The following is a 113476-nucleotide window of genomic DNA, read 5'->3' as shown; positions in this document are numbered from 1 at the left end:
AACCACCGCCATGGATGTCGCCCGAGTGCGCGGAAATGCAGAAGGACGAGCCCTCGACCACCGTCACTGCCCCCAGTTCGGAGGCTCCGGCTTCTGTGTCTGCGTTCCAAGCGGTCATATGCCGAGGCTCCTTCGGGGTTGGGGGTTCGGGACCGGCAGCCTAACGGGCCTGCCTTTGATTCTCTTGCACGTAAGCGCTGCCGTGAACCCCTTTGCCGTCGAATTGTTCAAGGACGCGTGAATATAGGTCCACATGTTCGGCTGCCATGCGCCCGGCGCTGAAGTACTCGTCCACGGCATGCCGGCAGTCCGCCCGGTTCAACCGGGCAGCCTCATCCACGAACCCCGCAAGGTGGTGAAGTTCTCCCAGGAAGCCGGTCACTCCATGCTTGACGATTTCCGGTGCTGCACCCATGGGAGTTGCCACCACGGGCGTGCCCGTGGCCAGTGACTCGATCATGACCAGTCCGAAGGGTTCGGGCCATTGGATGGGGTTGATCAGTGCAGTTGCTCCGCCCATCAGCTCATATTTCTCGGGGTCGGAAAGCTCTCCCAGGAATTCCTCCTGCGGCCCCAGCCCAGGCTCTACGACTTCGTGGAAGAAGTCCTGCTCCTCTTTGGCATGCATCTTGGCGGCTATCTTCAGGGGGACTCCGGCTTCACGGGCAATCGCCACAGCTTCCATGAGGCCCTTGTCCGCGCACATCCGGCCTACAAAGCAAACGTAGCCGCCTCTGCCGCTTCCCACGGACACGGTGGACAGGTCCAGGCCGTGGTGGATGACGGCCGCCACGTTGAGGTCCGGAAGCATGGACCGCTGGTCATGGGAGATCGCGATGATGGAGGTGTCACGTTGCATGGCACGGTACAGTTCCGCGGATTGGTCAGTGAGCTGTCCATGGATGGTGGTGACCACCGGGATATCGGGAGGCCGGTGCGCGTAGAGAGGACCCGCCAGCGTGTGGTCGTGGATGATATCCACCCCGTCCATGCCGCGGTATGCCTTGATGACATGGCTCAGCTCGCTGAGACTGAGGCCAATTTCGTCCGGCTGGCTGGGACCGAAACCGGGCATTTGGGGCACCGGGCACGTGCTGTCGGAGGCCGCGGCCAACAGGACTTCGTGCCCCGCATCAACCAGCCCCCGGGCCAGGCAATCCACTACCCGTTCCGTTCCGCCATAGCGTTCCGGCGGGACAGTAAACCAGGGTCCAACAATGAGTCCGATGCGCATGCGGGCCTCCGCGCATAACCCCCTCTACGGTGGGCTGGCTTCACAACCCACCTCAAGGCTATTCGCGCAGTGAGGAAAATAACAGCTTGTGTTTGGAATGCCTCTGTGCCGTCCAAGGTTGACGAAACCATGAAGATTGAGATCTGGTCAGACGTCGCGTGCCCGTGGTGCTACATCGGCAAGCGCCGTTTCGAAACTGCCTTGGCACAGTTCCCGCATCGCGATTCAGTGGATGTTGAGTGGAAGAGCTACCAGCTGGATGCCTCCGTCCCCGAGCACTACGACGGTACGGAACTGGACTACCTGAGCAAGCGCAAGGGCATGGCTCCGGATCAGGTCAAGCAGATGTTCGCCCACGTGACCGACACTGCCAAGGGTGAAGGCCTGGACTACCACTTCGACAAGGTGGTGGTGGCCAACAGCTTTACCGCCCACCGCCTCATCCATCTCGCTGCGACCCACGGCAAGCAGGACGCCGCGAAGGAACAGTTGCTCAGCGACCACTTTGAGCACGGCAAGGATATCGGCAACCAGGACTACCTCACCGAACTGGGTGCCGCCCTCGAGCTGCCCGCCGGAGAGGTCGCTGAACTCTTCAGCACCGACAAGTTCACCAAAGAGGTTAATCAGGACATCAACGAGGCCCGCGCCATCGGCGTGACGGGCGTTCCGTTCTTCGTCATCGACCGCAAATACGGCATTTCCGGTGCCCAGCCGGCCGAGCTCTTCTCCCAGGCCCTGAATCAGGCGTGGCAGGAAGCCAACCCGCTGATCCCGGTGGGCGCCTCCGACGCCGAGGCCTGCGGCCCCGACGGCTGCGCAGTATAGCCAGCCGGCCGCCGTCGTACCTTAACCCAAGTAGGGGACAGATAACGTCGCTACGAACGTTCGTAGCGACGTTATCTGTCCCCCAGTTTGGCGCCACGCAGTTGGGTGCGGCGCTAGGCTTTCGCGACCTCAAGCTCGACGACGGCCCACGACAATGCGGGCAGCGTCAGGCGCAGCTCCGAGCCAGTGGCCTTGACGTTCTCCAATGGCTTCAAGCCCACCCGGTCCTGCTGCTCCTGGCTGTTGATGGTGAAGCGGTCGCCGTCCTCCGGAATTTCCAGGACTTCGGCGCGCACAACCTGCCGGACGTCGAAACCGCGCAAGGCGGTCTCGACGTCGGCCGCCTCTTCCAGGCCGCGGTTCGCGAAGAACAAGGCGACCCGGCCCGTTTCCTCGTTCCACGTGGCGCTGACATCCACCAAGTCGGTGTCCCCGAAGCGTTCATTCGAGTACTTGTCGGAATTAACCGAGAGCCGCAGGATCTGACCTTGGGCCAGCTCGGCCATCCGGGCGAACGGGTGGAAGATGGTCTGCTTCCACGCCGGGCCGTTTTCCTCCGAAAGGATCGGCGCGATCACGTTGACCAGCTGTGCCTGGTTGGCGATCTTGACCCTGTCGCCGTGCCGGAGCAACGAGTTAAGCAAGGTCCCCACCACTACGGCGTCCGTCACGTTGTAGTGGTCTTCGATAACCCGCGGGTGCTCGCGCCACGGACCCTTGACGATGTTGCGCAGCTGGTCCTCGGTATCCCGGCCGCGCTGGTACCAGACGTTCCACTCGTCGAAGGACAGGTTAATGTGCTTCTTGTGCTTTCCCTTGGCCCGGACAGCGTCCGCTGTGGCAATGACCGACTCGATGAAGAAATCGGTGTCGACGGCGGAAGCCAGGAAGCTGCCGACGTCGCCTTCTTCTTCGAAGTAGTAGGCGTGGAGGGAAACGTAGTCCACCTCGTCATAGGTGTGCGTAAGGACGGTCTGCTCCCACTCGCCGAACGTGGGCATCGCGGATTTTGAGCTGCCGCATGCCACCAGTTCAATGGACGGATCCACGTATCGCATGGCCTTGGCGGCTTCCTGTGCCAGGCGGCCGTATTCGTCGGCCGTCTTGTGCCCGATCTGCCACGGCCCGTCCATCTCGTTGCCGAGGCACCAGAGCTTGATGTCGAACGGATCCTTGTGGCCGTTCTTCGCCCTGAGGTCCGACCAGTAGGTGCCTGAAGGATGGTTGGAGTACTCCACGATGGCGCGGGCTTCTTCCACTCCCTTGGTGCCCAGGTTGATGGCTTCCATGATTTCGGTGCCGGCCTGCCTGGACCAGTCCACGAATTCATGCAGGCCAAAGGCGTTGGTCTCTACCGTGTGCCAGGCGCCGTCCAAGCGGCGGGGCCTGTTTTCGCGCGGGCCGATTCCGTCTTCCCAGTTGTAGCCGGAGACGAAGTTGCCGCCGGGGTACCGGATGACGGTGGCACCGAGTTCCTTGACCAGCTTGAGGACGTCCTGGCGAAAACCGTGCTCGTCCGCTTCGGGGTGCCCGGGCTCGTAGATTCCGGTGTAGACGCAGCGGCCCATGTGCTCCACGAAGGAGCCGAAGAGGCGGCGGGGTACTTCCCCAACCGTGAAGTCGCGGTCGAGGGTGATGCGTGCGCGGGACATGAATCTCCTTGGTTGTGTTCTGAGAACTGTTGGTAGGCGGTTGGTATCGGTCAGGTTCCGGCGAGGTATCGGTCAGGTTCCGGCCAGGCCGGTGGTGGAAATGCCCTTGATGATCTGGCGCTGGAAGAACAGGAAGACGACGATCAGCGGCAGTGCGGCCAGCAGTGCCGACGCCATGTTCTGCGCATACTGCACGCCATACGCGCTCTTGATGGTCTGCAGGCCCACGGGAAGGGTCAGCAGGCCGTCGTCGTTGGTGGAGATGAACGGCCACAGGAAGTTGTTCCAGGCGCCGATGAACACAAAGATGGCGACGGCGGCCAGGATCGGCCGGGACAACGGCAGGATGATCTGCAGGAAAATCCTGAGCCGGCTGGCCCCGTCCATCACGGCAGCTTCCTCGAGTTCATGCGGAATTTGGTCGAAGAACCGCTTGAGGACAAACACCATGGCGGGGTGGATCACCTGCGGCAGCACGATTGCCCACGGGGTATCGATCATCTTGAACGCGAGCATTTGGTAGAAGAGCGGGATCATGAGCACCGGTGGCGGCACGATGATGCTGGCGATGATGGCGATCATCAGCACCTTCTTGCCTTTGAACTCGATCCTGGACAACGCGTACGCCACCAGGGCGGAGATCACCAGGGTGATAAGCGTGATGGCCGCCGAGGTGTAGAGCGAGTTCCAGGTCCAGAGCGGGATGTTGCCGGCTTGGAACACGCTGGCGAAAGCGTCAAAGGTAAAGCCCGACGGCGGGAACCAGCTGACTTTCGACGCTGAGGCATCCGCTTCGGACTTGAAGGCGGTGACAGTTGCCCAGGCGAAGGGAACCAGCCAGAGGACGGCGAGGACGGCTGCCACTACGACAGCCGCGGTCTTGCCGACCGTCAGCTTCTTGCGTGGCTGGCGGATGACCTGTCCGGAACCGGTACGTGGGATGGAACGGGTGAGGGTTGTATTTGCCATGGCTATGCGCTCCTGCGACGGGTGACGACGAACTGCAAGGCGGAAACCAACACGATCAGTCCGAAGAAGATGTAGGAGATGGCTGCGGAGTATCCCAGCCGGTACCCGGTGAACCCGGTTTCGAAGATGTACTGGACCACCGGACGGGTGGAACCACCCGGGCCGCCGGAGGTCATCTGGTAGATCTGGTCAAAGACCTTCAGCGAAGCAAGGATCTGCAGAAGCACGATCATCACGGTGGTGGGCGTGAGCTGCGGCAGCGTGATGGAGAAGAACTGCCTCCACGCGCCGGCACCGTCCAGGGAGGCCGCTTCGTAGTGCTGGGCAGGGATGTTCTGCATGGCCGCCAGGTAGAGAAGGAAGTTGAACCCCACCGTCCACCAAAGCGTTGCGATCACGATGGACCACATGGCCACGTTGGGGTCGTTGAGCCAGCCGACCTTGGGGATGCCGAACTTGGACAGGAAATCGTTGATCAGGCCAAGCTGCGGGTTGTACATCCAGACGAAGAACAGGGAGACAACCGTGGACGCCAGAAGGAACGGGGCAAAGTAGGAAAGCCGCCAGAGCCACTGGGCCGGCAGGCCGATGTTCAACAGCGCGGCCATGACCAGCGCAACCAGCACCAACGGCACTGTGCTGATCACCGTGAAGTAGAGCGTGTTGCCCAGGGAACGCCACATCCCGGCATCGGCAAACGCCTCGGAGTAGTTGGAAAAACCAATGAGGGCGTCGTTGGCGCCGGTGAGGGACTTGCCCGTCAGGCTCATGTAGAACCCGTAAAAAATGGGCCAGACGAGGAACACCAGGAAGAACACGAGGAACGGGGCTGCGAAGGCCCATCCGCTCACGTTGTCCCTGCTCCTGCGCAGGGAGGGGCCGGTCTTGATACCGGGTGCAGTTGTTGTCCGTGCTTGGCTGGTCTGCCGGGACGCAGTAGAGGAACTCATGAATGACTCCTTTGTCGCTCGGTGTGCGGGTGTGCCGGTCAGACCGGGTTGGGCCGGGATAGAAGGTCGTTGGTGCGGCCTACGAAGCCGTCCCATCCGTCCTGCGCCTTGCTGCGTCCCAGCAGCACGTTCTGGATGAACTCGGCGAAGTAGTTCTGCCAGTCCGAGCCCGATCCACTGAACCAGGCCTCGGGATCGTAGGAAATGATCTCTGCGGCGTTCGCGTAATGGACCTGCGGGGTGAGTTCCTTGTAAGCCTGTGACTGCACCACGGGTTGGTACGCCGGGATATGGCCTGCCTCGGCCCACGACAACGAGCCTTTGAGGATGTCGCTGACAAACTTGTAGGCATCCCTGCGCTTTTCCTCGTCAACAGCGAGCTGCCGTGGAAGGACGAACGAGTGCGAATCGGCGTAGGAAGCCGGCGTCCCGTACAGAGTGGGAATGGTGAGCGCGTCAACGGGCAGCTTTGCCTTTTTCATGGTGGGCAGTTCCCAGCCACCGCTGAAGAGCATGCCCGAGTCGCCACGGACGAACTCGGCGATGCCGGTGTTGATGTCGTTGCCTTTGGCCGCGATTGTGTCGTCAAAGAGCGACGCCATGAACTCCAGTGACTCTACGGCTGCGTCCCGGTTGGCCTGCATGGGTTGGCCCGGAGTCAGGACAATCTCGGCACCGTGCTGCTTGTAGAGCGTGTAAAACAGGCGCCACATCTGTGAGCCAAGATTCAGGTAGCCGAAGGACAAACCATGGGATTTGGTGACCTTCTGCATCTCCAGGGCCACGGCCTTGAACTCCGCGGGCGAGCTCACGTCGCGCAGCTGGCCATTGCTTTCCAGCAATCCTGCCTTGCCCGCGATATCGGTGTTGTAGAACATGATGAAAGGGTGGGAATCCAGTGCCAGGGAGAACACTTTTCCGTTTTGTTGGCTCTTTTCCCAGATGCGCGGTGCAAAGTTCTCCGGGGTGATGCCGTTCTGCGCCAGCAGGCCCAGATCCCAGGGCTCAATGAGGCCACCGGGGGCATATCCGGGAACGCGGCTTGCGTGCATGATGGCCACTTCCGGGGGACGCCCGCCTGCCGATGCCATGGCGAGCTTGGTGTAGTACGGCGCACCCCAGGCCAACACTGTGGGGTGGACCTTGAAGCCCGGATTCCCGTTGTTGGCATTGGCGATCATGGCCTGCATCTTGGTGCCGTCTCCTCCGGAGAGGAGATGCCAGAAATTGATGGTCGGCGTGGATGCGGCTCCTGCTGCGCCGCCACAGCCGGTGAGGCCTGTGGCCAGGAGCCCGCCGCCAAGCAGCGCCGAGCCCGTCAAGAGCTGTCTCCGGGACATACTTCTCCCGGTCAATGATTCAAACTGCTTCACCCGTCACTCCTTTGGAAGGGTCCGCTGAAAGGAAACACACTGCTGCACTGAAGTCCGGCTCCGGCACGTCTCCTCGCGTGGGTAAAAGGTGGCCCCGGGGTGACGCAGCTCTCACATTACATCGTTGTAATAGGCTGGGCAAGAGAAATTGTTAGCGCGAACAATTTTACTTATTGAGCAGTCTTAGCGGCTGCTGGCCCGCTCTTCGATCCTGTAGGGCACAGACACAATGCGCTGCGGATGATCCCTGTCCGCCATGCGCTCAGTGAGCAGGCGGAGCGCCTCGGCGGCAATCGCCCGCTTGTCCACGGACACGGTACTCAGCGGCGGTACGGCGAACCGGCCGTCAGCAATGTCGTCGAAACCCGCCACGGCAACGTCCTCCGGGACCCGGACTCCCCGCTTCCACAAGGTATTCAGGGCACCCAGGGCCATCGAGTCGGTGAAGCAGAAGATCGCCTCGGGCAGTGGGTTGCTGTCGAGGTACTGCATCAGTGACTCCGCTGCTGAGGCCGGGGTCCATTCTTCACAGGCGATCATCAGCGACTCATCCCGCGGGATGCCCAGGGACTGCAGGGCTGCCTCATATCCTTGCGTGCGCTGAATTGCAGTGGCGGATTTCCTTCCCCGGTTGATGCCCAGAACCGCGATGCGCCGGCGGCCGGGCCGGGCGAGAGCCAGGGTCATGTCACGGGCCGCGGCAAAGCTGTCCACGAAAACGCGGTCGGCCAGCTCCTGGGAGACTTCGCCCAGCAGCACCACAGGAGGCAGCGCCACACCGACCCTCACTGCGCTTTCGTCGAGCACCACGGGGTTGAGGATCAGGCCATCGATCAGGTTGGCCCGGGCGCGCGTCATCAGCTCCTGCTCACGATGCGGGTCCGAACCCGTTTCCTCGATCTGCACGCTCCAGCCTTGGGCATGGGCAACTTCGACAACACTTTGGGCGAGCTCGGCAGAGAACGGGGTGCCCAGGTTCGGCAGGGCCAGGCCGATCACACCGGAGCGGCCGTTGCGCAGTCCCCGCGCAGAAAGATTCGGGACATAGTCCAGCTCCTGCATGGCCCGTTCAACCCTGAGCCGCGTAGGTCCGCTCACCGGGACGATTCCATTCATGACATTCGAGACCGTTTTGGGTGAGACCCCCGCGCGGCGCGCCACGTCCTTGACCGTTGCGCGCAAGACGCCCCCCTTGCTGCGATTTTCCTGTTGCCCGGCTTCCCGGCTTCCCGGCTTTTCACGATGTTACCGCCCGGTTTGGCTGCTTACGCGCCATGACCCGGTTTGCTGACAGATCGCGGTAAAGTGTCTATATGCCCAGGATCACGGCCGCCACGAACGCTGCCCAACGCGCCGAGACCCAACGTAGGATTCTCACCGCCTTTGGCGAGCTCCTCTTCACCCATGGCCTGCCCGGGCTGACCATGACCGATGTTGCCCGCCACGCGGGCGTGGGCCGGACCGCGGTCTACAACTACTACGCGGACATGGAGCAGCTCCTCATCGCGTACGCACTGGACGAGACCGAACGCTTCATCGTGGACCTCCGCGAGTCACTGGCCGCACTCCACAACCCGGTGGACCGCCTGGCACTCTACGTCCGTGCACAGGTGGAGGATCTCAGCCGCCGCCACCTTCCGCCAGGCCCTGCCATGGCCGCCGTCCTCTCCCCCGGCTCCTTCGCCAAGCTCGCAGACCACGTGGGCGAGCTCAATGCCCTGCTCCAGGACATCCTCCGGGACGGCGTGCAGCAGGGTTACCTTCCGGACATCGATGTTGCCCAGCTCGCGCGGCTCATCCACGGAACGCTGTCAGCCAGCGCCGCACGGCGCAACCGGACGCCCGACGGCGAGACTCCCCCACCGTCCGCAACCTCCGACGTCGGGCTTCTTGCCGCGCAGGAGGCGCACACCGCCCAGACCGTTCGCTTCATCCAGCTCGGAGCCGGTGCCCGCTTTGACGAGGCAGGCAGGCCTATCCTGTTGGACACCGCCGCAGCTACGGCCTGACGCCACGCATCCCCCGCGACTTTGAGGGGCGGTACCGGCGGGCGTGTCAGCCTGCGGGCCTCGTGGGAATGATGGGCCACTTGGAGTTGTCGGCGATCCGCAGTTCCTCGCGCGGGCACATGAGTTTGCCGGGGGTCTGGTCCACCAACTGCGGTTCCACCAGGCCTTCATAACCCGGCGTGATGATGACGTCCACCGACTCGTCTTCCCGGTTGTCCTGGAAGTAGTCCGTGCCGGCAAGGTTGCGCTGGATGTTGAAGGCAGCCGCCTGGCCCTTGACCCCGGACACCACCACGCCGATGCCCGAATAGGCGGTGTCACTGTTCCCGACGGAAGCTACCTTGTAGCCACGCGCGGTGAACTGGTCAGCCACTGTCGCCGCGAGCCCGCTGCGCGAGGTGGCATTGAGGACGTTGAGCTGGACGGTCTCGTTGGGCACGTAGTCGAACGTGGTGGAAGGGCAGAGGCTGGAAGGCGCTTTGCTGGCAATGGCCGTCGGGACCTTGATGACGCCGTTCATGACAGCCCAGGCACCTACTGCCCCAGCAGCGATCACGCCGAGCAACAACACCAGGACTATCCCGTGGAAGAGGCGGCGTCCGAAACTTCCGCGCCGGACCGGGGCGTCGTCGGCAAACGTTGCCCGGAGCTCCGGCCCCGTCACCACGTGATGGCCGTGCAACTGCGTCACATCCTTGGGACGCTTACGTTTTTTTGTCCGGGACTCACCTTGGTCCAGCCCGGGCTGCCTAGCCATCGATCACCAATACGCGTGCGTGGATCGCAGTCCTTTGGTGCAACGCCGTGCGGACCGCCCTGTGGAGGCCGTCCTCGAGGTACATCACGCCTTGGTACTGGACCACATGCGGGAACAGGTCTCCGAAGAATGTGGAGTCTTCAGCCAGCAACGCCTCCAGGTCCAGGGTCCGCTTGGTGGTGACCAGGTCATCCAACCGCACAGGGCGCGGAGGCAGGGCAGCCCAGTCCCTGGGCGCGGTGTATCCATGGTCAGGGTACGGGCGTCCCTCGCCCACAGCTTTGAAGATCACCCTGCAAGCCTATGGAAGATGCCGCCCTAACGGAACTTGTGACCCGCAGCACAGGCAGGTTGTAGCCAAAAGGTGACTAATCGTCGTCGAACGTCACAGCTGTGTGGGGAGTCTGCGGGACTGACAGAATAGGGGCATGACCCAACCGCTCCAAGGTAATGACCGGACCGCTGCCCGCACCGAGCCCGCGCTGGCTCTGCTGCTGGATGTCGATGGCCCCATCGCCAGCCCTGTGACGCGCGACGTCAAGCCGGACATCATCGCCGACCTGGTGGCCCTCGCCTCGGCCGGGATCCCTGTCATCTTCAACACCGGCCGTTCCGACGCCTTCATCGCCCAGCAGGTCATGGAGCCGATGATTGCCGCGGGCATGCCCGCCAACACGGTGATCCACGCCATTTGCGAGAAGGGTGCGGTCTGGTTCAGCTACACCGCCGAAGGCCCCGGCCCCATCCACGTGGACCACGAACTCGCCGTCCCCAAGGCCTACGGTGACGACATCCGCAGGCTCGTGGCCGAGGACTACGCCACGCACATGTTCTTCGACGAGACCAAGCGGGCCATGGTTTCGGTCGAGCAGCACCTGAACGTGGCCAGCGCCGATTACCTGGCCGAGCAGAAGCTTTTCGACGCCGACGCCCTGGGCATCATGGAACAGCACGGCCTGAACGCCGCTATCCTCGACCACCATGCGCCCGGCTCCGACGACACCGCCGATTACCGCCTTGACCCCACCATCATCTCCACGGACATCGAGTCCGTACGGCTCGGCAAGGACCTCGGGGCAAGCCGGGCAGTGGAGCTCCTGGCCGCCCAGGGAATCACGCCGCGCTCCTGGCGCACCGTGGGAGATTCCCGGACGGACTACGCCATGGCAGACTGGCTGCACCACAACGATCACGACGTGAAGCACGTGGATGTCCGGCCTGCGGACGGCGTGCCGGTCAAGCCGTACGCCATCCTGACCGCCGCGGACCTGGACCTTGCCGACGACGTGATCCACGACGACGCCGGCGGAGCCTTCCTCCGCAGCTGGCGCGGGGCCCTGGCCATCTAAAGCTTCACCACCTGCACAAGCACCACCGACGATCCCGGAGAAACAGCCATCACACAAGCACAGGTCGATCCGATTTACCACGGCAGCCCGTCCGTCGAAGAGGACACGATTGCGGAGGCGGTCTCCCCTGGCGTCGTCGCGCATCTCAGGCACAGGTCCGACGTCGTCCGTCACCGTGGGCGGTACGCCCTGGTCAACGCCGACCTGACCCCGCAACAGGCCATGGTTTCCGATCTCCTGGCTGTACGGGCTGCCTTGGATGCCGCAGGCATCGATTTCATCCTGGTGCGCGGCAATGACGAGCGGCCCGTGATCGCCGTCGACTGGGAATCCCGCAAGGATGTCCGGGACGCCCTGGTTGAAGCCTTCCGGAACGAACCCTTCTACGCGATGACTGTGGACGCCAGGAAAAAGACGTCCGTGCTCGTGGCCGATGGCGAACTGTCGGCCAACCGGAAGGCCCGCATCTTCCGCCTCTACCGTCCCCGCGTGGAGGTCGGCGGGGGCCTCTGGTACGGCCCGGCACTGGGTGTCCAGCTTGAACTGTGGAGGTTCGAAGGCGACCACCTGGAACTGCCGGTCGAGAATTCCCTGACGCGCCGTACCCTGCTTCGGCAGGACGCCGTCCGTGGAACCGTGCAGCGGCACGGCCTCACCTGGCCCACCATCGAGAACATGTTCGCGGACCACGCCAGCGACATTGCTTTCGACATCGACATCGTTTTTTCGTGGGTTGATGGCAGCGATCCTGAGTACATTGCACGCCGCCGCGCCCAGCAGGCCGGCGCTGTCCTTGGCGAAGGTGACGACCACGAGGCCCGGTTCCGTCAGATCAACGAACTGAAATATGCCTTGCGTTCGGTGCACATGTTCGCGCCCTGGATCCGCCGGATCTTCATTGCCACGGATTCACCCGCGCCTGAGTGGCTGGCTGACCACCCGGCCGTGACGATCGTTCGGAGCGAGGAATTCTTCGCCGATCCCTCGGTCCTGCCTACCCACAATTCGCAGGCTGTGGAATGCCAGCTGCACCACATCGAGGGCCTGTCCGAGCACTTCCTGTACTCCAATGACGACATGTTCTTCGGCCGTCCTGTGGGGCCGGACATGTTCTTCACACCCGGCGGCATCACCAAGTTCATCGAAGCGGACACCCGCATCGGCCTGGGTGAGAACGATGCCGAGCGCAGTGGCTTCGAGAACGCGGCCCGGGTCAACCGCAAGCTCCTCTGGGAACGCTTCGGCCGGATCACCACCCGGCACCTGGAGCACACCGCTGCCCCGTTGCGGCGCAGCGTGGTGGCGCAGATGGAGAAGGAATTCCCCGCCGAGTTCGCCAAGACCGCAGCCAGCCGTTTCCGCGCCGCTGACAACATCTCGGTCACGAACTCGTTCTACCACTACTACGCCCTGCTCACGGGCCGTGCGGTCACCCAAACGGCCGCGAAGGTCCGTTACGTGGATTCGACCATGTGGGCCGGACTGCACTACCTGCCCAAGCTGTTGGCCAAGCGCCACATGGACTTCTTCTGCCTGAATGACGGCAGTTTCCCGGAGGTCGGAGCAGATGAACGCGCCGAGCTGGTGACGGACTTCCTGGAGAAGTACTTCCCTGTCAAGGCACCCTGGGAGAGGTAACCGGCAGCGACGACGTCAAGGTACCGGGTGAGGTGTGCGCGCCCACCCGGGACTCGCGAGGGATGCGGATGCCCGCCGCGGCGAGTCGACGCTGGACTTCCTCCGCGTCCACAGGCTCGCCCACTGTGACGCCGCCGGAATGGGGAACCACCGAGTGGACGATGGTGTGTTCGTACACGTGGATCATGTTGTAGGACTGGGCCCCGTCGCGTCCGCGTTGGCCTCCGGCGCGTACCCCTAGATCCTGCGTGTAACACGTCGCCGAGGCGACCGAAACCGGGATGCCGGCGAAGCTCGCCGTCGTCGAGTAGTGCAGGTGGCCACCGAGGATGGTGCGGACGTCCGTATTACGGACGACGGCGGCCAGTGCGGCTTGGCCGCGGAGCTCCACCAGGACTGCGAGGTCCTGGACGCAGGGAACCGGCGGGTGATGCAGGGCCAGGATGGTGCCGTCTGGCGCCGGTGTAGCCAGTTCGGATGCCAGCCAGTCGAGCTGTGATTCCGACAGTTGGCCGTAGTGGTGGCCGGGAACGGTGGTGTCCAGGGTGATGATCCGGAGCCCGTTGATGAAGTAGCTGCGGTCAACCGGGTCCTCGGGCTTGCTGGCCTCTGACGCATCCGCGAAGGCGGAGCGGAAATTCGCACGGTCGTCGTGGTTTCCCATCGCCCAGATGGCCCTGGCTCCCAACGAATCGCATACCGGTTCGATCATGTCGCGAAGGCGCTTGTACGCTTCGAGCTCGCCCTGGTCCGCGAGGTCTCCCGTGAAGATGATGGCTTCAGGCCTGATCCGGGAGGCGACGATCTGGTCGCAGATCTCCCTGAGCCTGGTTTCACTGTCCACAGAGCCGTAGAGCGTGCCGGGACCACCCACCAGGTGAAGATCGCTCAAGTGCAACAGCACATGACCTGGTTTGGGATATTCGGCCTCGATGAACTCCATAGCTGCCTTAGCGTTTGGTGGGAGACGGCGCCTCCCGTGTCAACCCCAGTAGGTCCAATCCAACCAGACAGAAAGCCAACAACCGGCTAACTCCCGGCGGAATGTTGGAAAATTACTTGCCTCCCTTCGGCATTGCCGGCTTACGCCAACGCTTTTTCCACTGCTTTCAACAGGTCTTCGGAGTCAGGCTCTACCGCGGATGGGAACCGTCCCACGAGTTCACCTGAACGGTTGATGACGAACTTTTCGAAGTTCCACTTCACCTTGGCCGGCTGGCCGTCCGCGTCCCGGGTCAGCTCGGCGAAGAGCGGGTGCTGTTCCTTGCCCAGGACGTTCGCCTTGGTGGTCAACGGGAAAGTCACGCCGAAATTCCGCTCACAGAACTCAGCGATTTCCTCATCGGCACCTGGCTCCTGGCCGCCGAACTGGTTGCATGGCACGCCAAGGATCTCCAGCCCCTGCCCGCGGTACTTGCCGTAGAGCTCTTCCAGGCCAGCGTATTGGCGGGTGTAGCCACATTTGGAGGCGACGTTGACCACCATCACAGCCTTGCCTTCGAACCGGCCGAAGTCGCCTTCGGAGCCGTCGTTGAAGGTGATGGGAATGCTGTAGAGGCTGGTCATCGGATTCGCTTCCTGACGTCGTCGGCTGGCGGGATCGCCGCCATCGAGCTTACGGGAGCTGGCTTGTGGCCACGAAAATGCCCGGGCTTTGTGGCGTTTTAGGGCGCAGGAAGGATGAGCGTGGACAGCGGCACGATCACGCCGTCCGGCCTCTGGACCAGGTCCGGAGCGATGAGGATATAACCGGGCGGGAGCGTCACTGCCGGAAGTGTTGAGGGCAGGACCGCCACAGGTGTCGGCGCAGGTGCGGGGGCTACGGGGGCCGGGGCTGGCGCCACAGGCTGCGTCACCGCGGGAGCCGGGGCCACCACGGCCGGGGCGGGTGCGGCTGGGGCGGGTGCCACTGCGGCCGGGGCAGGAGCAACCGGAGCAGGAGGTTCGACGACGGCGGGTGGCGGCGCGACTGCTGACTGGGCCGCTGGCGTCTGGACTGTTGGAGTCTGGACCGTTGGAGTCTGCTCTGTTGGAGTGACCGGAGCTGTAGTCGGCGTCGGAGTGACGGTCGGGGTCGGGGTGACCGTCGGCGTCGGGGTGACTGTCGGCGTCGGGGTGACGCTTGGCGTGGGGGTCACGGTCGGCGTCGGGGTGACCGTCGGCGTCGGCGTGGCCGTTACGGACGGCGACTGGACCGGCGTCGTGGTTTGAGGCGGCGTCGAGGTGACCGGGCCGGGCGTGTTCACTGAGGTGACGGGCGGGATCACGACCGGCGGAGCGACTTCTTCTTCGTGGTCGCCGCCGATGACCGCGCGGTTGGTGCCGTCGGCCACGGGGACTGCCCATTGCGGCGCGGAGCTTCCCGTGCCAACGCCTGGCTGGTAGTTCACGAACGTCATGGTTTGCAGCGGATCAACCTGCTTGATGGGCAGATACGTCCAGCCGTTCGGGTTGGTGTGAAGGCCGTTCACGATGGTCTCAAAGTGGAGGTGGCAGCCCGTGGACCAGCCAGTGGTGCCGACCTCGGCGATGACTTCGCCAACGCGGACCGACTGGCCCTGTGTGACGCCGATGTCCTGAAGGTGGTTGTAGGTGGTGACGAGGCCGTTGCCGTGTTCGATCTCCACACGGTTGCCGCCGCCCCAGATGTGCCAACCCACGGCGCGGACCACACCGGCGTCGGCAGCATAGACCCGGGTTCCGCAGGGGGCCGCGTAGTCCTGGCCCCAGTGGAACTCGCCGGCCAGGCCCGTCAGCGGGCTGTAGCGGTAACCATAGGGAGAACTCGGGTTGAGAACTTCCAGGGGAGCATAGAGGCTGCCCGCTGGTGGCCGGGACATTCCGGCTGAAGCAACCGTCAGGCCAGTGGAACCGTCCTTGCTGACCGTCCGGACCATCGCCCGGTCAAAGTAGACCATGGGCGTGCCAGGCAGTTGCGCCGGTGGTGCCAACGTGGGATCGATGACCATTGTTTCGGCTTCGGGCGGGGTCAGGCTCCCCAATGCCGTGGGTCCGACGACACCTTGGGCCGTCATCGGATTCACTGATCCTGCCGGAACGGCTGTCAGTGGTTGGAAGCCGAAGGCGAAGAAGGCCAGAACGGCAAGACATCCGGCGATGAGAACGCGACGGAATTTTTCGGTGCGGATCAGGTCAATCGCCCGGTCTGATTCATGATGCTTGCCCACAAAAACACTCCCCAAAGCCAGCGGCACCAAACCCCAGCCTGGCGTGCAAGCACCATTCTTGCGGGAATCCCAGCAGAAATAAAGGCTTCCCGGGGGCTGTACAGCGAAAGGTTGGATCAGTTTTTGCTCAAGACGTCTTGAGGTTTGTTGCGGCCGTGTTGATGTCTGGTCTGGAGTCCGCGGAGCTACCTCCGCGAAGCTGAGTAAAGTGAACTGTGACCTTGCCGCTGAACAGAATGATCTATGTTGACGATTCCGGCCATCCCCAATCCGGGCTGGTTGTCTACGGCTGGATAGAGTTCGCCCCAGACCGTTGGTCTTCGGCCTTAAGCAACTGGTTGCAAACCCGGAAGCGGTTATGGCGAGAGCACAAAATCCCAGTCACGCAGGAACTGCACACGACGGAATATGTAAATGGGCGGGGACGCATTTCAACGAAGATGCCTGACCGGCACGTCCACGAAGGGGTTGAATACTGGAAGGACTTTGGCCGCGAGGTTGCACTCGAGTGTTTACAGACCTTGCAGAGCACAAAAGGACTTCGCCTTGGAGCCGTGTACCGTCGTGGGAAGCCAGAAGATATAGCCCAGACCAGACAGCAAGCGTATGCCGCGCTTGTTGATCGATTCGAAGACGAGCTCAACAAATCCGACTCACTGGCCCTTGTGTTCATGGATGGCGATGGAAGCGACACCTCTTACAGGAGCACTCACCGAACACTGGAACTGGCCCAGCGACGGGTCATCGAAGACGCCATTCATTTGGACTCGGGCAGCTCGCAACTTGTGCAAATGGCCGACCTGGTGGCTTGGAGCGCCAACGCATTTGTCGATAAGCACAGTAGAAATGAGTTCGCTTGGGACTGGTATGAAACGTACCTCAGCTCCAGAGATCCTGCCCGCCTTCCACTGGAGATTTAGCGCGTTAAACAGCTAGACCCCCGGCTCCGCGTGTGCGGGGGGGTCTGCGGTTTCCACTATACGCGGCGGGTAGATTGATGCCAAGTGAGGCGCGGCCGGTTTGCCCAGGCCCGCGTCAGCCCAGGTTTTCCTTCAGCAGCGCGCGATGCTCGACGGCGGCGGTTGAGTGGAGTGCGCGGCCGGCCTCGGTCAGTTCCAGGAAGAGCGAACGACGGTCTTCGGCGCAGGTCTGACGGGTCACCAGGCCCGCTTTTTCGAGGCGGTCCACCACTTTGGACACGGCGCTCTGGGTCATGGGTGTCCGCTCCCCCAGCGACTTCATGCGGCACGACGACTCTTCGCTCTCGGCCACGAGGTCCAGGATTTCGAACTCGTTCAGCCCGATATCGAACTTGGCTTCGAGGGCGCGGTCGATTGCTCCGGCGGTACGGAAGTAGGAGCTCTGGATGTCGCGCCACTGCTCAACCAATTCCCGGTCTTCCAGCTGGCGGTCACGCGTCGTTGCCATGTCCCCATCCTAGGCCATGAGGGGATTAAAATCCACGTCATAAGATTCCGCGTCATATTCCTTGTCATTGAATGACGTGTCATATAGATTGATCGCATGACCTCACCCACCACCCTCAAAACACCTGTCGAGCCACCCTTGGCAACAGCAGCAACAGCGGTCCGCTGGACGCGGGCCCAGTGGCTTCTGCTGATGGTTGTCTGCACCGTCCTTGCCCTCGATGGCCTGGACGTCTCCATGGTCGGCGTGGCTTTGCCCTCCATCGGACAGGAACTCCACCTCGGAACCGATTCCCTGCAGTGGATCGTCTCCGCCTACGTCCTGGGCTACGGAAGCCTCCTGCTCCTCGGTGGGCAGCTCGCGGACCTGTTGGGCCGCCGTCGTATCTTCCTCATTGCTTTGACCGTGTTCGCAGCCGCGTCGCTCCTCGGCGGCCTGGTGGACGACCCCGCGGTCCTGATTGCCACGCGCTTCGTAAAGGGCCTGGCAGCAGCCTTCACTGCCCCCACCGGGTTCTCCATCATCACCACCAACTTCGCCGAGGGACGCGAGCGGAACAAGGCACTGTCCATCTTCACCACGTTCGGTGCCAGCGGGTTCTCGCTGGGCCTGGTGGTGGGCGGGCTGATGACCAGCCTGAGCTGGCGCTGGACGTTCCTGGTTTCGGTGCCGATCGCCGTGATCGTGGTCCTGTTGGGCATGAAGTTCATTCCCAAGGACAAGCCGTCAGCGGAAAACAGCGGGCACGACATCTGGGGAGCCGTCACGCTCGCATTGGGCATGCTCGGCCTGGTGTACACCTTGGTTTCAGCACCTGAGCAGGGCTGGGGATCTGTGGCAACAATCGCCGGATTCGCAGTTTCTGCCGCAGTGCTGGCAGCCTTCGCGATCATCGAAAACAAGGTCAAGCACCCGCTTATCCGCTTCGGCATCCTCAAGGAAGGCTGGGTTGCACGGGCGAACTTGAGCGCTGTGGGACTTTTCGGCTCCTACCTGAGCTTCCAGTTCATCGTCACCATGTTCCTGCAGTCCGTGCTCGGCTGGACTCCTCTCGGAATGGCGTTGGCCTTGCTGCCGGCGGGCCTGCTGGTGGCCACCAGCGCTCCGTTCGCCGACCGGCTCATTGAGAAATTCGGAGCCACGCAGCTGATCCTCACGGGCCTCACCGCGCTTGGATTGGGGTATGTCCTCTTCCTCCGCGTCGGAACTACCCCGAACTACGCGCTGGACATCCTGCCATCGGTGGTCCTGCTCGGCATCGGCTTCGCCCTGGCCTTCCCATCCATCAACGTGCAGGCCACCGCAGGCATCAAGGATTCCGAGCAAGGCCTGGCCGCGGGGCTCATCCAGACCAGCACGCAGGTTGGTGCCGCATTGGTCCTCGCCGTCACCACAGCCTTGGTCAGTGGCCACGGCCAAGCGGCCGGCAGCGTCAGCGCCCAAGCCATGCTGGAACAGTACCGTCCGGGACTCATCCTGAGTGCCGCCGTCGCAATTGCCGCCCTGCTGGTGGCGGCGGCACCTTCCCGACGCCGCGCCACCCGCTAGTTTTTGTACAGCTAATGCCCTTATGAGCCGCTCATAAGGGCATTAGCTGTACGAAAACTCCCTCTGTACGGTGTGGCGGATGTGCGGTCTCATAGGATGCATGAGGAACTACCTCACCGAGTACCGCCACGAACTCCAGCGCACGTTCACCGGGACGTCGGGGACGCCGCCTGAGTGGGTGCCGCGCCTGGCGGAAGGGAACGACGCCGGATACCACCTTCCGGGGTCGGCCGTCTGGGCGGTGCATGGTCACGTAGCCACCATCGTGGCGGGAATCAGGGTGCTGCTGATGCAGGCCCTCCATCCCGGCGCGCTGGCCGGCGTCTACGAGCACTCCGGTTTCCAGAAGGATCCCCTGGGCCGACTGGCCAACACGGTGCGCTGGATCTTCACCGTGACGTACGGATCAACCGAAGCGGCCGAGTCTGCCACCGCCGTCGTCCGCAGGATCCACGAACGCGTCCGCGGGACCTACGTGGACGGGAACGGCGCCGTCCACGAGTACGCTGCCAACGATCCCGAGCTCCTCCGCTGGGTCCACGTGACCTACGCGGACTCGTTCCTGACGGCCAACCGGATCTGGGGCGTCTCCATCCCCGGCGGAGCTGACGCCTACGTCCGCGAATGGGCAGCAGCCGGCCGGCTCATGGGAGTGCAGGACCCACCCGTCACCGAAGCCCAAGTCCGTGAGGAGCTGGAGGGTTGGTACGCATCAGGAATCCTGCGGGCAGATGAACGGCTGGCCGAGACAGTGTCGTTTATCCAACATCCGCCGCTGAGCCCCCTCCTCAAGCCCGGCTACAGCATCCTTTTCGGGGCAGCCATCGCCAGTCTTGAGCCTAAATACAGGGACTTGCTGGGCCTTCAACGCCCGCGGTTCGGCCCTGTCCCCTTGCCGGTGATCACGGCCGCGAGGGTTGTGCTGGCCATGGTCCGGCTCGCCCTTGGATCCCATGGACCCAGCGAACAAGCCGCCCGGCAAAGACTGCAAAGGCTCGGCTACGCGGACGCGTAACTGTGGAAAAGCAGAAAGCCAACCCCTCGCCGCGGACCCACATAGTGAGGGTTGCGCCGAAGGGCTGGCTTTCAGTCTTTGAAGCTGGACGCGCTAGATCAGGTGGTCCGAGAGGTGGTTCGGGGTGCCGAAGCGGTGGGCCGTGATGGACACTGCCTGCTCGCGGAGGAACGGGAGCATCTCGATCCGGCCTGCCTGGGTCACCGCGCCGTGGTAAACGGCGACGTCGGGACGCCCACCCATGGCTGCGCTCAGCGCGGCGAAGTCTCCACCGATCAGGCGGATGCGGCCGCCGTCGAACGATGCCGCACGGGCCAGCCACGCGGCGTCGTCCTCGATCCGCACGTTGATGCCAAGACCGGCGAACGCGGTCACCACAGCGTCAGGAAGGACGACGGCGGAGCTCACCGAAAGCCTTGAACCAGCCACAGCACCGGCCGCCACAACCCGCAACAGCTCTGCGAGCCGCTCACCTTCGGAGAGGCGGACAGTCACGGGGAGGGAGCGGTAGCGGAAGACGTTGCGCTCGGCGGTCAGGGCCGAAACGTCCTTGCGGGTGCCGAACTCGGTTGCCCAAGCCTCGGCATCGCTGAAGAGCGACTGCTGCAGGGTCTGGAGTTCCTCGGCGGTGACGTCAGCCGACTTGGCCGCAGCCAGGATCTGCGAAGCTGCACCTTCAAGGACGGTGCCGCGCTTGGCCTTGGCTTCAGCGGGGACCCAGCTGCCCAGGCCGATGAGGTAGTTCGGTCCACCGGCCTTGGTTCCGGCACCGACGGCCGACTTCTTCCACCCACCGAACGGCTGTCGCTGCACGATCGCACCGGTGATGCCGCGGTTGACGTACAGGTTTCCGGCCTGGATCTTGTCCAGCCAGACACCCATTTCAGCGGAGTCCAGGGAGTGCAGGCCGGCGGTCAAGCCGTACTCGATCTCGTTCTGGATGGCGATGGCTTCCTCAAGGGTCTCGGCGGTCATGACACCCAGGACCGGTCCGAAGAACTCGGTGAGGTGGAAGTAGGAGCCGCGCTTGACGCCCGAGCGGATGCCCGGGGACCACAGGCGGCCGGTCTCGTCGAGGCGCTCAGGCTTGATGGCCCAGGTTTCGCCGTCACCCAGAGTGGTGAGGGCGTTGAGGAGTTTGCCGTTGGCGGGCTCGATGATCGGGCCCATCTGGGTCGTGGCGTTCTCCGGGTAGCCCACGGTCAGGGAGCGGGCAGCGTCGATGAGCTGGTTGTGGAAGCGGGCGGACTTGGCCACCGAACCGACCAGGATCACCAGGGACGCAGCGGAGCACTTCTGTCCTGCATGTCCAAACGCGGAGTACACAACGTCCTTCGCGGCGAGGTCAAGGTCGGCGCTCGGGGTCACGATGATCGCGTTCTTACCCGAAGTCTCCGCGAGCAGAGGCAGGTCCTGGCGGAAGGAACGGAAGAGCTCGGCCGTTTCGTAGCCACCGGTCAGGATCACGCGGTCAACGCTGGGGTGCGACACCAGCTGGGCGCCAAGGTCCCGCTCTTCGAGCTGCACGAGTGCCAGCACGTCCTTGGGGACGCCGGCTTCCCAGAGGGCATCCACCATGACGGAACCGGAGCGGCGGGCCTGCTTTGCAGGCTTGATGACGACGGCGGAACCTGAGGCGAGTGCCGCGAGGGTCGAACCGGCAGGGATCGCAACCGGGAAGTTCCATGGCGGAGTCACCACGGTGAGGTTGGCCGGGACGAAAGTGGCGCCGTCGACCGTTTCCAGGTCCTTGGCGCGCTCGGCGTAGTAGTGCGCGAAGTCGATTGCTTCACTGACTTCGGGGTCACCCTGGTCGATGGTCTTGCCGGTTTCGGAAGCCATGACCTCCAGGAGCTCGGCGCGGCGGGCCTCAAGGACTTCACCGACGCGGTGCAGGATGGCTGCGCGCTCAGCGGCGGGGCGGGCGCCCCACGCCTTGCCGGCTTCGACCGCCGTCGTGATGATCTGCTCAAGCTGGGCGGCATCGGAAACCTTGGTGGACTCCACGATCTTGTTGCCTGCCGTGGATCCGGGGATGCGCGCCAGGATGTCACGGCCCCAAGCACGGTTTGCCGGCAGGGCGGGGTCGGTGTCCGGGGTGTTGCGGAAGCCCTCGGTCGGCGCGGGCTCAGCCGGGAGGCGGCGGTCCTGCTGGCGGTTGGGGGCCGGAACCTCGTCCTTCATGTTGGCCAGGGAGTTCAGGAAGCGCTGCTGCTCGCGCTTGAACAGGGCTTCGTTTTCGCTCAGCTCGAAGACCGCGGACATGAAGTTTTCCTGGCTTGCGCCCTCTTCCAGGCGGCGGATCAGGTAGGCGATAGCGACGTCGAACTCGCCCGGGTGGACCACCGGCGTGTAGAGCAGGAGGCTGCCGACGTCCTTGCGGACAGCCGTTGCCTGGCCGGTTGCCATGCCCAGGAGCATCTCGAATTCGATGCCCTCGGTGACCCCCCGCTGCTTGGCGAGGAGCCAGGCGAAGGCAACATCGAAGAGGTTGTGGCCGGCAACGCCGATGCGGACAGCGTCAACGTGCTCCGGGGTGAGGGCGTAGTTGATGACGTTCTTGTAGCTGGTGTCGGAATCCTGCTTGGTGCCCCACGTTGCCAGCGGCCAGTCGTGCAGTGAGGCTTCAACCTGCTCCATGGGAAGGTTGGCACCCTTGACCACGCGGACCTTGATGGGCGCACCACCCTGGGCGCGGCGGGCCGCGGCCCACTCCTGCAGTTCCTGCATGGCACCGAGCGCGTCGGGGAGGTAGGCCTGGAGGACGATGCCGGCCTCGAGGTTCTTGAATTCGGGCATGTCCAGGATGCGCTTGAATACCGCGATGGTCATGCTGAGGTCCTTGTATTCCTCCATGTCCAGGTTGATGAACTTGGGCTTGGGGAAGGATGCCGCGAGGCGGTAGAGCGGGGTGAGCTTTTCCACAACGTGGTCGACGGCTTCGTCGAAGGCCCACGGCGAGTGCGGTGCCACGGTGGAGGACTCCTTGATGGAGACGTAATCCACATCATCGCGGGCCAGGAGCTTGAGGGTACCTTCCAGCCGGCGGGCTGCCTCGTGCTCGCCCAGGACAGCTTCGCCCAGGAGGTTCACGTTCAGGTGCACGCCATCCTGCTTGATCTTCGCGATGGCCGGGCCAAGCTTGGCGTCGGTGGCATCGACGATCAGGTGGCCCACCATTTCGCGGAGGACGCGGCGGGCGATCGGGATAACCACCTGCGGGAGCATCGGAGCCATGACGCCGCCTACGCGGACAGCGCTGCGCATGTACCAAGGAAGGAACTTGGGCACCTTGGGGGCGAGCTCGGCGAGCTTACGGCCGGCAACCGACAGATCCTCGGGGCGGATGACGCCGTCGACGAATCCAACCGTGAAGTCCAGGCCGTTCGGGTCCTTCAGGACGCCGGCGAGGCGCTGGGCGGACACGTCGACGGGAATCTTGCTGGCTTCGGTCAACCAGTGGCGGACCAAGGCAATGGCTTCGTGGGCCAGAGCATCGAACTGCCCGGAATCCTGGGTGCGCGGGGCTGTGGCATCCGGGAGGGTGCTGGTCATGGGGGCTCCTTCTGAGGCGGAGAAGTTTGTTTGTTTCCATCAGTATGGATCTACAATCCCATTAGGAAAAGCGATCTTTTCTGACGAATATTCATTACCCATCCCGAACCTTTGGAGGCCATCGTGCTGGACGTCCGCAGGCTGCGATTGCTGCACGAATTGAAGATCCGCGGCACCCTCGCCGAAGTAGCCGACGCGATGCAGTACAGCCCCTCGTCCGTGTCCCAGCAATTGACGCTCCTGGAGAAGGAAGCCGGGGTGGAACTGCTGCGCAAGGCCGGCCGCCGGGTGCAACTCACGCCGCAGGCAGAGATCCTGGTCGCCCACACCGCTGCCCTGCTGGAGACCCTGGAGCGGGCCGAAACCGAACTCGCCGCTTCGCTGTCCATGGTGACGGGAACAGTCAGGCTGGCCGTCTTCCAATCGGCCGCCCTGGCGCTTCTGCCCGGCTTCCTCAGCATCATGCGCCGGGAGTACCCGGAAGTGCGGGTGGAAATGACCCAGCGTGAACCGGAGACAGCCCTCTACGAAACGTGGGCGCGGGACTTCGATCTGGTGGTGGCCGAGCAGTACCCCGGACATGCTGCGCCGCACCACAGCGGGTTGGACCGCGTCACGCTGACCAGCGACGCCATCCGCCTGGCTACCCCACCGGTCGGGCTGGGTGGCGAGACGGTTTCCTCGCTCGCGGACACGGCATCGATGCCGTGGGTCATGGAGCCAAGGGGTGCGGCTTCCCGCCACTGGGCCGAGCAGGCATGCCGGTCAGCCGGCTTCGAACCGGACGTGCGCTACGAAACCGCCGACCTCCAAGCACAGATCCGGCTCATCGAATCAGGCAATGCCGTGGCTCTAATGCCGGACCTCGTCTGGACCGGACGGAGCCGGACTGTCCAACTGCTGGATCTTCCAGGACTGCCCAAGCGGACGGTGTTCACCTCCACCAGGACCGCTGGCAGGATCCACCCGGCAACAGCAGCGTGCCGCGAGGTCCTGGAGCGGGTGGCCGAAGCGCAGCAGCAGGATGCGGAGCAGCAAGCGGACGCCGAGGTAGCTTCCTAGGAACGCAAAAGGCCCCAGTCCGAAGACTGGGGCCAAACGCGGAGAATGGGGGATTTGAACCCCCGAGGGCGTTAACCCAACACGCGTTCCAGGCGTGCGCCATAGGCCGCTAGGCGAATTCTCCTTGCTTCCGATTCGAAAGCAGATACTACTGTACCCGAGAATTTCGGCATCGTGTAATCGAGGGAAATCGGCACTGCCTGACATGCGCGGAGAAGGTCCGCTTAACGGAAAAATGGACGCCCCCAACGCGCCCATTCTTGCGGCACAACCGTTGAGCTACCGGGTCCGGCCCCTCGCCCCCAGGCCCCGCAGCTCACAACCTTGAGATTGCCCCAATCGGTGTACATAAACATGGTCCGCCGCCGCTCCTTCTTTTGCAATGGTTGAGACCGCTTTGTAGCCTAATTTGCTGACAAGATGTCTCCATGACGCTGCTTCACGCACTGGTGGTTTACGTACCGGAGACGCATATCGAAGAGGTTTTGCTGGCGATCGGAGACGCAGGCGCGGGTCGGATCGGCGACTACTCCCACTGTTTTTACACGTCCCCAGGCACCGGCCGGTTCACTCCCCAACCGGGGGCCCGGCCGTTCGTTGGAAAGGTGGGGATCGAGGAGCAGGTGCCGGAAATCCGGGTTGAGTGCGTGGTTGAGGAAGCAGCGCTCGACGGCGTAGTGCTGGCCCTGCGGGCGGCGCACCCTTACGAGGAGCCGGCTTTCATGACGTGGCCGGTTAATGGGTGGCGGTGAGACTCACGGCCCTCAGGCGAATACGGGCATTCGGCCGGCAGCCAACTCTCCATTGACAACGGCCATCTCGTCAGCGGATAAAAGGCAGACGTCATCTTCGTCGGCGAGATGTTTCGACTCCCGGGCCCAGTTAACGATGTCCGACCAGCACCATAGTGAGATGCCTGCCTGGATGGACGGAAGCGGAAACGGGAATTCCACCTGGCGCTGCCCGGCAACCCAATGCGACACAGCCTGTCGGGACGCGCCCAGCCGCTCAGCAATCTCGGTGCGGGTTACAAAGTCCGGATCTATTGAGACGACCTCGCACCCGAAATCCTTCAATCGTCCCAAGAGGCGGCGGGCGGCCTCGATACCTCCGGGGGCATCCTGCAAAATCGTTACGTACGGAACCCCTGAAAATCGCGACACAAAGGCGTCGAGCTGCTCCACCAAGGAGTCCTCAACCCCCTCCGAGAGCGCCTTGAGGCGGAGGCGCACCTCGAACGTCTGGTCCATAGTCATAGCGCCACGATATACGAGGCTGTTGACAACTGACAACACCTAGCGTCGACTCCTTAAGAGATCATGCTGCCCCGGGCACCGCCGAGCATCCCGCAGAAGAATTTTGGCGCGCAGCGATGGGTTCCTCGGTGTACCGTCAACCCTCAGCTGAGCTCCGGTCGGCCCACAGGGGCAGTACAAATAAAACTTGTGACCTTGGCGCCTCAACCGCCACCCCGACTCAGCCAACAGCCGAACAACGGCGAGTACATCTTTGTGTATCTCCCCGGAGACACTGCGCGGGTCCAACCAATCACCGTTACTCATGGCACTTCACATTTACAGCCCTCTCCGACGAATGTGGCAAGTACCCAATGTGTCTACCAGCGGGCCCCGACATAAAAGCGGTCCCAACCACCCGCCGTCGGGCCCTATCCACAGCCGCCCAAGCGCGATTCGAACCCCAACCCAAGTTCGGGTAAGCTTGTCGACGGCCCCTCATGTGGCGTCATCCTGTTGAACTCCCCCAGGACCGGAAGGTAGCAAGGGTAGATGGGCTCTGGCGGGTGCATGAGGGGTCTCTTATTTAAATGTCAGTCCCTATAGGTAGGTTTCACTTGTGACTGTTACAACTGCCCTGTATCGAAGGTACCGCCCGGACTCTTTCGCGGACGTTATCGGGCAGGAACACGTCACGGAGCCGCTGATGACGGCGCTCCGGAAGAACCGCGTGAACCACGCCTACCTCTTCTCCGGCCCGCGCGGCTGCGGCAAGACCACCTCTGCCCGCATCCTGGCACGCTGCCTGAACTGCGCCGAGGGCCCCACTGACACCCCGTGCGGCAAGTGCCCCAGCTGCGTCGAACTGGCCCGTGGCGGTTCGGGTTCCCTGGACGTCATCGAGATCGACGCCGCCAGCCACGGTGGCGTGGACGATGCCCGGGACCTCCGCGAGCGCGCTACGTTCGCCCCGGTCCGGGACCGCTACAAGATCTTCATCATCGACGAGGCCCACATGGTCACGTCGGCCGGCTTCAACGCGCTCCTCAAGATCGTCGAAGAGCCGCCGGAACACATCAAGTTCATCTTCGCCACCACGGAGCCGGACAAGGTCATCGGCACCATCCGATCCCGCACGCACCACTACCCTTTCCGGTTGGTGCCGCCGGAGCCGCTCATGCAGTACCTTGAGTTGCTCTGCAGGCAGGAGAACGTTCCGGTCGCTCCGGGCGTACTCTCCCTGGTGATCCGGGCCGGTGGCGGCTCTGTCCGTGACACCCTTTCGGTGCTCGATCAGCTCATGGCTGGCGCGGGCCCCAACGGTTTGGACTACGAACTCGCGGTGGCGCTGCTCGGTTACACCCACGCGTCGCTGCTCGATGACATCGTCGACGCCGTTGCCGCCGCCGATGCCGCCACGGTCTTCCGGGCTGTCGACCGGGTCATCCAAACCGGCCACGATCCCCGACGCTTCGTCGAAGACCTCCTGGAACGGTTCCGCGACCTCATCATCGTCCAGGCCATGCCCGAGAGTGCCCAGGCAATCCTCCGCGGAATGCCCGAGGACCAGATCGCACGGATGCGCAACCAAGCCACCAACCTGGGTGCTGCTGAACTCTCCCGCGCCGCCGATGTCACCAACACCGCCCTCACCGAAATGACAGGTGCCACGTCACCGCGGCTGCATCTTGAGCTGCTGTGCGCCCGCATTCTGCTGCCGAGCTCCGAGCAAACGGAGCGCGGAATTGCAGCGCGGATTGACCGTGTGGAACGTCGCCTTAATTACGCGGGCGGCGACGCCGGGACTCCGGTCATTGCTGCAACGGCACCTGCCGCTGAGGTTCCAAAGCAGGCGATTCCTGCTGCTGCGCCGGCACAGGCTGCGCCTGCCGCAGCTCCTGCCCAAGCAGCACCGGTCCCGGAGGTCGCAGGCTCCGGTGCGGAAACAAGCCCGGCTTCTGCTGCTCCCGCCCCATCGGCCCCGCCTGCCCAGGCGCCGTCTACCGATGCCGCCGCACGCGAAGGGCTGACAGCCCCGCGCGTTTCGACAAACGACTGGCCGGTCGAGGATCGCCCTACCACCGACCGCACAGCCCAAGCAGCCGCTCCCCAGGCAGGGCCCACCCAGCAGGCGCCGGCCCAAGAGGACCCCGGTCAGCCGCGGGCCACCCAACCGATACAGCACGCGGCTCCGCCGGCAGCCCCACCCGTGGCACAGGCAGCAGCTGCGGCCCCGACACCCGCTCCCGCAGGGGGCGGCGACGTCGAGACTCTTCGCCGGGCGTGGCCGGATGTGCTGCAAACACTGACCAAGATCAAGCGCAGTACGTGGGCACTCGTTGAACCCAACGCACAGGTCGCCCAGTTCGACGGACAGGTGCTTACCCTGGCGTTCACTACCGGCGGCCTTGCTGGTGCTTTTGGACGGGCAGACCACTCCGAGAACCTACGCCAGGCAATCCACAAGACCATCGGCATTGACTGCCAGATCGTCGCAGTGGCTGGCGGCAACAGCTCAGCGAGCTCTGAGCCAAACCCAAAAGCGCTTACTAGCCGGGAGACGCCGGCTGCCTCGTCCCCAACGGGCGCTTCTGCTGTAACGTCGGCAGCTGAGTCGTCGGCTGCGACACAGGTATCAGCGCCGGCACAGGTGTCGTCGGTTGACTCCGCATGGGGTTTGGCACCTGCGGCAGCAGTGGCTCCTGCGCCGGCGAACCCTGGCCAGCCCGCCCCGCAACAGGCATCATCCCAGGAGCCGGCTCCCAAGCAGACTCCGGCACCAGCAGCAGCCCCCGCGACGCCCGCACCCCCGGCACCCGCGGCCGCCGCTCCGCCCGCGGCAGCGGCACCCGCGGCAGCTGCCCCGCCCGCGGCCGCCGGCGACTACTCCTACCCCGATGACGACTGGGGACCGCCGCTGGACGAGGACGCCCCGCCGTTGGATGAAGAGCCACCGGCTGATTGGGAGCCTCCTTCCGGCTACGGCCGGGGAGCCACGGCCCAGGGGTACCCCCAGACCTCCCCCGCGCAGGCAGCCTCCCCAGCTGGAGCAACCTCCCCCGCGGGAGCACCCACCGGAGCAGGTTCCTCGGCACAGGCACCCCCTGCGCCCAAGCCGTCCGATGACCCGTGGTCCCGCGCAGTAGAGCAGGCCCCGGGCACGTGGGTGGTCGGAACCGAATCCAACGTTGGCAAGGCAACGTCCACCTCGGAGGATTCCCCCGCACCTTCAGTGGTTGCTCCCGATTACGAGCCCGCCGCGGCCCAGGTCCCGGAGACGGCAACCGCACCCTACGGCCACCCAACCAACGCCGAGCAAAACCCAAGCTCCAGCTGGGACGTCGCACCGGCGTCGAGCTGGTCAGGTACCCAAGCCGCCGCCGTAAGCAACGCCCCGGCACCCGAAACCGGCCAGCCCAGCCCCATCCCCACCTGGCCTTCCCTGGCGGCTCAACCCGAGGAAGCGCGTGGTTCCGTTGCCACTCTCGAGGAGGACGCGCCGTCGGGCACTTCCAACGGACGCCAGAGCCTGTACCAGCGGCTGACCAACAGCCCCGAAGCCCAGGCAGGGCGCGTCCAAGCGCCCGTCCGGACGCAAGCAGCCCCGGTTGCTGCACCCGAGGACATCCCAAGCCCGGAGGACGAAACCATCGAGGAATCGAGGGTCTTTGGGCGGGCTGCCGTGGAGCGTATTCTGGGCGGAAAGCTGATCGAAGAGCGCGCCTTGGACGGCTCTCCCCTGCAAACCCGCTGACTCCAGCATTGATTTCAAACAAACGAGGACATTGTGTACGAAGGTGCAGTTCAGGAGCTGATTGATGAGCTCGGCCGGCTCCCCGGCGTGGGCCCGAAATCAGCGCAGCGCCTGGCGTTCCACATTCTGGAGGCCGACCCCGAGGACATGAAACGCCTGGTCACGGCCATCACCACCGTCAAGGAACGGGTGAAGTTCTGCTCCGTCTGCTTCAACGTCACCGAGCAGGAAACGTGCAACATCTGCCGTGATCCGCGTCGTGATCCGTCGGTGATTTGCGTGGTGGAAGAGTCCAAGGACGTGCTGGCTGTGGAGCGGACCAGGTCCTTCCGCGGCAGGTACCACGTCCTCGGTGGGGCCATCAACCCCATTGCCGGCATCGGTCCCGAGCAGCTGCGCATCCGCGAACTCCTGACCCGGCTCAACGACGGCGCCATCCAGGAAATCATCATCGCCACAGACCCCAACCTCGAAGGCGAAGCAACGGCCACGTACCTGGCCCGGATGCTCAAGTCGATAGGTGTCGCCGTGACGCGGCTGGCTTCCGGACTGCCCGTCGGCGGAGATCTGGAGTACGCCGACGAGGTCACCTTGGGCCGCGCCTTCGAAGGCCGGCGCAACGCCCTGTTGTAATCTCGCAACCACAACATTAACCGTGATTGGGGTCCCGTGCGAGAACTTGTCTATTACGTTGCCGTCAGCCTGGACGGCTACATTGCCGGTCCGGGAGGCGAGTTCGATGCTTTTCCCGTGGAGGGCGATCATATGGCCGCCCAGAATGAACGCTTTGCCGATGCCATCCCCACGGTCATTGCCGATGCCATGGGCATCGAGCGCACCGGAACCATGTTCGACACCGTAGTGATGGGTTGGAACACGTACGCCGTCGGACTGCCGGTAGGCATGACAAGTCCGTACCAACACCTCCGCCAGGTGGTGTTCTCACGGACAAAATCCGAGGCTGACATCCCGGGCGAACATCCCAACCTGAGGTTGACCTCCGAGGACCCCGTAGAGGTGGTGCGACGGTTGAAGTCGGAGACTGGCCGGTCGATCTGGCTCTGTGGTGGCGGAGAACTGGCCACACAGCTGGCCGATGAAATCGACAGGCTTGTGCTCAAACGCAGCCCGCTGCTCTTTGGCGACGGGATTCCGCTCTTTGCACCCGGCACCTACCAGCCACGTGCTTTCGACGAGGCAGGCACCACGGCATTCGACTCGGGCGTCGTGATCTCCGAATACGTGCGGCGGAAGATCTAGCCGGAAACCGAATCAGTCGTCACCCGTCGGGAGGCCAGCCAGCGGCCTGCAGCAAGCACCACCGCGGCGAACAGGCCCTGCAGGAACAACCCCGTGAGAGCCACCGGCACCGCGGGTGCCAGGCCGTCGCTGGAGACCCCGCCGAGACACGGGACTTCCCTCGCAGGCCCGTCAGCCGCGAACTGGAGCCCGGACAAAACCCAGGCTACGTCGTTGTCCGGCGGAACAAACTCCGCCCCGACGCTGGCTAGCAACAAGGCCGGGTGCGACGCCGCCAACCATGCCACCCTGTCCGTGTGCGCCACTTCCACCTGGTGCAAGCTGCCAACACACTCGTAGGCAGTGATTCTCCCGGCGTCGTCGCGCTCCACATTCACGGGGACTGAAGCGCTGGCAAGGTCCGTGGTTCCGGGCAGCAGGAGAACGGTGAGGGCTACATTTCCTGCGCAGAAAAAGGCCGCCAGCACGGAGGCCAGGGCGACACCCGGGACGGCAGCAGCGAAGCAAGCACGCGAACCGGCCCCCATGAGCCCGAACACAGCCACTTCAAGGACCACCACGACGACGGCGGCACCGGCCAGCGCGAGAGGCCCGCCGCTGCTGATGCCCAGCATGAGCAAAAACGGCAACGCCACCACAGCCAGAGCCAGCCCCCGCAGAGCCCCTGCCAGAAGCATCACGCGGACACTTTCATGGACGTGCCGGAATCCCCAGACGACACCGAGCACGGCTGCCGGGAAACCAAGGAATGCCGCCATGATCACGAAGGTGGCCGCGGGCATCGCGTTCCCGATCCAACCATTGCGCAGCGCCCAGGCGAGCAGTCCTGCAGCTGTTCCCCCGGCGACGGCCACCCCTGAACAGCACGAGAGCCAGAACAGCCACGATGAAAAGGACTTCCGGGCATCCCGCCAAGCGATTCCGGCGGCGTTCTTAAAGACAGCGTTCTTGAATGCTGCGTTCTTGTAGCCGGCGTCGCGTGGTGGATTGGAACCATGGCCGGACTGCCCGGTACGGGGCTGGTCATCAACCAGCCCACCCCCGATGACCTCGTACTCGGGCTCATTCCAGCCGTCATCACGGCCTGGATGGTCAGGGATGCCGGCCATTGCCACACGCAATCCTCATGATGTGGATGGTACGCCGGGCGGACCGGCACCGACATCAATTGCGGGGAGAAGGTGGCACCATGGAGTCATGGTTTCCCTTCCCGGTTTCCCCCATTCCAAGCGGCCGCACCGCATCCATCCCGCGCCCGGACAGGAATCCGTGTGGGACTATCCGCGGCCGCCGCGGGTGGAGGCCCGTTCGGAGAGGATCGTGGTGCGGCTGGGTGGCCATGTCATTGCTGACACCGTGGATTCAGTGCGGGTACTGGAGACAAGTCATCCGCCCGTCTATTACCTGCCGTTCGATGCCTTTGCGCCCGGGGTGCTGGTCCCCGTGGACGGGGCTACCTTCTGCGAATACAAGGGCATGGCCGGGTATTTCGATGTCGCAGCAGGCGGGATGGTGGCTTCCCGGGCCGGGTGGACGTACCCGGAACCCAGCCGCGGTTTCGAAGCACTACGGACCCGGGTGGCCCTCTATCCCGGCCGGATGGACTCCTGCGAAGTGGACGGCGAGCAGGTAACGCCTCAGGACGGCAACTTCTACGGCGGCTGGATTACGCGGAACATCGTGGGTCCTTTCAAGGGCGCTCCGGACACTGCCGGGTGGTGAGCTCCCCCGGCCGCTGTTTGTGTGGCCGCCATGTGGTCACAATTCCTGCCAGCACTGCGCCCGGCGATAAACTGGGCAAATAAGCTACGCAGGCGTGCTCCAATTTGGAATTCAGCATGCCGCGTTCGAACCCTATTGATGCAGTGAGGGTGCGCGCATGACTATGCCCACTACCGAAGTGAAGATCGACGAGCTCGCAGGCGGGGCAGCCATTACCAAGCAGCTGATCGTCCAAAAGTTCGGCGGCTCCTCGGTTGCCGATGCTGATGGCATCAAGCGGGTCGCACAGCGCGTCGTGGATGCGCAAAAGGCCGGCAACGAGGTCGTGGTGGTTGTCTCAGCAATGGGCGACACAACTGATGAACTTCTGGACCTGGCCGGACAGGTCACGGACTCCGCGCCCGCCCGTGAGATGGACATGTTGCTGTCCGCCGGCGAGCGCATTTCCATGGCATTGCTCGCCATGGCGATCAACAAGTTCGGCGCCTCGGCGCAGTCCTTCACGGGCTCCCAGGCCGGCATGATTACCGACGGTATCCACGGCAAGGCGCGGATTATCGACGTCGACCCCCACCGTATCCGCACGGCCCTGGACAAGGGACACATCGCCATCGTCGCGGGTTTCCAGGGCATGAGCCGCAGCACCAACGAAATCACCACCCTCGGCCGCGGCGGTTCGGACACCACCGCCGTCGCCTTGGCTGCAGCCTTGGAAGCGGACGTCTGCGAAATCTACACGGACGTTGACGGCATCTACACCGCCGACCCCCGCGTGGTGTCCTCGGCCCAAAAGATCGACCGGATCTCCAGCGAGGAAATGCTGGAACTGGCCGCTTCCGGCGCCAAGATCCTCCACCTCCGGTGCGTGGAGTACGCCCGCCGCTTCGGTGTGCCGTTGCACGTCCGTTCTTCATTCAGCCACAAGGAAGGCACCTGGGTCATCCCGGGCGCTGACGAAAAGTTCACGATTCAAGAGGGAGTTGCCTTGGAGCAGCCAATAATCTCCGGCGTTGCACACGACCGGTCCGAAGCCAAGGTCACCGTTGTGGGCGTCCCGGACATCCCCGGCAAGGCTGCCGCGATCTTCCAGGTGATCGCCGATGCCCACTCGAACATCGACATGATCGTCCAGAACGTGTCCACGCACGGCACCGGCCGCACGGACATTTCGTTCACCCTTCCCATCGTGGAAGGCGCCGACGCCCTGGCCGCCCTCCGTGCCGCTGAGGCACAGATCGGCTTCGAGAGCATCGAGTACAACGAGCACGTCGGCAAGCTTTCCCTCATCGGCGCGGGCATGCGTTCGCACCCGGGCGTTTCGGCCACCTTCTTCAAGGCCCTCTCCGACGCCGGCATCAACATCGACATGATCTCCACCTCGGAGATCCGTATCTCCGTCGTCACAAGCGCCGATGCCCTCGATGACGCCGTGCGCGCCATCCACAATGCGTTCGAGCTCGACGGCGACGCCGAGGCAACCGTCTACGGCGGCACCGGCCGCTAAGGCAGTTTGGTGACGGCCACCGCCGTCGAGGTTTACCTTCCCGGAAGTCCCCGGTCCCGTCTTGGGACGGGGGCTTCCGCGGTTGAGTCCACTGCGCTCCTTCGAGGGTCCTTCCGCCCTCGGTGAACGAATTACAGTCTTAGGACGTTGATCTGCGTTAATACAGGGGTGAAATGGCGCGGTTGACGGCTTTTTGGGGCGTCACCGACGTGGTTTTCGCCACAAGCTGTAGAACTGGGGTATGGTATGGAATTTTCATGGCATGCTGTACGTTGCATACCCGGTAACCCCCTAACACGAAGAGGCATTAAAAAGTGGCAGCCGATTACGACGAACTCCGTACCGATGTAAAAGAGAACCAGGAGCAGTCTCTCCAGGCTCTTCAATCTGCCAGTGCCCCCACGGCCAAGAGCGTCGTGCTGGAACTGGACGAAACCGACGGCCTTGACGCCAACGGCCCCGGCGGCGAAATCGTCGCCGAAGAGCTGGTCATCCAGGTCATCCCGCAGGCAAACGACGAGTTCACCTGCAACTCTTGTTTCCTGGTCCGCCACCGCTCGCAGATTGCGCGCGAAAAAGATGGCGTTGCCTACTGCACTGACTGCGAAGGCTAAGACGACCCACTACCCCGGCGGACTGAACGTCGTCAGGGAGTGCCGCCGTCGGGATTAAATTGCGGAAGGACCGGAGCATTCGCTCCGGTCCTTCCGCAGTTAACTAATACTTAGGGCGCTACGCCCGGGCCTCCCACCGCTTTCCGGCGCCGGTGATCTGTAATACGCAGCTGGAGTATCCGCGCTCCGCCCGCGAGCGCAACAAGCACACCGCCACCCACGGCCGCGATGAAAAGCGTGGTGCCCAGGGCGAGCGTTCCCTCAAGACCGAGGAACCGGACCGTGACCATGTCCTGGTTCTGTACGAAGAAGACGATCAGCATCACCAGGACCACCAGGCCCACGGCGACTGCTACCCATAGGGCAGCCGTGCGGGTTGGCCGGGTGCTTGGTGCCGACGCTTGTGACGCCGGACGGCCTTGGCGGTCCGCGCCAGCAGGTACTCCCGTGGCGTCATCGTGGATACTCATGTGGCGGCCCCCTTCAGTTCCGGCGATAATCCGCATTCATATAATAAGCATGCTGATCATTGCCGGAACAGGGGCTGCATCCTAAACAGAGTAATCAGTTGATGTCGCGCCGGGATCGTTGTTCCGCACCGCGTAGTGGTGACCTTCGGAATCGGTCTCGATGTCGAAGTTCTTCAAGTCGGCCTCGGAAGCGGTCTCGAAATTGTCGTGCTTGTGAACTACCGGAGCGTCCGTGTCGCCGTGGGTTGCGGGCCCAAAGACGAACTGTAGCCGCTCGGTCACATGCTGGAAGCCCTCCAACTTGCGTCCCATGCTCATCCACCCCCTTTCTTGCGGAGAGAAAACGGCAGGGCGGGCAGGCGCCGTCCGTGACCCAATTTTACGCCCGGAGGCCGTAAAAGGCTCCGGACGGGTCGGCGGCGACGGCGCGGGCCGGGCTTAGCGCAGGGACTTGTCCTCGGGATTGCGGGGAACCACGTAGGTGCTGCCGTCGGGGCGGCGGATGGTTTCCCACTGCTGGGTTTCAGCCTGGCGCTGGGCGAGCAGCTTCCGGTTCGCCTCGGTCATCTCGTGATCGAGGGAGCTGCTGTGCGCCGGTCCAAAAACGACGCGGAACTTCCCCGTTGCGCGCATGAATTTCCGGGTGAAGGATTCCTTTGCCACGCTGATCGACTCCTCGGTGTTCGACGGTTCAATACCTTCATAGTACGCTAATAATTAGTGCACTAACTAATCCACCCACCCCAAGGTGTAACCTCGTCAGTGCAGCGAGCAGGAGGAAGCAAATGACAACCGTCAGCGAAACCACCCAGGAAACCGACGACCTCCTGTTGGAACGCCAACTGTGCTTCGCCCTGACCGTTGCCTCGCGCAGCGTGGTCGGAGTCTACAAACCGGTCCTTGAGAAACTCGGACTGACCCACCCCCAGTATTTGGTGATGCTGGCCCTGTGGGAACGGAGCCCCCGGACCCTGAAGGACATCAGCGACAGCCTCCTCCACGACCCCGCCACCCTCTCTCCGTTGCTGAAGCGGCTGGAAGAAGCACAGCTCATCACCCGGGAGCGCGTAGCGGGGAACGAGCGCGCACTGGCCATCACACTCACGGACAAGGGAGCGGCACTGCGCGCCAAGGCCACCGAAGTACCCGGTGAAATCCGTAACCGCCTGCAGCTCACGCGCGAGGAAGTCGCCGAACTCCACCAGGCAATGACCGGCCTCATTGCTGCCACTCAGCGCACTTCCACCAAGGCCACGTAAAATGGGAGCAACCTAGGAGATTCCATGCGCCTGCGATTTGTCCGACCACTGCTGGCAGTATTTGCTGTCGCCGGCCTCGCCGCATGCTCCAGCACCCCCGCCCCGGGTTCCTCGGGCAGCACCAGCCCATCGCCGTCGTCGGCCACGTCCAGCAGCCCGAGCAGCAGCCCGGCCGCCACGGCCGGTCGAGGCGATGCCCAACTGTCCATCACCCTCCGGGAAACCCCGGACGCGTCGCCCCAAAACTTCACCCTGGTCTGCACCGGCGGCGTGCCTGCGGCGGAAAGCAAGCACCCGTCCCCCGCAGAGGCCTGTGCCGCGATCAAGAACAATCCCGCCATGCTGAGCCCCGCTCCCCCGCGTGCCGACCGGGCCTGCACCATGCAGTTCGGCGGCCCGGCAACTGCCACGGTGACCGGCTCAGTGGACGGCAAGGAAGTCACCGCGGCCTTCAACCGCACCGACGGCTGCCAGATCGGCATGTGGGACGCCGCCAAGAGCGTCCTCGGATCCGATGGCGGGCACTAGGCTGCGGCACCTCCCCCAAGAGCAATGGCTCGGGCTGGAGGCCGCCCATCAAGCCCGCGTTGCGCAATACGCGGACCCCTACCTTGCCCGGCGTTCGGCGGGAAAAAAGCACCCGGTCGAGGACTTCCTCTTCACGTACTACACGCAGAAACCGGGACAGTTGCTGCGCTGGCACCCCGGGGACGGCGTGGTCCTCAGTGGCCCGCGGGCGCTGGAACGTGCCGGTTGGAAGTTTTACAAGACGCTCGACGACGGCGAACTCGCCTCGGTGGGACTGCCTGCGGGTGCGCCTGCGGTCACTTTCGACCGCGCCGGCTTCCTGGCCGACCGCGCCGAAGCAGTCCGCTTCGCGGGGATCATCCTGGCCGGCACGGCAAAGCGCCCTGCGCAGTTCGGCTGCTTCGGGCTGCATGAGTGGGCCATGGTGTACCGGCAGGAGAAGTTCGAGCTGCGCCACGAATACCTGAAGCTGCGGCTCGGCGGCGAGGGCACAGACGCCGTAGTGGAAGAGAACCGCATCCGCTGTTCCCACTTTGACGCTTTCCGCTTCTACACTCCGGACGCCATTGCCTTGAACGAGCTCACGCCCACCCGTGAAGACCAGCGGACCATGGAACAGCCCGGATGCCTGCACGCCAACATGGACCTCTACAAGTGGGCCTACAAGCTGACTCCTGCGCTGCCGGGCGGGCTGGTGATGGATTGCTTCGAATTGTCGTGGCGGATCCGTGCCATGGACATGCAGGCCTCGCCCTACGACCTTGAAGAATGGGGTTACCCGCCCATCAGGATCGAGACACCGCAGGGCAAAGCCGAGTACGTTGAATACCAGCGGGCTTTCGCAGCCGAATCCCAGGAGTTGCGGGCCCGCGTGCTCCAGGCAGTAGGCCCGCTCTTGGACGAGGTGAGCGGCCTGGCCGCCTGAGCACCCGACGCCACCAGCGAAAGGTCACCATGGTCTCCCCGAACCCCACCGAGTACGACGTCGACCTCACTGTCACGCTGACGGAGTCCCCTGGCGCTGAAAGCAGGGTCTTCCACCTCCGGTCCGCCGCCGGTGTTTTGTCGCCGGACCCGGAGTCAGTGGACTCGAACCTGCCGGACGCGCCTGCGGCGCTTGCCGCCGTCGAGCAGTTCGGGGAGGAGATTTTCTTCCCGGAACCACGGTTGGACCGGATCTGCACACAGCAGTATGGCGGGCCCCAGGTGGCCGAAGTGACAGGTTGGTTCCGTGGTCGCAAGGTGCACAGCCACTTCAGCAGGACCGACGGCTGCGAGATTGCGCGCTGGAAGGCCGTATCGGCGCTGCTGGGCAACACCGGAGGCTCGACGGGCGCCGTTTAAACGCAACGCGGGGTCACTTATGGCCCATAAGGGTTGCCCGAACGGGCCATAAGTGACCCCGCGTTGTTAGTGCGGGAAGGACTTAGCCGGCGTTGTTGCTCTGTGTCGGCTCGTCAGCGCGGATCTTGCCCTTCGGCTTCTTCTCCTTCTTGTCCTTCTTGGGGTCCTCCTCGTCCGGGACCACTACCGCCCCGCCTGGGTTGACCAGGACCGTGACGAAGCTCGGCTCGCTGGTGCCCGCGAAGGTCAGGCGGCCGATGTAGGAACCGGGTTCAAGGTTCTTCCAGTTCAGCGAGATCTGGCCCGTCTTGCCGTTGGGCAGGCGGATCGGATTCGGCGTCACAGTGGCGTTGCCCTGGTTTGCCCCCAGAACGGCAGCATCAACGGTGGCCTTGGTGGGCTGGTTGTTGGGGCTGGCGTAAAGGTTGGCAAAGACGTAGTAATCGCCGGGTGCAGGGTTGGGAACGGACAGCGTTTCGCTGGCAGAGGCCGTCGCGGCCGGAAGCTGCTGGCCTGAGGGCGTCAGGACCAACATGTCGAAGTCGGCAGCCTCATCGGAGGAGATCACCGAGAATTTGGCAAGGGCGCTGCCCTCGCCCACGGTTACCTTCTTCACGTAGTTGGAAGCGTTCGTCTCACCGGCGAACGGGCCCGGGACCAGTTCGATGGCTGAAGAGTCAGCCTTGGACAGCCCGTCAATGGTCACACCCACCGGCAGGTTGGTGCCGGAGGTGATGTTGATGGTGCCCGATCCATTGGGACCGGTTCCAGTGAACGCCAGCGCCTTGTCCGCGATCACGGACTGGGGACGGACGGCGATCGGCGAGGTGACGGTCTTGTTGGCACCCTGCCAGCTCAACGAGCCCATGGCGAACTTGCCGAGTTCGGCGTTCTTGTTCTCGAACTGGACCTTGAAGGTCTTCTTCTCACCGGGAGCACCAAAGGTCAGCACGGACGGCGTCACCTTGACGTTGACGCCGGGAACATCAACTGAGGCCCTGTAAGTGCCGGCGGTCAGTGCCGTCAGCGTACGGGTTACCTCGATCTTTCCGGCCAGGTTGCCCAGTGCGAAGGAAGGAACGTTCATGTCGCGCGCAGCTGTGGTGCCGAGCCCTTCCATGCCCAGGTCCATTCCGGTGCCCTGGATGAACTTCAGGTAATCCTCGGTGGTGGCGTCGTAGACCAGGCCCGGGTTCAGGACCTTTGCAGGATCAACCTGTCCGGCGCCGGTAGCGAAGACATCCTTGTTGACGGCTCCGTTGGCCAGCTTCACCGGGCCGGCGGTGGTCATCATTGCGGATTTGACGGTGGCCGGGGACCACTGTGGGTTCTTGGACAGGATGAGTGCGCCGAAGCCGGCCACGTGCGGTGAAGCCATGGAGGTTCCGGAGAGGAAGCCGAAGTTGTCTCCACCGGTTCCGATCGGGGAAACACCTGCGAGGATGGCGACGCCGGGTGCGGAGACATCCGGCTTCAACAGGTCGGAGTCGGTGGCAAGCAGCGGCCCGCGCGAGGAGAACCCGGCGATCTGCGGCTGCGCTTCCAGCGGCAAACCGGTGGTGTCGCGGTTGACCAGGGAAACGGTGATGGCCGGGTTGGCCGTGACCTTGTCCTTGATGGTCTGGGTCGCGGGCGGGTTCACGTGGACGGTGGGAACGGCGTGCTTATCCGTGTCCAGCGACGACTCCGTCAGGTTTACCAGGATCATGCCGACGCCACCGCCACGCAGGACTTCGGCGCTCTTGGCAGTGCGGTCAACGACTCCGCGGTCACACACCACAACCTTGCCGGCCACCTTGGCCGGGTCCAGGGAGCCTGGGGCGCAGAGGGCTGCGTTGCCGGTGCCGCTGGCGGCATTGGTGGACAGCACGACGCCGGCCCCGCTCACCTCGCGGTTCATGATGGACGCTCCGCGGAATTTGCTGCCATCTGAGAATTCCACCGTGCCTTGGAGTTCCTGCGAGAACGACGTCGCGGCAACAGTGGTCAGCCAGGGAGCGCCGTGGTTGACGGTGCTGGCGGTCGGGCCGGAGTTGCCGGCCGAGGTGGCCACGAAGATACCTGCGGAAGCCGCGGACAGGAACGCCAGGGACACGGGGTCGGTGGTGGAGGTGGTGGAACCGGAGATGGAGTAGTTCAGCACGTCCACGCCGTCCAGGATGGCCTGCTCGATTGCATCCACGGAGGCCGAGCCGTAGCAGCCACCCGTTGAAGGATCGGTGTCTTCCCAGCAGACCTTGTAGATGGAGAGCTTCGCGGCCGGTGCGATGCCGCTGGTGGTTCCGAAGCTTCGGCCGTCCACGACGGCGTCGACGTTGCCGTTACCGGCCGCCGTGCTGGCGGTGTGCGTGCCGTGGCTGTCCACGTCAACGGGGGAAATGACTTCTTCCGGGGCCCGGTTTGCCGGCGGGACAGTCTCGAGGAAGGCATCGGCAAAGTAGTGCGTGCTCAGGACTTTGGAGTTGCAGGCACTGCCGTCGTAGTCGGCGCCGGTTCCGGTACCCGGCTGGCATTCGCCGACGAAAGTGTCGCCGTCGGCCTTAAGCATGGCGATCTTGCCATCAGCGGTGCGGTACGGGACGCCGACCTGGGGGTTGCCCACCAACGGGCCGACGGGTTCGCCTGCGAAGAACGGGTTGGAGGGCGTGTAACCGGTGTCGATGACGCCCACAACGGTGCCCTTGCCTGCGTTCTCCTGCCCACCATACTGAGTGGCCCACGTGCCGTTGGGGCCGCTGAGCTTCAGGAAGTCGGTGGTGGAGTAATCAGGTGCGTACTGGGTGTCCGGTGCAACCATCAGGACTTTGGGGTCCTTGGCCAGCTTGATGGCCTGGTCTGCGGTGAGGTTGGCACTGAAACCGTTGACGGCGGTGGTGAACTCGCGTTTGATGGTGACGTTTTCCTGCTGCGCGACTTCCTGCTGCTTCTTTTGCAGGTGCTGCTGGTATTGCTTCACCTCGGCGCTGTCGGCGTCGAGCTTTTTGCCTTCTTCCGGCTTGGTAGGTGCCAGACCCGCCGTGCCGCCGTCGTAGGTTGCCGCAGGCTTCTCAGCGAGGACCACCATGTAGCGGCCGTCCTTGTAGGAGCCGGGGTCAAGGTTCTTCTTGGCCAAGCCTGCAACGTTTCCAGGCGCTTCCGGGGCTGGGGCGGCCTGGGCCGGCGTCGCCATGGACGAGAGCAGCAACGGCAAGCCGACGGCGAGCGCCGCGGCCTTCCGGAGTCCCCCGCTTCTGACGAAGCTCTTTCCTTGGGATTTCACGAGTGGTTGCACCTTTCACTGAGGAGGCCCGGGCTCCATCGCCAAGACCTGTCAACTTTCAGATGGTTGAACCTTTGACAGTTTTTGTCAAAACCGCGCAACCAGCCGAGTCATAGAGTATCTAGTGAGAGCCAAATATGACATACAGCACATTTTGGATAATTTGTCTTGTCACACCCGTGGCGCGGCGTTAGCTGAAAAATGTCAAAACAGCAGCCGCAGACCAGGGCCTGCGGCTGCCGTAACCCGCTAGGGTTGTGTGTGCCAGAGCCAGCGGACGAACTCAACCACAAGGCGGCTGAGATTGACCAGCAGGTTCAGGCGGCCCCAAGGCTCGTTGCGTTTCCGCCGTCGAGTCATTGCAGCACCCCTCCCATAAGGCAGGGTGCGGCAGCGCGATGAATGCTTGCACCCCTCGCGCCAAGGGACATACACTCAACTTGTGAGGGTTGAGGGTGTATGCCCCTCGTACCGCACCAACTGAGCGCACCGCGCTGAACAAGGATCCGATTGCAGTCGGATCTTTTGTTCTTTAACGATGCAGCAGGCTTCTGCCCGCTACCCCGAGTCTATGGGAGCGTGCAACAATTTCCGGGCAGCCCGAAGGGGAGACCGCCGGCGGTCGCAGGCGGCCTCCCCCGCACGCTGGAATCAGCCCTTGGGCGTCACCTGCAGGCGGTCAAAGGAAACCTGCTTGCCGTCCTTATCGAGCACCACAACATCGTCCCGGCCATTCTTCACGTCCGAGGGAAGAACGAATTCCACCGTGTTGTCCGTCGTCGGGAAGATCCAGCCGAGCCGGTACCCCGTCTTGTTCAGATATACGTAGTACCAATCCCCGTATTCGAGACCCTTCAGCACCACTTTCTGACCGGTACGGTATTTGTCCTCTGTTCCCAGGTCGGCAGGTGGCTCGCCCAACTCCTGGACATTAAGGACCGGGCTGCTTTCGGGCCGGGTGGGCTGGACCTTCAACTCCAAGGGATCACCCGCTGCCGCGACCGCGGCCTCCAAGGAACCATTGCGGGCTGAGGCTTCGAAAGATACCGGGTCCACACGGCCGGCAGCGACGTCGGCGGCCGTCAGCACATGCTCGCTCGTCGCGGTCACACTGTCGCCGGCGGCAAGGGAAGCAACCGAAATCCCGGCGATGGGAGCCTCCACCCCGCTCAGATCCACGTTGCCCGCATTTCCCACGGTGTAGGTGTACGTCACGGGGTCGCCGACACTGGCGAAGCGGTCGCCGTCCGCGTCCTTCCACTCGGCGGAGACTGCTGCAGAGAGCGCGGCATCCCGGACCTTGAGGTCCACCTCGCCCCCGTTGAGCTGGTACGTCTTGGTGCCCTGGCCGGCTGAACTGACTTCCCACGTGGTCACCGGAACGAAGAAGCCCTGCGCGGCCTCCTGTGCTGTGACGGTGTGGCGGGGTGTCGTGCACTGGTAGCTTTGCCCAGCTGCCAAGGAGAGGTAGCGGCAGTTCCCGGGCCCTTCAGGCAGGAACGGGCTAAAGTTACCCGCTGTCGGAACCACTTTCTCCGTGAGTGGACTCGTGTTCTTGACGGTGAAGGAATACGGGACAAGGTCGCCTGCCGCGTAGGGCTGGGTTGTGAGGTCACGCCCGGCGTCGGCCCGGGCGCCGCTGATGTCAGCCGCCACCAGCCCGTCGCGCAAGGCGACCGCAGCGCCTGTGAACGAAACCGTTGTGGTGAGCGACGGCGTCGTGCTTGAAGTAATGCTGAAACTTGCCTCGGGGACGAAGTAGCCACGCTCGACATCTGCCGCCGTTATTACGTGCCTGGCGGTGGTGCAGTTATAGCTGGCACCGGCGGCCAGGTTGTTGTACCGGCAGTTAGGGGCCGACGGCGGCAGGAAGCCGGAGTCGAACGTCCCCGAAAGCGGCACCGAGTTGGCCGTTACGTTGGAAGTGCTCTTGACGTTCAGTGAATAGCTGAGCTGCTCGCCCACCTGGTACGGATTGGCAACAACATCACGGGCAGGGGCCGTCCCCGTTATGGTCAGGCCCACTTGCGGCGCCACCGGGACCGTGGCGGTGAAGGTGTACTGCGAAACCCGGCCGTCCGTCGTCGTGAATGCGGCGTTCAGATTCTGCGGGCCGCTGGCATTCGCAGGTGCCGTCAGGGCCACATTCACGGTGACCGAGGCGCCTGGGGCCAGGGAAGGAACAGGCACTGTGGTGGCTGACCAACCTGTTGGCGTGTAGATGGTCGCGTTGGCACCGCTGAGCGTGGCGGCTTCCTGGTTGGTCACGGTGACGGCAACCTGCTGTGTAGCCCCTGGCGCAGTGGTGACCGCGGGGACGGACAGCGGCGCGCAGGCGTAGTTCAGCCAGGCGTCGTCGAACTTCGCGAAGGGCATGTTGTCCGTGTAGTTGCCCTCATACAGAACTCCGAACTTGCCGTCCTCCAGGCGGGTAACAGTGGAGTAGGCAGAGAAGCCGGAGCGGATGGTCCGCACACCGGGCCACGTTGCACCGTCATCGCATGACACGCGCGCCGAGACGTTCTCCCGGCCGGTCTTGGAATTGGCGTTAGTGAAAATGAGCTTCTTCGCATCCGCCGAACCCTGTGCCGCATTCGGGAACATCCGCGCAATGGAGCCATTGTTGGCGGGATCCGGAAGCTCCGTGTCCTGCGTGACCGGGCCATAGGTGGCTCCGCCGTCGGTGGAAACGGCCACCTTGCGGTAACCCTGGTTGGCGTTGTCGCGGGAGTTCAGGAGCACCCGCCCGTCGGAGAGTTCCACGGTCTTGTTCTCGTCCATCCGGTCACCGACATTGGCACCCTTTTTCCACGTCGCGCCATGATCGTCCGAGTAGACGCTGTACGCCTGGATCTTATTGGTGCCATCGGCCTGGCGGACGTCACCGGCGTACTGCTGGATCAGGCGTCCTTTGTAGGGGCCGTACTTGAGCTGGATACCTTCGCCGGAGGAAGCGAAGTTGGAACGGACATCCCCCGCAACCGGGCTGCTCTTGCTGGTGCCGGGCTTGGTGACGTTGGTAATGAGCCGGGGCTGACTCCAGGTGAGTCCGCCATCGGAGGACTCGATGACCGCCGAAGAGATCACCGTCCGGTCGGCGTCGTCGTTGCCGAACTGGCTGCCGCCGAAGCCCTGGTCCTTGGAGTAGACAAAGAAGGCGAACACCTTGTTCGCCTCGGCGTCGTAGATATAGGACGGATCGCTGTAGCCGTACTTCGGCCCGCTGGCGTCTCCCACGTGGCCTGCGGCAATGACCTGGACCGGCCCCCACGTTTGGCCCCCGTCCGTGCTGCGGCGCTGCACGATCGAGTTGGGGTTGGGCGCGTCGGCGGCCGAGCCGGGACGTCCGTCCCAGGCGGCAAGGACCACGTTGTTGCCCAGGTAAGTCAGTGCGGGGATCCGGTAGAAGAAGTTGGCGGCAGTGCGGTCGGCCGCAATATTGGCCTCGGCGAAAGAGCCGGGTCCCGCGGTGGGGTTGGCGGGCGGGATAGGTGCGGCGGTTGCGGGCAGCCCAAGACCGGCCACCAGGCCAATGCCAAGGGCTCCAGCGACTGCCAGTCGGGCGAGTGGTGCGGGGGATGTGGATCTCAAATCCAGGGTCCTTTCTCGGATGCAAGCAGGACGTTCGTGTTACGTGCTACGTCGAACGTCCTACAACCATAGGGTGCTCGCCGTCACATTGCTAGGGATGAAGCGTGGGAAAGCTCAGGCGCTGGCAAAGCTGTAGCCTCGGGACAGAGCCAAAACCGCCTCGAACCCATGGAGCCGCAGTGAAAATCCTCGTCCCGGACACCATCGACCTCGACCTCGCCAGCCTCGACGCTTCAGGAGAGGACATCGTGGTGTACCCGGTGGACCAGCCCATCCCCAGCGAGCACCGCGATGCAGAGGTTCTGGTGGTCTGGAGGAACACCTCGGCGAACCTGGCTGACGCCGCCAAGGAGATGCCCTCCCTGCGGTTGGTCCAAACTCTCGCGGCAGGACCGGACTCCGTCCTGGCCGCCGGGTTCACCCAGTCCGTGGCCATCACCTCGGGTCGCTCTCTTCACGACGGACCCGTGGCGGAACATGCCCTCGCCTTGGTTTTGGCAGCCGTCCGGCGCCTGGACGTCCTCCTGGAATCCCAGAAGGCCGCCACCTGGAACCAGCCGTACAACACCGCCCAGTCCGACCCCGCAACCGAACAGCTCTACACGCTCGACGGCGCCAACGTCACCATCTGGGGCTTCGGCTCCATCGCGGGGCGGCTGGCTCCCCTGTTGGCCGCGCTGGGCGCGGAAGTCACCGGCGTCGCAAGTTCCGAAGGCGAGCGTTATGGCTTCCCGGTGGTGGCCTCGGATGGGTTCCCGGATGTCCTGCGCTCTACCGATGTCCTGATTTCGATACTGCCCGCAACGCCGGAAACCACTGACGCCCTCAATGAAGAGGTTCTGCGTCAGCTCCCGGCGAGGGCGGTGTTCGTGAATGTGGGCCGCGGCGCCACTGTGGACGAGGACGCGCTGCTCGCGGCTTTGCGGGAGGGACGGTTGCGCGCTGCGGCGTTGGACGTGACAAAGGTGGAGCCACTCCCGTCCGATTCGGAATTGTGGTCGGCGCCCAACTTGATCATCACGCCCCATGTCGCGGGCAACCGTCCCAAGGGTGCCGGTCCGTTGGTCACGGCCAACGTCAATGCACTGAAGGAAGGAAGGCCACTGACGAACCAAGTGGCCGGCTGAGATTCCCCGGGGGCTGCAGCCACAGAAAAGCGGGCCCGTCCTCCTCAGGAGGGCGGGCCCGCTCTCGGGTAGTCGGAAGAATCAGGCGTGCTCGTATGTCAGGCAGTCGGCGGCTTCGCGGCCCGGCCCAACCCTGACATCGTGGGCTTCGCACATGAGGTTGTTGTTGTGGACGCATTCGGACCGCTGGCAGGCGCCCACGTGTGCCAGGACCTTGGGAAGTCCGCCCATGGCATTGGTGTCAATGAATGTCGCGCAGGAAGCGTGGTCCTGGGTACCGCCAATGGTGATCCCAAAAGCCGTGCAGCCGTCGTGGTTGAATCCGCAGCTGCCAACGCTGCAGGCGGATACTTCTGCAATGTGATCGGTCATCGTTCCTCCTGGTTGTCTTTGTCTTACCAGGGGGGTGAACCCCCGCATGTAACTCCAAAATACGCCGGATTCACGGTGTTCAACCGGTTGGAATAGCGCATTTGTACGTGCGCTATTCCCAGGCTGCCGCAGTGCTTATCGGGGCCCGCGCAGGGCCTCGCTGATTTTTGCCCGCGTCTCGGCATCCAAAGGGGCGGTGACCCGATGATCCCGGGCAGCCAGGTCAGCCTTGATCTTCTGGATGACCATGCGGCCCAAGCCCGCAAAAACGGCAGCGGCCACGACGCCCAGCACCATCGATTTCGGTTTCTCAGCCATGGGCCAATCCTAGTGACGCCAGCCCGGCGCGGCCAGCGCCGACAGCCGCCCCCGAGGGCCGCCGTCGAGCCTTCAAATGGCTCAATTTCCGCCGTAACGGCGGGGTGTCCTCGCAGAATCATGCTGAATAGGGTATGAGCGCCGCTCCCGGTAGAATGGTTGTGCAAGCTCGCGGAGCGCCCTCATGCCGTTCAAACAATGCTGTTCACAACCGCGGTCAACCCTGTGTTGACCACGATGTTTGAACGCGGCTGAACGGCGTGAGACGGCACCTCCGCGGCAGCCTTATTTAAGGTTCACCCAACTCACGCACAGGAGTTACCGGATGCCCCGGATCGTCGTTGACGTCATGCCCAAGCCCGAGATTCTGGACCCCCAGGGGAAGGCCATCGTGGGTGCACTGCCCCGCCTCGGCTTCAACAGCTTCAGCGCAGTCCGCCAGGGCAAGCGCTTCGAACTGACCGTCGACGGCGAGGTGACCGACGCTATCCTGGCCCAGGCCCGCGAAGCAGCCGAGACCCTCCTGTCCAACCCGGTGATCGAGGATGTCGTCAACGTCGAGGTCGTCGAGGCCTGATATGACTTCCATCCCCCTGATTGGCGAGGCCGTGGCCGTCGCCGCGGAGCCCCGGCTGGCAGGCGCCAAGATCGGCGTCGTCACCTTCCCCGGCACCCTTGACGACCGCGACGCCGCACGTGCAGTGCGTCTTGCCGGCGGCACGGCGGTGTCGCTCTGGCACGCGGACGAAAACCTCGGCGACGTTGACGCCGTCATCATCCCCGGTGGTTTCTCCTATGGCGACTACCTCCGCGCCGGCGCCATCTCCCGTTTCGCGCCGCTGATGTCCAAGATCATCGACGCCGCCAACTCCGACGCCAAGCTGCCTGTCCTGGGCATCTGCAACGGCTTCCAGATCCTGACCGAGTCGCACCTGCTCCCCGGTTCCATGATCAAGAACGACCACCTGAAGTTCATCTGCCGCGACCAGACGCTGCGCGTGGAAAACGCGAACACCGCCTGGACCGTGGACTACGCCGATGGCCAGGAAATCATCGTGCCGCTGAAGAACCAGGACGGCCAGTACATCGCTGACGAGAAGACCCTGGATGCCCTCGAGGCTGAAGGCCGCGTGGTGTTCCGCTACGTAGGCTTCAACCCGAACGGCTCCCGCCGCGACATCGCCGGTATCTCCAACGCCGCCGGCAACGTAGTGGGCCTCATGCCGCACCCCGAGCACGCAGTCGAGACCGGCTTCGGCCCGGAATCGCTTGACGGCGCTCCCCGCGACACCGACGGCCTCGGTTTCTTCACCTCCGTTTTGACCAAGATTGTGGGAGGCGACAAGTGACCACGGAAACCACCAAGAAGTTCAACATCGACACCGTTGAGCACGCTGCCAAGACCCCGGACACGGAACTCCCGTGGGCCGAGCTGGGCCTGAAGCAGAACGAATTCGACGAGATCGTCAAGGTCCTTGGCCGCCGCCCCACCGGTGCCGAGCTGGCCATGTACTCCGTCATGTGGAGCGAGCACTGTTCCTACAAGTCCTCCAAGAACCACCTCCGCCAGTTCGGCGAGAAGGTCACCGAGGAAATGAAGAAGGACATGCTGGTTGGCATCGGCGAAAACGCCGGCGTCACCAACCTCGGCGATGGCTGGGCCGTGACCTTCAAGATCGAGTCCCACAACTCGCCGTCGTTCGTTGAGCCGTACCAGGGTGCCGCTACCGGCATCGGCGGCATCGTCCGCGACATCATTTCCATGGGTGCCCGCCCGGTTGCCGTGATGGACCCGTTGCGCTTCGGCGCAATCGACCACCCGGACACCGCCCGCGTCATGCACGGTGCTGTGGCCGGCATCGGTGGCTACGGCAACTGCCTCGGCCTGCCGAACATCGGCGGCGAAATGGTCTTCGACTCCGTCTACCAGGGCAACCCGCTGGTGAACGCACTCGCCGTTGGCGTCATGCGCCACGAGGACATCCGCCTGGCCAACGCCTCCGGCAAGGGCAACAAGGTTGTCCTCTTCGGTGCGCGCACCGGTGGCGACGGCATCGGCGGTGCTTCGGTGCTGGCTTCGGAGTCCTTCGACGACACCAAGCCCTCCAAGCGCCCTGCCGTCCAGGTGGGCGACCCCTTCGCTGAGAAGGTCCTCATCGAGTGCTGCCTGGAGCTCTTCAAGGGTTCCTTGGTTGAAGGCATCCAGGACCTCGGCGCGGCAGGCATCTCCTGCGCCACGTCCGAGCTCGCCTCCAACGGCGACGGCGGCATGCAGGTTGAACTGACCTCCGTGCTCCTGCGCGACCCCACGCTGACCCCGGGCGAAATCCTCATGTCCGAGTCGCAGGAACGCATGATGGCCGTGGTCACCCCGGAGAACATCGAAGCCTTCGAAGCCGTCATGGACAAGTGGGCCGTTGAGTACTCCTGGTTGGGTGAGGTCACCGACACCGGCCGCCTCATCATCACCTGGGAAGGCGAAGTAATTGTCGACGTCGACCCCCGCACCGTAGCGCACGACGGCCCGGTCTACGACCGTCCGTTCGCCCGCCCGGAGTGGCAGGACTCGGTCCAGGCAAACTCCTTCACCGGTTCCGTCGAGGACGCAGGCCGCCCGTCGGCTCCGTCCGAGCTGGCAGCAGCCGTGACCGAACTCGTTGCATCGCCGAACATGTGCAGCAAGTCCTGGATCACCAAGCAGTACGACCGCTACGTTGGCGGCAACACTGCCATGGCGTTCCCGGACGACGCCGGCGTGGTGCGCGTTGACGAGGAAACCGGCCTGGGTGTTGCCCTGGCCACCGACGCCAACGGCCGCTACACCTATCTCGAGCCGTACCAGGGTGCACAGCTTGCCTTGGCCGAGGCCTACCGCAACGTCGCCACCTCCGGCGCTGTGCCGATGGCCGTCAGCGACTGCCTGAACTTCGGCTCCCCCGAGGACCCGGATGTCATGTGGCAGCTGGCCGAAGCCATCCGCGGCCTCTCGGACGCCTGCATGGAACTCGGCATCCCGGTCACCGGCGGCAACGTTTCCCTGTACAACCAGACCGGCACGACGCCGATCCACCCCTCCCCTGTTGTGGCAGTCCTGGGCAAGCTCGACGACGTCGCCCGCCGTACGCCGTCGGGCTGGCGCGAAGATGGCCAGGCCATCTACCTGCTCGGTACCACGGCAGCCGAGCTGGACGGCTCGGAGTGGTCCAACCTGCGCGGACACCTCGGCGGCCTGCCGCCGAAGGTCGACCTCGCAGCGGAGCGTGAACTGGGCCAGATCCTGATCAACGCTTCCCGCGACGGCATGGTTGACGCAGCGCACGACCTCTCCGAAGGTGGCCTCGCGGCTGCTTTGGTCGAGTCCTCGCTGCGTTACGGCGTCGGCGCCCGCATCGCCCTTGAGGAACTCATGGAGCGCGACGGCGTGGACCTGTTCACGGCCCTGTTCTCCGAGTCCCAGGCCCGGGCCATCGTGTCCGTGCCGCGCTCCGAGGAAGTCCGCTTCAAGGACATGTGCACTGCCCGCGGCTTCGCCCACCTCCGGATCGGCGTTGTTGACGCTGCCGGTGGAAAGCTGGAGATCAACGGCGTGGACGAGCTCTCGCTGGATGCCCTCCGCGAAGCCCACGAAGCAACCCTGCCGAAGTACTTCGGCTAGCTCCTGAAGCAACGCGGGGTCACTTATGGCCGGTAAATCCCTCCGGGATGGGCCATAAGTGACCCCGCGTTGCTTGTTTAAGCGGGCCAGCTCAGGTTGGTTTCCAACAGCCCGGTGAACTCCGGCCCCGGCGCGGGCTTGCCGAAGTAATACCCTTGTCCGCTGGCGCAGCCGATGCTCCTGAGCAACTCTGCCTCCTGGGCTGTCTCGATTCCTTCCCAGACACCCTCGAGCCCGCACGAACGAATGACCTGCTGTATCGCTGCCACGAACTCCAGTTGGGAAGGGTCATTCGCCAGGTCCTTCACGAACTGCCGGTCCACCTTCACCCGGTCCACCGGTAGTTTCCGCAGGTAGCCCATCGAGGAATACCCTGCGCCGAAGTCGTCGATCTCAAGGCCTACCCCCAGCCTGTGCAGGCTCATCAGGGTGTACCGGTCAAGCTCGTTGTTCCGGATGATGGCGCTTTCAGTAAGCTCCAGCACCAGAGATTCCGGGGACAGTCCTTCTTCCGTGAGCACATCGCGCACGTCGTCCACGAACTCGAGACTTTGAAGGTCCGCAGCGGAGACATTGATGCGCATGGAAAAGTCCGGCTGCCGCATGGCCGGGTTGTCCCGCCACTGGCGAAGCTGGCGCATGGCTGTGCGCAGGACCCACCGGCCCAGCTCCGCGATCAGCCCGGTAGCCTCAGCCACCGGAATGAACTGGTCCGGCATGATGAGGCCATGGACCGGGTGGTCCCAACGGACCAACGCTTCGCAGCCCTCAATCTTTCCCGTGCCAAGGTCCACGATCGGCTGGTAGTAAAGGACCAACTGGCCCGAACGGATGCCCTCCCGGAGATCACCCACGATCTGGCGCTGGAGTTGCCGGAAGTGCAGTGTCACGGGATCGAACAACTTCAGCTTGTTCCGGCCTTCGCTCTTGGACTCCTCCAATGCGAAGCCTGCCTCCTGGAGCAAGTCCTCCAGGGTGTGGTGCGGCTCTGCGATGCGCAGGCCCATGCTGGCGGCGCACTGGACGCTGCTGTTGCCGAGGTCGATGTTCGGTTCCAGCGCGGCCATGATGCGGTTCCCGACGGCGGTGGCCCGGGCTTGCGGGGTGGCGGGCATCAAAACAGCGAAATCGTCGCCACCCAGGCGGGTGACGACGTCGTTCTCCCGGACTGCCGACCGAATGCGCATGGCCACGGTGACCAGAATCTGGTCCGCCGCCGCGTGGCCTGCCGAGTTCTTCAAGGACGTGAAACCGTCCAGATTCAGGAGGATCAGTGCGGGCGGGGCGCCGCCTTTGGCTGCGGCCTCTGTGGCCTCCCTGAAGGCCCGTGCCAAGGCGAGCCGGTTACCCACGCCCGTCAGGGAGTCGGTGAGGGCATCGTGGCGTTGTTCTTTCCGGACGTGATGCAGTTCCTCCATGAGCGCCCGGACCTGCCGTTCCAGGCGGCGAATTCGTGGATCGTCATCGGTGGAAACCAGCCCGGGCGGCATGGTGCTGGTCACGATTCATCCAGGCTGCGCAGCGACATGTCGGCTACGGACTGGGGCTTGGCAACGGGGTTTCGGTGCTCGTCCAGGAACAAGCGGTAGGAGGCGATATCCAACCGCCCGTCGGGCTTGGCCATGGTCCCCATACGGTACACATGGCTGATCCACGATCCGCCGAAGATCGCCTCGATCCAGGCATCGCATTCTGCCAGAGGAAGGTGGACGCGTGTGCCGGTGTTGCGCCGGTGGCCGGCAATGGAAAGCGTGATGCAGCTGCCCAGGAGACCCTTGTCCGCCGTGAACCAGGCCAGCCCTTCGACGTCGGCCACGATGGTCAGGTTGGCGTTTCCATCCTCCACGGACTGGACCGGCCCCATCCGCACCGAGCGCCGGTCCGCATTCAAGGAGGTGGCCGTTCCCGCTTTGTAGGGGGCACTGGTGATGTCCCGCCTGAACACGGACAATTCCTGGTTGTGCTGGACCTGGATCCTGGTGGTCAGTTCGTTAACGGTCATGATCGTGCCTCATCCGCAATAGTGGCCGCCTCGAGGCGGTCGGCTCCTACAATCCTGTTTCGTCCTTGTGCCTTGGCACTGTAAAGCGCTGCGTCAGCTACCTCGATCATGAAGTTCAGATCGGCTCCCGAAGAGATGCTGGATGTCACCCCGTAGCTGATGGTGGGGAACCGGACACCCTCCGGCGTGCGCATGCCCGCGATCCGGCGGCTGATTTCGACGGCGATACTCTCGGCACGGTCCTGGGTGGCCCCCGGCAGGAAAAGGATGAATTCCTCTCCGCCGTACCGTCCAATGAGATCCGTGGACCTGACCGATTCGGCGCAGGCGCCGGCGAAGGCTTTCAACGCTTCGTCCCCTGCACCATGCCCGTACTCGTCATTGACCGCCTTGAAGTGGTCAAGATCAGCCAGCACCACTGCGGCGCCGGATCCTGTGGAGTGCAGCCGGTTTAGTTCCGTTGTGGCCAGCTCAAGGAAGGTGCCCCGGTTGAGCAGGCCTGTCAGGTGGTCCCGGTCAGCCCGCTCCTTCAATCCCTTGATGAGCTGGTCACTGGTCAGGGCGGTCATGCTGAACGACACCGTCACCAGCAGCACCAGGGAAACCAAGCCTGAGGGTCCCGGGCCAAAGTACGCCCGGAACGTCTCGCTGTCCGGCCCTTCCACCGCATAGACGGCCCAGCGGCCCAGGTAATAGACGGCAAGGAGTCCGGCGGCGAGGGATAAGGCCTTGTGGACCTGCGAGTGCGAAGCCTTGATCAGCCAAAGGTCCCGCGCAGCCAGGGCAATGCCCGTGGTCATCATCGCCAAGTACACGAAACCGCCGGACCAGACATTGCTGGCAGGGTTCTCGAGGACGGAAGCCACTGCCGTAAGGGCCGGGGCGGCAGCCAACTGCCAAGGCGCGGTCTTGAGGTCCCGCAAGGAACGGGCTCCTGCCCAGACACTGAAGGCTCCGGCCACCACCAGGACGTTTCCGGCAGGATTGGCCCATTGCTGGTGGGGAGTCCCGTTGAGCAGGAAGGCTGCGTTGCCGGCCATGAACTCCAGCAGAGCCAGGCTCCACCATCCGGCATACGGTGAGCGGGTGCGGCGGAAGGAGGTGCAGAACAACACCAGGAGAGTCACAGTGACCACGCCCAGGGCGACTCTTACCGAAAACGAATCGAGCACCGTGTCCAACCCCCTCAGCTGGTCATACGTCGGCTTTGGATTCAGTGTGGCGCTGCTTACTCAACCTCTGTGCGGCATTTGCTCAAGATTGGCTCAAGATGCGGCGTGCTTCCTCACGCCACCCAGTGCCCGTCGTCGTGGTATTCCGCCTCCAGGCCATGCGGGGTCTTCTCCCATTTATGCGGACTGGTGAGCATCTGCCAGGCTGCCCGCCACGCCGCCACCGAGTGGAGCACCCAGTAAAACGGGTTCAGCAAAGCGAAGATGGCGATGCGCCAGCCGTGCCTGTGCAGGGTAGTCACCCCGGAAACGATGATCATCATGGCGTTGCCGAACAGCATCGACACCACCCCTCCGGCCAGCAACCACTCCGGCAGCACCAGCCCTACGATGTCGTACCCGATGTAGGTCACCACCGTAAAACCGACCACCAGGGGATAGGCGAGGAAGGCCAGGGGTGTGCCGAGGATCAGCCCCAGGAAGCCGATGGTTCCGGCCACGCCCGTGCTCTTCATGTACCTCAAGGAGTTCCTGGTGTTCACGGCAGAGGTGATCATGTAGCCCTTGATCCAACGGGTGCGTTGCTTGATCCAGGCAGGAACCTGGGAACAGGCTTCCTCCCAGGTGGTGGAGTTGATGACGCCAACGCGGTAACCGTCCACGGCCGCCCTGAGGCCAAGGTCCGCGTCTTCGGTAACGTTCCACGGATCCCACGCGCCGACTTCCTTGAGGAGTGCCGTGACGAAGTGGTTGGAGGTGCCGCCCAAGGGCAGCGGAATCCCGGAGTTGTCCAAGCCTGGCAGCATCGAATCGAACCAGTGGGTGTACTCGATGGTGAACATGCGGGTGAGGACGTTCTGGTCTGCGTTGAAGTAGTTCAGCGCGGCCTGGACGCAGATCAGGGGTTTGCGGTTGGGGTTCAGGTGCTGCCGCTCGAACTCATCCTGTTTGAAAGCCGCAATGGACGCCCGCAGCTGCCCCGGGTCCGGCCGGTCCTCGGCGTCGTAGATCACCACGTACTCGCCCCTGGCGAAAGTCAGTCCGTAGTTGCACGCCCGGGGCTTCGTCTGTGGCTCGCCCCTGGGAACGATGAGGATGCGTACGTACTCCGGCGGCCTGGACGCCTTGGCTGCGGCGATGGTCTCGGCGTCGTCTTCTTCAAGCAGGACCAGGACGTCCAGTTTTGACCGGGGGTAGTCCAGCTGCCCGAGGTTCGTCAGGAGTTTGTCGATGATGTTCGCTTCGCGGAACACGGGAACCAGGATGGTGTAGATGGGCAGCTCGGAATCGGGAATCCGTTCAGCTGCCACGGGCGGCAGGCCCCGCCGGGCACGCTCCTTGTTCCGTGCCCGGACCACAGCTGCCTCGTGCAGTTTGTCGAATGGCCGCCGAAGGCTGGCCAGGGACTTGAACGCGATGCTGATCAGGAAAACGACGTTTGCGGCCGTCAGGAGGACAATGACCGCCGTGAGCGGGGAAATCACGAAGCCCACCATGATCGCTGCGACAAGGACCACCGGAAGGTACCGCTGCCATGGCGTCAGCGCGATACGGGCGGACTCCCCCGGCCTTTCCTCGGCCAGGCGCTCGGCGGATTCGTACAGGAGGTGCCGCCGGAAGGAACGCTGGATGGACTGGTTGATGTCCCAGTCCGTGGTGGTGCGGAATTCGACGTCGGGCGCCCCGAACTTCGCCGCCGCTTCTTCGGCAATCCGCTCCGACGGGGCGACGGCCGTGGCCACGGTGAGGACGCCGTCGTCGAAGCGCCATGGCAACCACTGCGGTTCCCCCAGTTCGCTGAAAATGAGCTGCTCCATCAACGCGTCGTCTGCCGGCTCGGCCACCAGGTCCACCAGAGGCGCGTCCCACTGCCGAGCCAGGACTTCATAAATACGACGGCGGTCCAAACCGGCTTCCAGAATCAGGTGCCGTCCCAGCAGGCCACCTTCGCTCGCGGCACGGTCCAGCGCCCGCTGCAGTTGCTCAGGGGTCACCAGGCCGGCGGCAAGCAAGGTCTGGCCGATGGACTGCCGGTTGAGTTGTCCGTTGGCTCGGGATAGGGGCGTCATGAATCGGAGGACCTTTCATAGATCCGGTGCGTGGGCGTGGAGAACGCCACGGAGTAGCGCACGCCGAAAGACGGGTTCTTGAGGATGGCCTTGTAGACGAGGTCCGTGGGCCCTGAGTCTCTTGCCCCTGTGCCGGCCTCAACGTTGACGAAGACCCACTTGGCATACTTGGCCGGATCCTCCAGCGCCGGAGCGAAGTAATCGCCCGAGGCCCTGTTGTAGATTTCCTTGAGCGGGATGCCCATGGCGGGAAGCACCGCGTTCCCCCGCGCACTCTCGTCCATCAGGATGCCTCCCGATTCGTAGTGTTCGTTCAGCCAGCGGGCGGCGGCGGTGGAATTGGTGGTGGATTCGGCGGACATCCGCCCCTCGGCCAGGACCGCGAGCCTGCCTGTGGGATCCTGGCTCCACCACACGTTCTGGAGCACCAGCGCGGCCAGCAGCGCGCCGATCAACCACGGCCTGAGCCTGGCGGGCCGTGCCAGCTCGTGCACCAGGAAAGCCACCAGGATGGCCACCAGGGGCAGTGCCGTCAGTGCGAAGCGGTTGTTCCACCACGTGGTCGGCAGTGAATGATCGTTGTTGATGGCGGTTTGTCCCAGGAACAGGCTCGCCAAGGCAAAAGCGTAGGCGCTGCCCGTCACCGCGACCAGGAGGGTGCTGTTCGCGAAGCCCCGCCTCAGGACCAGGACGACGGCGCCGCACGCCGCCAGCGCGAGGACCACCACTCCGGCGGTCTCCACCAACGACCAGTGGAAAGTAGTCAGCGTCAGACCCAGGTTTCCCTTGGTAGGCAACAGACCGCCGTCGGTGATGTTTTTCTGCTGCGCATAAGCGGAGTACTGCCCGAACATGAACTCAAGGGGGTTGCCGTAGATGGCCCAGTTGTAGGAAAGCCACCAGAGCACCGCCGCAGCAGGAATCATCACGTAGCCGCCCGCCATGGTGAAGGCCTCACGCCACTGTCCGGTGCGCCGCTTGGAGACGATCAGCACGAACAGCGTCCCCGTCATCACCAGCGCCCATCCCTCGTATCGGGACAGCACGGCCGCCGCAGAGGGGATACCCGCGAAAACCGCCAGCTCACCGGCACTCATCCGGCGACGACTGGTGGCCCAGTGTGCCAGCCCTGCCATGCCGGCCACAATGCACATGATCAGCACGGGCTCTGTCAGCGCCGTCGTGTAAACGTAGAGGACCGCCGGGTTGGCCAGGACCACCAGGGTGGTTGCCAGGCGCCCGGCCCTGCCCAGGCCGAGGCGGGCTGCGATCAAGTACAACCCGGTAGACGTGCCGGAGAGGGCCAAAATGCCCAACAGCCCGGCTGCCCACCCTGAGCTGAACAACCACATGTTCAGCACGAACGGCGCCAGGAGAAGGTGCGGCATAGGCAGCCACACCGTGCCGAGCTGCTCAAAGCCGGGCGCTTTGCTGTCGAAGATGCGCCGGGCAATGGTCAGGTGGCTCTGGGCGTCGGAGTAATCCAGGTTGGTGCCGTGACCGATGGTGTACAGGCAGGCGAGGTACCCAACGACGGCGGACACCACCGCCACGATCCGGGTACCGGGCACCTTCCGGCCGTTTACCGGAGCACCCAGCCTGTCCCAGCCCCACGTGAGCCGCGTTGCCAGGGACTGCAGCGCCGGCTTTCGGTGGGCAGCCCGGCGGCTCGTGGCAAGGTCAGTTGCCATGGCCCGGCCCGGTTGCTTTCACCTCGGCGTCCACGTAGGCGTGCGCTTCCTTGGCACGACCCCGCAGGAGAACGGTCCGCACGGCAAACGCGAGGCCCAGAACCAGCACGGCGGCACCGATCCACCAGGCGTAGGGGCGGTAGTCGTCCGTCACCGCCTTTTGTGGAACCACCACGTTGCTTTCCAGCAGGACCGGTGTCCCCGAGGGCTGGGTGACCAGCAGGTTGCGCGACAACGACGCCCAGCCACCTTCAACGCCGCTGATGTGCGAGGTCAGCGAGGCCTGCAAAGCGGCTGCCGCCGGGTTTCCATCCGGAGCCCAGGCACCGAGGAGCAACAGGTCGCGGCCGCCCTGTTCGAACGCTTCCAACACGCCGAACGGGGCTGAGGTGCCCACGCCGTATTCGACGTCGTCCGGTGCGATGGTGCGGAACTCAGCCAGCCGCAGGGGTGCGGAGAGCTTGTTGGCCACTTCACCCGTAGCACCCACCACCAGCCCGGACTCACTGGAGCCGGCAAGGGCATCCAGACCCACCACCCGGGTATCCAGAAGTGGGGCGCTCTCCTTCTGCATCGATGCGATCAGCGTGGCCGCGTTGACCGTGTTTGACTGGGCGTTCCCGTCACCGAAGGCCACGGGCACGCTCTGCCCCAGTGCCTGGGGGAAGCGGGCGAACCCGGCCTTCAGGGAACCACCCCGGACGGCGGTCAGCGTGCTGCCGGCAGTGTCCAGGGTGACCTCCATGGGCATCACACCGGCAGGTCCTGTGCAATCGCCTCCCGCAGGCAGTGCCGCGAGCCGGATCCGGAGGCCGTTGTTCGCCTGAAGCTGCCCGGCAGGGACCTCGGCTTCCAGCGAGAAGCTGTCACCGCCGTCGAGGTTCTTGGAACTGAGCAGGTAATCGTTCCAGAAGACCGAAAGCTGGGCCTGGGCGTTGGCGGGAACGGCCGTGTGCGTACCCTTGAGCTGGACCTTCACCGACTGGACCGGCCCGCCGAACTGCGACTGGCTAACGCCGACGTAGGACTCCGGGGTGCCGTAACCGGCCAGCTTCAGCGTGGTACTTCCGAGGTCTTTGAGGCTTCGCGTCAATCCCGGCGTCGCAGGCAAGGCGGATGTCAGACCGGTCACGGACGAGGTCACCGCGAGCGCCGTCTTGTCGCTGGCCAGCGCACGTGCGGCGGTGCGTAGTTCGTCGTCGTGGCCGCGGAGGATGAGCTGCGGGAGGCCTGCCACAGTGGCCAACGTGGTGCTTGTTCCACCTTGGTCGCCCACCACGCTCAGCACCCGGCTTCCTGCTGGAAGACCCATCGCGCGGGCGGCAAGTCCGTCCTCCGGGACCACGCTGATGGAGGCATCCGGGTAGCGGTGCGCCATCGCGGCAGAGGCCGTCATGACCGCCGCGGAAACGTCCGCACCCGGATCCGCCGGGACGGGAAGCACGACGGAGGGCACGGACGCCGGGAAGAACTCACCCACCGTTGTGGGAATCTTCGCGGTTCCGGAGAAGTCGACTGCAAGGTTGTTGAGGGTAGCCGTCGCATTGGAGACGACACACATGGTCTGCGTGGCGGGAATGAACTGCAGGCCCACGGTCAGTTGCTGGTTGACGACATCTGCCTTGCTGACTGCCTGGTCCAGGGCAACAGTGGCTGCAGCGTTGGCTTCCAGGATGACCCGGCCGTTGACGGTTGCGCGGACCGTCCCTTCCGGCTTCCCGGACACCACGATGCTGCCCTTGATCCGTGTGGGTTCCAGTCCCGCGGTCACCGGCACCACAACAGTTTGCTCCACCTGTCCTGCCAACGCCGAGACACTGGATGACGGCTTGATCACGGCTCCTTGCCCGGTGTCGGCTGCAGCCATCGGGGCGGTCAAGGCGGAAACTGCGAGGGTCGCGGCGCACGCCAGCAGGACGGTGGCGGCGCGGGATCGGGCAAGGGTTCTGGCAGGGCTTTGGGTCACGATGTCAGTCCTGGGTAACTAGCAGCGGATGAGTCAAGGGCCTGTTTGGGCCAACCTCATAGACACTGCCGGGCCGAACTCAAGACGCGTTGCTGCGTTTGCTCAAGATTCCGTCAAGACCCAACGCGGGGTCGCTTGAGGCCCATAAAAGCCCCTGACATGGGCCTTAAGTGACCCCGCGTTGCTGTTGAATGGGGTTTATGTGGATCGGGTGGATCGAATTCGACGTCCTGCTGGGCGACGTTCACGGCCTCAAGGAGAAGCGCTCACTGGTGCGCCCGTTGGTGGCCGAACTCAAGCGGCGGTTCGAGGTCTCTGCGGCAGAGACCGGCCTGCAGGACCAGCACCGCCGGGCCATGATCGGCGTCGCGCTGGTGGCTCCCGATCACGCCCACCTTCAGCAAATGCTCGACGCCGTTGAACGGTTCGTGGCTGCCCGGCCTGAGTTTGAGCTGCTCAGCGCGCGTCAGCGGGAGCTGCACAGCGAGGACTAGTACCCGATGACCGCCCATCGCGTGGAGTCCAGGTGGGCATCGATGGCCTGATGCGCGGCCTCTATGCTGCGGCTGCGGAGGGCATCCACGATCAACTGATGCTCCCTGAGCACATCACCGGCGCGGTCAGTCTCCTGTGTTACCGCCCGTACGCCGATCCGGAGTTGGCGCTGCCGCAACGAGGCGTAGAAGTCGGCGAGGATCGGGTTCGCCCCGGCACGGACCATGAGCGTGTGGAACTCTGTATCCAGTTCGATGAACCGGGCGGGATCGTCTTTGGCTTCCCGCTGCTGGTCGATGATGCGTTGGAAAGCGTCGAGCTGGCTTTCCGGCATGGACTCCAAGGCCAGGACTGCCCACTTCTCCACCACTGATCGCGCTTGCAGGATGGCCCGCACGTCGGGATCCGAGATGGGCGGAACGTAGGCGCCCTTGTGCGGAATGCGCTTGACGAAACCTTCAGCCTCGAGCCGCAGCAGCGCTTCGCGAACGGGCGTTCTTGAGGTTCCGGTGGACCTGGCGAGGACTGCCTCATTGAGGAAGGTTTCCTCATCCCGCGGGATCGCGGAGATGTAGCTTTTCATCCACTGGTAGGCCACCTCGGGCTGCGACTGTGCAGTGGGAGTCGTCTGGATCATGGAGAGCCTTTCTCGCGATGCCCAGTATACGAGTCGCATTCACGCACATTGGGTATAGACAGGTTGTATACAACTAGTCTACAGTCATATTTCAGTGACCCCCCTCACTGATTTGGAACCCCTCATCTCCGTTGGAGACCGGCCGAGCCATTCCCCCAGCGCCAGGTCCCCACCCGCAAAAGGATCCCCACATGACCGATTTGAAGAAGGCAGAACTGAGGCAGCAGAAACACTCAAGCCTGCCCGTAGTGGCAGCTTCGAGCCTGGCCGGGACGGCCGTCGAATGGTACGACTTCTTTCTCTATGGCACTGCCGCAGCGTTGGTTTTCAACAAGCTCTACTTCCCGACGGATGATCCCCTGGTAGGCACCATGCTCGCCTTGGGCACATTTGCAGCGGGCTTCCTGGCCCGCCCGCTCGGTGCAATCGTGCTGGGCCACTTGGGCGACAAGCACGGTCGCCGCGCAACGCTCGTGGCAAGCCTCATGCTCATGGGCATCGCCACTGCCCTCATCGCCTTCATTCCGGCCTACGCGGCGATCGGCCTGGCAGCGCCGTTGCTGCTCCTGCTGCTTCGCCTGGTCCAGGGTTTCGCACTCGGCGGTGAATGGGGCGGCGCGGTGCTCCTTGTCTCCGAGCACAGCAACGACAGCTCGCGCCGGGCATTCTGGTCCTCATGGCCCAACATGGGTCCGCCACTTGGCAACCTCATGGCCGCCGGTGTGCTCGCCGTCCTGGCCGCCACCATGCCTGAAAGCGAATTCCTGGCCTGGGGCTGGCGCATAGCCTTCGGACTGTCCGCACTCCTGGTCATCATCGGACTGGTACTTCGTCTTTATGTCCAGGAGACCCCGCTGTTCAAGGAAGCACAGCGCAAGCGCGAAGCCGAGGCAGCGACAGAACGCAAGATGCCCCTGGCCATCCTGTTCCGCCGCAACTGGCGCGAAATCCTCATCGCTACCGGCAGCCGCATGGGCGAGAACGCTGGCTTCTACATCTACTCGCTGTTCATCATCACCTACGTCACCCAGATCATGGGCCAGCCGCGGCAAACGGGTCTGACCGCCGTCATGATCGGCCAGGCCGTCGCCGTCGTCGCCATTCCCATCCTGGCCCTCTACGCCGACAAGGTCGGCCGGAAGCCGATCATGATCGGCGCCTCGATCGCCACAGTGGTGTGGGCCTTCGCGTTCTTCGCATTGCTCAACACCGGCCAGGTGTGGGGCATCATCGCCGCAGCGGTCGGTGGCTTGCTGATCTTCGCCGCCTACAGCTCAGTGATCGGCGCCTTCTTCTCCGAACTGTTCCCAACAGATGTCCGGTACAGCGGCACCTCCGTTGCCTACAACCTGGCGTCGCTGATCGCCGGCTCCCTGTCTCCCATCATCGCTTTGGCCCTCTACAGCGCCTTCGGCACCGGCTACGCCATTGGTATCTACCTGGCCGCGATGGGCGTGATCTCCATGGTCTCGGTGATGTTCGCGAAGGAAACCAAGGGCCTCCGGCTCAGCGACCTGGACGAACAGTCTGCCAGCGGACAGCCCGTCAACAGCAAGTAAGGAACACGCATGAAAATCGCACTCGTCCAGGTGGCAAGCCCGGACACCGAAAGCCGTGAGGACCGGATTGACAGGGTCGAAGCCCTTCTACGGAACATCACGGGCGCTGAGTTGATCGTGCTCCCCGAACTGTGGAGCGCAGGCTACTTCCACTTCGATGAATACGCGGACCTGGCAGAAACCCTTTCCGGCCCCACCCTTTCCATGTGCTCACGGGTGGCCAAGGACGTGGGTGTGCACCTTCATGTGGGCAGCATCATCGAGGCCGGAGAGAACGGGCAGCTCAGCAACACCTCCATCCTGCTGGGACCAGATGGCAGCGTGGTCCACACCTACCGCAAGATCCACGTCTTTGGTTACAAGTCCAAGGAAGCCGAGCTGCTCACGGCAGGAACCTCGCTGCCGGTAGTCTCCTTGCCGTTCGGGGCCACGGCCGGAATCACCTGCTACGACCTCCGCTTCCCGGGACTGTGGATGGAGCTCAGCACCCGCGGCGCGGAAATTGTAATTGTCCCGGCTGCCTGGCCCGCAGCGCGGCGCGAACATTGGCGGCTGCTCACCACAGCGAGGGCCTTGGAACACCAGATCTTCGTGGTCGCCTGCAATGCGGCGGGTACCCAGGAAGGCGTGGAGCTGGGAGGACACAGCCGCGTCGTCGACCCGGCCGGGAACGTTCTCGCGGAGGCTGACGCAGGCGGGTCCGTGCTCCTGGTGGAGATCGACCCGACCCAAGTCAGCACCGTCCGCAGGGAATTCCCCGTGATCAACGATCGCCTCGCCAGCTACCAAACCCTGACCGTTTAGGAGAACCATGGAAACAATACGGCAAGTCCCACTGACCTTCAGGGTGGTGGACACGGACACAACAATCACGCTCACGGACTTCCACGCAGTGGTGGCAGGCTACACGGGCCGAGATCCCAAGGCCGTGCAGCACCACATCGATGAACTCGCGGCCATCGGCGTTGCCCCTCCGCCGGAAGTACCCATGTTCTACCGGATGGACGCTGACCTCTTCGAGACCTCCGGCGAGCACGCCACCTCGGAGAACCTGACTTCCGGTGAGATCGAACCCCTGTACATCCGCCACGACGGCAAGTTCTACCTGGGCATCGGCTCGGACCACACGGACCGTGACATCGAGGCCGAGGACATCGGCGATTCCAAGCGTGCTTGCCCCAAGCCCGTCGCCGGTGAGGTGATCGCCGTCGAAAATCTCGAGAACCTGGACCTGGACCAATGCACTGCACGCTCCTGGGTGGACGGCGAGCTGTACCAGGAGGGTCCGCTGAGCGGCCTGCGCAAGCCGGCCGACGTCGTCGAACGCCTTCTGACGCGCACGGACATCGGCGACGCCGACTTCATGTGCCTCGGCGGCACCCTTCCCCTGCTGAACGGAAAGTTCGTCGACGGAACTTCCTGGAAGTTGGAGCTCTCGTTCCCGAATGGGACCACCATTGAACATAACTACAAAATCAAGAAAGGCTCACTCTGATGAGGACCGGAAAAGAGTATTTGAAGTCCCTGAACGACGGCCGGACGGTGATCCTCGACGGCGAGGTGGTCGGCAACGTGCTGGAACACCCGGCCTTCGCCAAGGTTGCCCACACCATGTCCGAACTGTTCGACATCGCAGCCGATCCCGCCAACGGCATGCAGTTCCACTCCGAGGAGATCAACGGACCGGCCAACCGCACGTTCGCCGCTCCCCGAACTCAGGAGGAACTGGTCCTGCGCCGCCAGGCCATCGAAACCTGGGCCAAGCACACGCACGGCTGGGTAGGCCGGAGCCCTGACCACGTCGGTACGTTCTTCGCTGCATTCGGCTCGCACCCGGACGTCTTCGCCAACGAGGAACGCGACTTCGCCGGCAACGTGGAGCGCTACTACAAGAAGGTCCTGGCCGAGAACCTGTACCTGTCCTATGCGATCATTCCCCCGCAGGTCTCCCGCGCAACCACAGCGTCAGGGTGGGAAGGCGAATACCTGCAGGTCGGCGTCGTGCGTGAAACCGAGGAGGGCATTGTTGTCCGCGGTTCGCAGATGCTGGCCACCGGCGCGGCTATTGCGGACGAAGTCTTTGTCACCTGCATCAAGCCGCTGGGGCCGGACGACGTCGATTTCGCCGTCAGCTTCGCCATTCCGGTGGCGACGGACGGCCTGAAGCTCTACTGCCGCCGCCCATTCGCACCGGCGGCCACCAGCGACTTCGACTACCCGCTCACCAGCCACTACGACGAGCCCGACGCCCTGGTGGTCTTCGATGACGTCCTCATCCCGTGGGACCGGGTGTTCATCAACCGGAACATCGACACCCTCCGCCGGCAGTTCTTCGACACCGGCGCCCACGCCCTCGGCAACTGGCAAGCCCAGATCCGGTTCTCCACCAAGCTGAAGTTCATCGCTTCGGTGGCCCGCAAGGTCACGCAGGTCAACGGTACGGACAAGATTCCGGGCGTCCAGGAGAAGCTCGGCGAGCTGGCCGCGATTGTGCAGTCGGTCGAGTCGGCGGTCCTCGCCGCCGAATACACCGCAACGACGGACGACGCCGGCATGCGGGTTCCGGGGAAAGCTGCACTTTACGGGGCCATGGGTCTGCAGTCGGAGACGTACCCCCGCGTGATCTCGATCCTCCGCGACCTGGTGGGCGGCGGCGTACTGCAGCTGCCCTCAAGCATCGCGGACATGACCAGCAGCGTGACCCGCCCGGACATGGAACGCTACGTCCAGTCCCCCGGTGTTGCCAGTGAAGAGCGGGTCAAGCTGTTCAAGCTCGCTTGGGACATCATCGGCTCCGAATTCGCCGGCCGGCACCAGCAGTACGAGATGTTCTACGCCGGAGCGCCGTTCGTGGTCCGTGGCGCCTACACCTACCGCAACTACGGCTATGACGCACTGGTGGCCGAACTGGACAAGTTCCTGGGTTCGTACAGCATCAACTCAGAATCGGAAGGAATCTAAGCCATGGCAAAGCCCGAATTCGAGTTCACCCCCGTTTCCTCGGTGGAGTTCGCGCCCTGCAACCCGCACATCGAGGGCTTGTCCGAGGCGATCCTCGCCCGGGACTCCGACAATGACTCCGTCACCCGGATCCTGAAGTTTGAGCCAGGCACGGACACCTCCCCCAATGGTGTCCTCACGCATGACTTCTGGGAAGAGGTGTTCATCTTCGAGGGATCGTTCGTGGACCAGCGCTTGGGCAAGACCTTCAAGGCCGGCGACTGGGCCACCCGGCCGCCAGGCATGGAGCACGGCCCTTGGGTTTCGGAAAACGGCGCCAAGATGTTCGAAGTCCGCTATTACACGGATTCACCAGCAGACCGGAGCAATTGACATGAGCCTCGCACCGCTTTTCACTGTTCCCGATGCCATGGGAATGCGCCGCGCCATGGGCCGCTTCCTCACCGGCGTTGCCGTCGTGACCACCAAGCACGAGGACGAGCTCTACGGCATGACCATCAGCTCGCTCACCTCCATCAGCCTGGAGCCGCCCATCCTGATGATTTCGCTGAACTTCGGCACCCGCACCGGTGACGCCTTGCTGGAAAGCGGCAAGTTCGCCGTCTCCATCCTCGGCTCCAAGCAGGAGTCCATCGCGCGCCGGTTCGCGGTGCGCGGCGGAGACCGTTTCGGCGAAGGAGACTTCGACGTCACGGAAAGCGGCTTGCCGGTGATCAAGGGCGCCCTCGCCCAGGCGGACTGCACCGTGGTGCAGACGTACGACGTCGGAGATCACCAGGTCTTCTTCGGACAGGTCACCACGTGCCGGGACCGGGACGGCGAGGTGCTCGCCTTCAAGGCCGGCCGCTTTGGCTCCTTCAGTGACTTCGGCCACGCCGAGATCCCCTGGATGTTCTAGCCGGCTCCGTGAAAGCAACGCGGGGTCACTTATGGCCCATAAATCCCCTTGGGATGGGCCATAAGTGACCCCGCGTTGCTGTATTACGCCTCGATGGTCAGCTCGCCCATACGGTCCCAGCCGCTGCCTTCGATCTGGCGGCTGATGATCTGGGGCGTCTCGGCGAGGGCCTGGGGCATGTCGGCCATGGCCTTCTTGAAGTGCGCGCTGTTGACGTGGGCCTCGGCGGCGTCATCCTGGAAGGCTTCCACCAGGACAAACTCGTTGGGTTTCTCCACACTGCGGGACCAGTCGAACCACAAATTCCCCGGCTCAGCGCGGGTGGACTCTGTGAAGTCACCAACCAGGTCCAGCCAGCGGTCGGACCAGTCGGGCTTGACGTTGAACTTGACCACAATAAAGATCACGGTTGCTGCCTTTCGTTGCACTACGGTTCCCTACCATCCTGTCAGAAAGCTAAGGATGCTTAGTCGTGCAGGATGATCTGGTACAGGTTGTGGTCCTGCCAGGCCCCGGCGATGTTCAGGTAGTTCGGTGCCATGCCGATCTTCCGGAAGCCGGCTTTCACCAGCACCCGTTGGGAGCCAACGTTGTGCAGCAGGGTCCCGGCCTCGAGCCGATGGAGCCCCAGCTCGCTCCGCGCCTTCTCCACGATCACCCTGACCGCGGCACTCGCCAAGCCGCCGCCGGCGTAGTCCTTATCAACCCAATAGCCCAGTCCCCCGCTCTGGAACGGACCACGAACAATCCCTGCCAGGTTGAACCTGCCCACGATCGCATCACCGGCCAGCAACGCCAAAGGGAACTGCTCCCCTGCCTCGTGGGCGGCCAAACGCTTGGCAATGTCGGCCGCCTGCCATTCCTCAGTGAAGTAGTCCTCGGAACGCACGGGCTCCCAGGAAGCCAGATGGTCCCGGTTGCGCACGTACGCAGACGCGAGCGCGGCGGCGTCACCAGGACGCAGAAGCCGCATGATGACATCGTCGCGTAGCAGGCAGGGTTCGAACATCAGCCCATGCTACGTCAACGCCCGACGGCGGCCCGCACCTCAGGTGCTGACCGCCGTCGGGCGTTTTTTAACTCGCTTGAGTTTATTCAGGGTTCCAGAATTACTTCATGGTGCCCTGCGACACGGAACCTTGGAGCTGGCGCTGGAAGATGATGTATACGATCAGGACCGGAACCACAGTGACTGTCACCGCCGCGAACAATGCCCCGAAGTCCACGGCGTAACCCATCTGGCCCGCGAAGGCCGCCAGGCCCTGGGACAGGACGCGCGGACCGGCCGCGTTGATGGAAACCGGGATGAGGAACTGGTTCCACAGGCCCAGGAAGTTGAAAATGGCTACCGAGGCGAGACCTGGCTTGGCCATCGGCAACATGACCTGGAAGAACGTCCGCCACTCCCCTGCACCGTCCAATGCCGCGGCCTCGGTGATTTCGTGGGGCAGCGACTTGAAGAAGGAGAACAGGAAGAAAACCGTGAACGGCAGGGCGAAGCCGACATACACCAGGATCAGGCCGGGCAAGGTGTTCAACAGGCCCATGTTCTTCAGGACGAAGAACAACGGCACCATGGCCAGGAAGATCGGAAAGGTCAGGCCGGCGAGCATCAGGTAGTAGATCGCCCTGCTGCCAGGGAAGGTGTACCGCGCCAGCACGTAGGCACACATGGCGCCGAGGACCATCACGATCACCAGTGCGGAGCCTACAACGATCACGGAGTTCAGGAAGTAGCTTCCGATCCCTGCTTCGCTCCAGGCCTTGACGTAATTGTCGAACCGCCACACGGATGGCAGCGCGAATGGCGAGGCAAAGATCTCACTGGAGGTCTTGAACGAGGACATGAACGTCCAAAGCAGCGGAAGAATCACGATCAGCGACCAAATGGTCAATGCGGCGTGCGAGACGGCGCCGACCACCTTGTCGCCGGGCGTGGTTGCCGGCGTCCTGGGCTGGAAGTGGAGGGATTTCATTTCCGGAGATGCGACCTTGGTAGTCATCAGTTGCTCACATCCTTGTCGCCGCCGGTGAGCCTGTTAACCGCGAATACCAAGCCGGAGAAGATCAGGGTGGTAATGGCCAGGACGACGCCCATGGCACTCGCCAGCCCGAACTGGCCCTTGCTGAAGGCCGTGAAGAACAATTGCTGTGCCATGACCAGCGTGGAGTTGTCCGGACCACCACCGGAGTTCAACGCCGCCATGTATACGAAGGCATCCAAGGCCAGGATGCCCATGTAGATGTAGGCGGTCTGGATGTTGTCGCGGATCAGCGGGATGGTGATGGACACAGCCGTGCGGAAGCGGCCGGCGCCATCAATCCTTGCGGCTTCGAAAAGCTCGGCAGGAATGCCCTTGATACCCGCGACGAACAGGACCATGTAGAAGCCGACAAAGCCCCACACGATCACGAACATCGTGGCAATCATGGCCGTGTCCTTGTTGCCCAGCCAGGCGAAGTCCTTGAACTGTTCCAGGCCTATCCCCCGAAGGATGCCGTTGAGCAGGCCGCCCGAGGGATCGTAGATCTGGCCCCACATGATGCCGATGGCGATGGCCGGAATCGTGTACGGGAAGAAGGAAACCACGCGGTAAAAGCTTGAGTTCCGCAACCCCTTGATCTGGCCCTTGCTGCTGCCGCCCACCGTCACCATGGTCGCGAGGACCAGGCTCAAAATTATGGTGACGATCGGCAGGACGATCACCAGGAGGATGTTGTTGGACATGGCCTTCATGAAGATGTCATCCGTGAAGATCTTGGTGTAGTTCTCAAAGCCAATGAAGTTCGGGTTGGGTGAGAAGCCTGACCAGTCGGTCAATGAGTACTGGAAGGCCTGGATGAAAGGCCAGATCACGAACAAGAGGTAGATTGCCAGCGGCAGCCCGAGGAACACCGCAAAGAAACTGACTTTGTCCCAAGTCAAGGGCTTCCGCCGCCTCTTGACCAACTGCGGTGGCGCCATCGCCGGAACGACGGCGGCCAGGCCGTCGTCGTTCCGGCTCTGCTGTGTTTTCACTACGGTCACTTCACTTCGATCTTCTTGACCGAGCTGTCGTTGCGGACCTTGTCGGTGATGTTCTGAAGGGCGGACGTCAGGGTTGCGACGTCCGACTTGCCGTCCAGGAAGGTGTTCCAGACGACCAGCTGGTCCTTGTTGGTCCCGTAGAGGTCAATGAAGTTCCAGGTGTAGACCTTGTCGCCGGCGTCGCCCAGCATCTTGGTCTGCGACACCAGGGCGGTGGAACCGAAGCCGTCGGCCGGGACGGTGTCCTTGACGATGGTCGGTGCCAACTTGGTCTTGGCAAAGTTGGTGGCTGCTTCCTTCGACAGCATGATGCGGAGCATTTCCTTGCCACCGGCAGCGTTCTTGCCCTGGGACGGGACAATGTAGGGCTCGCCGGCGGCGCTGTGGATAGCGGTGTACGGCATCTTGGGGCTGGCAGTGACCGACGGTGCCGGAGCACCCATCATGTTGAAGCCTGCCTTGGTCTGGTCCTTCATCTCGTTTTCGATCCAGGAACCCGACGGGTAGAACACTGCCTCCTGGGCGTTGCTCCACTGTGCCTGGGCGGCCGTGAACTGGGTGCCCGAGCCGCCCGGCTTGAAGAACCCGGCCTTGACGATCTTGTCCAGCGCCGTGAAAACGGACTGGATGGCCGGGTGGGACCAGCAACCCTCCTTGAGGTTTTCCAGCCCGAGGCGGACTTCGTCCCCACCTTCCTTGATGGCGGAGGCGATGGCGAGTTCCTGGTAGTAGGTGGCGGCTTCCTTGCCCCACACGAACAGGTACTTGCCCTTGGCCTTCGCCTGCTCGCCGAGCGCGTACATTTCATCCCACGTCTTCGGAACGGTCCAACCGTTTTCCTTGAGCAGGGAATCGGAGTACCAGACGGCGTAGACGGTGAGCACGTAGTTCAGGGCTGCGAGCTTGCCATCGAAGGTACCCGGAGCCAGGACGCCTGTGTACAGGGTGTCCTTGATGACCTTGCCTTCGAGGTTCTTCGCCTCGACGACGGGGGTCAGGTCCTCAAGCTGGGCCAGGATGGTGCTGAAGCCGATTGCCTTGGCACCGGAGTTGTCGATCAGGTCCGGCGGGTTTCCGCCAACGAAGCGGGGCTGGAGTTCCTGGGCGATATCCGTGGACGGGGCGATCTTCGCGGTGGAACCCGAGTGCGTCTTTTCAAAGATCTTGCCGGCAAAATCTACATAGTCGATGCCGTAGCCGCCCTTGAAGATCACTGCGTCAAGAGTGGCCTTGTCCGCCATTCCGAACGGGTTGGTGTCAGAGACGGTGCCGGTGGGGCCGGTGTTAGTGCTGCCGCCTCCGGCAGCACAGGATGCAATGGTTCCCCCCATGGGCACGAGTACGGCTGCTGCGAGTGCTCCGCGCAGGAATCCACGGCGGCCGACGGACTGGTGCTGAATGGTCATTTCAATACCCCTTTTGTGACTCGTAAGGCCGACTCCGGCGGCTGGGGGCCGTCCAGTCGGACAGTCTGGGCTGACGCTCTGGCAGCACCAACCTTCGTGTGACATACTTCACCACGAATGATCGAAAATCAATATTTCTCAGCAGTTTCGATCAACATTTGTCAAAGCGTGATCTTTTCATGGTCCCTCTGCAAGGGTCTTTCCAAACTCGGTCGCTGCCACGCGGGTCAGTGCCCTGGAGTGCCAAGTTCCGTGTCTTTCCGCCGAAGTTGCGCTCCTGGACACCCCCGGAATCGCCGGCGTGAGGTTGTCGTCACCAGGCAGAAACATCCGTGAGTCCGCGCGCAAAGCAATCATCCATCGCTTGCTTCGCTCATCGGCGGCAATGGTGGCATGTTCCGGGGCTTTAAGCATGGTTTTCGGCTCAGTGCACTCGTAGGACATTTCGCAGATGGTTCCGCGTCTTCTTATCCAGCATCACACCGCTCCTGACCAGCCATCGGCTGAAGTCTTTAGGTACGCAGTATCAATCTAGTCCCATGTCAGCGCCCTGGGGAGGGGCTGGCAGGGCGCGTCAGCTGCCCTGCGGACGTGCCAGCCGCGCCCACCCCAGCTGTTCCTGTTGCTTTCGGCTCAGGGTAGCCACCACCAGGTCATAGGAGTCCTCCACCATGTCCCGGACCATGCCATCCGGCAGGGCGCCATCGAGGCGGACGCCGTTCCAATGGGTCTTGTTCAGGTGCCAAGCTCCGGTGATCTCCGGGTGCGCGGCCCTCAGCTGCTCGGCAAGGGCAGGCTCGCACTTCAGGCTCACGGACCAGTTGCCCGGGTCCATGGCGGAGAGCGCGAACATCTTCGCTTCGTGCCTGGCACCACCGGCTACGGCCGCGCGCACTTTGAACACGGACGTCTCGGGACCAAACGGAAAGTCCTCGAAGGCGCCCGGAAAACCAAGGCAGATTTCACGGAGCTGGGAAACGTCCATGGAGGGAGCCTACTGGCTTGTCACCGCCGCAGACACTCCTACGCCACCCCCAGAAAATCCTCGAGCAACACCACTTCCAGCCCCGCGGCCAGTTGTGCCGCCCGGAAAGCAGCGAGGTCGGCGGCAAACTCAGCCCTGAAATGCATGAGCACGATGTCGCCGGGACGGAGCGAGTTGCCCACCTGGTAGTCCATTTTTCCCGCGTTTGCCTTGGCTTCCCACGTGATGATCGCTTTCATCCCCGCATCGGCGACCGCTTGGCGCATCACGTTGGAGTAAGCGCCACCGGGTGGACGGAAGAGCGTTGGCCGGCGACCGAACTGCTGGAGGGCGTAATCCTGCATGCCCGCGATGTCGTTGAGCTGCTGCTGGTACCCCCATTGCCGCACCATATTGATGTTGTGGGTTACCGTGTGGTTCTCCACCAGACTGCCCTGGGCCTTGAACGCATTGAAGAACGCAGGATTCTCCGCAATGGTGTCCTTTGTCAGGAAAAGGGAGGCCGGGTAGTCGTACTCGGCCATGAGCTTGACCGACTCCGGGGTTTTTATGTTCCCGTCATCGATAGTCAGGAACACCACGGGGTGCTTCGTGGGAATCTTGGTGATGACCGGCGCCAGGCCGCCGGCGATCGGTGGCAGTTGGAAGTCTGGAATGAAGGTCCGCCGGATCCGCTTGGTCGCTGTGGGCGTTGGAGAAGGAGTGGGCGTCCCCGAAGGGGAGGCAGCGGCCGTCGCCGCATCGCTGTCAGTGGGGTCCGCCGTCGAACTTTCCGCCCCTGCAGCCGGTGTGCAGGCAGTCAGGCCGGCCACTACGGAAGCGCCGAGGATGCCTAAGGCCGCCCGTCTGCTGGGAACGGAAAAAGGCACTGAAGAATGGTCGCCACACATGGCTTTCCCCCGGGGCTAGAGAGATGAGTCAGCAGCAATGTAGCAGACGGAAATGACTCCGCATCACAGGCCGTATTGCCAGCCTTCACGCGCCGGGCACGAATTGACCACGACGTCCAGGCCCGCGTCCCGGGCGCGCTGCGTGGCGTCGTCGTCAAACACGCCGAGCTGGAGCCACACGGCTTTGGCCCCGACCGCGATGGCCTGGTCGATAACCGCGCCTACGCGCTCGGAATTGACGAAGCAATCCACGACGTCGATCGAGTGTTTTTCGGGAGGAATGTCGGCCAGGCTTTTGTAGCCTTTTTCGCCGTGGACGTCCTCGCCCTTGAGGTTGACGGGGATGATCTCCATGCCCATCTTGTCCCGCACATACAGCGAAACATCGTAGGCAGAACGCCACTCGTTGTTACTGAGGCCAACTATGGCCCACGTACCCTTTGTCCGCATCAACCGCTCGACGACGGCGGGATCGTTGACATGCATCATGAGCCCAGCCTAATGCCGGCGACGCGCAGGAATCACGGCTGATGCCCGTGGCACTCCCTAGCGTTCCACCGGTTTCTTGGCCTGCTTCAGCTTTGCGGCCTGGGCTTTCAGCTGCCCCACGGGCAGTTGTTCGGCGACTGGGGGAAGGGCCAGGCCGGGCGCGGCCGGCTGGTTCTGCGGCAGGGGGCGGGCTTGGGCGCAGCTGTGGTGGGGCCGGGAACAGCAGCGACCGGTGCAGCAGCAGCCGCATAGGGCGGGCCCGGTACGACGGCGGCGACCGGGTTCGGTTGGACCGGTTGCGGTGCCGCCGCGGGCACCTTCGCCGTGACCGGCACCGGCGCGCCGGCCGCCACCGGGCCGGGCGGAGCGGGCTGGCCTGGTTTCACGGGCTGGCTTGCTTGAACAGGCTGGTCCGCCTGCATGTCTTGCGGGATCGCAGCGGGATCTGCAGATGGGGCAGGGACAGTGCTCACTTTGGGGGCATCCGGGGCGAGCAAGACGGGAGTCCCCGCAGCCCGCTGGGAAGCGAGGCCCTCCCAGAGTCCTTGGACGGACGGACTACGCGTAAACCCGGAGCTCGCGGCAGCGACGCCGCTAACACCAAGTCCCATCGCCGCCACTACCGCGACGCCAACAACGGCAGTGCGGTGCTTGTGCCTCCAACGGCGCTTGGAGACGTCATCGTGCGGTCCGGCGAGCATGGCCGCCAGCTCTTCGCCGGGCTCGGGTGCGGCTGCCCCGGCGAACTGGCCCATGGCCACAAGCGCCTGGCGAAGGTCACGGGCGTCGCCGAGATCGGCGTCGAGCAGAAGCTCGTCCACGATCTGTTCGCGTTCCAAATCCTTGAATGTCACGACGACACGTATTCCTTTACTGCCGAATGCTCACGAAGGGCGATAAGTGCCCGCCTTTGCAGCTGCTTCACTGCGCCGGCGGACTTCCCCATGATCCCGGCCACTTGCTCCACGGTCAGGCCTGCCACGATCCGCAGCGTCAACACTTCCCGTTGTTCTTCGCCCAGGAGTTCCAGGAGCGACATCACTTCGTAGGGCGCGAACCGGAGCATGGCTTCGGATTCAGCAGAGCTCGACTCCCTCGCGTCCCGCTCGGGCTCAAACTCATGCTGATCCGGAGCCCGGCTTTCCTTCCGGTGCTCGTCCACCATGCGGGCATGGGCGACCGAGAAGATAAAGGTTCTCAGGCCACTGACGCCCCCACTGATCCCGTCCAATCGAGGCAGGACCGCCAGGAAAACGTCCTGCGTGGTTGCTTCCGGATCAGCGACGCCCTTGGCCGTCAAATATCCCAGGACCTGGCCCGCATACGCCTGGTAGACAGCGCTGAACAGTTCCGCGTTATTGCCTTGGAGTGCGTGAAGCGCTTCGTCGGTCAATGCGTCGGTCACAGAATTGGGACTTTCGATCGGCGGCTGGTCCAGGCTGGGAGCCAGGTCATCCGCCTTTCACAACGGGCGACCTCACCAAGGGTAGCTGCTCTGCCGGGCCAGCCAAAGGAGAAACTCCCCGAGCCGCGGTAACTCCCGGACATGGAAGAGCCGAGCTGGAAGATGATGGGGGACAAATTCCAACTCGGCCCTTTCACTGACGTAATCGTCAGGGCACCCCAAAGGGTTACGCAAAAGTAGAAAACTTTTTTGCGCACCGTTTATTGCCCGTGAATCAACCACTGCGCGGTGCGGATGATGGCCTGGTCGCCTGGCGCAGTCCGCAGGCCGGCAATGCCCGAACGCGTAACAGCTGCACCCTCGAAGAGGCTGACGATTGCGGCGGCCGCGGCGGCAATTTCCTGCTCCGAAAGCCCGGGCCTGCCGCGCCGGACCAGCCCCTGCACGTGCGCGGAGTACTGGGCGTAGAACTCCCGCAGGGCGCCGGCCGCTGCGTCATCGGAGGCAGCGAGGGCCCAGATCTCCAGGTGCATCCTGACGTCCGCCATGTCTGAATGTTCCTGGAGCAGGGCGGTCAGCAGCCGGTATGACTCCGCCTCTTCGAGATAACCCGGGGCTTCCGGCGAAAGGTCCACGTCAGTGACATCGTTGAGTCGCTGGAGCGAACGCTCGAGTGCCCGCTCCAGGACAGCGCTAATGAGGTCGGCCCGGGTGGGAAAGTAGTGCTGAAGGTGACCGATGCGTACCCCGGCGGCTGCTGCGAAGTCCCGCATGGCAGCATTTGCGTTGCCTTTGGTGACCAGTACTTCTTCAGCGGCGTCCAGAAGGGCCGCCTTCCGGAGGGCGCCCTTGCTATCGGTCATGACCTCAATATTGTCACACCGTATGACTCGAGCCGGGCGAGCTGTGCAGCTGGTTCCAGCGCGGATTCCGGGAATGACACACCCGGCTGGGCGTCATCGCGAAGCACTGTGTGGAGCCCCAGGAGTCCACCCACGGCAGTGAGATGCGCTTGGCCCAGGGGATCGGAAATGGTGGCAGTCCGGGAACCGCCTGAACCACTGACATCCACGCGGATATGCGCCGTACCGCCCGAGCCGGGCGAGTAAAGCAGGGACCGACGCAGCGGCGCCCACTTCTCTCCGCTCCCCCAGCGGAACAGCCCCACCGAGCGCGCGGCGAGCAACGCCGTCGTCGACGTATTGGAACTGAACCCGATTCTGGTGGCCACCGAGCCCGCGCCCAAGGTGAGCGGCAGCGTGAACTGCTCGGGGGTGTCCAGGCGTGCAACCTTGGTGCGGTGCCCGGCGATATCCACCCAGCGGGTGTCAGTTAAAGGACGTACGACGGCGGCCTTACCGCCTTTTCGTGCTTCGAACTCCAGCCCCAGCCGGTCCATGAAGTCCACGGAGTCAACTCCGGCTTGGTCGTTGACGTCGTACCTGATGGAGATATCCACGTTGGAAGCTCCACCGAGTTCCTGGGCCAGGGCTGCGGCCACCGTGCTGGTGACGCCACCCATCCACCCTGAACTCAGGAGTACAGGGGCCGTTGGCTTCAACAAAGTGGCCAGGGTGATGGCGCGGGTCACCCTGCTGGTCCAGCGGGTGACGTCTACGTAGGGGATCCCCGCACTGACGGCGGCGCGAAGGACACGGTCTTCGGGGTCGTTGACGGCGCTGATGACCGCCCCGACTGCGGCCTCGAAGGGTTCGGGCTGGCTGAGGTCCCATCTTTCCACGGTGACCTTTTTGACCGTTGGGTTTTCCTTTGCCAAGTGTGCTCCGCGGTCAGGGTTCCTGCCCGTCAAGAGCAGTGGCCAGTGGGCCGAGGCGTGCCGCGTGAGCGCGGTGCCCACAGTTCCGTAACCACCGACGATCAGAACAGGACCTGCGGGATCGAGAGTAAGAAGATCATTCATGACCCGATTCTAGGTCATATGACCTAGAAGTTGGAATCCCCTTCAAGTGGTGGCGTATCGGAGGGCACGTGTTTAGGCTGCTGTTATCTACCCCGAGCAACATTCACCAGTACGCAGAGGAGAGATCATGACGTTGCCCCCGACCCACGAGCCCGAGCCGTTCCCGCCGGACCCCGGCCCTGTTCCCCCGCCACCGGACCCCACCACTCCGTTTCCTCCGAGCCCCATTCCGGACCCCAACCCCACTCCGGGACCCTCGCCGGTTCCCGACCCCGGCCCCGTCCCGCCAACCCCCAACCCAGACCCGAGCTACTGACCGGTCGCCCTCTTAATCAGCTCCACGATCGTGGCTTCCACGTCCGGCGTGATTTCCTTGAGCGCAAAGGACGTGGGCCACATCGCTCCGTCGTCGAGCATGGCGTTCTCCTCGAAACCGAGGGTCGCATAGCGCGACTTGAACTTGTCCGCACTCTTGAAAAAGACAATGTTCCTGCCGTCCTTGGCGTAGGCCGGCATCCCGTACCAGGTCTTCGGTGCCAGCTCCGGAGCATGTTCCTTGACAAGGGCGTGCAGGCGTTCAGCCATGACCTTGTCGGACTCCGGCATCTCCGCAATCTTGGCCACCACATCCGCCTCGCCGTCAGCTGCGCTTGCCTTCTTGCGCGGAGATTTCTTGAGTTCCTGCGCCCGCTCCTTCATCGCGGCGCGCTCATCCTCCGTGAAGCCCTCGTAGGACTTGCCCTTGCCCGCGGTTGCTGTCCCAGCCATTGCCCGTCTCCTCAGTTGGTCGTTATCCGATACCCAAACGCTACGACTGGGCCGAGGCTGCGGGCTTCTCCAAAACTGCTCGATTACCCCAACGATGGTGCTGAGGTTGGGCAGCCCCCGGGTGCGGCGCCAGCCGCCACCCCTCGCTCGAGGGGATAACCCGCCAGGAGTCTTGGGTCGCGGCCGGATGGTTACTCGAAGGTGGTGACGTTGCTGGCGTGGACCTCACCGGTGGCTTGGTCGACGTCGAAGCGGCGCAGCGTGCCGCGGCCAACAGAATCTGCGGCCATCTGCGCCAGCCTCAATGCATTGGCTGCACAGATGGACTCGGCACCGGTGGCGTAGCAGTGCTCGATAACGGCGTCGGGGACGAATCGTCCTCCCATCGCCGGATCATTCAGGCGACCGGCCCACCAACGCTGGCGAGCCCGTTCGACCGCGTTATCCCGGGAGGTTTCGACATCAACGACATCGACTTGCACGTACCGGGACATGAAGAGTTCGTCGATGTACTGGGCCGGCAGCTTCTCCCATGACAAGGTGCCATCGATGACAACGTTCTCGCCGGCGGCCAGGGCCATCTGCCGAACCAGGTTGGTCGTTCTGGTCGAGATGGCGTGGACGTGGGAGGCCAGCTCCCGCACCCCAACCGGGCCGCCGTCGGGCAGTGTGTAGTTATGCCGGTAGTTCAGCAAGCCGTGACGTTCGGCGTCGTCCAGGATCATGTCCTTGGCATCGTCGGGGTCGATGAGGCGATACCCGCGCAGGTCGAGTGTTTTCAGCGCTTCAGTCTTGCCCGCACCCGGCGGGCCGGCAGCGACAACAACAGCGCGTCCGGCCGTCATGACGTCCTGCTGCCGCGCCATGAAGGCCTTCGCCAGTCGAACCACCGCGACGTCGTCAAAGTAGGCCAGCAGAACATCCGGAGCCCGCTCCAAATCATTGCCCGGAGCGTACAACTCGGTCAGTGCCGCGTGAACGGCACCCCGCTCAGCGGCCAACAGCCGCCCTGACCTCATTGAACTCGCGCTCGGTAAGGAGGTCCTGCGCGAACGCTCCCACCACCTGGTCCCATGTGCCGGGGATACGACCTTCGTGCGGGTAAGGGGCGTCCTCGCCATCCGTGTAGCTCATGGACTTCAACCGTTCCAGCAGCTCCGGCCTGGGTGTGTCGTACGCAAACGCGCGAAGGATGATCTCCTCAGGCGCTCCGCCCGAAAGGACCTCCGGGCGTCGCTCGATGGCTTTCAGCATCCGATGCACCTTTGCCTGGCTGGTCACCAGAACATCGGCGATCTCGCGCTGGTTCATGCCGCGTGACGAGGCGTTGTGAACTGCTCGCAGTTCGTCAAGCAGATCTACCCGCTGGCGGGCCTGACGCTGCAGGGCACCACGATGCAGTGCTGCAAGACCACTGTCCATCACGATCACAGCTACTCCCCTTTCGACATACTCAGTCTACAGCTGTGATTCACATTGAATCAACGTATATCGGCACGGCCCCCACCGATGGTGCTGGGGTTTTCTTGAGGGTTTCCTGAGGAAGTGTTGCGGGTTTGCAGGATTTGTTCTTGATCCAGGCCCGGCAAAGTAATTCCTGTCAGCCACACAGGCTGGAACAACAGGCCGGCCGGTCTCACGGTGGCCACAGGAAAGGAACACTGATCCCCATGGCCATCAGCCTCAAAACCACCACCGGCAAAATCCTCGCCTCCGTCGCACTGGTCGGCACCGCAGCCGCCGTCGCCGGCATGGGAACCTACGGCGCGTTCACCTCCTCCACCTCCGCCTCCCAAGCCGTCACCGCAGGCACCGTCACCATCGCCCTGGGCGCCCCCGGCCCCGCCAACACCCTCAACGTCCCCATCGCAGGACTGCTCCCCGGTGACAAAGTCGAAAAACTCGTCACCCTGGCCAACACCGGCAACTCCGACCTGAACAACGTCACCCTCACCACCTCCGCCGGAGCCACCGGGTCCCTGCTCACCACCGACACCACCAACGGCCTGCAACTGACCATCGAAAACTGCAGTGTTGCCTGGACCGGTACGGCCGCCCCCTACACCTGCGGCGGCACCAAAACCACCGTCCTGGCCTCGGCCCCGGTCATCACAGCGAACAAGGTCCTCAACAACCTCACCTCCCTGACCTCGACCAAGACCGACAACCTCAAAGTCACCACCGCGTTCCCCACCACCGCGGACAACACCTTCCAAGGCGCCACCTCCACCATCGCCTTCGCCTTCACCGGCACCCAACGCACCGAAACCACCAAATAACCACTGAGCCCCGCCGGGTCTGATCGGTTTCCTTTCCCCCCAGCCCGATCAGGCCCGGCGAGAAAAAACTCCAACGGCCCCGACACGCTTATGCAGATGGCGTATCGGGGCCGTTGGCCTTTTAGGGGGTGCAGGCCGCGGGAAGAACTAGGAGAACCGTCCCGGCCGGAACGTCGACAACATCGGGTGCTTTTCCCCCGTCAGGATCTCCCCGGACAGGAGTTCACCGGCGATCAAGCCCAGCGTGGCGCCCGAGTGCGTGAACGCGACGAAGCAGCCAGGCACCTGCTCGAGTTCACCGAAGACGGGCTCACCGTCACCCGGAATGGGCTTGTACCCGATCTTCCAGGATGCCGCCTTGAGCTCGGGGTTGCCGGCGATGAGCTTTGAGGACTCGTCGGCCAATTCCTGGACCACGTCATCCGGGATGGTGAATGACCCGTCGGCGTGCTCGGTGATGTGTTCCTCGTACCAGTCGTGATCCAGAGCGAAAGTGTTGCCCGGATTGGGACGCACTGCTGCCCGGGGCGTGTTCATCACAGCGGTCACCTGGTGTTCCACGGGCTTGGTGACCACCAGCATCGAAACCGGAGAACCGTTGGGGATCTCGACGCCAAGCGGCTTTACGACGGCGGGCGTTGCGGCACCGCAGGCAACCAGTACCGCGTCTGCGGCGTACGTTTCACCGCTGGCCGTTTCGACGCCGGTGGCCCGACCACCGCTGGACGGGCCGCCGTCGACCGTTACCGAGACCTTGCCCGCATTCAGTACCAACCGGCCGCCCAAGTGGTGGAATTCCTCCATCAGGAAGTTCACCAGGTCCGGGAGGCTGACCCAGCCTTCGCCCGGGTTGAAGATGGCATTTTCCGGGACGGCGGTGGCGTCGATGCCAGGGGTAACTGAGGCAATCTCGTCCGGGGCCAACAGCTTGGAATCGTAGCCAATGGATTTTTCGTAGGCGTGGCGAGCAACTGTGGCGTCGCCTTCTCCGGCGGCGTTCCACATGAGCCCACCGCCGAACTGCAGCCACTCGCGGACGGGATCGGCGGCGAAGAGTGTGCGGTACCGGTCCACGCCGGCCACCCGCAGCCGGTGGTAGGGGGTGGAGCGTTCACCGGCGGAGTTGAGCCAGGACAACGACCGGCCCGTGGCTTCGCTGGCGAGGCCTTGCTCGGTCAGGAGGGTCACAGAGGCGCCTTGGCGGAGCAGGTGGACGGCGGTGGAGACGCCCAGGATGCCGCCGCCGATGACGGCGACGTGCTTGGTGGAGGACATGGTTCTCCCTTTCTATGTGTTGATGCGGTGTACGCCTTTAGGCGAAGGCGTGAATGTTTTCGATGATCCTGAGGGTTTCCAGCGTTTCGGCCGCTTGCACGGGCAGTTGGCCGCGGCCGCTCAGCGAGGCTGCAAGTTCCCGGTAGAACTGCGGATAGTCGCCCTTTTCTGCCGGGACCGGCGTGGCCGCCCCGTCCACTCCCAGAAGCCCCCAAGACTCCTGGGGTTCGATGCCGTAGGAAGCGTCCGACGGCGTGACACCGGACGCGAGCGCCGGTTCCTGGCCGTCGAGTCCCCACTTGGTGTACGCGGCCTGGGAGCCGAGGACATGGAACCGCGGGCCGGCTTGGGCGGCCATTCCGTTCATCCACAACCGTGACCGGACTCCGGACGTGTGGCGCAGTGACACAAAGGCTTCGGTATCTGCGGCCTCAGCATGGGGTCCGTTGTTGGCGGTCTCGCCGTAGCTCTCCTCCACAGGGCCGAACAACTGGATGGCTTGATCGATCAGGTGGGCACCGAGGTCGTGCAGCAGGCCGCCGCCCTCGGCCAGCGTGGCGGAATCGCGCCAGTTTCCGAAGCCGTCGGGCCGCCACCATTCAAACCTGGATTCAAAGGTCCGCACCTCTCCCAATGCCCCTTGGCCCAACAGCTTCCGGAGCGTCAGGAAGTCGGCATCCCACCGGCGGTTCTGGAAGACCGTGAGCTGTACACCGGCGTCGGACGCCCTGGCAGCCAGCTCCTCACCCTGCGAAACCGTCGTGACAAAAGGCTTGTCCACCACAACGTTCAGGCCGTCGGCGATCGCCGTGGCGCCCAGGTCGAAGTGCGTCAGTGGAGGCGTTCCCAGCACTACGAGGTCCAACCCGCCGGCAAGCGCGAACATCTCCCCAGGCGTGGAAACGATCGTTGCTTGCGGATAGAGCCTCGCGGCCTCGGTCCGGCGTTGGGGGTCCGAGGTGACAATGACCTCCAGCGAATAGTCCGGGTCGGCGTGGATCAGCGGGGCATGGAACACGCTGCCGGAGACGCCAAACCCGACGACGGCGGTCCGGATGGGCGCCGCTGGCAGGGCGCCCATCAGAGGACTTCCGAAAGGAAGCGCTGCAGGCGTTCGCTGCGGGGGTTGTCGAAGAGTTCGGTGGGCGTGCCTATTTCGACAACCTCGCCTTCGTCCATGAACACCACCTGGTCCGCTACCTTCCTGGCAAAGCCCATCTCGTGGGTGACCACCAGCATGGTCATGCCGCGGCGCCCCAGGCCGGCCATGAGGTTGAGGACACCCTTGACCAGTTCCGGGTCCAGTGCACTGGTGGCTTCATCGAAGAGCATGACTTCCGGTTCCATGGCCAGTGCCCGTGCGATGGCGACACGCTGCTGCTGGCCGCCGGAAAGGTCCCTGGGCCGATGATCGGCGCGCTCAGCGAGACCGACCTCGGCAAGGCGGCGCCGGGCCCGTTCCCTGGCCTCGGCTTTGGACATTCCTTTGACGCTCCACAGGGCCAGTGCCACGTTTTCCAGGGCGGTGTGGTCCGGGAAAAGGTTGAAGTGCTGGAAGACCATGCCGATGCGTGCCCGCAGGATATCCGGTTTGACCTTGAGGGCACTTTCGCCGGCCAGCAGGACATCACCACTCTTTGGTTCGTGCAAGCGGTTGACGCCGCGCAGGAGCGTGGACTTGCCCGAACCGGAGGGGCCGATGATGCAGGTGGTGGTTCCGGGTGCCACTGTGAGGCTGACGTTGCGGAGTACGTTTACGTCCCCGTAGGCCATGGTCAGGTTCCGCAGTTCCAGGCTGGAACCGTTGAACTTTTCGACGTCGGGCGCCTTGCTGGCGCTGGTGCTGCTGGCGTTGGTGCTGCTGCTTGTAAGGTTCACGTGTTGCTCCCGGTGATGAGCGGCGACGCCGCATCGAGTTCCTTGACTTCCTTCAGGCCGCTGGTGGGGGCCGAAGGACGACGGCGGCCGGTCCGGAACTTGTTGTCGAAGTAGTTGACCAGGTGGGTCAGCGGAACGGTGATGACCAGGTAGAAGATGCCTGCCATGACCAGGGGCGAGAGGTTGCCCGACAATACTGCGGCGTCCTGGCCCACCCTGAAGAGCTCGCGTTCGCTGACCAGCAGACCGAGGAAGTACACCAGGGACGAATCCTTGACGATCGCGATGAACTGGTTCACCAACGCTGGGAGCACCCGGCGGACGCCCTGCGGCACGACCACCAGGGCCATGGACTTGGCGTAGCTCATGCCCAGGGCCCTGCACGCTTCACCTTGCCCCTTGTCCACGCTGAGGATGCCTGCACGGAAGATTTCTCCGATGTAGGCGCTGGCGATGAGGCTCAGCGCAATGATTCCCAGCGGATAGGGCGAGGGGCCGAAAACCGATTGGCTCAGCCTGGCAAATCCCTGGCCGATCAGCAGGATGGTGAGGATGGCGGGCAGCCCGCGGAAGAGATCCGTGTAGATCCGCGCCGGGATGCGCAGCCACTTGGAGCGGGAGATGCCCATGACCGCCACCACCATGCCCATCACTACGCCGAGGATGGTTGCTGCGATGGAGATGATGAGGGTGTTGAGGAGGCCAACTCCCAGGAGTTGGGGCAGTACTTCGACCATCGAGTCAAAGTCGAAGAACGTGCGGCTGATGGTATTGAGCCAATCCATTGGGTGCTCTCAGACGTTGGTTGTTGTTCGGGGCGGCTTACTTGCTGCTCTGCTTACTTACTGGCCGTAGGAGACGGGCTGGAAGTCTGCTCGGCCTTGGGGAGGTACTGCTCGGGCATCGGTGAGCCCGGGAACCACTTCTGGTAGAGCTTCTTCCAGGTACCGTCCTCCATTGCTTCGGCAAGGCCCTTGTTCAGGGCGTCCTTGAACGCAGGCTTGTTCTTGGCAATTGCGAATCCTGCCGGCGCGTCAAAAGAGGGGATGTCTGCGGCACTGACCAAGCCGAATTGCTCCTGGTATGCCTTGGCGGCCTCGTAGTCCAGGAAGTGTGCGTCCACGGAACCGCTGTTGACGGCCGCGATGGCGGTGTTGTTGTCCGGGAAGCGCACGAGCTGGGCTGAGGTGAAGTTCTTCACCGCATAGGCTTCCTGGAGGGTGCCTTGGACGACGCCCAGACGCTTGCCGTTGAGTCCGTCCACATCTTTGATGCCGGAGTCCTTGGTGGTGATCACCGTCAGATAGCCGGCGAGGTATCCGTCGGAGAAGTCCACGGTTTCCTTGCGCTTGTCCGTGATGCCGATGGCGGCCACGCCGACGTCGAACTGTCCGTTGGCCACGGCGGCCAGAAGGCCGGAGAAGTCCTGGCCGGTGAAGACAACGTTGTCCACGCCGGCACGGTGGGCCACGTCCTTGAAAAGTTCAACATCGAAGCCAGTGAAGTTCCCGGAGCCGTCGGTGAAGGTAGAAGGCTTCGAGTCGCCCAGGCTGGCAACGCGAATGGTGCCCGGTTGGATGAGGCCGTAGGGGTTCTCGGCTGAGGGCGAGCTGCTTGCGGAGGCGCCGCCGCAGCCTGACAGGGCGAGGAGTGCCGCCACGGCTGCTGCTGCGAGGGCTGCAGGGCGGAAGTTCAGTTTGATCACAGCGTTGTCCAATCGTGGGAGGGAAAGCGGTGCTGTCAGGAGCCGCTGAGAGTGATTTCTCGATGATGAGTCTTGTTGAGTCCGGTCTCAGCCCCTAGGATTGAGACCGGACTCACATCGATTGATAAGAAATGTAGCGGAACTCACAAAGCCGCGTCAACACCCACCCTGAAAGGTGAAAATGAGCACTGAGGGATCCCGACGGCGGGACGTGACGGTTGCCGACGTCGCCAAGGCCGCAAAAGTTTCCAAAGCGCAGGCGGCCCGCGCCCTGGGCAATTACGGGGCAGTGAGCGACGACGTCCGCGAACGGGTTCTGGCTGCCGCCGAAGAACTTGAGTACCGCCCCAATGAGCTCGCCCGCAGCATGAACACCGGCAAATCGAACACCATCGGGGTGGTGGTTGGCGATATCGAGAACCCCCATTTCGGGCTGGCAACGCGGGGTATCACAGACACCGCAAAAAAGAGTGGATTCAACGTCATCCTCATCAACACAGACGAGGAAAGAGCGGCGGAAGTGGACGCCGTCAGGGTGCTGCTGGACAAGCGTGTGGACGGGTTGATCGTCGCCCCTGCTTCCTCCGTCGATACCTCACACCTGCAACAGGTTGAGGAGTCCGGACGGCCGCTGGTACTCCTTGACCGTGCTGCCGAGGGCCTGGACGCGGAAACGTTCGCGGTGGACATGGGTGGCATCTCCTACGAATCCACCAAGCACCTGATCCGGGCAGGCCACCAGCGCATTGCCTTCGTCTCCACCCTGACCTCGGGCCACCCCTACACGGAAGGGATGAAGCTTGGGTCTTCCCAAATTTCGGACCGTTTGGAGGGCATCCGACGCGCCTTCGAAGAAGAGGGACTCCCCTTCCCAACGGACCTCGTCAGGCTCAACGCCGGAGACGGTGAGTCGGTAAAGCGGATCACCCGCGGGCTGTTGACGGGACCGGACGGCGCGACGGCGATCATCGCCTCCGACGGCCTGATCGCCTTGGGCGTGGTGGAAGCCATCCAGGAAGCCGGGCTGGTCATCCCCCGCGACGTCTCGTTCCTGATGTACGACGACTTCGCCTGGACCCGCCTGACCACGCCGCCGCTTACGGTTATCGCCCAGCCCGTTTATGACATGGGAGCCGCCGCTGCGGCCGCCTTGATCCGGCAGATCGAAGGACGCAAATCGGCAGCACCCAGCCCTGAATTCGTGGCGCGCCTCATCCAGCGGGGTTCCGTCGGAGCGCCGCGTAAAGCGGGTACACCGATCCCGACAGCCGGCTAAGCCGGCCGGATCAGGACAGAACGTCGCCTTCCTCGGGGTCATCGGCGGAGCGGACCTCGTTCCTGATGATGCCCAGTTCCTCCAACTGCGCGGACATCCCGGCACCATCGGGGGCGTAGATCCAGGGAACGCCGGGGGTCGGCTGTCCACCGGACTTGGACCGGCCACCTGCCAGGACAGCTTCACCGGCGGAGAGCTGGCGAATGGCGATGGCCCGGACGTTTTCGGGGTGGCGCTGTGCGAATTCGGAGTAGATGGCTTCGTCATGCTGCCCGTCATCACCTACAAGCAGCCATTTGATGTTGGGGAATTCCTCAGCGAGGCGTTCCAACGATGTCCTCTTGTGCTCCTGGCCGCTGCGGAACCAGCGGTCGGGAGTGGGTCCCCAGTCGGTCAGGAGCTTGGGACCGGCCGGGTACAGGTTGCGGGACAGGAAGCGGGACAACGTAGGAGCAACATTCCAGGCACCGGTGGAGAGGTACAAGACCGGGGCAGATGGAGCGGTGCGTGCAATCCGCTCGTACAGCACTGCCATGCCAGGCGTTGGGGTCCTGGCGTGCTCGTTGAGGACGAACGTGTTCCAGGCAGCCAGGAAGGGACGCGGAAGAGCGGTCACCATCACGGTGTCATCAATATCGGACACGACTCCGAAGTCGGCATCGTCGGCCACTACTTCCACGGGAGCCTCTACCGTTCTGGAGCCACCGGATTTCAAGGTAATGGTGTGCCATCCAGCCGTCAGCGCCACCGGGATACGGGCGTCCACCACGCCTCCACGGTCGGCCACGACGTCATGGGTGGCGCCGGCGATGGTGACCTGCACGGCCGCATGTGCCACCGGGGCGCTGGTGAAGTTCCGCCAGCCGCGCATGCTCTCCTGCAAGGGGTTCGCGTGACCGGCAGCGTCCCGGGGATCACTTCGGACCACCCTGGCCAGGACCCTCACCCAGGACGTGCTGCCGTAACCGGTGTACGGGATGACCGTTTCCACCCGTCCACGGCGGATGGCCAGGCGGGTCTGCAGCCTCAGCCACGCGTCGTCGAGCCTCATTGCGATGTGGCGGGCTTGCTCGCGGGGCGGTGTCAAGCTGATGCTGCTGCCTGCAGTGGACGTAGGGCGCGGCCTTGCGGGACGAAAAGACATGTTTCCAGTCTTCCATGGCCGGGACTTAGGTTACGGAACGCGACTCAGAGCGGAATCGATCAGCACTTCGGCTGCCTCCCGCGCTTGTCCCGCAGCGTCGGGCGATCCGGCGATGGCCGCCGTCGTCTGTGCGCCCTCTGCCAGGATCGAAAGCTGCGGCGCCAGATACCGCGGCGCGCCCGCTTCAGCCGCAAGTCCTGCGACGTACTCCTGGAAGGATTCCTTGTGCTTTCGTGCGTAGTCCGCCACTTCAGGGCTGACGGCGCCCAGCTCGGCGAAGCTGTTGATGAAGCCGCAGCCGCGGAACGAGTCCTGGCAAAACCATCCGGCGAGGTAGTCGAAAATGGCCAGCAGCTTGGCCCGCGGATCAGCGGCCTGGCTCACCGTTGCATCCAGCCCCTGGGTCCAGGACTCGTGGCGGCGCTCCAGTACGGCCATCACAATGCTGCTTTTGGACGGAAATTCCTGGTACAGCTTCTTCAAGGAGACACCGGCGGCCGTACGCAGCTCGTCCATGCCCACGGACTGGATGCCCTTGGCGTTGTAGAGCCCATCGGCTGTCGCAACGATGCGTTGACGGACTTCGGAAATATCCATGGGTCAATACTACTTGAATTGAGAACGATCGTTCTATAGTATTTGTCCTAGAGAGAGAACGATCGTTCTCTACTTCGAGAAAAGGGAAACAGAATCATGGGCTTCATCAAAGTCGGAACTGAAAACACCACGGACATCGAGCTCTACTACGAGGACCACGGCACAGGCCAGCCCGTCGTCCTGATCCACGGATATCCCCTTGACGGCGCTTCCTGGGAGAAGCAGACCGCCGCCCTCCTCAACGCCGGCTACCGCGTCATCACCTACGACCGCCGCGGCTTCGGCAAATCCAGCAAGACCACCACCGGCTACGACTACGACACCTTCGCAGCGGACCTCAACACCGTCCTGGAAACCCTCGACCTGCAGGATGCCGTGCTGGTGGGCTTCTCCATGGGTACCGGCGAAGTCGGGCGCTACATCGGCACCTACGGCGAGGCCCGCGTGGCCAAGGCCGTCTTCCTGGCCTCCCTCGAGCCGTTCCTCCTCCAGACCGACGACAACCCCACCGGCGTTCCCTCCTCCGTATTCGACGGCATCCGCAACGCCGCCATCGAAGACCGGTACTCCTGGTTCAGCAACTTCTACAAGGACTTCTACAACACGGACAACTTCCTCGGAAACCGCCTCAGCGAAGAAGCACTGCGCAACTCCTGGAACGTCGCTGCCGGCTCGTCCTGGTACGCATCGTTCGCAGTAGTTGACACCTGGCTGACCGACTTCCGTGCCGACATCGAAAAGGTCACCGTGCCGTCCCTGATCGTCCACGGAACCGGCGACCGCATTCTCCCGATCGACGCCACCGGCCGCGAATTCACCAAGCGCCTGCCCTCGGCGGAATACGTCGAGATCGAGGACGCCCCCCACGGCTTCCTTTGGACGCACGGCGCCGAGATCAACGAGATCCTGCTCGGCTTCCTGGCCAAGTAGCGTTCAGGCGCCAACTGCTTAAAGAACGACGGCGGCAGCTCCCCGGCGGTTCCGGAAGGAACCAAAGGCGGGCTGCCGCCGTCGTTCTGTCCGCTTACGCTGGAGGCAATTCGGTGAGCGAACCGTCATGGTCCAGGCGAAGCATGGCGTCCAGGTTCAGGCGGCCCAGGAAGTCGTCGTCGTGACTGACCAGGATAACTGCGCCACGGTAAGCATTCAGCGCAGCCACCAGCTGGTCCACGCTTTGGATGTCGAGGTTGTTCGTGGGCTCATCGAGAATCAGGAGCTGGGGCGGCGGATCGGCGAAAAGGAGCCTGGCCAGCGACACCCTGAAGCGCTCACCCCCGGAAAGGGTGTGAACGGGACGATAGACGCTGTCGCCACGGAGAAGGAACCGTGCCAGCTGATTTCTGATCTCACCTGCGGGGACGTCCGGGGCAGCCGTCTGCACATTCTCCAAGGTGGTGGCAGCATCGTCCAGGCCATCGAGCCGCTGCCGCAGGTAGCCGGCCCGCTCCGTCAGCAGCCGACCACCAGCCGGCCCTTCTTCGCCGGCAACCACACGTTCGAGCAAGGTGGTTTTTCCCACCCCGTTCGCGCCTATGATGGCCACCCGTTCCGGGCCTTCCATCAGGAAGGCGCGGTTGGTTCCCCGCAATTCCGCTATCCGGCGGCTGCGTGGAACGTCCGGGTCAGGAAGATCCACGCTGATGCGCTCCTCTTCCCTGATCCTGGCGGAGGCCGCATCCAATGCCGCCTGGGCGGCGACCACTTTGTTGTCCGAACCCGAACGAAGCTTCCCGGCCGACACCTGGGCGTCGGAGGCCCGCTGGTTCATGAGGATCTTGGAGCCCTTTTTGTTGTCATAGCTGCTCTGGCCCGTCCGCGCCCGCTTTGCCAGCTTCGCTTCGGCTTCCTGCCGCTGACGCTTCTCAACCTTCACCGCCTGTTTCGCGGCTTGGGCAGCCTGCACTGCCGCGGCCTGCTGCTCCTCCACGTGGGACCGCCAGGCGCTGTAGGGTCCGCCGAAGACCGCGAGCTCTCCCCCGTGCAGTTCGGCTGTGTTGTCCATCAGTTCCAGCAAAGCGAGGTCGTGGCTGACCACCACCAGCGTGCCAGGCCAGCCGGACAAAAGACCGGACAGCATGGCCCGCGCTTCGCGGTCCAGATTATTCGTGGGCTCGTCCAGGAGCGTGATCGCCGTCCTCTGGAGCCTCAATCCCGCGATGGCGACCAGCATGGCCTCGCCGCCCGAGATCCCGCCGACGCTCCGGTCCAGGTCAGCGGACGAGAAGCCGATGTGGCGCAGGGCCTCGTCGGCGCGCGTCTCAATGTCCCAGTCATCGCCCACCACGTCGAAGTTTTCCACCGATGCATCACCGGATTCGATGGCCCTGAGGGCCATCACCTTGGCGCCGATTCCGAGGAGGTCAGCCACGGTGGAATTAGTGAGCAGCGTGAGCGTTTGTGGAAGGTATCCGACATCGCCGATGGTGGTGATGTGTCCACGTGTCGGGGCGAGGAGACCGGCAATGAGCCGGAGCAACGTTGATTTTCCGGCCCCATTGGCGCCCACCAGGCCGGTGCGGCCGGTACCGAACGTTCCGGAGACTTCAGTAAGAGCGGGGGTACCGTCCGGCCAGTGGAAGCTGACGTCGGTCAGGGTAATGGACGGGTTTTTTGCAATAGGCATGATGCTTCAGGACTCCAGTGATTTCAGCGAATGCGCTGCCATCGGCCCGGAAGGACATCAGATGCGTGTCAGCGCTTGGTTTGCGTCGCGAAACCTTGAATGTCCGTCAAAACATCGGCCTAACACTGGGGAACAGAGGAGTTCAGTCTCACAAAGATGGCCAATGAAGGCAAGTTGCCTCAATCGTTCCCGTCCACGGTGACCACGATCTTGCCGCGGGTGTGGCCATCCATGTTGAGCCGGAACGCGTCCGCCGCATCAGCCAGCGGGAAGGTTTCAGCTACCTCAACCTGGAGTTTCCGCTCATCCACCAGATCGGCGAGCTCTTGCAGGTCCGCCCCCACCGGGTTGACCCACATCCAGGTGCCCCCGTGCTCTTCGACATCGCTGTCGGCAATGGAGGCATGCCGGCCATTCTCCTTCAGCACCTCAAGGGTTGTTGAGAGGTTGCCGCCCACGAAGTCCGCAACGACGTCGACACCATCCGGGCAGAGTTCCCGCACCCGGCCCGCCAGCCCTTCACCGTACGCAACGGGTTCGGCGCCCAGCGACCGAAGGAAGTCATGGTTCTTCTCCGAAGCAGTGGCGATGACTTCCGCACCGAGGGCCTTCGCGATCTGGATGCCGAGTGAGCCGACACCTCCGGAACCGCCGTGGATCAGCACGGTCTCCCCGGCGGCGAGTTCCAATCGCCTCAGGACCTGGAAGGCAGTCAACCCGGCAAGTGGCAGGCCAGCGGATTCGTTCCAGTTCAGGCTCTCTGGCTTGCGGGCCAGGAGCCGTTCGGGCAAGGCAATGTACTCGGCGAAGCTGCCACCGTGGACGAAGTCCTTGCGGCCGTAGGCGATCACCTCATCGCCGGGCTGGAAGTGCGGAGCGTCAATTCCCACCGACTCCACCACCCCGGCAACATCCCAGCCAGGAATTGCCGGGAACTGGATGTCCATGAGCGGGTCAAGGTACCCGGCCATGATCTTCCAATCCACCGGATTTACTGATGCGGTCTTGACCTTGACCAGCACCATGCCAGGGCCGACCTTGGGCATCGGCTGCTCGGTGATTTCCAGGACATCCGGGTTTCCGTATTTGCTGTAAGTGATTGCCTTCATGTGAGTGCCAACTTCCAGTTGCGCCCGGCTATTCCTGTGCCTGTCTATCTGCTGCCTTAGTCGAAGAAGCCCACGATGTACCCGATGAAGTAGAGCATGGAGAGCAAGACGAAGACGCCGATGACCGACATCCACAAAATCTGGCTGCCCTTACGCGGCCCGCCCTCGTCGTGGCCCTGCGGTCCGGCCGTGGATGATTCTCCCGGCGGGGTCTCGCCCGGAGGCACTCCCCCGCCCGGCTCCAGTCCTGTGATCTTGTCCTCGTACGGGTCCGGATTGGGTCCTGACACGTTCACTCCCCTGGGTAGCAATGGTGACGCCTTTGATCCAGCGTAGCGAACCACGGGCCAGAACCACAGCAGCCTTACAAATTCGGGGATGCTCCCGTCAGCGCGCCCACACGGCGTCCCGCGTCGCCGTCCGCAGTCGGTACAAGGACGACGTGGCAGTGATGTAGAGGTCATGGCCATCGGGGCCGCCGAAACAAAGATTCGAGACTCTTTCCGGAAGTTCGACGGCGGCCAGCAGGCCGCCGTCGGGCGCGTAAACCCGCACGGACGCACCTGCCGAAGTCCACAAGCGACCCTCGACGTCTACGCGGAAACCGTCCGAGGCCCTGTCATCCTCGAGTTCCACGAAGGTGGTTCCGGAGCCGCACGCACCGTCCTTCACCGGATACACGGCCATCCGCAACGGGACGCCATGCGAAGGACCGGCCGTGTCCGATACGTACAGCAGCGATTCGTCCGGGGAAAAAGCCAAGCCATTGGGATGGACCAGGTCTGTGATCACCGGCCTCAGCTCCCCGGTGGCGGGGTCAAACCGGAAGACGTAGCAGCCACCGTATTCCTGATCTCCCTCGTGGCCTTCCACCGTGCCGGGAAGGATGCCATAAGGAGGGTCGGTGAACCACACCGTGCCATCGCCGGCGACCACCACGTCGTTGGGCGAGTTGAGGCGATGCTCACCGAACGAGTCGACGATAGGCGTGACATCGCCGTCGTGATCCCGTTCGACGCGTCGGCGGCCGTGGCTGCACTGCACCACGCTGCCGTCGTGGTCGAGCGTGCGGCCGTTGGTGTACTCGACGCCGGTGGCGTACTCACGCGTCGCGCCTGTGGTTGGGCTGAACTCCAGGATGCGGTTGTTGGGAATGTCGCTCCAGCGAACCGTTTGCGATCCCGGGATCCAGACCGGCCCTTCGGCCCATACTGTGCCTTCGAAGAGCTTGTCCAGAGTGCCGGTGATCAGTTCATCCATGCGTTCGAGACTAGTCCTCCACAGCTCCCGAGGTGGCCTTTGCGTCAGCTGGTGTGTTGGTGTCCGTTCGCTTCGCACCAGGCATCGCGATCACCGCCACCACCGTGAGCACGGCGCTGATCAGCACCGCCACGAACACCGCGCCCGAGGCGTTCACCGTGGTTTGCGGATCGGCGCCGCCACTCGGGCCGCCAGCGTAGATGGCATTCGCAATCGCGCCGAAAACCGCCACGCCCAGTGCGCTGCCGATCGACCGGGCGAAGAGGTTGGTTCCCGTCACTACACCGCGCTCGTTCCATTCCACGCTCGACTGGGCAGCGATGAGGCTGGGAGTGGCAACCAACCCCAGGCCCAAACCCACAACGAAGCAAGACAACGCCACCCAGACGACGTTGGGCGAGGACGCCGTGAACGCCAGCACCGCCGCGCCGGCCACCGAGATGGAGATCCCGATCAAGGCCGTCCGCTTGAACCCGATCCGGAGGTAGAACCGGCCAGCCTGGGAGGCGCTGATCGGCCAGCCCAAGGTCAGGGCCGCCAAGGCAAGGCCGGCAAGAATCGGAGAGGTCTTCAGCGCTCCTTCAAGGAACGTTGGGACGTACGAGGTCAGGCCCAGCATCACTGCGCCCACGCCGAAGGAGATCAAAGCTGTGGTTGCCAGGAGCCGCCTCGAGACCACCCACGCCGGCAAAATCGGCTCCGCAGCCCTGCGCTCGGCAAGCACGAAAGCACCGAACAACAATGCACCCACTGCGAAGACAGCAATACTCACGGGCGAGTTCCAGGCCCAGGCTTGGCCGCCCTCCAGCGCTCCGAGGATCAGCAGGCTCAAGGAGACCGTCAACAGGGACGCTCCCAGGTAATCGATCCGGTGCTTGGCGCGCTCGACGTTTTCGTGGAACGTTCGCACCAGCATCCAACCAGCCAGGAAGCACAGCGGAATGTTGATCAGGAAGATCCACCGCCAGATCCCCAAGGAGGCAAAGACACCACCCAGGGTTGGCCCCACCACGGAGGAAATGGCCCACACACTGGCCAGGTAGCCCTGCACCTTGGCGCGTTCGGCAAGGGTGTAGATGTCACCGGCGATGGTGATGGATACCGGCTGCACCGCACCTGCGCCGAGGCCCTGAAGCACACGGAAAGCAATAAGCGCAGGCATGCTCCACGCCAGCCCACACAGGATGGATCCCAACAGGAACAGGCCAATTCCGCTCAAGATGAGCGGCTTGCGGCCCAGCATGTCCGAAAGCTTGGCGTAGATGGGGACCGACACGGCCTGCGCCAACAGGTACGCCGAGAAGAGCCACGGGAACGAACTGAAACCGCCGATGTCCTCAACGATGGATGGCACGGCCGTTGCAACGATGGTTGAATCGATCGCCACCAGGCCCGTGGACAGCATCAGGGCAATGAGGATGGGGCCACGCTTGGAACGGAACCCAACGCCGTCGGCAGTTTCTGTAGTCATATGTCTCGTTCCCCGTCGTCAGCTCGTTACGTTCGTTCCCTGGGGCAAGCCCCACAGGGGGTAACGGTACGGGTGGCGGAATTAGTCCCGGGGCTTAAGGACGCGAGTAGTTAGGAATCACCACGAAGTCGTGGCTTGCGACGATGACCACCCCGGCCACGATCATTCCCAGGACCAGTAGCGTCATCAATGCAAGTTGCCACGCTCTACGGGTGCCGCCATTCGTGTCACGGGCCAACTTGTGAGGGGGCAACACCATGTTCCACGCAATCCACCACCAGGCCGAACCAAGGCCCGCTGTAAGCAGCAACACTCCAGTGGCCGCCGGCTGGGGCCCATGGAAGCCGAGTCTTGTAAGGGCGAACGCAATGAAGAGCACGTACCAGGCGCCATTGGTTCCGTCCGCTGCCGCCAGTAGATTCCGTAACTCCGTAGGTTCCCGTTCAGGTGACAGCGAAGTATGGCGTGCCCGGATCACGAGCCATCGATAAACGGAATAGACCACGGCCGATGCCACCAGCAGAATGGACACTACGATGTTTGCGGCAACGCTGCCATGCTCGCCATAGAGTGCGAGCACCACTATTGGAACGCACAACGCCGCGGCTATCGAGAGCCGCCCTGTCCAGGTTGCGGCAGCATATTTACGATCCATCCGCCGTGCGTAGCCCTTGGGCAGAGCTTTTCGTGCGTCACTGTTGACCAAGGCTACGAAAAAGAGACTCACCCAAAGAAAAGGCACCAAAAGCACGTAGAAAACTTGGGGAACCCATAACAGCAGAGCCGCATCAGCGACGGCCAAAAGCCACCACGCAGTGTGCCGCCGTACCCGGATCCGGAAGTATTCGCTTTCCAAGGATGCCCTGGCCCGCGCCTCGTTGGGATTGAGTTGGAGAACACCCAGCAGCGATTCAACGCGACCGTCAGCCGGCCGAGACGGGTTCGTTGCCCGCATGAGGAGCAGGTTCGTGTGGAACGGATCGATCTCGAGTCCTGCTTCGATCTGCTGCTCTGCAGCAAGACCCTTTTCACGCGCGATCAAAGCATTCGCGAGCATGTAACGGTAGTCCGCGTTTTCCGGCGAGAGCTCCACAACCTTGACGAACAATTGCTCAGCTTCAGCCAACTGTTCTGGCCCTGCCTGGTCGTAGAGAATGCAGCCAAGCATATAGAGCCCTGGAATCCACTCGCCACCGGCGATGTTCAAGCCCCATCGGATGGCTGCCTCAGCATTTTGCAGATCGCCATTCCCGACCAGCGCGCCGCTGAGACGCAACCACCACCACGGCTCCTCCGGCTCAAGGTCCAGCGCGCGTTGGGCTGACTCCAATGCGGCTTTCCAGTCCTTGGCCGAAGCAAACACGCGCGACAACTGACCGTGCAAGTCAGCGTTATCAGGCGCGGAGGCCGTCGCTTCCATCAACATGGCCAGGGCACGTTCATTTCGACCGGTCAGGAGGAAAGCCTCGGATCGTTCAATGACCACATCAACGCCTGCCACGTTAGATCATCTTTCGGAAACGAAGGTAGAGGCCCAAGTCGTCATAGGCTCCGCTGGTGTTGCCAAATTCGACAACGTTCCTGGCCATCTGGAGCCATTGACGCGTCGAGGGCCGGATCTCCTTGAGAGCCTCGTTTACGTGGGACATTGAAATAGCCTGGACCGAACCTCTTCGAAGCGACTCCGTCATCGCCTTCTCGGCGGCAGACGTGACGACATGTTCGAGGTCGGCACCGGAGAAATCCTCCGTTCGAGAAGCAATCTTCTGCACATCTATGCCCGCAATCGGGCGCGACGAGAAGTGGTGCTTAAGGATTGCCTCCCGTGCAGCCCTGTCCGGCGGAAGCACCAGCAACATACGGTCCAACCGACCAGGACGTAGCAGCGCGTTGTCGATGTCCCACGGCTGGTTGGTGGCAGCGAGGACAAAAAGGCCATCGTTTTGGGAATCCATGGAGTCGAGCTCAAGCAGCAATTGATTCACTGTTTGCCGCATCCAAGCGGCCCCGCCGGACAAGGCAGACCTTTTGGTCGCTACGGCGTCAATTTCGTCCAGGAAAAGGACGGCAGGTGCGGCACGCCGGGCAGCTTCGAAAATCTCATGCAGGTTCTTCTCGGTTTCGCCGATGAACTTATCAAAGATGTCGGTCATGGTGGCGGTCATGAACGCCGCGCCGAGCTCGCCGGCCACTGCCCGGGCCATGAAGGTCTTACCACAGCCTGGCGGCCCATATAGGAGGAGACCGCCCCGGAGTGACTTGCCAAAGGCCTTAGCCACCTCGGGGTTCCGCATCGGATCAAGGAACGACTCATTCAGACGCTTCTTGACCTCCTCCAGGCCGCCTACGTCAGCCAGCGTAATTGCGGGGCGATCCACGTCGAACAGCGCTCCGCCGGCTCGGTCGCCGTCGATTGCCAGTGCCGGCGGCCCAGGGTGGCTCTCGTCGCTGACGAAGGGCGCGGGTAGGGACTGTCCCAGCTCCTGTTCAGCGCGATGCCAGTCGAAGTCCCGCGATGCTTGCTTCCCGGGAGCTTCTCCGGGCTCGGGGATGCCATGTCCCGCCCCCGTCACCGAGGAAAGGCCAGCGGAGGCATCAACCAGAAGCTGGATAGTCTCCGTGTTTGCTGCATCGACTTCAAGGATTATGTTCAAGTGGTCGATGGCCTCGGAATGCCTCCCGGCCTGCAGCAGAAGCTTCGCGACGTTAATCCGCAAGGGAACGTTATCGGGCACCCTTTCGAGGGCCGCAAGCAGCCCGTCGATGGCAGCTGAGTTCATTGGATCCCCCAATATTTACGCGACGACGGCGGCCCACCCTGAATTGCGCAGGGAAACACTGTTCCCAAGCACGTTGGGCGGTCCTCCGCCGTCGTAAATCAAGTCCGCCGCAGATGCCGCGTCAGCACTACCTTAGTCGCTGATCAAGTCACGGACCATGGTCGTCTGAACTCCCACGAGACGGTGACTCGGCTAGGCCGAAATTCTACAAAGATTAACTACCCAGTTAATTAACCATCCAGTAAACTAAGCACCATGAACAGCGCACCCGCGGTCCTGGATGCAGCCTTTGCCGCTCTCGCGGACCCGACGCGGCGGGCCATCCTGTCGACCCTTGCCAAAGGCGACGCCACGGTCTCGGAACTGGCCGCTCCTTTTGCCATGTCGTTGCCCGCCATATCGAAGCATCTGAAGGTCCTTGAGGCGAGCGGTCTGATCTCCCGCAGCAGAAGCGCCCAGTTCAGGCCATGCCACTTGGAAAGAGCTGCCCTTGACGACGTCGATGACTGGATCCAGGAACACCGCAAGGTATGGGACGAGCGCCTCGACAAACTGGATGAGCACCTCAAGAACCTTCAAGAGGGCGAGGATGGCCGGAATGGAAAGTAGCACCCGGAACAACGAAGCAGGACTGAGCTTTGAGCGGGTCTTCGACGCCCCACCGGAGCTCGTCTTCGCGTGCCTGACACAACCAGGGCACCTCAGTCATTTCTGGGCTCCACTGGGAGCAAGCGCACCCGTGGAAGAGATCCACATCGATCCGCGCCCCGGCGGGCGATTTGAAACACTCATCGTGAACGACAGCTCGGGCGCGACCTACGCGACACGTTCGGTCTTCCTGGAGGTCCAAGCACCTACGAGCCTGGTGTGGCACGAAGAACACTCAGGCATGACCGTCCGCATCACACTCTCAGCACTTCCGGAGGGCAAGACCCTCTTTTATCTCCACCAAACGAACGTGCCCGACATCGTCAGGCAGCCCCGGAACCAAACCGGGTTCAAGACAACACTCGACAAGCTCGCAGACTATGTCCATTCCTTGGCGCACGGAGGTCACCAATGATTACAACAACGTCACTCGACGGCACCACCCTGGCAATCGATACCACCGGGACCGGCCCGGCACTCATCATCGCGGCGGGTGCTTTCTGCGATCGGCAGTCCAAAAAGGGTCTTGCCGCGCTGCTGGCGGATCGGTTCACTGTCTATGAGTACGATCGCCGCGGCCGGGGCGACAGCGGACCCCTGGGAGAGATCTCCGTTCAGCGGGAAATCGAGGATCTCGCAGCCGTCGTAGCCCGGATCGGCGAAGAACCGTTCATCTTCGGAGATTCATCCGGCGGCGCCCTCGCCATCGCCGCCGCTGCCGATGGGGTCCAATTCCGCAAAATTGCAGTCTACGAGCCGCCCTTCACTCCCGGACCCAGCGCTGACGTGGCCGAGCAACTCTCAGCTTTGGTTGCCGCGGGCGATCGCTCAGGAGCAGTCGAGCTTTTTCTTGGCATCGTGGGAACGCCTGAACAGGCGATCCAGGGAATGAAGCAAGGACCCTACTGGGGGCACCTCGAAGCCCTGGCCCACACCCTGCCCATTGATGTGAGGCTGTGCAACGACGGGAAGGTCCCGGAAGAGCAACTTGCCCGTATCAAGACCCACTTGCTGGCCATCGCCGGCGCCAACAGCCCGTGGGCTCCCGATGTCATCACGGCAGTCGCCGACCACGCACCGCACGGGGAATCGCGCGTTCTCGCAGGCCAAGGCCACGCAGTTCCTGACGAGCTTCTCAGCGACGTACTCGCGGCCTACTTCGGGACGGGCGAGGGGAAAGGCTAAAGTTCCGACAAAGCGTTCGGGCTCCAGGTAGGCAGCATGGGCGGGCGGCCCATGACGGTCGAGGGACTAAGCCGACAGCCATACTGCCCTATGAAGCCGGAGCCGACTTCCGGCGGCGCCATACACTGCGCACATGCTGGTGGAGCGTTTTCTTGCCGCGCCGGCTCACCATGATGACGCATGCGACGCCGGTCACCAGGACCACCGCCCCGCCCCCTGCAACCGCCCAACGCGCCCCGAACTCCGTACCGATCCACCCCATGAGGGGAGAACCAATGGCGGTGCCACCCTGCAGGATGGCAAGGTACAGCGCCAGGACCCGGCCACGGAACTGGGGCTCGACAGAGAGCTGGATGGTGGTGTTGCAGCTGTTGAGGAAGGTAATGGAGGCAAGGCCAACGGGAATCAGCGCGGCGGCGTAGATCCAGAAGTTCGGCGCAATGCTTGCCAGCAAGGTGAAGGCACCCAGGCTCAGGGCGCCACCGAGCAGGAACCGCAGGCGCGGGCCGGAGCGGCGGGCGGCGAGCAAGGCCCCGGCAAGGGTTCCGATGGCCATGATGGAACCCAGGAGGCCGAACTCTTCAGGCCCCATCCCGAACTCCGCCGTGGCCATCAACGAATTGGTGACCGGGAAGTTCATGCCGAACGCTCCGAGCAACCCCACCATGGCCATGATGAGCACCAGGTCCGGCCGTTGCCTGACGTAGCCGAGTCCGTCCAGGAACTGGTGCTTGCCGCGCGCCACTGGCGTCGCCGGCTCCAGGTCGGAGGTCTTGACGCGCATCAGCGAAATGATGACCGCGACGAAGCTCGCGGCATTGAGGAGGAACACCGGCCCGGTGCCGATCCACGCAATGAGCACGCCCGCGATAGCAGGGCCGGTGAGCCGCGCGCTGTTGAACGACGCCGAGTTCAGCGCCACGGCATTGGCGAGCTTGTCCGGGCCTACCAGTTCCGAGACGAAGGCTTGTCGGGCCGGTGCATCCATGGCCGCCGCGAGGCCCAGGGCAACTGCGGCAATGTAGACGTGCCACAGCTGGGCAACCCCGGTCACCACCAGGAGTCCGACTACCAGGCCGCAGATCCCCATTGCCGCCTGGGTCCAGAAAAGGATTACGCGTTTGCGGTAGCGGTCGGCCAGCACCCCTGCGTAGGGGCCGAACAGCAGCATGGGTAGGAACTGCAAAGCCGTTGTAACACCTACGGCCGTTCCGGAGTGATTGGTAAGGACGGTCAACACCAGCCAGTCCTGGGCAACCCGCTGCATCCAGGTACCGATGTTGGAGACCAGGGCACCGCCGGCCCAAAGGCGGTAATTGGGACTTTCAAGGGCCCGGAACATGGCGCTCACTTGGCGCTCATCTCCTGCATGATGCGGGCGGCGCGGCTGAGGGTCAGCCGGTCCTCATCGCTCAGCCCCGCAACACGCTGTGCCAACCACGCGGTCCGCTGGCTTCGCGCTTCGGCCAGGACTTCCCGGCCCGGGTCCGTGATGCTGATCTGGACCTGTCGCCCGTCTGCGGGGTTCGCCTGCCGCGAGACGAAGCCCTGCTCGGTCAGCGCATTCACGATCCGGGTCATCGAGGGTGCCTGAACGTGCTCGCGATCGGCCAGCTCCCGGAGTGACTGCGGCCCGGCGTTCAAGTGGGCCAACACGGTGTATTGACCCGGAGTGATGACATCGCCGGTCGCTTCTATGCGAAGCCTGCGGGATGTGCGCATCACGGCCGTTCGCAGGTCTATGGCGAGAATGTCCGGTTGGATTCCGGGATCGGATGCTGGGCTTGCTGCCACGCTGGCTTCGGTCACTGGGAGGCGCCTCCTGAGGTTGGCCTAATAGTTAGCAGTGCTAATTAGCTCCGCTAACTATTATGCTCCTCTCATCAGCAACCTGTCCATGGAATGTGATGAGGGCTATGTGAGGGCGTTAAAACAACGACGGCGGGCCGCCCCTAAGGTTCCCGGGAACCCAGGGTTCCGGAAAGCTTAAGAGACGGCCCGCCGTCGTCGTTAATTCAGCCAGCCGCGGCGGCAGGGCTTAGTCGTTGATGAGGTCGTGAACCACGATCGTCTGGTCGCGGTCCGGGCCGACGCCGATCGCCGAGAAGCGCGTGCCGGAGAGCTTCTCGAGGGCCAACACGTAGTTGCGGGCGTTCTCGGGGAGGTCTTCCAGGGTGCGGGCGCTGGTAATGTCCTCGGTCCAGCCGTCGAAGTACTCGAAGATCGGTACTGCGTGGTGGAACTCGGTCTGGGTCATGGGCATTTCGTCGTGGCGGACGCCGTCAACGTCGTAGGCAACGCAGACGGGGATCTGCTCGATGCCGGTGAGGACGTCCAGCTTGGTGACGAAGTAGTCCGTGAAGCCGTTGACGCGCGAGGCGTGGCGGGCCAGGACGGCGTCGTACCAACCGCAGCGGCGGGGACGGCCGGTGTTCACGCCGAACTCGCCACCGGTCTTCTGAAGGTACACGCCCATGTCGTCGAACAGTTCCGTGGGGAACGGTCCGGCGCCGACGCGGGTGGTGTACGCCTTGATGATGCCGATGGAGCGGGAGATGCGGGTGGGCCCGATGCCCGAACCAACGGAAGCGCCGCCGGCGGTCGGGTTGGAGGAGGTCACGAACGGGTAGGTGCCGTGGTCCACATCCAGGAAGGTTGCCTGGCCGCCTTCCATGAGCACAACCTTGCCCTCGTCCAGGGCGTTGTTGAGGACAAGAGTGCTGTCGATGACCAGCGGACGCAGCCGCTCGGCGAAGGACAGGAAGTACTCCACGATCTCGTCAGCGATGATGTCGCGGCGGTTGTAGACCTTGACCAGGAGTTCGTTCTTCTGGCGCAGCGAGCCTTCCACCTTCTGGCGGAGGATCGACTCGTCGAAAACGTCCTGGACGCGGATGCCCAGGCGGGCCACCTTGTCCATGTAGGCCGGGCCGATGCCGCGGCCGGTGGTGCCGATGGCCCGGCTGCCGAGGAAGCGTTCGGTGACCTTGTCCAGAACCTGGTGGTACGGAGCGACAAGGTGGGCGTTGGCGGAAACACGCAGGCGGGAGGTGTCCGCGCCGCGGGCTTCCAGGCCGTCGATTTCCTGGAACAGGGCCTCGAGGTTCACTACGCAGCCGTTGCCAATAATGGGAATTGCGTTTGGGCTCAGGATGCCCGCGGGAAGGAGCTTCAGCTCATACTTCTCACCGCCAACAACCACGGTGTGCCCGGCGTTGTTACCGCCGTTGGGCTTGACCACGTAGTCAACGCGGCCACCGAGCAGATCGGTTGCTTTGCCTTTGCCTTCGTCGCCCCACTGGGCTCCGACGATCACGATAGCGGGCATGGGATCCTCCCCCATTCTTTTCGGGCCAAGCCGGTGTGGCCGGGCGCCGTACATGAGAACGCCCCGATGCTTACTGGTGCAGCCCACCCGAAGGCAAGGCGTACGCAAGAGTTTCGGGGCTCTTACCAGCCAAGTTTAGCCGATGGCAACGGTTTCTCTGGTGTTTGGCCGCCGTTGGGGTGCAGTTATGAAGAAGTCAAGGAACCTTCAGGGCGGAAGGACCCGCCGACGAACTGCCCAGGGACAGGCTCAGCAGGCCGGCGCTGTCCGCGAGCCCCACGCGGATCGCGGAAACTTTGTATTCACCCGCTGCGGCCGTCACATCCGCCGGCTTGGTACCGGGCCAGCTTTGATCGGGTTGGACGTTGACGTTGATGGCCACCAGGGTGCGGACTGCTGTGAGGACAGGCCCGACGGCGTTGATCACCGGGGTGATGAGTGACTGCAGGCTGGCGCCCAGGTTGGGGATGAGGCCGGCGTTGAAAATGGTGGCGTTGAGCACGTTCTTCACCACGTTGTTGCTGCCGGCGATCAGGGCCGTGGTGATGGGCCCCAGCAAGGCCGCAACCACACCTCCAAGGTCAAGGCCGATGACGTTGGCGGTCACCTGGGGCGCCACGGCGGTGCCATCAAGGAAGTCGCCCAGAGATATGCCTGTGGTGGCGCCGGTGGCCGAGCCCATCTTGACGGCGATGGTGGCCGCGTTGACGCCGGCCAGTTTCAGGGTGATGTTGGTGGTGGCGTTCAGGGTGATGGCACGCAACGCGGTGGTCAGCGCAGCCAGTACGCGGTTCTTCCATGCATCCAGCAGCGCAGTCACCCTGCTGGTAACGGCCGTTGTCATGGCGGCGTCCAGAACCACCGCATGATTGGGCTCCATGCCATTCAGTCCGGTGGTTGTGCTTCCCGTCAGGGATGCGATGTCGACCTTGACCGTCCCGTTCCCAAGGTTGACGGTGACGATGCCATCGGTCATGGACTCGGTCATCATCGCGGTGACGCCGCTCAGATTAGGGGCGGACAGCGTTGCCGTAGTGCTGATGGACCCAAGTGACAGCGACCCCAACAAAGGATTGATGAGGGCAGAAATACCATCGGAGATCCCCGTCGTCAGCCCGCCAGTGCCCAGTAGTGCATTCAGCTGCGTCGGGACAGCACCCACCAGGGACGCCCCTTGCGTGGACAAGGTCCCGACGGCGGGAATCGCCGCAGTGAGGTCCAGTCCGGCTATCCCGTATTGGCGTTGCACCGTGGGAGTGGAGTTCAACATCGGCCACCCGTTGGTCATGACACAGGAATCAACCGCCGACGACGAAGCAAGCGCGCCAACGTCCAGGGTCACCCCGGACAGTGAGGCCGGAACGATATTGCCCAAGGAAATACTGGCTGATTTAGGCGCGGTGGCCGCTCCTTGCGAGGTACCGGCAACGTCGACGGCGCCGGTCTGGTCGGACACGAGACCAGAGGCTCCGTGCGCCTGCCCGCTCTTCTGCGAGCGCGCCCACTGCGTGTAAGTACCGAGGCCGCCCACCGGAGCCCCGAGCCCCAGCCCAACATTTACCGGGCTGCTGCCCAATGCCGTCACCGGGATCTTGGTGACGTAGGCATCCGTTGTTCCTGGCACCAGGACGGCAGACAAAGGCGTGGGCGTGGCGGTGGTTCCGTTGTTGACCACAGTCAGCCCCTGGACGCCGGCCACAGAATCCAGGTTGGTGTTCAGCACGGTCCCATGCAGCTGCCGGGACCAGGCCTGGTTGGTGAACATTGAGTTGGTTGTGCAGTCGCCGGGCGAACTCACTCCTACGGCGCTGCGCACCCATTCGTTGTCTGTCCACGCGGCTGTGGTGATGCTGGTTGTCGCGGCCACAGCGATGGCGGCGATTGCGGCTACAAACATGGACCGGCGTGGCCGTTTGAGGAAGGCTCCGCGGACGGACCGGCGCCGGGGATTGTCCAGGGCGTGCCGGGGCGTCATGTGCTCTGCTCCGTGGTTTCGCGGGGCCGCTTCACCAGCGCCAACACGGCTGTTCCCAGGAGGAGCAGGGCACCACCGGCGAACAGTGCCGGAAGGGACGATGCTCCAGTGTTTCCGAGGGGCTCCTTGCTTCCGCCACCGGCCACCGGAGGCTGTGAAGGTGCGCTGGCGCCGTCGTCGTCCCCCATGGCGCTGATCCCGATGCCCAAGGTGAGCGTCGCGCCCTCCGGAGGAGCGTCGCCGGCGGGCCCGGCAAGGGTGAAGCGGAGGTACGGTGACGTCCCGGCGCGGAGGTTGCTGAGCGGGATGCGGAGGGCCTGGTCCCAATCGCCGAGGCGGGTGGTGGGGACCCGGGGCGTTGAACCAGCCGGGCATTCCAAACGCTGGTTCAGCCCGCTGTCGCCCTGCCAAGGCGTGGGGCATTCATCCACGGCGATCGCATAGCCGTTGGCGGCCGCCAAGGTGCCCGTGGCCGTGAGTTGGAGCGAGGACGTGGCTTCAGGTTTTTCCAACGACAACCCAATCTGCCACACGAACGAATCACCCGGCGCGAGTTGCGGGAACGCCAGCGGGTACACGGAAGAGGAGAGCCACAGCAGCCCGGGGGTCCCATTCTCGGGAACGGGGATAAGCTGGTCGGCAGCTTGGGCGGGAACGGCGCAGCTCAGGACACTGACGACGGCGGCGACACAGACCGCCGCCGCGGTCCTCACCACCCTGATCCACTGCTTCACCGTTCCTTCACCTCCCTGTTGACACCACACCTTTGTGACGGGCAACCCGTTTTGGCCAGTAAGCCCACACCACCAGCCCGGCAACCGCCAACGTTGCGGCGCCGATGAAACCGGGGCCCCGCATCGCCATCACCCAGGAACCCACCGCGGGGACGGTCGCAAGGACCTTTTGGCCGGTCTCCACCTGGTACGGCAGCGGGTCCTCGGAACTGTTCGCATCCCCCTTGAGCCGCAGGGAAGCACCAGTTCCAGAGGGCTCCACGGACACCACGCGGTGCGTGACAAGAACGCCGGACTCCGGCCGCTTCACGGAAACGACGTCGCCCGGGGCCAGCTCCGCGGCCGGCACCTGCACCGTGAGGGACAGGGCTCCCACCGGATAGCGGGGCTCCATGGACCCGGTCCTGAAGACGACGAACGAGGCCTTGTAAGCGAATCCAAGGACCAGCGCCAGGATGCACGCCAGCCCGAGCACGGCCACCAACGTCAGGGCAATCTCACGGGAAACCTTGAAGATGCGGGACAGGACGGCCCAGAAGCCCGCCCCTCCTAAGGCAGGGGCCGAAGGGGGCAATGGGGACGAGCTTCTGGTCCGGGTCAACGGCTCTGGCACAGAGCAGTCTTACGAGCCAACGATGCTCGTGAACCTCCACAGCGGAACCGTCTGCTTTCCCTGCAACGTCACGTCGGTCACCGAAGCCGGGAGGGTGATGGCGAAGCAGAGGTTCACCGCGGCACCCGCTGTTGCTGCGTCAGCACCCTTCGGCAGCGAGATGGGAGTGGCGGAAACGGTAGTCAGCGGAACGCTGGCTCCCGCGGAACCCACCACGTCAGTGCCGCCGGTGAGAGTACCGGCCGCGCAGTTTGCCGGGGTGACTCCCTGAACCGCACGGTAGGTCAAGGCATTGTAGAGAGCCAGGGAGTTGGTGGCAGTGTCCACTCCGTTTCCGCCGAGCTTCACAGCCTCAGCCAGGGTGGCCGTGAGCGCTTCCGAGCCAGCGGCTGCGCGGAGCTGCATGGGAGCGTAGGCCGTATCGCCGGGCTTCAGGGCTGCGGAGATGGCGCCGAACGTCAGCGCGCCATCAGTGGCCGAACTCGGCACCGTGGGGATGTTTGGCTTGTCGCTCCACGCATCGGCGCCGGTGCCGTTGGTGTTGCTGAAAGTGTTTTGCTCCATGTGGTAGCTCAGCGTTCCCGGCCCGTTATCCCCACCGGAATTGCCGAAGACCCACTCGTTGTCCGTCCAGGCGGCCAGCGTGAACGCGGCTCCCACACCCAGGACGAGCCCGCCCGCAAGAAGCGCGCGGACCTTCGTAGCCTTATTGGATGACATCTTTGAGACCATTATCTAACCCCCACGGTTGACGATGCTGAGCTGGTGGGGAGGCCTAACGGTTTCCCCCGAAACCAGTAGTTTCACCGTCATTATCCGGGCAGAAAAAGCGGCACCCGGAGAAGGTGCACTTTAGGGTTAATGCGGGGGTTCGACGCCGGCGCGGAGCACCTTGGGCAGCTTAACTGCCGGCCACGAAATCCAGGGCGGCTTCAGCGAAGGCGGGCCATTGAGTGTGCGAGCTGAAGGGCACCTCCACCCAGTCCTTGAAGGGGCGGTTCATCCCGGAAGGATCAAAGAGGGCAGCTCCTGGAAGAGCCAAGGCACGCGCATGTTCGGCGGTCTCCTTGCCCAGTTTGAACGTCACCTTGTCACCGTTCAGGCAGGCCAGCGTTTTCTTGCCCAGCATGAGCGAGCTGGCGCCGAACATCTTCCCCATGACCACTCCGGCCGGGGCCAGCTCGGCACCCAGTTCCTCGAAAGCGGAAACGGCGGCAGCGGGCGACTCTTGTTTCTCCATACCGGGCATCCTGCCCGAAAGGATGTACCGGCGTCGAGAGCTGCTTTTGGGAACTGGGGCGGCAGCTCCGCGGAGACGCCCGCCACGTTTCCCGCGCAACACGCCGTGTCGCATTCGGTGGCGCGCCGGGACGGGCCCGGGAGAGGCACCGAGTCCGGTAAGGTTAGTTAGCCCCCAACAGCACCCTTCCAGGTTTCGCTGCGGCATGCCCGCGGCCCCTGCCATCCGGTGCGCTGTAACACCTAGGAGACCTAACCCCTGATGCAAGAACTGGCGACTGAATCACCCGAACAAACCCTCTGGAACCGCCGCTACGAACCGCACATCGCTGAGGTCAACGAGCTGTGCGACTCCATCAAGGAACAGAAGCCGGGCAGCGAGGTCCTCTACATCGACCCCGCCCACAGCATGGATGACTGCCGAATCGTCAGCCTTTTCTCCAACCAGCGCACCACGTCCGGTGAGGGCTTCATCACCCCGGGCGACGAAGAAGCCAGCACCCGCATGCTCGGAATGCAGTGGCAGCTGGGCCTGCGCCCGGAGCTCGTGATGCCGTGGAACGCGTACCCGTGGATCGAGCCGAACGAGGAACCGGGCAAGCTCACCCCGGCCAACATCACCGAGGGCCTCAAGCCGCTGCTGCGCCTCCTGCAGCTCCTGCCGCGCACCTCCGCCCTGGTAGCCCACGGCAACGAGGCACACCGCTTGGCCGACCAGCTCATGAAGGCAGCTCCGGCCAGCATCGCACGCCGCGGTTTCAAGACGTTCAAGGTCCGCTCGCTCGGCGGCCGTTCCTTCGCCGGAACTCCGGAACGCCAGCAGGAGTACCTGGACGCCATCCACGGCGCCTACGCCGAAGCCATGGCCCGCACGGGTATCCCCCGCAAGTCCTGACCCAACCGGGGGACAGCAAACGCTCCACTGAACGCGTCATTGGAGCACGTGCTGTCCCCTACTTGGGCGGGTTAACGACGACGGCGGCCCTCACCTTTTTGGTGAGGGCCGCCGTCGTTTGTTCTTCGGTACATCCTAGCGGGCTTCGATCGCTGCCTTGGCCTTGGGGTCCGAGTCGTTCAGGAACTTCTCGATCCGCTCCGGTTCGTCAGCTTCGCCGATCGCCGATGCGGCCCGGCCCAGTGCATAGAGCGCACGCAGGAAGCCCTGGTTGGGCTCGTGTTCCCACGGGATGGGCCCGACGCCGCGCCAACCATTGCGTCGCAGGTTGTCCAGGCCGCGGTGGTAGCCGACGCGGGCGTAGGCGTAGGACTCGATGGTCCGGCCTTCGGCCCAGGCTTCCTCGGCGAGGATGGCCCACAGCAGTGACGACGTGGGGTTCTGCGCCACGAGGTCCAATGCTTCCTTGCCCAGGGCCAGGTGCTGGTAGATCTCGTTTTCGGCCGGCAGGAGCGTGGGCTCCGGCCCCATCAGGTTCTTCCGGAATTCGTCGGACATCAGAACGTCTTGCCAACCGATCCGAGCTGCTGGGCTGCCTCGACGATGCGCGCAGCCATGCCGGCCTCTGCCGAAGCGCCCCAGACGCGGGGGTCGTAGGTCTTCTTGTTGCCCATTTCGCCGTCGACCTTCAGGACGCCGTCGTAGTTGGAGAACATGTGGCCGGCAACCGGGCGGGTGAACGCGTACTGGGTGTCGGTGTCGATATTCATCTTGATGACGCCGTAGGAAACTGCGTCGGCAATTTCCTGCTCCGTGGAGCCCGAGCCGCCGTGGAAGACGAGGTCGAACGGGTTTTCCTTGCCGATCTTGGCGCCGACCTCAGCCTGGATCTGCTTGAGCAGTTCGGGGCGGAGCTTCACGTTGCCCGGCTTGTAGACGCCGTGCACGTTGCCGAAGGTGAGGGCGGTGAGGTAGCGGCCGTTTTCGCCTGCACCCAGGGCCTCGATGGTGGCCAGTGCGTCTTCGGTGGTGGTGTAGAGCTTCTCGTTGATCTCATTCTCAACACCGTCTTCTTCGCCACCAACGGTGCCGATTTCAACTTCGAGGATGATCTTGGCGGCCGCGGCGCGCTGCAGCAACTCGCGACCGATGCGCAGGTTGTCTTCCAGGGTCTCGTGCGAGCCGTCCCACATGTGCGAGTTGAAGATCGGGTCCTTGCCGGCCTTGACGGCTTCCTCGGAAGCGGCGAGCAGCGGAAGAACGAAATCGGCCAGCTTGTCCTGCGGGCAGTGGTCCGTGTGCAGGGCGATGTTGACGTTGTAGTTCTTGGCAACTTCGCGGGCGAACGCGGCGAAGCCGAGGGAACCGGCCACCATGTCCTTGACCGAAGCGCCGGACCAGTAGGCTGCGCCACCGGTGGAAACCTGGATGATGCCGTCGGATTCGGCCTCGGCGAAACCGCGGATCGCAGCGTTCAGAGTCTGCGACGACGTCACGTTGACCGCGGGGAAAGCGAATCCGCCAGCCTTTGCGCGGTCGATCATCTCGGAGTAAATCTCTGGGGTTGCAATGGGCATGGTGACTCCTATGCTGAATTCGTCTGTGGGTTGGTAACCCTGGAGTAGACCGCTTACGGCTAGCACCCATCCTAGCGATATCCGCCCGGACGCCGTGTTTCCGGTCACTGGGGGCCTTAACACTTCCGCCGGTTGGCATTTGCCAGCTCAGCGGGCGGGATCTACACCGGCTGCTTGAACACGTGCCGGCGCACCCACGCGTGCATCGCGATCGCCGCAGCCGATGCCGCGTTCATGGACCGGGTGGAGCCGAACTGCTCAATGGACAGCGTGGCGACGGCGGCCTCGTGCACCTCCGGCGTGAGGCCGGGACCCTCCTGGCCGAACACCAGGACGCACTTTTCCGGGAGATCGTATGTCTCCAGCGGCACGGAATCCGGGAAGATGTCGATGCCGATCACAGCCAGCCCCTCCCCCTCCGCCCACTGGACGAAGTCCTCAACGGTGGGGTGGTGGCGGACGTGCTGGTAGCGGTCGGTGACCATGGCCCCGCGCCGGTTCCACCGCCGTCGTCCTATGATGTGGACCTCCTTGGCGAGGAAGGCGTTCGCGGTGCGAACCACCGTGCCGATGTTGAGGTCGTGCTGCCAGTTTTCGATGGCGATGTGGAATTCGTGCCGCTTGGAGTCCAGGTCGGCGACGATGGCCTCGTGCTTCCAGTACCGGTACTGGTCCACCACGTTGCGGCGGTCACCATCCCTCAACAGGTCCGGGTCCCAGTGCCCGCCTTCCGGCCACTCGCCTTCCCAGGGGCCGACGCCGACCTCCGCCTTCGCCTCTACCTCGCCTTCTGCTGTGGTCTCCCCGGGTGTTTCGGCAGGGGTGGGCAGGGCTGTGTTGGGGGGAAGGTCAGTCACCCCTCAACTTTAGCCCTGCCCGCCCGGCCCAAAGGATGGCTTAGCCCATCTTCCACTTGTTGATGCGGTACGAGTTGCCCAGCTGCTCGAAGAGGCCCGGGTGCGCATCCCAATATTCCTTGTGCCCACTGACGCCGAGCATCTGCGGGGTTCCCCAGGGCGTCACCGAGAACAGGTTCACGGCCTGGATGGCTTCGCCACGGGCGTTGGTGCAAGTGAAGCCAATGACCACGGCCTCTCCGCGACGGAACTCACGGATCTCCGGCATGGTGGTCTTGAAGTCTGACGCGCACTTGTGGCCCACCAGGTTCTGCGGCAGTTCAGTGGCCGTCATGCCCTTGTAACGGGCCTCGATGTCCGCCAGCGCCTTCCTGATTTCGGCCGGGTCCTTGCCGAACTTGCCTTCCTCCGACTCAGCGAAGAACGCGTAGGCGAGCGCGATGCCGTCTCCGTCGGTCTCCACTGTGCCCTGGGCCCGCTTCTGGATTTCTTCACCGGTACTGGGGTCCTTGGTGATGCCGAACGACTCGTCGTGGGTCCACTCGGCCAAGTACTGGAAGGACGATTCACCCGTGACCCACTTGCTGAACAAGGGGTCGCCGTCGGCCGGGACGTTGCTCGGGCCGGCGAGCTCTTCCCATGTTGCCGGCAGCGGGATTACCCCGGCGGGCAGATCCGTGGGCGGCACGTCGTCAGGGGAGGGCTCCCCCTCAGCGGACGGTTCGGCAGCGGCGTCGGACGCCTTATCCGAGGACGTCACCGACGGCGACTCCACCGCTGTTGGTTTGGTCATCGACGGAATCAGCCACGTGAAGGCCACCACCAGCGCAATAATTACGACGACGGCGACTCCACCCAGGATGAAGAAGAGGGACTTTTTGTTGTGGTCGCCGGGGTTGTGGCCCGGTCCGGTGGGCTGGCCTGGGTAGCCTGGCCCGGCGGGGTAGCCGGGCTGGCTGGGGTAGCCGGGCTGATTCGGTTCCGCCTGCGGGTAGCGGTGCACGGTCTCGGCGTACTGGCCGTCGGGGTTGTTGAAGGGCTGGCCGGGCTGAGTGGGAAAGGCCTGGGTCGGATTTTGCTGCGTGGGGAAGGCCTGCGTTGGCGCGTCCTGCGGCTGGCCCTGCTGCGCTTCGGGCTGGTACATGGGCTGCGTCTGACCCGGCTGGTACTGCCTGTATTGGTCCTTGCCCGTGTCATAGCGCGGCTGCGGCACGCCGTCCGGATTGTAGGGAGGCTGGGGTGTGCCGTTGTTGTTGCTCATAGCAAGGCCCTTTCACATGCTGTGGGCACCGGAGCATCTTGCGGACGCAACCGGTGGTCTATCCGGAACGAGGGACCTGCGCAAGCGCGACGATTTGAAAACACACCGTGCCGATCCCCCGACCCACGGCGTTGCCCGGCCCAATGCATTACCCGGCCCGCGCAGCCACAAGCGTAGTTCAGGTCACCGAGGCCAGCACAAGTCAAAGCCGCCATCGCGCATGGGCAGAACTACCCACATAAGCCCAATTCCAGGATGTCCCCGCGCCCGAATAATGAAAGACTGGGACGCAGTGCATGAACAACCCCAGCCGGAGGTAAATATGGCAGAAGAATCCACGCCCCAGACGTCCACATCGGTTTACCGCAACGGCCATGAGATCGAATGCTGGCTCACGGACATGGACGGTGTCCTGGTGCATGAAAACCAGGCGATCCCCGGCGCAGCGGAGCTCATCCAGCGCTGGGTGGATACGTCCAAGCGCTTCCTGGTGCTGACCAACAACTCCATCTTCACTCCCCGGGACCTGGCTGCCCGTCTCCGGGCGTCCGGACTGGAAGTTCCGGAGGAGAATATCTGGACCTCGGCGCTGGCCACGGCCCAGTTCCTCAAGGACCAGGTCCAGTCCTCGGACTCGGGCAACCGCGCCTACACAATTGGCGAGGCCGGACTCACAACGGCCCTCCACGAGGCCGGGTTCATCCTCACGGATACCGAACCCGATTTCGTGGTCCTCGGCGAGACCCGCACCTACTCCTTCGAGGCGATCACCATGGCCGTCCGGCACATCCTGGCCGGCGCCCGCTTCATCGCCACCAACCCGGACGCCACCGGCCCCTCCAAGGACGGCCCCATGCCCGCGACCGGCGCCATCGCAGCCATGATCACCAAGGCCACCGGCCGCGAACCGTATGTTGTGGGAAAGCCCAACCCCATGATGTTCCGCTCGGCCATGAACAGGATCGACGCCCACTCCGAGACCACGGCCATGATCGGCGACCGCATGGACACGGACATCATTGCGGGCATGGAAGCAGGCCTGCACACGGTCCTGGTGCTCAGCGGCATCACGCAGCGCGAAGAGATTGTTTCCTTCCCGTTCCGGCCGAACCAGATCCTCAATTCCGTGGCCGACCTCAAGAGCCAGATCTAAGAAGGACAACCATGGCTGTGCTCAATCTGCGTCCCCTAGCCGGGGGACGGATCCTTCGGGGGAGCCAGCCGTTCGGCTTGGATGCCGCTGCGACGTCAGCTTTCCTGTCGGAGCACGGCATCCAGGCCATCGTGGACCTGCGCAGCGATCTGGAGCGGTCTCTCGTTCCGTGGATGGTTCCGGACGACGTGAATCACGACGGCGGCCGCGCGCCGTCCGCGTCGGCCCCGCGCGCCGTCGAACTCATCAACAACCCGCTGGACCCGAACGCCGTAGCCGGTTCGCTCCAGTCCGTGCAAACTGCCGAGGACCTGGGCGAGCTGTATTTGGGCTGGATCCGGCTTCGACCCGGCTGGGTTGCTGAGGCCCTGCGGCCTGTGGTGCAGGGCAAACGAACGTTGGTGCACTGCTCGCTGGGCAAGGACAGGACCGGCGTGGTGTCCGCGATTGGGCTCCTTGCCGCCGGAGGGACGGAAGACGAGGTGGTCGCGGACTACGCGGCAACCACTACCAACCTGCCGGATGTCCTGAAGATCATGGCCGAGACATGGCGCCTCAGCGTCCCGTCCACGCCGGCGGAGTATTTCAGCCCCGACCTGATGATCCTGCAGAGCCCTGAAGCTGCGATGCGGCATTTCCTGGCAGGATTCGCCAAGGAATACGGGGATGTCGGCGGGTTCCTGCGCGAGGCGGGCCTGACCGCCGTCGAGATTGACGCGCTGCGCTGACGACAAGCCGCGCTGCCGCTAGGCAGGCCTGATCACCTTGCCGTTGGGCTCACGGTAGGCGGGCTCCTCCGGCTCGGGCGGCAGGGGCAGGAGCTCATTTTGGACCTGTTCCAGCAACGGCCGGTATACGCCACCGTTCCACTGGGGGCTGGCGTGCGCGGGCCGCGCGCCCTCTGTGCTGAGCGTGGGCATCACCATGTTGGCGCCGAAAACCTTGCTCCAGCCTGCGCGTGCCGTTTCATAGTCCACGGTGCCGTCCTGGGAGTTGCCCATGAACGCCATCTTTGCCCCGCCGATCTTGCCCGCGAACCGCAGCCCGTCAAAGTGGTAGATGTAGGCCGACTCCGTCTGGATCAGCACGCTCGAGGGCGCGATCGGCGAAAGTTGTTCCATGGTTTGATCCAGGATTTGCCGCCAGGTGCGCTCGTCCTTATGGACCACGCGCTCCCCCAGCTCATAGCCTCCACGCAGCACGGACGGAATGCGGAACCCATTCTCGTAAAGGAACACGACGCCGTCGAACCAGCTTTGGTCCAGAACGTCCGCACGGCTGAACGGACTCGAATCCAGGACAATCACCTGGGTTTCCATACCGTGCAGTTCCAGCAGGCGCGCGGCGACCTGGGTTGCGAGCATGCCGCCGAAACTGTGCCCGTAAAAATACAGCTTCTCCAACCCAAGCTCGCGGACATGAAGGATGATTTCGCGGACCACCTCGTCCACGTCCAGGCCCAGGTTGGAATATCCGACGGCGGCAAGGCGGCCGCGTTGGTGGAGGGCGGGACGCAGTGAGTTCAGGATCCACTGGGCCTCTTCCCAGCTGGTCTTGTACCCGGGAAACAGGATCCAACTGGCCTTGGGAAAGTACAGGTCCGAATACGGATCGGGCACGCGCAGTATCTTGGTAGCCCGGCGCTCGGCCTGGACGCGGCGGGTGAACAGCATGTCCCCGGCAAGCGCGGCCGAGATGCCCGCGT

The 113476-nt window shown here is 63.6% G+C and carries 112 protein-coding genes, 1 tRNA gene and 1 other RNA gene (2 of these 114 only partly in view); 41 read left to right on the top strand and 73 right to left on the bottom strand.

The genetic code is table 11. The annotated features are described in order from the left end of the window. Window positions 1-118: the 5' end (the start) of an amylo-alpha-1,6-glucosidase gene (locus N5P29_RS03075; protein WP_262277207.1), read on the bottom strand. It extends 2018 nt beyond the left edge of the window; 118 of the gene's 2136 nt are visible here — the first part of the coding sequence; its start codon is at window positions 116-118; the stop codon falls past the left edge of the window. A 42-nt stretch (window positions 119-160) separates the two neighbouring features. After that, entirely contained in the window at window positions 161-1234 is a 1074-nt protein-coding gene (locus N5P29_RS03070) for a glycosyltransferase family 4 protein (RefSeq protein ID WP_262277206.1), read from the bottom strand. Between the two features lie 129 nt (window positions 1235-1363). On the opposite strand from N5P29_RS03070, the gene N5P29_RS03065 reads away from it, so the two are divergent. Next, entirely contained in the window at window positions 1364-2062 is a 699-nt protein-coding gene (locus N5P29_RS03065; RefSeq protein ID WP_262277205.1) for a DsbA family oxidoreductase, read from the top strand. 113 nt (window positions 2063-2175) lie between these two features. On the opposite strand, the gene N5P29_RS03060 is transcribed toward N5P29_RS03065, so the two are convergent. The 5 genes from N5P29_RS03060 to N5P29_RS03040 all read right to left on the bottom strand — a co-directional run bounded on the left by N5P29_RS03060 (window position 2176) and on the right by N5P29_RS03040 (window position 8188). Continuing rightward, window positions 2176-3714, bottom strand: a complete 1539-nt coding sequence (locus N5P29_RS03060; protein WP_262277204.1) for an arabinosylfuranosidase ArfA — start codon at window positions 3712-3714, stop codon at window positions 2176-2178. Between the two features lie 72 nt (window positions 3715-3786). After that, a complete protein-coding gene (locus N5P29_RS03055) occupies window positions 3787-4683 on the bottom strand; it encodes a carbohydrate ABC transporter permease (protein WP_262277203.1) in 897 nt (298 codons plus the stop codon). A gap of 2 nt (window positions 4684-4685) precedes the next feature. Continuing rightward, window positions 4686-5633, bottom strand: a complete 948-nt coding sequence (locus tag N5P29_RS03050) for a carbohydrate ABC transporter permease (protein WP_262277202.1) — start codon at window positions 5631-5633, stop codon at window positions 4686-4688. A 38-nt stretch (window positions 5634-5671) separates the two neighbouring features. After that, the gene (locus N5P29_RS03045) at window positions 5672-7006 is read right to left on the bottom strand and encodes an extracellular solute-binding protein (RefSeq protein WP_315973374.1); all 1335 of its coding nucleotides are present in this window, start codon (window positions 7004-7006) and stop codon (window positions 5672-5674) included. Window positions 7007-7189: 183 nt separating this feature from the next. Next, window positions 7190-8188, bottom strand: a complete 999-nt coding sequence (locus N5P29_RS03040; protein WP_262277200.1) for a LacI family DNA-binding transcriptional regulator — start codon at window positions 8186-8188, stop codon at window positions 7190-7192. A 131-nt stretch (window positions 8189-8319) separates the two neighbouring features. Between N5P29_RS03040 and N5P29_RS03035 the strand changes: the two genes are divergently transcribed. Beyond that, complete coding sequence (locus N5P29_RS03035; protein ID WP_262277199.1) at window positions 8320-9015, top strand: TetR/AcrR family transcriptional regulator; 696 nt, start codon at window positions 8320-8322, stop codon at window positions 9013-9015. Between the two features lie 46 nt (window positions 9016-9061). On the opposite strand, the gene N5P29_RS03030 is transcribed toward N5P29_RS03035, so the two are convergent. Together N5P29_RS03030 and N5P29_RS03025 are read right to left on the bottom strand one after the other, a co-directional pair. After that, window positions 9062-9706 carry a LytR C-terminal domain-containing protein gene (locus tag N5P29_RS03030; RefSeq protein WP_262277198.1) on the bottom strand — a complete coding sequence of 215 codons (645 nt, stop codon included), beginning with the start codon at window positions 9704-9706 and terminating at the stop codon, window positions 9062-9064. A 58-nt stretch (window positions 9707-9764) separates the two neighbouring features. Further along, window positions 9765-10064 (bottom strand): type II toxin-antitoxin system VapB family antitoxin, encoded by a 300-nt coding sequence (locus tag N5P29_RS03025; RefSeq protein WP_144661451.1) that lies wholly within the window; start codon window positions 10062-10064, stop codon window positions 9765-9767. A 136-nt stretch (window positions 10065-10200) separates the two neighbouring features. Between N5P29_RS03025 and N5P29_RS03020 the strand changes: the two genes are divergently transcribed. Both N5P29_RS03020 and N5P29_RS03015 read left to right on the top strand, forming a co-directional pair. Continuing rightward, on the top strand, window positions 10201-11121 hold the full coding sequence (locus N5P29_RS03020; protein ID WP_262277197.1) for a Cof-type HAD-IIB family hydrolase: 921 nt from the start codon (window positions 10201-10203) through the stop codon (window positions 11119-11121). Window positions 11122-11343: 222 nt separating this feature from the next. After that, a complete protein-coding gene (locus N5P29_RS03015; protein ID WP_410007892.1) occupies window positions 11344-12759 on the top strand; it encodes a stealth family protein in 1416 nt (471 codons plus the stop codon). Here N5P29_RS03015 and N5P29_RS03010 read toward each other — a convergent pair. The 3 genes from N5P29_RS03010 to N5P29_RS03000 all read right to left on the bottom strand — a co-directional run bounded on the left by N5P29_RS03010 (window position 12737) and on the right by N5P29_RS03000 (window position 15947). Beyond that, entirely contained in the window at window positions 12737-13702 is a 966-nt protein-coding gene (locus tag N5P29_RS03010) for a phosphodiesterase (RefSeq protein WP_262277196.1), read from the bottom strand. The genes N5P29_RS03015 and N5P29_RS03010 overlap by 23 nt on opposite strands. 140 nt (window positions 13703-13842) lie before the next feature. Then, window positions 13843-14325, bottom strand: a complete 483-nt coding sequence (locus N5P29_RS03005) for a glutathione peroxidase (protein ID WP_262277195.1) — start codon at window positions 14323-14325, stop codon at window positions 13843-13845. A gap of 98 nt (window positions 14326-14423) precedes the next feature. Further along, window positions 14424-15947 carry a M23 family metallopeptidase gene (locus tag N5P29_RS03000; protein WP_262277194.1) on the bottom strand — a complete coding sequence of 508 codons (1524 nt, stop codon included), beginning with the start codon at window positions 15945-15947 and terminating at the stop codon, window positions 14424-14426. A 215-nt stretch (window positions 15948-16162) separates the two neighbouring features. On the opposite strand from N5P29_RS03000, the gene N5P29_RS02995 reads away from it, so the two are divergent. Continuing rightward, window positions 16163-16867, top strand: coding sequence for a DUF3800 domain-containing protein (locus N5P29_RS02995; RefSeq protein ID WP_262277193.1), 705 nt, complete (start codon window positions 16163-16165; stop codon window positions 16865-16867). 115 nt (window positions 16868-16982) lie between these two features. On the opposite strand, the gene N5P29_RS02990 is transcribed toward N5P29_RS02995, so the two are convergent. Then, complete coding sequence (locus N5P29_RS02990) at window positions 16983-17375, bottom strand: MarR family winged helix-turn-helix transcriptional regulator (RefSeq protein WP_262277192.1); 393 nt, start codon at window positions 17373-17375, stop codon at window positions 16983-16985. Between the two features lie 96 nt (window positions 17376-17471). Between N5P29_RS02990 and N5P29_RS02985 the strand changes: the two genes are divergently transcribed. Further along, window positions 17472-18923, top strand: a complete 1452-nt coding sequence (locus tag N5P29_RS02985; RefSeq protein WP_262277191.1) for an MFS transporter — start codon at window positions 17472-17474, stop codon at window positions 18921-18923. Between the two features lie 100 nt (window positions 18924-19023). Next, window positions 19024-19938: an oxygenase MpaB family protein gene (locus N5P29_RS02980; protein ID WP_262277190.1), complete on the top strand. Its 915-nt coding sequence runs from the start codon at window positions 19024-19026 to the stop codon at window positions 19936-19938. Window positions 19939-20031: 93 nt separating this feature from the next. Here N5P29_RS02980 and N5P29_RS02975 read toward each other — a convergent pair whose 3' ends face one another. Next, complete coding sequence (locus N5P29_RS02975; RefSeq protein ID WP_262277189.1) at window positions 20032-23493, bottom strand: bifunctional proline dehydrogenase/L-glutamate gamma-semialdehyde dehydrogenase; 3462 nt, start codon at window positions 23491-23493, stop codon at window positions 20032-20034. A 123-nt stretch (window positions 23494-23616) separates the two neighbouring features. Between N5P29_RS02975 and N5P29_RS02970 the strand changes: the two genes are divergently transcribed. Continuing rightward, entirely contained in the window at window positions 23617-24555 is a 939-nt protein-coding gene (locus N5P29_RS02970; RefSeq protein ID WP_262277188.1) for a LysR family transcriptional regulator, read from the top strand. A gap of 39 nt (window positions 24556-24594) precedes the next feature. Here N5P29_RS02970 and N5P29_RS02965 read toward each other — a convergent pair. Continuing rightward, window positions 24595-24679 (bottom strand) — tRNA-Ser (locus N5P29_RS02965). 304 nt (window positions 24680-24983) lie between these two features. Between N5P29_RS02965 and N5P29_RS02960 the strand changes: the two genes are divergently transcribed. Continuing rightward, window positions 24984-25307 (top strand): YqfO family protein, encoded by a 324-nt coding sequence (locus N5P29_RS02960; protein WP_262277187.1) that lies wholly within the window; start codon window positions 24984-24986, stop codon window positions 25305-25307. A 12-nt stretch (window positions 25308-25319) separates the two neighbouring features. On the opposite strand, the gene N5P29_RS02955 is transcribed toward N5P29_RS02960, so the two are convergent. Then, window positions 25320-25811, bottom strand: a complete 492-nt coding sequence (locus N5P29_RS02955; RefSeq protein WP_262277186.1) for a helix-turn-helix domain-containing protein — start codon at window positions 25809-25811, stop codon at window positions 25320-25322. A 468-nt stretch (window positions 25812-26279) separates the two neighbouring features. On the opposite strand from N5P29_RS02955, the gene ffs reads away from it, so the two are divergent. The 4 genes from ffs (at window position 26280) to N5P29_RS02935 (ending at window position 30804) form a co-directional block, all read left to right on the top strand. After that, an RNA gene (gene ffs, locus N5P29_RS02950) (signal recognition particle sRNA small type) lies at window positions 26280-26376 on the top strand. Between the two features lie 33 nt (window positions 26377-26409). Continuing rightward, window positions 26410-29544, top strand: coding sequence for a DNA polymerase III subunit gamma and tau (locus tag N5P29_RS02945; protein ID WP_262277185.1), 3135 nt, complete (start codon window positions 26410-26412; stop codon window positions 29542-29544). Window positions 29545-29577: 33 nt separating this feature from the next. Further along, entirely contained in the window at window positions 29578-30177 is a 600-nt protein-coding gene (recR, locus tag N5P29_RS02940) for a recombination mediator RecR (protein ID WP_144661436.1), read from the top strand. A gap of 36 nt (window positions 30178-30213) precedes the next feature. Beyond that, on the top strand, window positions 30214-30804 hold the full coding sequence (locus tag N5P29_RS02935; protein WP_262277184.1) for a dihydrofolate reductase family protein: 591 nt from the start codon (window positions 30214-30216) through the stop codon (window positions 30802-30804). Here the strand turns inward: N5P29_RS02935 and N5P29_RS02930 are convergent. Further along, window positions 30801-31913 (bottom strand): hypothetical protein, encoded by a 1113-nt coding sequence (locus tag N5P29_RS02930; RefSeq protein ID WP_262277183.1) that lies wholly within the window; start codon window positions 31911-31913, stop codon window positions 30801-30803. The genes N5P29_RS02935 and N5P29_RS02930 overlap by 4 nt on opposite strands. An 88-nt stretch (window positions 31914-32001) precedes the next feature. On the opposite strand from N5P29_RS02930, the gene N5P29_RS02925 reads away from it, so the two are divergent. The 3 genes from N5P29_RS02925 (at window position 32002) to N5P29_RS02915 (ending at window position 34644) form a co-directional block, all read left to right on the top strand. Then, entirely contained in the window at window positions 32002-32526 is a 525-nt protein-coding gene (locus N5P29_RS02925; protein ID WP_262277182.1) for a DUF427 domain-containing protein, read from the top strand. 157 nt (window positions 32527-32683) lie between these two features. Beyond that, window positions 32684-34030 carry an aspartate kinase gene (locus N5P29_RS02920; RefSeq protein ID WP_262277181.1) on the top strand — a complete coding sequence of 449 codons (1347 nt, stop codon included), beginning with the start codon at window positions 32684-32686 and terminating at the stop codon, window positions 34028-34030. A 314-nt stretch (window positions 34031-34344) separates the two neighbouring features. Next, window positions 34345-34644, top strand: coding sequence for a DUF4193 domain-containing protein (locus N5P29_RS02915; protein ID WP_018778105.1), 300 nt, complete (start codon window positions 34345-34347; stop codon window positions 34642-34644). Window positions 34645-34754: 110 nt separating this feature from the next. Here N5P29_RS02915 and N5P29_RS02910 read toward each other — a convergent pair whose 3' ends face one another. The 3 genes from N5P29_RS02910 to N5P29_RS02900 form a co-directional block, all read right to left on the bottom strand. Then, complete coding sequence (locus N5P29_RS02910; protein ID WP_262277180.1) at window positions 34755-35114, bottom strand: LapA family protein; 360 nt, start codon at window positions 35112-35114, stop codon at window positions 34755-34757. 81 nt (window positions 35115-35195) lie between these two features. After that, entirely contained in the window at window positions 35196-35426 is a 231-nt protein-coding gene (locus N5P29_RS02905; protein ID WP_262278496.1) for a hypothetical protein, read from the bottom strand. 126 nt (window positions 35427-35552) lie between these two features. Continuing rightward, a complete protein-coding gene (locus N5P29_RS02900) occupies window positions 35553-35777 on the bottom strand; it encodes a hypothetical protein (protein ID WP_262277179.1) in 225 nt (74 codons plus the stop codon). 122 nt (window positions 35778-35899) lie between these two features. Between N5P29_RS02900 and N5P29_RS02895 the strand changes: the two genes are divergently transcribed. Genes N5P29_RS02895 through N5P29_RS02880 form a run of 4 tightly spaced genes read left to right on the top strand, consistent with a single transcriptional unit; the run spans window position 35900 to window position 38245 of the window. Continuing rightward, a complete protein-coding gene (locus N5P29_RS02895) occupies window positions 35900-36373 on the top strand; it encodes a MarR family winged helix-turn-helix transcriptional regulator (protein WP_262277178.1) in 474 nt (157 codons plus the stop codon). Window positions 36374-36397: 24 nt separating this feature from the next. Beyond that, entirely contained in the window at window positions 36398-36901 is a 504-nt protein-coding gene (locus N5P29_RS02890; protein ID WP_262277177.1) for an SSI family serine proteinase inhibitor, read from the top strand. Next, window positions 36888-37826, top strand: a complete 939-nt coding sequence (locus tag N5P29_RS02885; RefSeq protein ID WP_262277176.1) for a 3-methyladenine DNA glycosylase — start codon at window positions 36888-36890, stop codon at window positions 37824-37826. The genes N5P29_RS02890 and N5P29_RS02885 overlap by 14 nt, the downstream gene beginning before the upstream one ends. Before the next feature lie 29 nt (window positions 37827-37855). Next, window positions 37856-38245: a serine protease inhibitor gene (locus tag N5P29_RS02880; protein WP_262277175.1), complete on the top strand. Its 390-nt coding sequence runs from the start codon at window positions 37856-37858 to the stop codon at window positions 38243-38245. 82 nt (window positions 38246-38327) lie between these two features. Here the strand turns inward: N5P29_RS02880 and N5P29_RS02875 are convergent, their stop codons facing one another. After that, on the bottom strand, window positions 38328-41414 hold the full coding sequence (locus tag N5P29_RS02875; RefSeq protein ID WP_262278495.1) for a S8 family serine peptidase: 3087 nt from the start codon (window positions 41412-41414) through the stop codon (window positions 38328-38330). A 741-nt stretch (window positions 41415-42155) separates the two neighbouring features. Then, window positions 42156-45095 (bottom strand): exo-alpha-sialidase, encoded by a 2940-nt coding sequence (locus tag N5P29_RS02870; RefSeq protein WP_262277174.1) that lies wholly within the window; start codon window positions 45093-45095, stop codon window positions 42156-42158. 179 nt (window positions 45096-45274) lie between these two features. On the opposite strand from N5P29_RS02870, the gene N5P29_RS02865 reads away from it, so the two are divergent. After that, entirely contained in the window at window positions 45275-46222 is a 948-nt protein-coding gene (locus N5P29_RS02865; RefSeq protein ID WP_262277173.1) for an NAD(P)-dependent oxidoreductase, read from the top strand. A gap of 81 nt (window positions 46223-46303) precedes the next feature. On the opposite strand, the gene N5P29_RS02860 is transcribed toward N5P29_RS02865, so the two are convergent. Next, window positions 46304-46594, bottom strand: coding sequence for a DUF1540 domain-containing protein (locus tag N5P29_RS02860; RefSeq protein ID WP_144661422.1), 291 nt, complete (start codon window positions 46592-46594; stop codon window positions 46304-46306). 135 nt (window positions 46595-46729) lie between these two features. Continuing rightward, on the bottom strand, window positions 46730-46912 hold the full coding sequence (locus N5P29_RS02855) for a hypothetical protein (RefSeq protein ID WP_144661421.1): 183 nt from the start codon (window positions 46910-46912) through the stop codon (window positions 46730-46732). Between the two features lie 325 nt (window positions 46913-47237). On the opposite strand from N5P29_RS02855, the gene purS reads away from it, so the two are divergent. The 3 genes from purS to purL are packed head-to-tail and all read left to right on the top strand — an operon-like array spanning window position 47238 to window position 50567. After that, window positions 47238-47489, top strand: coding sequence for a phosphoribosylformylglycinamidine synthase subunit PurS (gene purS, locus N5P29_RS02850; protein WP_011773385.1), 252 nt, complete (start codon window positions 47238-47240; stop codon window positions 47487-47489). Between the two features lies 1 nt (window position 47490). Continuing rightward, window positions 47491-48261 carry a phosphoribosylformylglycinamidine synthase subunit PurQ gene (gene purQ, locus N5P29_RS02845; protein WP_262277172.1) on the top strand — a complete coding sequence of 257 codons (771 nt, stop codon included), beginning with the start codon at window positions 47491-47493 and terminating at the stop codon, window positions 48259-48261. After that, window positions 48258-50567, top strand: coding sequence for a phosphoribosylformylglycinamidine synthase subunit PurL (gene purL / locus N5P29_RS02840; RefSeq protein WP_262277171.1), 2310 nt, complete (start codon window positions 48258-48260; stop codon window positions 50565-50567). Before purQ ends, purL begins: the two co-directional genes overlap by 4 nt. A 77-nt stretch (window positions 50568-50644) precedes the next feature. On the opposite strand, the gene N5P29_RS02835 is transcribed toward purL, so the two are convergent. The 6 genes from N5P29_RS02835 to N5P29_RS02810 form a co-directional block, all read right to left on the bottom strand. Further along, the gene (locus N5P29_RS02835) at window positions 50645-52069 is read right to left on the bottom strand and encodes a putative bifunctional diguanylate cyclase/phosphodiesterase (RefSeq protein WP_262277170.1); all 1425 of its coding nucleotides are present in this window, start codon (window positions 52067-52069) and stop codon (window positions 50645-50647) included. Continuing rightward, window positions 52066-52569: a hypothetical protein gene (locus tag N5P29_RS02830; RefSeq protein WP_262277169.1), complete on the bottom strand. Its 504-nt coding sequence runs from the start codon at window positions 52567-52569 to the stop codon at window positions 52066-52068. The genes N5P29_RS02835 and N5P29_RS02830 overlap by 4 nt, the downstream gene beginning before the upstream one ends. Continuing rightward, complete coding sequence (locus tag N5P29_RS02825; protein WP_262277168.1) at window positions 52566-53750, bottom strand: GGDEF domain-containing protein; 1185 nt, start codon at window positions 53748-53750, stop codon at window positions 52566-52568. The genes N5P29_RS02830 and N5P29_RS02825 overlap by 4 nt, the downstream gene beginning before the upstream one ends. Window positions 53751-53854: 104 nt before the next feature. Beyond that, window positions 53855-55810: a glycosyltransferase gene (locus N5P29_RS02820; RefSeq protein ID WP_262277167.1), complete on the bottom strand. Its 1956-nt coding sequence runs from the start codon at window positions 55808-55810 to the stop codon at window positions 53855-53857. Then, the gene (locus N5P29_RS02815) at window positions 55807-57501 is read right to left on the bottom strand and encodes an ArnT family glycosyltransferase (protein ID WP_262277166.1); all 1695 of its coding nucleotides are present in this window, start codon (window positions 57499-57501) and stop codon (window positions 55807-55809) included. Before N5P29_RS02815 ends, N5P29_RS02820 begins: the two co-directional genes overlap by 4 nt. Beyond that, window positions 57491-59467: a cellulose biosynthesis cyclic di-GMP-binding regulatory protein BcsB gene (locus N5P29_RS02810; protein WP_262277165.1), complete on the bottom strand. Its 1977-nt coding sequence runs from the start codon at window positions 59465-59467 to the stop codon at window positions 57491-57493. The genes N5P29_RS02815 and N5P29_RS02810 overlap by 11 nt, the downstream gene beginning before the upstream one ends. Window positions 59468-59667: 200 nt before the next feature. Between N5P29_RS02810 and N5P29_RS02805 the strand changes: the two genes are divergently transcribed. Then, entirely contained in the window at window positions 59668-59961 is a 294-nt protein-coding gene (locus N5P29_RS02805; protein WP_262277164.1) for a DUF503 domain-containing protein, read from the top strand. On the opposite strand, the gene N5P29_RS02800 is transcribed toward N5P29_RS02805, so the two are convergent. Further along, complete coding sequence (locus tag N5P29_RS02800; protein ID WP_262277163.1) at window positions 59958-60599, bottom strand: GntR family transcriptional regulator; 642 nt, start codon at window positions 60597-60599, stop codon at window positions 59958-59960. The genes N5P29_RS02805 and N5P29_RS02800 overlap by 4 nt on opposite strands. 191 nt (window positions 60600-60790) lie before the next feature. Here N5P29_RS02800 and N5P29_RS02795 point away from each other — a divergent pair, with 191 nt between their 5' ends. Genes N5P29_RS02795 through N5P29_RS02770 form a run of 6 tightly spaced genes read left to right on the top strand, consistent with a single transcriptional unit; the run spans window position 60791 to window position 66017 of the window. Beyond that, a complete protein-coding gene (locus N5P29_RS02795; RefSeq protein ID WP_262277162.1) occupies window positions 60791-62158 on the top strand; it encodes an MFS transporter in 1368 nt (455 codons plus the stop codon). Window positions 62159-62167: 9 nt separating this feature from the next. Continuing rightward, a complete protein-coding gene (locus N5P29_RS02790; protein ID WP_262277161.1) occupies window positions 62168-62962 on the top strand; it encodes a carbon-nitrogen family hydrolase in 795 nt (264 codons plus the stop codon). 7 nt (window positions 62963-62969) lie between these two features. Next, a complete protein-coding gene (locus N5P29_RS02785; RefSeq protein ID WP_262277160.1) occupies window positions 62970-63653 on the top strand; it encodes a DUF2848 family protein in 684 nt (227 codons plus the stop codon). Further along, window positions 63653-65119, top strand: a complete 1467-nt coding sequence (locus tag N5P29_RS02780; RefSeq protein ID WP_262277159.1) for a 4-hydroxyphenylacetate 3-hydroxylase family protein — start codon at window positions 63653-63655, stop codon at window positions 65117-65119. The genes N5P29_RS02785 and N5P29_RS02780 overlap by 1 nt, the downstream gene beginning before the upstream one ends. Window positions 65120-65122: 3 nt before the next feature. Beyond that, the gene (locus tag N5P29_RS02775) at window positions 65123-65491 is read left to right on the top strand and encodes a cupin domain-containing protein (RefSeq protein ID WP_262277158.1); all 369 of its coding nucleotides are present in this window, start codon (window positions 65123-65125) and stop codon (window positions 65489-65491) included. Window position 65492: 1 nt separating this feature from the next. Further along, window positions 65493-66017, top strand: a complete 525-nt coding sequence (locus N5P29_RS02770; RefSeq protein WP_262277157.1) for a flavin reductase family protein — start codon at window positions 65493-65495, stop codon at window positions 66015-66017. An 83-nt stretch (window positions 66018-66100) separates the two neighbouring features. On the opposite strand, the gene N5P29_RS02765 is transcribed toward N5P29_RS02770, so the two are convergent. From N5P29_RS02765 to N5P29_RS02710, 12 genes are all read right to left on the bottom strand, one after another. Next, complete coding sequence (locus N5P29_RS02765) at window positions 66101-66424, bottom strand: putative quinol monooxygenase (RefSeq protein WP_262278494.1); 324 nt, start codon at window positions 66422-66424, stop codon at window positions 66101-66103. A gap of 59 nt (window positions 66425-66483) precedes the next feature. Further along, window positions 66484-67026, bottom strand: a complete 543-nt coding sequence (locus tag N5P29_RS02760) for a GNAT family N-acetyltransferase (RefSeq protein WP_262277156.1) — start codon at window positions 67024-67026, stop codon at window positions 66484-66486. A gap of 100 nt (window positions 67027-67126) precedes the next feature. After that, window positions 67127-68020, bottom strand: coding sequence for a carbohydrate ABC transporter permease (locus N5P29_RS02755; protein ID WP_262277155.1), 894 nt, complete (start codon window positions 68018-68020; stop codon window positions 67127-67129). Further along, complete coding sequence (locus N5P29_RS02750) at window positions 68020-69045, bottom strand: carbohydrate ABC transporter permease (protein WP_262277154.1); 1026 nt, start codon at window positions 69043-69045, stop codon at window positions 68020-68022. Before N5P29_RS02750 ends, N5P29_RS02755 begins: the two co-directional genes overlap by 1 nt. Further along, window positions 69042-70451 carry an N-acetylglucosamine/diacetylchitobiose ABC transporter substrate-binding protein gene (ngcE, locus tag N5P29_RS02745; protein ID WP_262277153.1) on the bottom strand — a complete coding sequence of 470 codons (1410 nt, stop codon included), beginning with the start codon at window positions 70449-70451 and terminating at the stop codon, window positions 69042-69044. Before ngcE ends, N5P29_RS02750 begins: the two co-directional genes overlap by 4 nt. Before the next feature lie 574 nt (window positions 70452-71025). Further along, a complete protein-coding gene (locus N5P29_RS02740) occupies window positions 71026-71436 on the bottom strand; it encodes an MmcQ/YjbR family DNA-binding protein (RefSeq protein ID WP_262277152.1) in 411 nt (136 codons plus the stop codon). Between the two features lie 38 nt (window positions 71437-71474). Next, window positions 71475-72305, bottom strand: a complete 831-nt coding sequence (locus N5P29_RS02735) for a polysaccharide deacetylase family protein (protein ID WP_262277151.1) — start codon at window positions 72303-72305, stop codon at window positions 71475-71477. An 84-nt stretch (window positions 72306-72389) separates the two neighbouring features. Continuing rightward, window positions 72390-72815, bottom strand: a complete 426-nt coding sequence (locus N5P29_RS02730; RefSeq protein ID WP_262277150.1) for a CoA-binding protein — start codon at window positions 72813-72815, stop codon at window positions 72390-72392. Window positions 72816-72922: 107 nt separating this feature from the next. Continuing rightward, on the bottom strand, window positions 72923-73669 hold the full coding sequence (locus N5P29_RS02725) for a hypothetical protein (protein WP_262277149.1): 747 nt from the start codon (window positions 73667-73669) through the stop codon (window positions 72923-72925). Further along, entirely contained in the window at window positions 73666-74220 is a 555-nt protein-coding gene (locus N5P29_RS02720; RefSeq protein WP_262277148.1) for an RNA polymerase sigma factor, read from the bottom strand. Before N5P29_RS02720 ends, N5P29_RS02725 begins: the two co-directional genes overlap by 4 nt. Before the next feature lie 260 nt (window positions 74221-74480). Further along, on the bottom strand, window positions 74481-75083 hold the full coding sequence (locus N5P29_RS02715; RefSeq protein WP_262277147.1) for a TetR/AcrR family transcriptional regulator: 603 nt from the start codon (window positions 75081-75083) through the stop codon (window positions 74481-74483). Then, window positions 75080-76141, bottom strand: coding sequence for a saccharopine dehydrogenase family protein (locus tag N5P29_RS02710; protein ID WP_262277146.1), 1062 nt, complete (start codon window positions 76139-76141; stop codon window positions 75080-75082). Before N5P29_RS02710 ends, N5P29_RS02715 begins: the two co-directional genes overlap by 4 nt. A gap of 127 nt (window positions 76142-76268) precedes the next feature. Between N5P29_RS02710 and N5P29_RS02705 the strand changes: the two genes are divergently transcribed. After that, window positions 76269-76457 (top strand): hypothetical protein, encoded by a 189-nt coding sequence (locus tag N5P29_RS02705; protein ID WP_262277145.1) that lies wholly within the window; start codon window positions 76269-76271, stop codon window positions 76455-76457. Here N5P29_RS02705 and N5P29_RS02700 read toward each other — a convergent pair. From N5P29_RS02700 to N5P29_RS02690, 3 genes are all read right to left on the bottom strand, one after another. Then, entirely contained in the window at window positions 76451-76909 is a 459-nt protein-coding gene (locus N5P29_RS02700; RefSeq protein ID WP_262277144.1) for an iron chaperone, read from the bottom strand. The two genes, N5P29_RS02705 and N5P29_RS02700, sit on opposite strands and share 7 nt — an antisense overlap. A 191-nt stretch (window positions 76910-77100) precedes the next feature. Continuing rightward, entirely contained in the window at window positions 77101-77910 is an 810-nt protein-coding gene (locus tag N5P29_RS02695; protein WP_262277143.1) for a zeta toxin family protein, read from the bottom strand. Next, a complete protein-coding gene (locus N5P29_RS02690; RefSeq protein WP_262277142.1) occupies window positions 77900-78340 on the bottom strand; it encodes a hypothetical protein in 441 nt (146 codons plus the stop codon). The genes N5P29_RS02695 and N5P29_RS02690 overlap by 11 nt, the downstream gene beginning before the upstream one ends. Before the next feature lie 239 nt (window positions 78341-78579). On the opposite strand from N5P29_RS02690, the gene N5P29_RS02685 reads away from it, so the two are divergent. Then, a complete protein-coding gene (locus tag N5P29_RS02685; protein WP_262277141.1) occupies window positions 78580-79188 on the top strand; it encodes a TasA family protein in 609 nt (202 codons plus the stop codon). A 147-nt stretch (window positions 79189-79335) separates the two neighbouring features. Here the strand turns inward: N5P29_RS02685 and N5P29_RS02680 are convergent, their stop codons facing one another. From N5P29_RS02680 to N5P29_RS02660, 5 genes are read right to left on the bottom strand one after another with little or no spacing between them, the layout of a single operon-like run. Next, window positions 79336-80463 (bottom strand): NAD(P)/FAD-dependent oxidoreductase, encoded by a 1128-nt coding sequence (locus N5P29_RS02680; protein ID WP_262277140.1) that lies wholly within the window; start codon window positions 80461-80463, stop codon window positions 79336-79338. Between the two features lie 37 nt (window positions 80464-80500). Continuing rightward, window positions 80501-81544 carry a Gfo/Idh/MocA family protein gene (locus N5P29_RS02675; RefSeq protein ID WP_262277139.1) on the bottom strand — a complete coding sequence of 348 codons (1044 nt, stop codon included), beginning with the start codon at window positions 81542-81544 and terminating at the stop codon, window positions 80501-80503. Then, entirely contained in the window at window positions 81544-82341 is a 798-nt protein-coding gene (locus N5P29_RS02670; RefSeq protein ID WP_315973373.1) for an amino acid ABC transporter ATP-binding protein, read from the bottom strand. The genes N5P29_RS02675 and N5P29_RS02670 overlap by 1 nt, the downstream gene beginning before the upstream one ends. After that, a complete protein-coding gene (locus tag N5P29_RS02665; protein ID WP_262277138.1) occupies window positions 82338-83126 on the bottom strand; it encodes an amino acid ABC transporter permease in 789 nt (262 codons plus the stop codon). The genes N5P29_RS02670 and N5P29_RS02665 overlap by 4 nt, the downstream gene beginning before the upstream one ends. 53 nt (window positions 83127-83179) lie before the next feature. Continuing rightward, complete coding sequence (locus N5P29_RS02660; RefSeq protein WP_262277137.1) at window positions 83180-84046, bottom strand: ABC transporter substrate-binding protein; 867 nt, start codon at window positions 84044-84046, stop codon at window positions 83180-83182. A 181-nt stretch (window positions 84047-84227) separates the two neighbouring features. On the opposite strand from N5P29_RS02660, the gene N5P29_RS02655 reads away from it, so the two are divergent. Next, window positions 84228-85322, top strand: a complete 1095-nt coding sequence (locus N5P29_RS02655) for a LacI family DNA-binding transcriptional regulator (RefSeq protein WP_262277136.1) — start codon at window positions 84228-84230, stop codon at window positions 85320-85322. A gap of 10 nt (window positions 85323-85332) precedes the next feature. On the opposite strand, the gene N5P29_RS02650 is transcribed toward N5P29_RS02655, so the two are convergent. Both N5P29_RS02650 and N5P29_RS02645 read right to left on the bottom strand, forming a co-directional pair. After that, entirely contained in the window at window positions 85333-86466 is a 1134-nt protein-coding gene (locus N5P29_RS02650; RefSeq protein ID WP_262277135.1) for an App1 family protein phosphatidate phosphatase, read from the bottom strand. 30 nt (window positions 86467-86496) lie between these two features. Continuing rightward, window positions 86497-87063, bottom strand: a complete 567-nt coding sequence (locus N5P29_RS02645; RefSeq protein WP_262277134.1) for a TetR/AcrR family transcriptional regulator — start codon at window positions 87061-87063, stop codon at window positions 86497-86499. Window positions 87064-87159: 96 nt separating this feature from the next. Here N5P29_RS02645 and N5P29_RS02640 point away from each other — a divergent pair, with 96 nt between their 5' ends. Beyond that, window positions 87160-87993 carry an alpha/beta fold hydrolase gene (locus N5P29_RS02640; protein ID WP_262277133.1) on the top strand — a complete coding sequence of 278 codons (834 nt, stop codon included), beginning with the start codon at window positions 87160-87162 and terminating at the stop codon, window positions 87991-87993. Between the two features lie 94 nt (window positions 87994-88087). Here the strand turns inward: N5P29_RS02640 and N5P29_RS02635 are convergent, their stop codons facing one another. The 7 genes from N5P29_RS02635 to N5P29_RS02605 form a co-directional block, all read right to left on the bottom strand. Further along, window positions 88088-89686 (bottom strand): ABC-F family ATP-binding cassette domain-containing protein, encoded by a 1599-nt coding sequence (locus N5P29_RS02635; protein WP_262277132.1) that lies wholly within the window; start codon window positions 89684-89686, stop codon window positions 88088-88090. 179 nt (window positions 89687-89865) lie between these two features. Beyond that, complete coding sequence (locus N5P29_RS02630) at window positions 89866-90795, bottom strand: NADP-dependent oxidoreductase (RefSeq protein WP_262277131.1); 930 nt, start codon at window positions 90793-90795, stop codon at window positions 89866-89868. 56 nt (window positions 90796-90851) lie between these two features. After that, entirely contained in the window at window positions 90852-91085 is a 234-nt protein-coding gene (locus N5P29_RS02625; RefSeq protein WP_262277130.1) for a DUF6480 family protein, read from the bottom strand. 97 nt (window positions 91086-91182) lie between these two features. Then, window positions 91183-92055 carry an SMP-30/gluconolactonase/LRE family protein gene (locus N5P29_RS02620; RefSeq protein ID WP_262277129.1) on the bottom strand — a complete coding sequence of 291 codons (873 nt, stop codon included), beginning with the start codon at window positions 92053-92055 and terminating at the stop codon, window positions 91183-91185. 10 nt (window positions 92056-92065) lie between these two features. Next, window positions 92066-93526: an MFS transporter gene (locus N5P29_RS02615; RefSeq protein ID WP_262277128.1), complete on the bottom strand. Its 1461-nt coding sequence runs from the start codon at window positions 93524-93526 to the stop codon at window positions 92066-92068. 94 nt (window positions 93527-93620) lie between these two features. Then, on the bottom strand, window positions 93621-94946 hold the full coding sequence (locus tag N5P29_RS02610; RefSeq protein ID WP_262277127.1) for a tetratricopeptide repeat protein: 1326 nt from the start codon (window positions 94944-94946) through the stop codon (window positions 93621-93623). 82 nt (window positions 94947-95028) lie between these two features. After that, window positions 95029-96306, bottom strand: coding sequence for a tetratricopeptide repeat protein (locus tag N5P29_RS02605; protein ID WP_262277126.1), 1278 nt, complete (start codon window positions 96304-96306; stop codon window positions 95029-95031). 255 nt (window positions 96307-96561) lie between these two features. Here N5P29_RS02605 and N5P29_RS02600 point away from each other — a divergent pair, with 255 nt between their 5' ends. Genes N5P29_RS02600 through N5P29_RS02590 form a run of 3 tightly spaced genes read left to right on the top strand, consistent with a single transcriptional unit; the run spans window position 96562 to window position 98139 of the window. Then, window positions 96562-96915: an ArsR/SmtB family transcription factor gene (locus tag N5P29_RS02600; RefSeq protein ID WP_262277125.1), complete on the top strand. Its 354-nt coding sequence runs from the start codon at window positions 96562-96564 to the stop codon at window positions 96913-96915. Beyond that, complete coding sequence (locus N5P29_RS02595) at window positions 96905-97369, top strand: SRPBCC family protein (RefSeq protein WP_262277124.1); 465 nt, start codon at window positions 96905-96907, stop codon at window positions 97367-97369. Before N5P29_RS02600 ends, N5P29_RS02595 begins: the two co-directional genes overlap by 11 nt. Further along, window positions 97366-98139 (top strand): alpha/beta fold hydrolase, encoded by a 774-nt coding sequence (locus tag N5P29_RS02590; RefSeq protein ID WP_262277123.1) that lies wholly within the window; start codon window positions 97366-97368, stop codon window positions 98137-98139. Before N5P29_RS02595 ends, N5P29_RS02590 begins: the two co-directional genes overlap by 4 nt. An 88-nt stretch (window positions 98140-98227) precedes the next feature. Here the strand turns inward: N5P29_RS02590 and N5P29_RS02585 are convergent, their stop codons facing one another. The 8 genes from N5P29_RS02585 to N5P29_RS02550 all read right to left on the bottom strand — a co-directional run bounded on the left by N5P29_RS02585 (window position 98228) and on the right by N5P29_RS02550 (window position 106029). Then, window positions 98228-99490, bottom strand: a complete 1263-nt coding sequence (locus N5P29_RS02585; RefSeq protein ID WP_262277122.1) for an MFS transporter — start codon at window positions 99488-99490, stop codon at window positions 98228-98230. Then, the gene (locus N5P29_RS02580) at window positions 99487-99861 is read right to left on the bottom strand and encodes a MarR family transcriptional regulator (protein WP_262278492.1); all 375 of its coding nucleotides are present in this window, start codon (window positions 99859-99861) and stop codon (window positions 99487-99489) included. Before N5P29_RS02580 ends, N5P29_RS02585 begins: the two co-directional genes overlap by 4 nt. Window positions 99862-100177: 316 nt before the next feature. Then, window positions 100178-101467 carry an adenylosuccinate synthase gene (locus tag N5P29_RS02575; RefSeq protein WP_262277121.1) on the bottom strand — a complete coding sequence of 430 codons (1290 nt, stop codon included), beginning with the start codon at window positions 101465-101467 and terminating at the stop codon, window positions 100178-100180. Between the two features lie 196 nt (window positions 101468-101663). Then, complete coding sequence (locus N5P29_RS02570; protein WP_262277120.1) at window positions 101664-103442, bottom strand: choice-of-anchor G family protein; 1779 nt, start codon at window positions 103440-103442, stop codon at window positions 101664-101666. Further along, window positions 103439-104176 (bottom strand): LPXTG cell wall anchor domain-containing protein, encoded by a 738-nt coding sequence (locus tag N5P29_RS02565; RefSeq protein ID WP_262277119.1) that lies wholly within the window; start codon window positions 104174-104176, stop codon window positions 103439-103441. The genes N5P29_RS02570 and N5P29_RS02565 overlap by 4 nt, the downstream gene beginning before the upstream one ends. Window positions 104177-104183: 7 nt before the next feature. Next, on the bottom strand, window positions 104184-104750 hold the full coding sequence (locus tag N5P29_RS02560) for a signal peptidase I (RefSeq protein WP_262277118.1): 567 nt from the start codon (window positions 104748-104750) through the stop codon (window positions 104184-104186). Window positions 104751-104798: 48 nt separating this feature from the next. Further along, window positions 104799-105509 carry a SipW-dependent-type signal peptide-containing protein gene (locus tag N5P29_RS02555; protein ID WP_260842552.1) on the bottom strand — a complete coding sequence of 237 codons (711 nt, stop codon included), beginning with the start codon at window positions 105507-105509 and terminating at the stop codon, window positions 104799-104801. A 181-nt stretch (window positions 105510-105690) separates the two neighbouring features. Next, a complete protein-coding gene (locus tag N5P29_RS02550; protein WP_262277117.1) occupies window positions 105691-106029 on the bottom strand; it encodes a hypothetical protein in 339 nt (112 codons plus the stop codon). A 261-nt stretch (window positions 106030-106290) separates the two neighbouring features. Here N5P29_RS02550 and N5P29_RS02545 point away from each other — a divergent pair, with 261 nt between their 5' ends. Then, a complete protein-coding gene (locus tag N5P29_RS02545) occupies window positions 106291-106923 on the top strand; it encodes a uracil-DNA glycosylase family protein (protein ID WP_262277116.1) in 633 nt (210 codons plus the stop codon). A 135-nt stretch (window positions 106924-107058) separates the two neighbouring features. Here the strand turns inward: N5P29_RS02545 and N5P29_RS02540 are convergent, their stop codons facing one another. From N5P29_RS02540 to N5P29_RS02525, 4 genes are all read right to left on the bottom strand, one after another. Continuing rightward, window positions 107059-107481, bottom strand: a complete 423-nt coding sequence (locus N5P29_RS02540) for a DUF3151 domain-containing protein (protein ID WP_144661881.1) — start codon at window positions 107479-107481, stop codon at window positions 107059-107061. Continuing rightward, window positions 107481-108500: a class II fructose-bisphosphate aldolase gene (gene fbaA / locus N5P29_RS02535; protein WP_235519837.1), complete on the bottom strand. Its 1020-nt coding sequence runs from the start codon at window positions 108498-108500 to the stop codon at window positions 107481-107483. Before fbaA ends, N5P29_RS02540 begins: the two co-directional genes overlap by 1 nt. Before the next feature lie 161 nt (window positions 108501-108661). Further along, window positions 108662-109357 (bottom strand): TrmH family RNA methyltransferase, encoded by a 696-nt coding sequence (locus N5P29_RS02530; protein ID WP_262277115.1) that lies wholly within the window; start codon window positions 109355-109357, stop codon window positions 108662-108664. A gap of 40 nt (window positions 109358-109397) precedes the next feature. Continuing rightward, window positions 109398-110618: a hypothetical protein gene (locus N5P29_RS02525; protein ID WP_262277114.1), complete on the bottom strand. Its 1221-nt coding sequence runs from the start codon at window positions 110616-110618 to the stop codon at window positions 109398-109400. A 322-nt stretch (window positions 110619-110940) separates the two neighbouring features. Between N5P29_RS02525 and N5P29_RS02520 the strand changes: the two genes are divergently transcribed. Then, complete coding sequence (locus tag N5P29_RS02520) at window positions 110941-111771, top strand: HAD-IIA family hydrolase (protein ID WP_186313622.1); 831 nt, start codon at window positions 110941-110943, stop codon at window positions 111769-111771. Between the two features lie 11 nt (window positions 111772-111782). After that, on the top strand, window positions 111783-112499 hold the full coding sequence (locus N5P29_RS02515; RefSeq protein ID WP_262277113.1) for a tyrosine-protein phosphatase: 717 nt from the start codon (window positions 111783-111785) through the stop codon (window positions 112497-112499). Between the two features lie 18 nt (window positions 112500-112517). On the opposite strand, the gene N5P29_RS02510 is transcribed toward N5P29_RS02515, so the two are convergent. After that, window positions 112518-113476 carry the 3' portion of a thioesterase domain-containing protein gene (locus tag N5P29_RS02510; RefSeq protein WP_262277112.1) on the bottom strand. Its footprint extends 166 nt past the window's final position, so the window shows 959 of its 1125 coding nt (coding positions 167-1125); its start codon lies off the right edge, out of view; it ends in the stop codon at window positions 112518-112520.

Origin of the sequence: Paenarthrobacter sp. JL.01a (assembly GCF_025452095.1) — a bacterium.
GTDB lineage: Bacteria > Actinomycetota > Actinomycetes > Actinomycetales > Micrococcaceae > Arthrobacter.
The sequence above is the reverse complement of the archived record's forward strand: the minus strand, read 5'-3'. Positions and strand labels throughout refer to the sequence as shown.

Bases quoted from the DNA above. Each gene is read 5' to 3' on its own strand.
- N5P29_RS02540 (WP_144661881.1), bottom strand. From the start codon at position 107,481: ATGTCCGACGAATTCCGGAAGAACCTGATGGGGCCGGAGCCCACGCTC.
- N5P29_RS02820 (WP_262277167.1), bottom strand. From the start codon at position 55,810: ATGACGCCCCTATCCCGAGCCAACGGACAACTCAACCGGCAGTCCATC.
- N5P29_RS02785 (WP_262277160.1), top strand. From the start codon at position 62,970: ATGGAAACAATACGGCAAGTCCCACTGACCTTCAGGGTGGTGGACACG.
- N5P29_RS02665 (WP_262277138.1), bottom strand. From the start codon at position 83,126: ATGGATTGGCTCAATACCATCAGCCGCACGTTCTTCGACTTTGACTCG.
- N5P29_RS02620 (WP_262277129.1), bottom strand. From the start codon at position 92,055: ATGGATGAACTGATCACCGGCACTCTGGACAAGCTCTTCGAAGGCACA.
- N5P29_RS02655 (WP_262277136.1), top strand. From the start codon at position 84,228: ATGAGCACTGAGGGATCCCGACGGCGGGACGTGACGGTTGCCGACGTC.
- N5P29_RS02685 (WP_262277141.1), top strand. From the start codon at position 78,580: ATGGCCATCAGCCTCAAAACCACCACCGGCAAAATCCTCGCCTCCGTC.
- N5P29_RS02545 (WP_262277116.1), top strand. From the start codon at position 106,291: ATGCAAGAACTGGCGACTGAATCACCCGAACAAACCCTCTGGAACCGC.
- N5P29_RS02525 (WP_262277114.1), bottom strand. From the start codon at position 110,618: ATGAGCAACAACAACGGCACACCCCAGCCTCCCTACAATCCGGACGGC.
- N5P29_RS02790 (WP_262277161.1), top strand. From the start codon at position 62,168: ATGAAAATCGCACTCGTCCAGGTGGCAAGCCCGGACACCGAAAGCCGT.
- N5P29_RS02890 (WP_262277177.1), top strand. From the start codon at position 36,398: ATGCGCCTGCGATTTGTCCGACCACTGCTGGCAGTATTTGCTGTCGCC.
- N5P29_RS02700 (WP_262277144.1), bottom strand. From the start codon at position 76,909: ATGGCTGGGACAGCAACCGCGGGCAAGGGCAAGTCCTACGAGGGCTTC.
- N5P29_RS02770 (WP_262277157.1), top strand. From the start codon at position 65,493: ATGAGCCTCGCACCGCTTTTCACTGTTCCCGATGCCATGGGAATGCGC.
- N5P29_RS02635 (WP_262277132.1), bottom strand. From the start codon at position 89,686: ATGCCTATTGCAAAAAACCCGTCCATTACCCTGACCGACGTCAGCTTC.
- N5P29_RS02760 (WP_262277156.1), bottom strand. From the start codon at position 67,026: ATGTTCGAACCCTGCCTGCTACGCGACGATGTCATCATGCGGCTTCTG.
- N5P29_RS02990 (WP_262277192.1), bottom strand. From the start codon at position 17,375: ATGGCAACGACGCGTGACCGCCAGCTGGAAGACCGGGAATTGGTTGAG.
- N5P29_RS03055 (WP_262277203.1), bottom strand. From the start codon at position 4,683: ATGGCAAATACAACCCTCACCCGTTCCATCCCACGTACCGGTTCCGGA.
- N5P29_RS03065 (WP_262277205.1), top strand. From the start codon at position 1,364: ATGAAGATTGAGATCTGGTCAGACGTCGCGTGCCCGTGGTGCTACATC.
- N5P29_RS02980 (WP_262277190.1), top strand. From the start codon at position 19,024: ATGAGGAACTACCTCACCGAGTACCGCCACGAACTCCAGCGCACGTTC.
- N5P29_RS03070 (WP_262277206.1), bottom strand. From the start codon at position 1,234: ATGCGCATCGGACTCATTGTTGGACCCTGGTTTACTGTCCCGCCGGAA.
- N5P29_RS02855 (WP_144661421.1), bottom strand. From the start codon at position 46,912: ATGGCTGAGAAACCGAAATCGATGGTGCTGGGCGTCGTGGCCGCTGCC.
- fbaA (WP_235519837.1), bottom strand. From the start codon at position 108,500: ATGCCCATTGCAACCCCAGAGATTTACTCCGAGATGATCGACCGCGCA.
- N5P29_RS02975 (WP_262277189.1), bottom strand. From the start codon at position 23,493: ATGACCAGCACCCTCCCGGATGCCACAGCCCCGCGCACCCAGGATTCC.
- N5P29_RS02580 (WP_262278492.1), bottom strand. From the start codon at position 99,861: ATGCGCACATCCCGCAGGCTTCGCATAGAAGCGACCGGCGATGTCATC.
- ngcE (WP_262277153.1), bottom strand. From the start codon at position 70,451: ATGACCATTCAGCACCAGTCCGTCGGCCGCCGTGGATTCCTGCGCGGA.
- N5P29_RS02910 (WP_262277180.1), bottom strand. From the start codon at position 35,114: ATGAGTATCCACGATGACGCCACGGGAGTACCTGCTGGCGCGGACCGC.
- N5P29_RS02775 (WP_262277158.1), top strand. From the start codon at position 65,123: ATGGCAAAGCCCGAATTCGAGTTCACCCCCGTTTCCTCGGTGGAGTTC.
- N5P29_RS03020 (WP_262277197.1), top strand. From the start codon at position 10,201: ATGACCCAACCGCTCCAAGGTAATGACCGGACCGCTGCCCGCACCGAG.
- N5P29_RS02610 (WP_262277127.1), bottom strand. From the start codon at position 94,946: ATGGAAGCGACGGCCTCCGCGCCTGATAACGCTGACTTGCACGGTCAG.
- N5P29_RS02905 (WP_262278496.1), bottom strand. From the start codon at position 35,426: ATGGGACGCAAGTTGGAGGGCTTCCAGCATGTGACCGAGCGGCTACAG.
- N5P29_RS02575 (WP_262277121.1), bottom strand. From the start codon at position 101,467: ATGCCCGCTATCGTGATCGTCGGAGCCCAGTGGGGCGACGAAGGCAAA.
- N5P29_RS02730 (WP_262277150.1), bottom strand. From the start codon at position 72,815: ATGATGCATGTCAACGATCCCGCCGTCGTCGAGCGGTTGATGCGGACA.
- N5P29_RS02815 (WP_262277166.1), bottom strand. From the start codon at position 57,501: ATGGCAACTGACCTTGCCACGAGCCGCCGGGCTGCCCACCGAAAGCCG.
- N5P29_RS02705 (WP_262277145.1), top strand. From the start codon at position 76,269: ATGACGTTGCCCCCGACCCACGAGCCCGAGCCGTTCCCGCCGGACCCC.
- N5P29_RS02800 (WP_262277163.1), bottom strand. From the start codon at position 60,599: ATGATCCAGACGACTCCCACTGCACAGTCGCAGCCCGAGGTGGCCTAC.
- N5P29_RS02640 (WP_262277133.1), top strand. From the start codon at position 87,160: ATGGGCTTCATCAAAGTCGGAACTGAAAACACCACGGACATCGAGCTC.
- N5P29_RS02885 (WP_262277176.1), top strand. From the start codon at position 36,888: ATGGCGGGCACTAGGCTGCGGCACCTCCCCCAAGAGCAATGGCTCGGG.
- N5P29_RS02600 (WP_262277125.1), top strand. From the start codon at position 96,562: ATGAACAGCGCACCCGCGGTCCTGGATGCAGCCTTTGCCGCTCTCGCG.
- N5P29_RS02740 (WP_262277152.1), bottom strand. From the start codon at position 71,436: ATGGACGTTTCCCAGCTCCGTGAAATCTGCCTTGGTTTTCCGGGCGCC.
- N5P29_RS02960 (WP_262277187.1), top strand. From the start codon at position 24,984: ATGACGCTGCTTCACGCACTGGTGGTTTACGTACCGGAGACGCATATC.
- N5P29_RS02645 (WP_262277134.1), bottom strand. From the start codon at position 87,063: ATGGATATTTCCGAAGTCCGTCAACGCATCGTTGCGACAGCCGATGGG.
- N5P29_RS02780 (WP_262277159.1), top strand. From the start codon at position 63,653: ATGAGGACCGGAAAAGAGTATTTGAAGTCCCTGAACGACGGCCGGACG.
- N5P29_RS02615 (WP_262277128.1), bottom strand. From the start codon at position 93,526: ATGACTACAGAAACTGCCGACGGCGTTGGGTTCCGTTCCAAGCGTGGC.
- N5P29_RS02955 (WP_262277186.1), bottom strand. From the start codon at position 25,811: ATGACTATGGACCAGACGTTCGAGGTGCGCCTCCGCCTCAAGGCGCTC.
- N5P29_RS02650 (WP_262277135.1), bottom strand. From the start codon at position 86,466: ATGTCTTTTCGTCCCGCAAGGCCGCGCCCTACGTCCACTGCAGGCAGC.
- N5P29_RS03015 (WP_410007892.1), top strand. From the start codon at position 11,344: ATGGTTTCCGATCTCCTGGCTGTACGGGCTGCCTTGGATGCCGCAGGC.
- N5P29_RS02860 (WP_144661422.1), bottom strand. From the start codon at position 46,594: ATGACCGATCACATTGCAGAAGTATCCGCCTGCAGCGTTGGCAGCTGC.
- N5P29_RS02555 (WP_260842552.1), bottom strand. From the start codon at position 105,509: ATGTCATCCAATAAGGCTACGAAGGTCCGCGCGCTTCTTGCGGGCGGG.
- N5P29_RS03050 (WP_262277202.1), bottom strand. From the start codon at position 5,633: ATGAGTTCCTCTACTGCGTCCCGGCAGACCAGCCAAGCACGGACAACA.
- N5P29_RS03060 (WP_262277204.1), bottom strand. From the start codon at position 3,714: ATGTCCCGCGCACGCATCACCCTCGACCGCGACTTCACGGTTGGGGAA.
- N5P29_RS02515 (WP_262277113.1), top strand. From the start codon at position 111,783: ATGGCTGTGCTCAATCTGCGTCCCCTAGCCGGGGGACGGATCCTTCGG.
- N5P29_RS02755 (WP_262277155.1), bottom strand. From the start codon at position 68,020: ATGACTACCAAGGTCGCATCTCCGGAAATGAAATCCCTCCACTTCCAG.
- N5P29_RS02595 (WP_262277124.1), top strand. From the start codon at position 96,905: ATGGAAAGTAGCACCCGGAACAACGAAGCAGGACTGAGCTTTGAGCGG.
- N5P29_RS03005 (WP_262277195.1), bottom strand. From the start codon at position 14,325: ATGACCAGCCTCTACAGCATTCCCATCACCTTCAACGACGGCTCCGAA.
- N5P29_RS02710 (WP_262277146.1), bottom strand. From the start codon at position 76,141: ATGAATGATCTTCTTACTCTCGATCCCGCAGGTCCTGTTCTGATCGTC.
- N5P29_RS02925 (WP_262277182.1), top strand. From the start codon at position 32,002: ATGGTTTCCCTTCCCGGTTTCCCCCATTCCAAGCGGCCGCACCGCATC.
- N5P29_RS02880 (WP_262277175.1), top strand. From the start codon at position 37,856: ATGGTCTCCCCGAACCCCACCGAGTACGACGTCGACCTCACTGTCACG.
- N5P29_RS02795 (WP_262277162.1), top strand. From the start codon at position 60,791: ATGACCGATTTGAAGAAGGCAGAACTGAGGCAGCAGAAACACTCAAGC.
- N5P29_RS02550 (WP_262277117.1), bottom strand. From the start codon at position 106,029: ATGGAGAAACAAGAGTCGCCCGCTGCCGCCGTTTCCGCTTTCGAGGAA.
- N5P29_RS02920 (WP_262277181.1), top strand. From the start codon at position 32,684: ATGACTATGCCCACTACCGAAGTGAAGATCGACGAGCTCGCAGGCGGG.
- N5P29_RS02875 (WP_262278495.1), bottom strand. From the start codon at position 41,414: ATGGCGACGCCGGCCCAGGCCGCCCCAGCCCCGGAAGCGCCTGGAAAC.
- N5P29_RS02715 (WP_262277147.1), bottom strand. From the start codon at position 75,083: ATGACCGATAGCAAGGGCGCCCTCCGGAAGGCGGCCCTTCTGGACGCC.
- N5P29_RS02590 (WP_262277123.1), top strand. From the start codon at position 97,366: ATGATTACAACAACGTCACTCGACGGCACCACCCTGGCAATCGATACC.
- N5P29_RS03035 (WP_262277199.1), top strand. From the start codon at position 8,320: ATGCCCAGGATCACGGCCGCCACGAACGCTGCCCAACGCGCCGAGACC.
- N5P29_RS02570 (WP_262277120.1), bottom strand. From the start codon at position 103,442: ATGACGCCCCGGCACGCCCTGGACAATCCCCGGCGCCGGTCCGTCCGC.
- N5P29_RS02520 (WP_186313622.1), top strand. From the start codon at position 110,941: ATGGCAGAAGAATCCACGCCCCAGACGTCCACATCGGTTTACCGCAAC.
- N5P29_RS02985 (WP_262277191.1), top strand. From the start codon at position 17,472: ATGACCTCACCCACCACCCTCAAAACACCTGTCGAGCCACCCTTGGCA.
- N5P29_RS02930 (WP_262277183.1), bottom strand. From the start codon at position 31,913: ATGGCCGGCATCCCTGACCATCCAGGCCGTGATGACGGCTGGAATGAG.
- N5P29_RS03010 (WP_262277196.1), bottom strand. From the start codon at position 13,702: ATGGAGTTCATCGAGGCCGAATATCCCAAACCAGGTCATGTGCTGTTG.
- N5P29_RS02680 (WP_262277140.1), bottom strand. From the start codon at position 80,463: ATGTCCTCCACCAAGCACGTCGCCGTCATCGGCGGCGGCATCCTGGGC.
- N5P29_RS02805 (WP_262277164.1), top strand. From the start codon at position 59,668: ATGTGGATCGGGTGGATCGAATTCGACGTCCTGCTGGGCGACGTTCAC.
- N5P29_RS02830 (WP_262277169.1), bottom strand. From the start codon at position 52,569: ATGACCGTTAACGAACTGACCACCAGGATCCAGGTCCAGCACAACCAG.
- purQ (WP_262277172.1), top strand. From the start codon at position 47,491: ATGACTTCCATCCCCCTGATTGGCGAGGCCGTGGCCGTCGCCGCGGAG.
- N5P29_RS02605 (WP_262277126.1), bottom strand. From the start codon at position 96,306: ATGAACTCAGCTGCCATCGACGGGCTGCTTGCGGCCCTCGAAAGGGTG.
- N5P29_RS02895 (WP_262277178.1), top strand. From the start codon at position 35,900: ATGACAACCGTCAGCGAAACCACCCAGGAAACCGACGACCTCCTGTTG.
- N5P29_RS02675 (WP_262277139.1), bottom strand. From the start codon at position 81,544: ATGGGCGCCCTGCCAGCGGCGCCCATCCGGACCGCCGTCGTCGGGTTT.
- N5P29_RS02630 (WP_262277131.1), bottom strand. From the start codon at position 90,795: ATGAAGGCAATCACTTACAGCAAATACGGAAACCCGGATGTCCTGGAA.
- purS (WP_011773385.1), top strand. From the start codon at position 47,238: ATGCCCCGGATCGTCGTTGACGTCATGCCCAAGCCCGAGATTCTGGAC.